Genomic DNA, 96,384 nt, shown 5'->3' on the forward strand with positions numbered 1-96,384 from the left:
GATAGTGAGGTCCGCCCTCGTGAAAGTAGGTCATCGTCAGACTAACCCACAAAACAAAGCCCTGCTCTCAAAAGAAAGCAGGGCTTTGGCGCGTCAACGCGTAGTTGAGCCACAGGAGACCCCTATGACCGAGCGCTGTGCCTGGTGTGGCAACGACCCCATGTACGTCGCCTATCACGACGCTGAGTGGGGCGTCCCCAGCCACGACGACCGCCACCTGTTCGAGATGCTGGTACTCGAAGGGGCACAGGCGGGGTTGAGCTGGATCACCATCCTGCGCAAGCGGGAGCATTACCGCCGCGTGTTTGCCGATTTTGACGCGGAGCGGGTTGCACGTTACACCGACGACGACGTGATGCGATTGCTTGCCGACCCGGGCATTGTGCGTAATCGGCTCAAGGTGGCGTCTGCGATTGCGAATGCGCGCGCGGTGCTCGATGCGCGTGAACGCTTCGGCTCACTCGATGCCCTGGTGTGGCAGTTCGTCGATGGGGTGCCGCGCAATGACGTGCGCCGATCATTGGCCGACGTGCCCGCCGAGACAGCCGCGTCGCGAGCGATGAGCCGCGAGCTCAAGCGCCTAGGCTTCCGCTTTGTGGGGCCGACGGTGTGCTATGCCTTCATGCAGGCGGTGGGGATGGTGAACGACCACGTCGAGGGTTGCTTTCGCCAGCGCGAGATCGCCGCCGGGTGCAGCATCACTTGACCACGCCCCAGGCCTTGAGCCGGCTGTAGGAGTACTGCGCTGCATTACCTTGCTGACTCTGGCGAAGGTAGGCGAGGTAATGCTGAGCTGCAGCCTGGCGGTTGCCAATGCCCTCTAGCGCGATGCCCTTGAGGAAAGTGGTGCCTGCATCGCCGGGCAGCAGGCGGTCGAAACGGTCAAGGTGCTCGAAGGCGCTGCCTGGATCGCGTTGCTGGAGCGCGAGCACCCCGGAGAGTTTGTGCGCCTGGGCCTCTTGCGGGTAGATCTCGCGGGCGACGCTGGCGTAGGTGCCGGCTCTGCCCGTCTCGCCCTGCGCCTGCAGGCACTGAGCCATGCGCAGGTTGCTGGCGTAGTCGCGCGGGGTCTTGGCGATTGCCGATTCGAACTCGACTTGGGCCGCCGTGTATTGCTTGGCTGCCATCGCGGTTTCGCCGTTCTTGCAGGCGTTGATGGTGGGGCGGATGCGGCGCAGGCTGGCGGTGCTGTCCATGAAGCGTTCGCGCCGGGCGTCCTGGCTGTTGCTGATGCGGTACTGGTTGTCGGCGGCGGCCTGTGCGGCCTGCATGCGCTCGTGGCTCATCGGGTGGGTTGAGAACATGGTACGCAGCAGCGAGGGTGCAGCCTTTTCCTCATCAACGAGCAACTGGTGCAGGCGGACCATTCCGGTGGCCGGGTAGCCGGCCTTGACGAGGTAGTCCTGGCCCAGCGCATCGGCTTCGCGTTCGTGTTCGCGCGAGTAGCTGGCGAGCAGGGCGCTGGCGCCGATCTGTCCGCCAATGGCCATCACCCCGCCCCAGTTGGAGTCCTGCGCCGCGACGTTGAGCCCGGCGAGCGCAGCTTGCGCGATCAGGCTCTGGCCCTGGCGTTGGGCGGCATGGCGGGCGTTGACGTGGCCAAGTTCGTGGCCCAGAAGTGCGGCGAGCTGGGCCTCGTCGTCGAGCTCGGCAAGGATGCCACGGGTGATGCCCATGGCGCCGCCGGGGAAAGTGTAGGCGTTGACGTAGTTGGCGTTGAGTACCCGGTAGGAATAGGGCATCAGCGGACGGTGGGTCAACCCTCCCATGCGTTTGCCGAGTTCGGCCACGTAGCGGTTGACCGTTTCGTCCTGGATGGCGCCGAGGTCCTGGGAGAACTGGTGCGGCGCGACCTGGGCGTCGGCCAGTTTTTCCTGGGCCTCACTCATGCCGACCAGGATGGTCTTGCCGGTGACCGGCGATGCTGCGCAACCAGACAGCGCGGCCGTGCCGGCACCAAGCAGCCAGAGCGCCTGGCGTCGGGTGATGCGGTTGCGTTCAAGACTGCGAGCGAGGGCGTCGAAGCGGCTCATGACGTTTCGTCTGTCGAGGGGGGCGGGATTGGGTGGTCTGGCGCAGGTCCGGTCGCCGTCTATAGCCAGCCCGCCTTGCGGAAGCGCCACCACAGGAAGCTTGCGGCGCTGGCGATGACGCCCAGGCCGAAGAGGTAGCCGTACTCCCAAGTCAGTTCGGGCATGTGATTGAAGTTCATGCCCCAGATGCCGGCAAAGGCGGTGGCGACGGCAAAGATGCCCGCCCATGCGGCGAGGCGCTTGCTGATCTCGGTCTGGTCGATGGTAACCATGGAGAGGTTCACCTGGATGGCGGTGCCGATGGTGTCGCGGATGCCGTCGAGCGAGGCGTTGATGCGGGCGAGATGGTCATAGACGTCGCGGAAATAGTGTCGGCTCTTGGCGCAGACCTCGGGGACGCGGCCGCTGTGCAGTTTGCCGGCAGCTTCCATCAACGGCAGAACGGCATGGCGAAGCAGCGTCACCTTGCGCTTCAGGCGGTACAGGCGGCGGATGTTGGAGCGCGCCGCGCCGCGGGTGAAGATGCGTTCTTCCAGCGCCTCGACCTCGGTCTCGAGTTTTTCGATGAGCGGGAAGTAGCCATCCACCACGGCGTCCATGAGCGCGTAGAGCACATAGCCCGGGCCCTTGGCGAGCATCTTCGGCTCGCGCTCGCAGCGTGCGCGTACGCCGAGGAAGTCTCGTTCGTGGTTGTTGCGCACCGACAGGATGTAGTTCGCGCCGACGAAGACGTGCACTTCGCCCACCTGGAGCTTGCCTTCGCGCTCTTCGACGAGGTGCATGACAGCGAAGAGCTCATCCTCGTACTCCTCAACCTTGGGGCGTTGGTGGCGGTGGTTGGCATCCTCGATGGCGAGCTCGTGCAGGTCGAACTCGTCCTTCATCACCGCCAGTTCGTTGGCTGAGGGGTCCTTGAGTGCGACCCAGACGAAGGTGTCGGGTTGCTGCAAGGTGTCGCGGATGGCCTCGACCGGAATATCGGCGAGCTTGCGGCCGTGCTGGTAGGCGGTGCAGTTGATGAGCATCGTGTTGAGGCTGGGCGCAGTTCAGGCTGTGGCGATGCACTCAGCTTGCGAGGCGTCGATCGCCTTGGGGCCGGTGTCGGGAAGGAAGTGACCAGGGTGGTTGATATCCTGCAGGATCAGCATTTCCGCCTGGGTCGCGGTGACCGGGCGCGAATACATGAAGCCTTGTACGTGGCTCGCGCCAAGCGCGCGCAGTAAGGCCTCCTGCTCGATGCGCTCGACCCCTTCGCAGATGACCTCGAGTTTGAGCTGTTTGGCAAGGCTCAGGATGGTCTCGACAAAACTGCGGTCAGTCGGCCGGGTGTCGATGTGTTCGATGAAGGAGCGGTCGATCTTCAGCGCATCGATCGGCAAGCGGTGCAGATAGGACAGGGACGAATAGCCGGTGCCGAAATCGTCGAGCAAGAGCTTCAAGCGGGAGCGTTTTAACGCTACGAAAAGCTCGATCGCCCGCTCGGCATCGTCCATCATCGCGCTCTCGGTGATCTCTAGCTTCAGATGGCGCGGGGCGAGACCGCTCTGACGCAGGCTCTGGCGGATGTCCTTGAGCAGGTTTGGATAGGCGATCTGGCGGGCGGCGAGGTTTACGCTGACGGTCAGTGCCGGTCGGCGAGGGTGGGTGTTTTGCCAGCGCTTCAGGTCGGTACAAGCCCGCTCCAGGATCCAGCGTCCGATCGGAACGATGAGGCCGCTTTCCTCGGCCAGCGGGATGAAGCGGGCGGGCGATATGAGGCCGCGTTCGGGGTGATTCCAGCGTGCCAGGGCCTCGAAGCCGACCAGCCGCCGGTCTCTGATCCGTACGAAAGGCTGGTAGTAAACCTCGATCTGGTTGCGTTCCAGGGCCCGCCGCAGATCGAGTTCGAGATCGAGCCGGTTGAACGCTTCCTCGTGCAGTTTGCGATCGAAGATGACATGAGCGCCGCCACCTTGAGTCTTTGCGCGCTTGAGGGCCATGCCCGCATCGCGCAGCATGGCATCGGCTTCGTCGTAGTCCGGTGTCGAGAGCGTCATGCCTGCCGACAGGCTCATAACGACCTCCTGCTCATGGAGCTCGAAGGGCAGGGTGCAATGTGCTTGCAGGCGCTTGATGACACGGATCGGCGAGGTTTCGTCACGGATATCCTCGAGCAGGATGCCGAACTCGTCGCCGCCGAGGCGCGCCACCATGTCGGTCGGTCGCGTCGAGCGGCGCAGCAAGTTGGCAAGCTCGACCAGCAGCAGATCGCCGATGCGGTTGCCGAGGCTATGGTTGATGACGCTGAAGCGGTCGATGCCACAATGGATGACGGCAAATCGCAGCTCCGGATTGCGCCGTGCGCGCTGAATGGCGTGACCGATGCGGTCGACGAAGAGCCCGCGATTGGGCAGCCCGGTGAGGCCGTCGATCAAGACTTCCGGAAGTCCGCCCGCGTCAGTGCGCAGACGTACACCTGTTTCATGCGCGGAGACATAGTAGAGGTGATGCTCGCGGTCCAGATTGACGTTCCAGGCCAGCCCCACGTAGTGGCCGTCCGCGTGGCGGCATCGGCATGAGAACCTCAGGGTGGTCTTGTCTTGGCCGAGTTGTGCGAGGCGGTCGCGCACGCTGTTGCGATCGTCGTCGTGTATGAATGCGGCAAAGGGGCGCCAGCGCAGTGCTGCTTGGCCGACACCGAGGACATCTTGCCAGGCCTCGCTCATCATCTGGACGTTCCCGTCTTCATCCAGGACCATCAGCAAGGTGCCGGGCAGCCTGAAGAAGGCGCTCTCTGTCGGGAAGGCTTGAGGTGGCTTGCGGTAAACCTTGATCATCGGGCGTGCCCAGGTTCGTAATGAGGCTGTAACGGCGGGATGTTAAGCGCTTCCTGTGGTGTCGGGCTAGTTGATGAGAGCGGGAAGAGGCGCAGCGATGACCGACACGCGCCGAGATGGCACTCGCCGCCGAGACGTCCGTGTCGGCCTCGCTACCCCGCCTTCACCGCATCGAGCAGGTCCTTTACGGCCTTCACCCTGTCCTTGAGATTGGGCAGGCTCACGCGGCGCACAAGCTTCTCGGGCCCGGCCATCTTGGTGCTGCGGTCCTTCTGGATCAGGAAGATGACCTTGACCGGGTCGATGGGGGCGTCCTTGGCGAACTGCACGCTGATCTGCGCGTCCGAGGCGTCGAGCTTGTTCACCCCGTAGTCTTTAACAAGCATGCGCAGGCGGTGGGTTTCGACGAGCGCTGCAGTTTGCGGCGGTACCTCGCCGAAACGGTCGATGAGTTCTTCCTGCAGCGCGCGCAGGTCTTCCTCCATCTCGCAGTTGGCCAGCCGCTTGTACAGCGTCAGGCGCTCCTGCACGTCGGGGCAGTAGTCAGTGGGCAGCAATGCGGGGGTGTGCAGGTTGATCTCGGACACGACCTCGAGCGGCTGCGACAGGTCGGGCTCCTTGCCGGCCTGGAGGTCCTTGACCGCGCGCTTGAGCATCTCGGTGTACAGGCTGAAGCCAACCTGCTGGATCTCGCCCGACTGATTTTCGCCCAGCACCTCGCCGGCGCCGCGGATCTCCAGGTCGTGCATGGCCAGGTAGAAGCCGGAGCCGAGATCCTCCATCATCGCAATCGCTTCGAGCCGCTTCTGTGCCTGCGCGGTGGGCTTTGCGCCGGGCATGGTCAGCAGGTAGGCGTAGGCCTGGTGGTGGCTGCGGCCGACACGGCCGCGCAACTGGTGCAGCTGCGCCAGTCCGAAGCGGTCGGCACGGTTGATGATGATGGTGTTGGCGGTGGGGATGTTGATACCGGTCTCGATGATGGTGGTGCACAGCAGCAGGTTGGCGCGCTGCTGGGTGAAGTCGCGCATCACGCGCTCGAGCTCGCGCTCGGGCAACTGGCCATGGCCGACGACGATGCGGGCCTCGGGCAGCAGCTCTTCGAGGTCGTTGCGCATGTTGTCGATGGTGTCGACCTCGTTGTGGAGGAAGTACACCTGGCCGCCGCGCTTGAACTCGCGCAGCACCGCCTCGCGGATCACGCCGCGGCTGGAAGGCTGGACGAAGGTCTTGATCGCCAGGCGCTTCTGCGGTGCGGTGGCGATCACCGAGAACTCGCGCAGGCCTTCCATCGCCAGGCCGAGCGTTCGCGGGATCGGCGTGGCGGTCAGCGTCAGGATGTCGACTTCGGAGCGTAGCTGTTTGAGCGACTCCTTCTGGCGCACACCGAAGCGGTGCTCCTCGTCGATGATCACCAGCCCCAGGCGTTTGAACACCACATCCTTCTGCAGCAGGCGATGCGTGCCGATGATGATGTCGACCTTGCCCTCCGACAGTTGCTGCAGGGCCTCGGCCTGCTCCTTGGCTGACTTGAAGCGCGACAGCTCGGCGATCCTGATCGGCCAGTCGGCGAAGCGGTCGGCGAAGGTCTGGTAATGCTGCTCGGCGAGCAGGGTGGTCGGACACAGCACCACCACCTGCTTGCCATCGGCCACGGCGATGAAGGCGGCACGCAGCGCGACCTCGGTTTTGCCAAAGCCGACGTCGCCGCACACCAGGCGGTCCATCGGCCGGCCGGACTTCATGTCGCCGACCACAGCGTCGATCGCGGCCTGCTGGTCGGGCGTGGTCTCGAAGCCGAAGCCTTCGGCAAAGGCTTCCAGGTCGTGCTGCTTGAAGTCGAAGCGGTGGCCGGGACGTGCGGCGCGCTGGGCGTACAGGGCCAGCAGCTCGGCGGCAGTATCGCGCACCTGCATCGCCGCCTTCTTCTTGGCCTTCTCCCACTGGCCCGAGCCGAGGCGGTGAAGGTCGACTGCCTCGGGGTCGGCACCAGCGTAACGGGTGATGACATGCAGCTGCGACACCGGCACGTAGAGCTTGTCGCCCCCGTTGTACTCCAGGTGCAGAAACTCGGTGTCGCCCTCACCCAGGTTCATGTGGATGAGCCCAAGGTAGCGGCCGATGCCGTGGGATACATGCACCACCGGGTCGCCGATCTTGAGTTCGGACAGGTCGCGCAGCCAACCTTCCATGGTCGCGGCCTTGCGCGCATCACGACGGACTCGGCTGCGCGCGGTGGTGGCATAGAGTTCGGTCTCGGTGAGCACCGCCAGCTTCGCCGCGGGCAGCACGAAGCCGCGCGCGAGCGGCGCAACGCCCAGCGCGAGGCGGGCATCGGTATCGAGGAAGGCGCCAAAGTCAGCGCTGGCCTCCGGCTTGACGCCGTACTCGCCGAAAAATTCGGCCATGGTCTCGCGTCGGCCAGGCGAGTCCGACAGCAGCAGCACGCGGCCGTCGAAGCTGTCGAGGAAGGCCTTGAGCTTGTGCAACGGGTCGGTGGCCTTGCGCTCGACAGCGACCTCGGGCGGCGGCAGGGCAAGTGCGCCGGCGGTGTCGGCGCAGGCTTCGACACCCATCGAGAGCTTCGGAAGGTTCTTCAGTGCGATGAAGAAGGCTTCGTCGCTCAGGAAGAGTTGGTCGGGTGGCAGCACCGGACGAGTGCGGTCGCCCTTCAGAAGGTCGTAGCGCGAGCGCGTGTCTTTCCAGAACTCCGCGATCGCCGCCGGCACGTCGCGGTGCAGCAGCACCGGTGTGTCGGCAGGCAGGTAGTCGAGCAGGGTCGCGGTGTCGTCGAAAAACAGCGGCAGGTAGTACTCGATACCGGCAGGCGCAATGCCGTTGGAGACGTCCTTGTAGATCGACGCACGCGTCGGGTCGCCCTCGAAGGTCTCGCGGAAGCGGCTGCGAAAGCGCGTGCGGCCCTTGTCGTCGAGAGGAAACTCGCGCGCCGGCAGCAAGCGGATCTCCTTGGTCGGATACACCGTGCGCTGGGTGTCCGGGTCGAAGGTCTTGATGCTCTCGACCTCGTCGTCGAAGAGGTCGATGCGAAAGGGCAGCGGCGAGCCCATCGGGAACAGGTCGACCAGCCCGCCACGCACCGAGAACTCGCCCGGGCTCACCACCTGAGTGACATGCGCATAGCCGGCGAGCGCCATCTGTGCCTTGAACTGCTCGACATCGAGCTTCTCGCCCTGCTTGAGGAAGAAGGTGTAGGCGGCCAGGTAGGCCGGTGGCGCCATGCGATACAGCGCGGTCGAGGCTGGCACCAGCACGAGGTCGGTCTCGCCGCGGCTGATCGCGTACAGCGTCGAAAGGCGCTCGGAGATGAGATCCTGGTGCGGAGAGAAGTTGTCGTAGGGCAGGGTTTCCCAGTCGGGCAGCAGGTGCGCGCGCAGGCCAGGGGCGACCCAGGCGATCTCGTCCTGAAGGCGCTGGGCGTCGAGCGGGTTGGCGGTGATCACCACCAGCATGCGGCCGCGGCCGGCGAGCTGGGCGATGGCAAGCGCGTCGGCCGAGCCGGCCAGTGCGCCGGTCTCCAGCCGCGTGCCGGGCTTGGGAAGCACGAGCGTGGAAAGCGGGCGGAGCAGGGCGTCGAGGGATGTGGGCATGATGTTGTTGTTCGGTTGCTGCTTGAGGCGATTGGGGCGAGGCGGTGCCAGGAAACGCCAGCCATTGGCGCAGGCCGGCATTATCCCCGCAAAAATGCCTGTTGTTGTATTCAGGCCATCAGATCCAGTCCGGGCGGTCGTGCGGCCAGCGCCGACCCTGCCATGGTCTCGTAGGCCGAACGCGCCTGGCGCACGAGATAGGCGGACGGCGAGTCGGCAGCTGTTGCGGCGGCTGCGGCGGCAGGCCTGCCGCCATCGACACCGTCGCCAGCCTCTTCAGGGGGGATTGCTTCGCGCTCGAAGACCTGGCGGGCAAGCTCCATACGAGCCTCCATGGCCATGCGGGTGGCCTGTGCCGCGACCTGTCGATCTTGTGGCGAGGGGTCGGCTGGGGCGAGTGCGGCGGCACGGATCTGCTCGGCCTTGGCAAGCGTCTCCTCGGGTGTCCGTCCGGGCGAGGTATCGATGCTGACCTCGCCGCCGACTGCATAACGCTGTCCGTCGGGGCCTGTCTGGTAGGTGTAGCTTGCGCCTCGTGTGACCAGGCCGGCGCCTGCGGCGACGTGGGCCATCTCGTGTGCCCTGACCTCGCGGTCGCGCTGCTGGAGTTGCTGGAGTAGGCGCTGTTCCTGATCGGTAAGCGCAGATTCATCACGTGCGTAAGCGCCGCCACCGCCCTCGAGCTCGGTCTGCGGGTCGTCTGGCGTCACCTCGGCTGCGGTCGAGCCCGCGGCTTGGCTTCGATCCTGGCGGGTGGTGGTGGGCGCCGGGTAAATGGCCTGAGTGGATGCCCAGGCGGCAACGCCGGCAGCGGGAATGGCCATGCTGCAGGAATGCCTTGATTGAAAACGCCTTCTATTCTAGTGCAGCACTTTCCGTGGTGCCCAGATGTTGCTCCAGCCAGGCGCAGGCCGCCCGTGCCTGCAGACGTTCGTCTTCGCGCTCGTCGGCACCATCCGGTAGAGCCAGCCAGTGGCGGGGGCCTTTGAGCAAGGCATAGGCTTTCTCGAGGATGGCGCTGTCCGGACTGCGTGGGGTGACGATGAAGCGTACCGGGCAGCGCAGTGCGCGCAGAGGCTCGGCGCCAGCGAGATCGGGGCGGCCGTTGAGGAAGACCAGGGCGGTGAAGCGGTCTGGGTCGCGTACCACGGCACGCACGGCGGCGGCGCAGCCGGTGTCCTGTCCGACCAGGCCGAGCCTGAGTGCCCCGATCGGCGGCTGATGGGCGATCCATTCCACTGTGCTCTGGATGCGCTCGCTCAGGCGGGGAATGTTGTAGGCGGCGTCCGGGTCGCGGTGGACTTCCTGGCGGGTGAGCAGGTCAAGCGTGACGGTGGCGAAGCCATGGCGATGCAGCTCGCCTTCGAGAGCGGACTCCGGCCCGTCGAGCGCAGGGTGTCCGGTGGAGTGCAGACGCAGCACCAGCCCGCGCACGTTGGGTGCGTGACAGAGCAGTCCTTCGAGCCAGACGCCCTGTGCGGGAATACTGATGAGTGTCTTGCGTAGCTTCACGTCGATGCCATTGTGCAGGGTTCGGGCTGTGCTCGCGGTGGCGGGCTCGGCTAGGTGCTAGCGCGAGCACTGGCTCGGTGTTCAGGTCCGTTGAGGTCGATGCAGCGCCACTGGGATGCGACGTGCGCCGAAGGGCTTGCCGATGGCCGCTCCCACTGCGCCATATCGGCCGGCAAGCGCAGTGCCACAGCGGGGGCAGCATCCCGCGGTATCGAGCCGATAACTGCGGATCTCGTACCAGTCGCGCACGATCAGCGCTTCACCGCAGCCGGCACAGTAGCTGGTGTCGCCGTCGCTGTCATGGACGTTGCCGGTATAGACATGCTGCAGGCCGGTATCGCGTGCGATCCGGCGTGCCCTGCGCAGGGTGTCGAGTGGTGTTGCGGGCACGTCGGCCATCTTGAAGTCCGGGTGGAACGCGCTGAAGTGCAGCGGTACGTCAGCGCCCAGAGTGCTGCACACCCAGTGCGACAGCTTACGAATCTCGTCGTCGGTGTCGTTGCAACCGGGGATGAGCAGCGTGGTCAGCTCAAGCCATACCGTGGTCTCGCGCTTGAGCCAGGTAAGGGTGTCGAGAACCGGCTGAAGATGAGCACCACAGAGCTTGACGTAAAAGTCGTCGCTGAAGCCCTTGAGGTCGACATTGGCGGCATCCATGTGCGAGAAGAAATCATGCCGGGCACACTCGGAGATGTAGCCTGCCGTGACCGCGACCGTCTTCAGCCCGCGGGCGTGGCAGGCTTCGGCAACGTCGATGGCATACTCGGCGAATATGACCGGGTCGTTGTAGGTGAATGCAACGCTGTGGCAGCCCCAGCGCTGTGCGGTGGCGGCGATCTCGTCCGCCGAGGCAGCGTCCATCAGGGTGTCGAGGTCGCGTGACTTGCTGATGTCCCAGTTCTGACAGAACTTGCAAGCAAGGTTGCAGCCCGCGGTGCCAAAGGACAGCACGCTGCTGCCTGGGAAGAAATGGTTGAGCGGCTTCTTCTCGATCGGGTCGATGCAAAAGCCAGAACTTCTGCCGTAAGTGGTGAGCAACATCTCGTCGCCCGCACGCATGCGCACGAAACAGGCGCCGCGCTGATCGGGGTGCAGCTTGCATAGGCGCGGGCAGAGGTCACACTGGTAGCGGCCGTCGTCGAGACGGTGCCAGTAGCGCGCCGGGTAGCGCGCACCGATGCTTGCACCCGCATTCGCGTTCATATGTGCGCTCCCGTAGCTTCGCTCCACTTCTGCACGCGGTAGCGCGCAGCCATCAGGCCCGGCACGGCCCGGTCGGTAGGCAGGCCGGCCTTGCGCTTGAGTGCGGCAAGGAAGGCCTCAGGGGTGGGCAGCTGCGTCCAGACCTGGGGCAGGAAGGTGGCTGACCTGCAGCCGGAGAACAGGATCAGCCCGTCCTCGTGCGGACGCAACTGCGCGAGCAGCGCGGTTTCATCGGCGAAGTCGATGAACTCGGGTTCGCTCAGCACCGACACTTCAATGCATACGGTGTCGAGTTCGTCACCAGTAAGCGGCTGAAAGCGCGGGTCCTGCGTTGCGGCTGCGATGGCGTTGGCGATGACGTCCTCGCCGAGCGGACGGGAGCGCCTGAGGCTGCCGATGCAGCCTCGCAGGTCGCCATTCTCGGTGAGCGTCACGAAGCTGGCGCCGCGTTCGTGCAGGCGTTCGTCTTCGGGCAGGGAGGGGCGCGGGCCGCGACCGAGATTGTGGGCGATCGCCGTTCGGGCGAGGCGGAGGAGAATGGGACCGAGTTCAGTGTCGTGCATGGCTTGGGGGGTCCGCTTCGCAGAAGGCAACGCTGGCGTAGCCCACGACGCTGGCACGATCGCCGGCCGTGTCACCGGAGTTGCGCAGGTCGAGCAGGCGGGCATGAAGATGATGGTTCTGTGCCGCGAGCAACAGGCCGTTGATGGGTGTGGCGCCGCAGGCCTGCTCGTGGTCGAGGCCGGGACGCAGCGCCAGGATCTCCTCGATCGCGGCACGGTCGGACCATTGAGCCTCGTGGTAGCTCAGGTAGTGAGACAGGTCGGAGCTGACCAGGAGCAGCGTCTCCGGTCCACCCCATAGATCCTCGAGCAGATTCGCCACGGCTTGCGGGCGCGCATCGCCGACCAGGATAGGCACGATCTCGAAGCGTTCGAGCAGACTTTGCAGGAAAGGCAGCTGCACTTCCAGGCAATGCTCCAGCGCATGGGGGCGATCATCGACGACGATGTCGTCGCGCGCTTGCAGGCGCAACCAGTCGGCCCGCGCAAGAGGGACCTCGCCGAGCGGGGTGGCGAATGCCTGCGCTGCGGGCAGCGCAAAGCCGCGCACCGCAACTCGGTGGGTAGGGCCGAGCATGACGACGCGGCGGATACGGTCGCGCATCGGGGTGAGCTGGGCGTAAGCGGTCGCGGCAATCGGGCCGGAGTAGATGTAGCCGGCGTGCGGCACGATGATGGCCTTGGGCCAGCGCGCGTGCTCCATTGCTACGGCGGTGGACATCAACTCGGCGAGCTGCGTCCGCAGCACGCGTTCATCGCGTGGGTAAAACTGCCCGGCCACCGCGGCCGGGCGGATCGAAGCGAGTGCCATGGACGTGAGCCCCGGGGATGCCTGCGGCACAGGCGAACAATTAAATTATAGGCCTTCGCCACAGCCGCTGCAGGGCGCAGCTAGAATGCGCGCCATGCAGAAATCCCGCTCCCGCCATTATGCGATCGTGCCTGCGGCCGGCACGGGTTCGCGCATGGGCGCCGCCCAGCCCAAGCAGTATCTGCCTCTGCTCGGGCGGCCACTCATCCACCACGCGTTGTCCGTACTGTGCGCTGCACCCGAGATCGACGCCGTGTTCGTCGTGCTGTCGGTCGATGACCGCGAATGGGCGCGCCACGATTGGTCCGGCCTCGGCCCCAAGCTCAAGCCGCTGTTCTGTGGCGGTGCGACACGCGCCGACAGCGTGCTGGGCGGCCTGCGCGCGATCGCGCATGAAGCGGAGCAAAGCGACTGGGTGCTGGTGCATGATGCGGCGCGCCCGTGCCTTGCACCTTGGCATGTTGACAAGCTGACTCGCGAGCTTGCGCACGACGAGGTCGGTGGCCTGCTTGCCGTACCGGTGGCCGACACGCTAAAGCGCGCTGATCAGCATCGCCATGTCGTCGAGACCGTGGCGCGCGATAGCCTGTGGCAGGCGCAGACGCCGCAGATGTTCCGTTACGTGATGCTCAGACGGGCGCTGGAGGGAGCGCGTAACGTCACCGACGAGGCGAGCGCGATCGAGGCCGCGGGCCTGCGCCCCCGGTTGGTGCAGGGCGATGCGACCAACCTCAAGGTGACCTATCCGCTCGATCTTCATCTGGCCGAGTGGATTCTTCAGAACAGGGAGGGTGTGCAGCAATGAGTTTTCCGTTCCGTATCGGCCAGGGCTTCGATGTCCATGCCCTCGTTCCTGGGCGCGCATTGATTGTCGGTGGAGTAGATATCCCCTTTGATCGTGGCCTGCTCGGGCACTCGGATGCCGACGTGTTGCTGCATGCGCTGACTGATGCGCTGCTCGGCGCGGCAGGCCTCGGCGACATCGGCCGCCTGTTCCCGGACACGGACCCGGCCCACGCCGGGGCTGACAGCCGGGTGCTTCTGCGCGAAGCCTTTGCGCGTGTTCGCAGCGCAGGTTGGGAGGTCGTGAATGTGGATGCCACGTTGATCTGCAAGGCGCCGCGAATCCTGCCCCATGCGCCGGAGATGGTTGCGAATATTGCCGCAGACCTCGAGATCGACCCAGCGGCAATCAACATCAAGGGCAAAACGACCGAGAAACTGGGCTTTACCGGTCGCGGCGAAGGTATTGCGGCCCAGGTCGTAGCCATGCTGGCGCGCGTCCAGCCATGACTGCGATGTGCGGGGGTAAAGCGCCGCCGGACGATCACGAACACTTGCGCGTGTTCTTCGCGTTATGGCCCGACGCTGCGACGGCTAACCGTCTTCATGCGCTGGCGCGCGCCTTGCAGCTGCTCTGCGGTGGGCGTGTGATGCGTCGTGACACGCTCCACCTCACGCTCGCCTTTCTGGGGGAGGTCCCGACTGTTGCGCTCGAGTCTGTGCTGCGGCTCGGACGGCAGATCAGGGGTGAAGCCTTCGCCCTGACTGTGGATGTGGCCGGAAGCTGGCATGGCAACCGCGTCGTGTGGGCTGCGCCATCGACCCCACCGGGTGCCTTGCAGGCGCTGGCGGCACAACTTTGCACCGGTGTCCGTAATGCCGGCCTGGCGCTCGATGAGCGGGCCTTCAATCCTCATGTGACCTTGCTTCGCAAGGCACATGACGCACCACCAGCAGGCCCTGTGGCGCCCGTGCACTGGCAGGTGGCGAGTTTCGCCTTGATGGCTTCCGAGCGCACGGCACAGGGCGCTTCGTATCGGACTTTGGCGCGCTGGCGGCTGCACCAATGAGAACGGGACGCAGAGCGTCCCGTTCTCATTGAAGGTGGCATATCAGCCCTTCCAGTGTCCCATTAGGGAGACACATCTTTCGCTTGGGTTCCTGCTTTCGATACGGAAACTACGATTTTCTCACCAGGATCAAATGCGTCCTCCTTTGTCTGCAGGCCTTCGGCCCTCGACGAGTGACAGATCGGGTACGGCGAAAGCGTGAAAACACCCTCCTTCAGAGAAAGATCGCGGAACCAAGACGTTCGCTGAGTTCGTTCTGCGTGGTCTTGGTGTAGTCCTTTTCAAAACGGTCGGTGACCATTTGCGCCGTGGGTGCATCGATGACGCTGTTGAGCATGCCCATGAAGGCCGGCGGAGCGACCAGGATCGCCCGCTTGAAGGCGTTCTTGGCCCTTCCCTGGTACAACTCCTGAGCGATCTCCTGTGCAAAGACCTTGGCTTCGTGCTGCTTGGGCAGCGTCTGGGGTTGCATCGAACCGCCTCCCGAACCGTTCGCGGCCATGGCGCCCGAGCGGTCGGTGACGAGTTCGGCATTCTTCTGACGGCTTTCCGGGTGGATCAGTTCCTTCACCAGTGTCAGGCCCTTGTTGGGCCCCAAGTTGGCATAGAGTTTGGCGAGACTGGCGTTGGCAACAAGAATCCAGGTTATGGCCATGAGACACCCTCCGTTGCTACTAAAAAGGGCGTTGCCTCGAGCACCGGGCCGGGCCCGAAGGGCATACGCGCTTTCAGCTTAGGACACGAAATCGGGGTCTGCCAAATGGAGTTGTTACCGTTTGATGAACGCGGCTTTCACTTCGCGAAAACGTCACCCTTGCCCGCTGGAATGGCGAACGTCATATCCGTGGCGGTGCGCCGTCAGGCGGCCGTTTCAGAACACGCCCATCGACAGGCCTGCGGCCATGGCTTCGCCGAGTTCCTCGGCGTCGGTGAGTGCCTGTGGTGTGATCGACTTGCGTACGATCAGCGCTTCGGCGACTTGCTTCCAGCCGTAGCCGTTGGCGATGCGCCCTATTTCGCGCACCGCGCCGGTGCCATCGTTGCCTGCGCTGACGAAGACGGCGTAGGGCAGACCGGTGAGCTTGCCTTCGCACGGGTAGTAGGTACGGTCGAAGAAATCCTTGAGTGCGCCGGACATGTAGCCGAAGTTCTCCGGGGTACCAAGCAACAGACCGTCGCAGCGGAGCAGATCTTCGGTGCCGGCGTCGAAGGCCCGCAACAGCATGGTATCGACCTCGGCGACCTGGCCTGCCCCGCGCAGCACGGCTTGCGCAAGCTGGCCGGTATTGCCGCTCTGGGTGTGATAGACGATCAGCAGGTGCTTGCGTTCAGTCATGCTGGCTTTGCCCAGTCGCGCGCTCGCCGGCCGCAGGGTCGAGCTGGTACAACTGCCTGAGCTGCTCATAGACCGCTGGGAAGCGCGTCTGCAACACACAAGGGGTTTCGAAGAAAGCCTCGGAAACCACGGCGAAGAACTCCCCCGGGCTGTCGGCACCATAGGGGTCGACGGCGCAAGGGCGACCAAGATCGACGTCTGCGCAGAAGTCTTCATAGGCCTTCGAGAAGGCGTCCGCCCAGACTGCGCGCGACATCCCGGGCCGCAGCTGGGGCAGGCCGTCAACGCCGCCGTTCTCCATGTCCAGCTTGTGGGCGAACTCGTGGATCACCACATTGATGCCGGCAGGCTGTTCGCCATGCTCGAACCAGGCGATCAGCACCGGCCCTCCTTCCCAGGCCTCGCCCAGGACCTCGTCGTCGTATTCGTGCAGGACGCCGGCATCGTCAAACTCACTGCGTGGGATGAGGATGTCGCCTGGATAAATGACGACACCCACCCAGTTGGCGTAGGCCTGAAGCCCGGTGTTGAGGATCGGCAGGCAGGCCTGCAGTGCGATCGCGAGCAAGGTATCGTCGTCCAGCTGCAGGCCATGGGCGCCGTGGAACTCCTTCGTCGCCAGAAAGTCGAGCGCGAGCGAGCGCAGGCGCTCGCGCTCTGCAGCGGGCAGGAAGGCGAGGAAGGGAAGGCGGGCCTCGACACGCGCCCACTGTGCGGGCTGGATGGCACGCTGTTTGTGTCGGAGTCCGAACAGGCTGCGGATGCGGTCGAGCATCGAAGTGTGTCTGCCGAGTGGGTCGGGCGCTTGTCGTGGTGCGCCGATGATGGCACAGCCGCGGCGCCGATTGAAAGGAAGGGGGCAGAGCGCTGCCGCTTCTGCATCTGCAGCCGGCCGATGTGGGATAATCCGACGCCATGGTTTCCGTCACTCACGCCATCGCCCCGGGCGACACCGCGGCTCCCCTCGACATGCTCGCCACCGGCCTGGATGAGGCTGGCCGCGGCCAGATCCAGTCTGCGCTCGACTGGATTGCCGACCTTTACGAAGACAAGGTGCTGGGCACCGGAGAATCCACCTGGACGCATGCGATCGGTGCGGCGCTGATCACCGCGTCGCTGCGCATGGATCTCGAGACGCGACTGGCTGCGCTGCTGTTTGCGGTGTGGGAGGAGCTCGAGGACCCGGTCGAGGAGGTCGGCGCCCGCTTCGGCAGTGAGGTTTCCGCCCTCGTCCGTGGGCTGCATCGCCTCAACGGCCTGCGCGTACTCACACGCATGACGGCAACCGCGTCAGCGCCCGAGATCCGCGCCCAGACCGAAGTGCTGCGCAAGATGCTGCTGGCCATGGTGGAGGACATCCGCGTGGTGATGGTGCGGCTCGCGTCGCGCACGCAGACGCTGCGCTACTACACCGAGCTGCCTGGCGAGGCGCGTGTGGACGTTGCCCGCGAGAGCCTCGACATTTACGCACCGCTCGCCAATCGCCTGGGCGTCTGGCAGATCAAGTGGGAACTCGAGGACCTCTCGTTCCGCTTCATCGAGCCCGACACCTACAAGCGCATCGCGAAGATGCTGGACGAACGCCGGGTCGAGCGCGAGCAGTTCATCCAGGACGCCATCGAGCGGCTCAAGCGCGAGTTGTCTGCCGTTGGCATCGAGGCCGAGATTACCGGTCGAGCCAAGCACATCTACAGCATTTACAACAAGATGCGCAAGAAGCGGCTCGATTTCTCGCAGGTGTTCGACATCAGGGCGCTACGGGTGCTCGTGAATGACGTGCGCGACTGCTACACCGTGCTCGGTTTCGTCCACCAGATATGGCAGCCGATTGCGCAGGAGTTCGACGACTACATCACCAAGCCCAAGGGCAACAATTATCAGTCGCTGCATACGGCGGTACTGGCCGGTGACGGGCGCGCGCTCGAGGTGCAGATTCGCACCCACGATATGCACAAGCACGCCGAACTGGGCGTTGCAGCCCATTGGCGCTACAAGGAAGGGGCGCGCGACGGCGGCGACTACGACGAGAAGATTGCGCTGTTGCGGAACCTGTTGTCCTGGCGCGATGAGGTCACTGATTCCGCGCAATGGATGGAGCAGTTCAAACGCGCCTCGCTCGACGATACGCTGTATGTACTGACCCCCCAGGGCAAGGTGGTGGACCTGCCGCGTGGAGCGACCCCGATCGACTTCGCCTATCGACTGCATACCGACCTTGGCCACCGCTGCCGGGGTGCCAAGGTGGATGGCCACCTGGTGCCGCTCAACACGGCGCTCGAGAGCGGTCAGACCGTGGAAATCGTGTCGGCGCGCGAGGGCGGGCCGTCACGCGACTGGCTCGACGCCCGCCAGGCCTATGTGGCCACCTCGCGCGCGCGCTCCAAGATCAAGCAGTACTTCGCTCAGCTCGATGAAGAAGACTTGCTGGCGCGCGGCCGCAGTTTCGTGACCAAGGAGATGCAGCGCGATGGCCACGCCCAGGCCAACATCGACGGGCTGGCCGAGCGCATGGGCTTCAAGAACGCAGAGGCGCTCTTCCTGGCGGCAGGTCGGGGCGAGGTCGGACCGCGTGCAGTGCAGACCGCGCTGCGCGAGGGCACGGCACCTGTGGCTGCGCCCAGCGAGGAAGAAGCGTTCGTCGTCAGCCGCAGTCGCTCGGGCGACAACCAGGACAAGATCCTGATCGTCGGGGTCGGCAAGCTCATGACTTCGCTGTCACGCTGCTGCAAACCGGCCCCGCCCGATGCGATCGAGGGTTTCGTCACCCGCGGCCGGGGCATTTCGATCCATCGTGTCGATTGTCACGATTTCCAGCAACTTGCGGCCAAGCACCCCGAGCGCGTCATCGCCGCCGACTGGGGCGAGCGTGCAAACGATAGCCGTACGGCGCTCTATCAGGTGGATATCGTCGTCCAGGCAATCGACCGCCAGGGCTTGCTGCGCGACATCTCCGAAGTGCTGTCACGCGAGAAGCTCAACGTGATTGCCGTCAATACCCTGACCAAGAAGGGTACGGCCTACATGCGCTTCACGATGGAGGTGGGCGGCGTAAAGCAGATGCAGCGCGCGACCACCCTGATCCGTGAGGTGTCCGGGGTGATCGACGCGCAACGCAAGTAGGCCGCTCAGCTGCTGGCTGCGAGCTCATTGAGCAGGATGAGCTGGGCCGCACGGCGTACGCTGCGCGGATGCTTGCGCCGGTAGCTGCCGCTGGGCTGCATTTCCCAGGCCTGGCAATTGTCGCCGAGGTAGGGGCGCAGGCCTTCCTTCATCACGCGGCGCTTCAGGCGCGGGTCCAGCACCGGGAAGGCGATCTCGATGCGACGGAAGAAGTTGCGGTCCATCCAGTCGGCGCTGGACAGGTACACCAGGTCTTCGCCGTCAGCGTGGAAGTGGAAGATGCGGTGGTGCTCCAGGAAACGCCCGACGACCGAGCGCACGCGTATGTTCTCCGACAAGCCGGGCACGCCGGGGCGCAGCGCGCAGGGGCCACGGATGATCAGGTCCACCTCGACACCGGCTTGCGACGCTTCGTAGAGCGCCTCGATCGTTTCCGGCTCGAGCAGGGCGTTCATCTTGGTGATGATGCGTCCGCGCCGGCCGGCGCGGGCGATCTCGGCTTCTCGGCGAATCGCCGCCACCACGTTGGGTTGGAGCGAAAACGGTGCTTGCCAGAGGTGGCGCAGTTCCGTGGCGCGCCCAAGTCCGGTCAGCTGGGTAAAGACCGCTGCGACGTCCTCGCCGATCTCCTTGTTGCAGGTCATGAGGCCGAAGTCGGTATAGAAGCGGGTGGTGCGCGGATGGTAGTTGCCTGTGCCCAGATGTACGTAGTGGCGCAGACCGTCTTCCTCGCGTCGCACGACCATCAGCAGCTTGGCATGGGTCTTGTAGCCGAAGACGCCATACACCACATGGGCGCCGACTTCTTCGAGGCGGTTGGCCAAAGTGATGTTAGCCTCTTCGTCGAAGCGCGCCATGAGTTCGAGCACGACGGTGACTTCCTTGCCCTTTTGCGCCGCGCGCGCCAGGTGCTCCATGAGCACCGAATCCGTCCCGGTCCGGTACACCGTCATCTTGATCGCCAGCACCTGGGGGTCGTCAGCCGCAGCGCGCAGCATTTCAATGACCGGGGCGAAGCTCTGGAAAGGGTGATGGAGCAGGATGTCGCCGTTGCGGATCGCCGTGAAGATCTGGCGGCGCTTGTCGAGACCTCTCGGAAGGCCGGGCACGAAGGCCTGGTACTTGAGGTCGGCGCGCTCGACCCAGTCGGGTACCTGCATCAGGCGGACGAGGTTGACGATGCCGGGCGCGCGATAAAGGTCGCTGGGCGTGAGATGAAAATGCTGCAGCAGGAAGCTGGCCATTTCATCCGAGCAGTTGTCGGCCACCTCAAGGCGCACCGCGTCGCCGAAATGACGCTGCTGGAGTTCGCCCTTGAGCGATGCGCGCAGATCCTTCACCTCTTCCTCATCCACGAACAGGTCGGAATTGCGGGTGACGCGGAACTGGTAGCAGCCGAGCACCTGCATGCCTGCAAACAACCTGGCAACGTGGGCATGCAGCACCGAGGACAGGAATACGAAGGTGTACTCCTGCGTTGAAATTTCTCGCGGCAGCCTGATCACGCGCGGCAGCGCACGCGGCGCCTGCACGATGGCGGCACCCGAGTCGCGGCCGAAGGCGTCGCGACCTTCGAGCTCGACCGCGAAGTTCAGGCTCTTGTTGAGCACACGCGGGAACGGGTGGGCAGGATCGAGACCGACCGGGGTCAGGACCGGCATCACCTCGCGCACGAAGTAGTCCTCGATCCAGTCACGCTGGGCCTCGGTCCATAGGCTGCGGCGCAGGAAAACTACGCCTTCGTTCTCGAGTGCGGGCAGGATGTCGTCGTTGAGCAGTTCGTACTGCTCGGAGATGATCTCGTGCACCTCGTCGCTGACGCGTGCGAGCAGGTCGGACGGCGTGATGCCGTCCTCGCCCGACTTTCGGCTGCCGATACGGATCTGTTCCTTGATGCCGGAGACGCGGATCTCGAAGAACTCATCGAGATTGCTCGACACGATGCACAGGAAACGCAGGCGTTCGAGCAGGGGAACGGTCGGGTCGGCCGCCTGCGCCAGGACGCGGCGCTGGAATTGCAGCAGGGACAGTTCGCGGTTGAGGAAATGATCGGCCGGGTACTGCATGGAGGTGCGATTGAACTGGGGCATGGGGCGTCCTGAACGAGATGCGGCATTCATGATTATGTGACACTTTCGTTGCGAGAACATGACAGCGCGCAGCCCTTGTGCGGCGTGGTTTGCGCCATGTGTTGGGGCGAAACGAATGGCCCCTGATGCAACGCGGCGCGGTGCTAGAATCCGCACTTCCGGCGCCGGTGGCGTCAGTTTCCTAAAGCATGATGCAAGATCTCATCGCGGCAATCGACCTGGGTTCCAACAGTTTCCGGCTGCAGGTGGGCCGCATCGTCAATGACCAGATCTATCCGCTGGACGGCCTCAAGGAGGCCGTGCGCCTGGCCGCCGGCCTTTCTCCCGACAAGAAGCTTGATCTCGCTTCTCAGCAGCGTGGCGTCGCGGCGCTGCAACGCTTCCACGAGCGCCTGCGTGATTTTCCGCCTACCCGGGTGCGTGCGGTTGCCACCAACACCTTGCGCGTGGCGAAGAACGCGACCGATTTCCTCATCCGTGCCGAAGCGGCACTCGGCTTTCCGATCGAGGTGATCGCGGGCCGCGAGGAAGCGCGCCTGATCTATGTCGGGGTTGCGCATACCTTGCCCGACCCGCACAAGCAGCAGCTGGTCGTAGATATCGGTGGAGGTTCCACCGAGTTCATCATCGGCAAGAGCTTCGAGCCGGCCTTGCTCGAGTCGCGCTATATGGGCTGTGTCGGCTATAGCCTGCGTTTTTTCCCTGATGGCCAGATCGACAAGCGTGCGTTCCGCGAGGCCGAACTGGCAGCGCGGCGCGAATTGCAGACCATCTCCCAGACCTATCGCGACACCGGCTGGGAGGAGGCCGTGGGCTCAAGCGGTACCGCAAAGGCGCTGGTTGAGATCCTGGAGCAGAACGGCTTCTCTTCGGGGGGGATCACTCGCGACGGCCTCGAGCAGCTCAAGGCCGTGCTCTTGCGCGCAGGTCGCCTCGATGCGATCGACCTCGCAGGCCTCAAGGGCGACCGCCTGCCAGTGATCCTGGGCGGATTTGCCATCATGAGCGCTGTGTTCAAGGAGTTCGAGCTCGAGCACATGCTGTTCTCCGAGGGGGCCCTGCGTCTCGGCGTGCTGTATGACCTGCTTGGCCGTTACCACCACCATGACCTGCGCGACGCGACGATCAGCGCCTTCGTGCGTCGTTACGGCGTCGATCTGCGCCAGGCCCAGCAGGTGGCAGATACCGCCTGCCACCTGCTGGGCCAGCTCGAGCCGGCAATGACGGACCCAGAGCACCCGGACCGACGTTTCCTGCGCTGGGCCGCGCTGGTGCACGAGATCGGGATCTCGGTCGCGCACTCGAGCTATCACAAGCACAGCGCCTACATCGTGGCCAATGCCGACATGCCTGGTTTTTCGCGCATGGACCAGGCACGCCTGGCGCGCCTGGTGCTGGCGCACCGAGGCAAGCTCGAACGAGTGGCTTCAATTGATGCAGGCAGTTCGGACTGGATGCTGATCGCCTGCCTGCGCCTGGCCGTTGTCATCCATCGCGCACGCGACGCCCGTGGTCTGCCGCCGATCACCATGAAGCGGGAGGGCAGGGGGTTCTCGGTGACGGCAGCGCCGGGGTGGCTGCAGAAGCTGCCATTGACCGCGGCCGCGCTCAACGAGGAGCAGCGCCAATGGATGGGGCTTGGGCGCGGGCTTTACGTGCGCGCACTGAGCGTACGCGGCGCCACCGCATAAGCGCTCATGAGTCCCGGTGGCCAGGCAGAAGCGAGACAAGGCGGCAGCCTGGTGCTGACGCCCGCCTCGGCCCGGTTGAGCGGTGACTGGACCTTGCGTGCGCTGGGGCCGCAGTTGCCAGGACTGCGCCGGCAGTTGCGCATGGCGTCCGCCGATGCGGCCTGGAGTCTCGAAGCGGTCGAACGGCTGGACAGCTTTGGGGCGACCCTGCTTTGGCAGGCCTGGGGGCGGCGCTGGCCGACGCAACTCAGCCTGCGCCCGGCGCATCGTCAAACGCTGGAGCGCGTCGCACGCAGCGCGGAACGGCCGCTGCCGCAACTGTCGGCTTTCACGCCAATCGATGCGGTGGTGGCGCTCGGCGGTGCACTGATCGCGTTCCTGGCGCATGTGCGGGACTTCGTTGCCCTGCTCGGACAGATCTTCCTCGACCTGCTGCACGTCTTGCGCCACCCGCGCGACTGGCCTTGGCTCGAGATCTCCGCAAACGTGCACAAGGTCGGCGTCAAGGCCATGCCGGTGACTGCGCTGGTGGGCTTCCTGATCGGCGTTGTGTTGTCCTATCTGTCTTCACTCCAGCTCAAGGTGTTCGGCGCGGACGTGTTCATCGTCAATATCCTGGGCCTTGGGATCATTCGAGAACTGGGGCCGGTGCTGGTTTCGGTGCTCGTGGCGGGCCGCTCGGGGTCGGCGATGACCGCACAGTTGGGGGTGATGCGGGTGACCGAGGAGATCGATGCGCTTGCCGCCATGGGGGTGTCGTGCTCGCTGCGCCTGGTGTTGCCCAAGGTGATCGCGCTCGGCCTTGTGATGCCGCTGCTGGTACTGTGGACCTCGACCATTGCGCTGTTGGGTGGCTGGGTGTCGGCCTGGGTGGAGCTCGACCTGAGCTTGCGTTACTTCGTAGACGCGCTACCTGATGCCGTGCCGGTCGCGAATGTCTATATAGGCCTCTCCAAGGGCGCGGTGTTCGGTGTCTTGATCGCCCTTGTCGCCTGCCACTTCGGGCTGCGTGTAAAGCCCAATACCGAGAGCCTGTCGGCGAACACCACGGCTTCGGTTGTGACGGCGATCACGGCGGTAATCCTGGTTGACGCGCTGTTCGCAATCGCCACCAAGTCGATCGGGATCCCGGGATGAACCCGCCAGCAAGCTCGCCCGCCACAGTCGTCTCCCTGCGTGGAATTACAACCCGCTTCGGTCGCAACGTTGTGCACGAAGAGCTGGATCTCGACGTGGCCCGAGGTGAGATCGTCGCCCTGGTGGGAGGTTCGGGCAGTGGCAAGACGACCTTGCTGCGCCACATCATAGGCCTGACCCGGCCCGCAGCCGGTACGGTGCAACTGTTCGGCGAACTGCTGCAAGCAGGCGACCGGAGCGCGCGGCTTTCGCGCCAGCGTCGGTTCGGGGTTCTGTTCCAACAGGGCGCATTGTTTTCGGCCTTCACGGTCGGCGAAAACATCGCCTTTCCGATGCGCGAGCTGGGCATCATGAGTGCTGCAGAGATCGACGATCTCGTCGCGCTCAAGCTCGCCATGGTGGAGATGGAGCCCGAGCATTCCGTGCTGATGCCGGCTGAGCTCTCCGGTGGCATGGTCAAGCGTGCCGCGCTCGCGCGTGCGTTGGCGCTCGAACCTGAGCTGCTGCTGCTCGACGAGCCGACTGCAGGGCTCGATCCTGAGCGCAGCGCCTCATTCGTGCGCCTGATCCGGGCGCTGCATGGCGATCTGGGGCTGACCGTGGTGCTGATCACACACGATCTCGATACCCTGGCAGCGATGGCGAGCAAGGTTGCGGTACTTGCCGATCGGCGCATACTGAGCTATGCCCCGCTCGAGGAGACGCTGCGCGTGGATCACCCCTTCATCGAGCGCTTTTTCCGCGGTGCGCAAGGACAGCGGGCCTTGGCGCGCGCGACTGGAGCAAATTGACATGGAGAATCGTGCGCATGCACTGGCTGCCGGGCTGTTCGCGCTGATCCTCGGGGCAGGTATCGCATTGGCACTGTGGTGGTTCTCCCAGGAGCGCGAACCGGTGCGCGAACTGGTGCTGGTTGCGCAAGGCGACATCAACGGCCTGGGGGCGCAGTCCAGGGTGCGCTTTCGCGGCTTGGCGGTAGGGGCGGTCAGCAGTGTTCATATAGACCCCGATGACTCGCGCAACGTGCTGGTGCACGTGCGCGTTACACGCGATCTGCCGCTGACGCGGGGAGCACGGGCAAGCTTGGGCACGCTCGGTGTCACCGGATTGGCGTATGTTCAGCTCGATGACCGCGGCGGTGAGCCACTGCCTTTGGTGGAGGCTTCCGGCTTGCCGCCACGCATCGAATTGCAGCCAGGGCTGCTGGACGTGCTCGCCGAGCGCGCGCTCGAGATGGTCGGGCAGTTTCAACGGGTGAGCGAGCGCATGGCGGTCCTTCTTGATGATGACACGCTTGGTCGAGTGCGCGCCGCACTGTCCAGCATCGAGAGCGCTGCCTCTGGGTTCGACCGCAGCCTGGCCGAGATGCCGCAGACGCTGCAGAGTGTCCGCAGCGCCTTCACCCCGGCCAACCTGGCTGCGCTGTCCGGCCTGCTGGCAAGCCTTGAACGGACCAGTGCGGAAGTCGCACCTACGCTCGGCGAACTCCGCCAGCTTCTGCGTCGGCTGGATACCATGGCGGTACGCGTCGATCACGCGGCGGTCGCGGCCAGCGACGGCTTGCTCGAAGGGACGCTGCCACAACTCAACGAGCTGCTGCGCGACTTGAGTGCAACCTCGCGGCGGATCAGCAGATTGGTCGAGGAGGTCGACAGTACGCCGCAGGTGCTGCTGACGGGACGTCCCGCCACCGAGCCGGGGCCCGGCGAAGCGGGCTTTTCCAGCGGGCGTTGATTGGGAACAAGAACATGCGAGGGCCGGACCTTGACGATGGGGATCTTGACTTGAGGTATGCAGCATTGTTTTCGTACATGGTGCCTGATGGCCGCTGTTGGCTTGCCGGCCTACTGCTGCTGGCGCTTGCCGGGTGTGGAGGATTCTCTTTGCAGCCGAGGCCGATGGCGCTCTACGAGCTTGGCCTCGGGGCGTCTGCCGCGGTCAGACCTGCGCTCGTGCCTGCGCGGGTCGAGGTGGCGAGTCCCCCATGGCTCGAGACGACAGCAATGCAGTACCGCCTGGCCTGGAACGATCCGGGGCGTCGGCGTGCCTATGCCGAGAGCCGCTGGGTGTCGCCACCGGCAGCCATGCTGGGTCTGAACCTGCAGCGCGCGCTGCAGCCCGCGGCAGCACCAGGGCGTTGTCGCCTGCATGTCGATGTGGACGAGTTCATCCAGGAATTCGCGACCGCGGAGCGCAGCCATGCGCGCATCGTCCTGCGTGCTGCGCTCTATCCATCTCGCAGCGAGACAGCGGTCGCGATGCGCGAGTTCAGCGGGAGCGCCGATGCGTCGCGGGCAGATGCCAGCGCCGGCGCCGAGGCCTTACGCGTCGCCACCGACAGGGTGGTGGCCGAGATTGTCGCCTGGCTCGCGGCGCTTGACCGCGGCGAGGACGGAGCGTTGAATGCGGCAGGCCGCTGCAGCGCTTGAGTAACGGCAACCCGCGCCTGGCTGAGCAGGGCGGGGAACCACCATAAGGAGACGAGATGAGCGAGACGAGACTGTCGCCCTACGCACAAGGGCTTGAGAAGACCGTGGCGAACTACGTGCCGCTGACGCCGCTAACCTTCATCGAGCGCAGTGCCTACGTTTATCCCGAGCGTGTCGCGGTCATCCACGGCGCGCGCCGCTACACCTGGCGCGAGAGCTATGTGCGCTGCCGCCGCCTGGCGTCGGCCCTGAAGCAATTGGGCATCGGTAAGGGCGACACCGTTGCTGCGATCCTCAACAACACCCCCGAGATGTTCGAATGCCATTTTGGCGTGCCGGCTTGTGGGGCGGTGCTCAATACGATCAACACCCGCCTGGACGCAGAGGCGGTCGCGTTCATCCTCAATCACGCTGAAGCGAGGGTGCTGATCACCGACCGCGAGTATTCGCGCATGGTGAAGAAGGCGGTGGAACTGGCCGGGCGGGCAGACCTGGTGGTGATCGATGTGGACGATCCGGAGTACACAGGGCCGGGCGAATGCCTCGGGCGCATGAACTATGAGGCACTGATTGCAGGCGGTAGCGCCGATTTCGTGTTCGAGCAGCCTGCAGACGAGTGGGACGCCATTTCGCTCAACTACACCTCGGGCACGACCGGCAACCCGAAGGGGGTGGTGTATCACCACCGCGGGGCCTACCTGAATGCGATGTCCAACATCGTGTCCTGGGGCATGCCGCCGCATGCGGTCTATCTGTGGACCCTGCCCATGTTCCACTGCAACGGCTGGTGCTTTGCATGGACGATGGCGGCCAACGCGGGCGTCAACGTGTGCCTGCGCCGAGTCGATCCGCGACTCATCTTCGACGCCATCCGCGAGCACGGTGTCACGCATTACTGCGGTGCGCCGATCGTGCACTCGATGCTTGCCAATGCGCCCGAGGAATGGCGCAAGGGCATCAACCACAAGGTGTCCGGCCTGGTGGCGGCAGCACCGCCGCCAGTTGCGGTGATCGAGGGGATGGCGAAGATTGGCTTCGACATCACCCATGTGTATGGGTTGACGGAAACCTACGGGCCTGCCGCAGTGTGCGCCAAGCACGATGAGTGGCGCGAACTGCCGCTGGCCGAGCAGGTGTCGCTCAATGGCCGGCAGGGCGTGCGCTACCACGCCCAGGAAGGAATCACGGTCATGGACCCAGCCACCATGGAGCCCGTGCCCTGGGATGGTGAAACGATGGGCGAGATCATGTTCCGCGGCAACCTGGTCATGAAGGGCTATCTCAAGAACCCCGATGCGACGGCGGAGTCGTTCCGCGGCGGCTGGTACCACACCGGCGATCTGGCGGTGATGCAGCCTGATGGCTACGTCAAGATCAAGGATCGCTCCAAGGACATCATCATCTCCGGTGGTGAGAACATCTCGTCGATCGAGGTCGAGGATGCGTTGTACAAGCACCCTGCGGTCATGGCTGCAGCGGTGGTGGCGCTGCCCGACGACAAATGGGGGGAAGTGCCGTGCGCCTTCGTGGAGCTTCGCGAAGGGGCGGAGGTGGCCGCCGACACGCTCGTTGCCCACTGCCGTGAACACCTCGCTGGCTTCAAGGTACCCAAGCGCATCATCTTCGGCGAGCTGCCCAAGACATCCACGGGCAAGATCCAGAAATTCGTGCTGCGCGACCAGGCGCGCTCGACGGCGTCCTTCGGGTAGCACAGGGGCGGGCACGGATGCAGAGCGCATCCATGCCCGCTCGCGTTTGACGATGGCCTTGGGACACAGTGCGCGGTAGTATTGGTGTACGTTGACGTTAACGTAAATAACGATGACTGTTCCCCATTCTGATTACGGAGGCGAGACATGAGCGCAGTACCCGTTCCCGATGACCAGCCGATGCTGTTGCGTGAAGACCGCAACGGCGTGACCACCCTCACGCTGAACCGGCCTGCGCAGTTCAACTCGCTGTCGTTCGCGATGCTCGAGACCCTGATCGCGGCTGTGGATGAGATCGCGCGTGACGAGAGCGTTCGTGTTGTCGTTCTGGCAGGCGAGGGCAAGGCGTTCTGCGCCGGGCACGATCTCAAGGAGATGCGTGCCAACCACGCGCTCGAGTTCCAGCAACGCCTGTTTCGCCTGTGCGGCAAGTTCATGATGAAGCTGACGGAAATGCCGCAGCCCGTGATTGCCCGTGTCCATGGCATCGCTACCGCGGCAGGTTGCCAACTGGTGTCGATGTGCGACCTCGCGGTCGCGGCTGACGTGGCGCGCTTTGCCGTGAGTGGTATCAATGTGGGGCTGTTCTGCGCTACGCCGGGTGTCGGCCTGTCGCGCAACATGGGGCGCAAGGAGGCCTTCGAGATGCTGGTGACCGGTGACTTCATCGACGCTCGGGAGGCTCAGCGCCGCGGCCTGGTGAACCGTGTCGTCCCGATCGAGCAACTCGATGATGAGATTGCTGCCCTTGCTGCGTCGATCGTTGCCAAGTCGCCGGTTGCCATCCGCATGGGCAAGCAGCTGTTCTACAAGCAACTCGAAATGGGAATCGACGCCGCCTACCAAGTTGCGGCCGAGACGATGGCGTGCAACGCGATGTGCGAAGACGCTGCCGAGGGCATCGACGCCTTCATCGCCAAGCGCAAGCCAGCGTTCAAGGGGCGCTGACGCGAGCGGCCGCGCCGGGAACTGCCGCACATGCTCATCGACACCCATGTCCATCTCGACGCAGCGGAGTTCGACGGCGACCGCGAGGCGCTGATCTCACAGGCACGCGCCGCAGGGGTCGCAGGTTTCGTGGTGCCGGCCGTTGCCGCGGCTAACTTCGCCGCGGTCCGCGCGCTTGCAGGTGCGCGGACCGACACCTGCTGTGCGCTGGGTATTCACCCGCTTTACGTCATGCAGGCGCAGATGGCGGACCTTGATGTGCTGGACGACGAGTTGCAGCGCGGTGGGGTGGTCGCAGTCGGCGAGATCGGGCTGGACAACCATGTCACCGACGTCGATCCGGTCCGCCAGCACGAGTTCTTCGTCGCTCAGCTCAGACTGGCGCGTCGGCATGCCTTGCCAGTGATCCTTCATGTGCGTCGAGCGATCGACCCCATCCTTGCCCAGTTGCGCCGCTTCGAATTGCGTGGCGGTATTGCCCACGCCTTCAATGGTAGCCGTCAGCAGGCCGAGCAGTTCATTGCACTCGGCTTCAAACTGGGATTCGGGGGGGCAATGACCTTCGATGGTTCCACCCGTATCCGCGACCTGGCGCGTTGCCTGCCGCTCGATGTCATCGTGCTCGAGACCGATGCCCCGGATATCCCTCCGGCGTGGGGGCAGGGCAGCCGCAATCTGCCGTGCAACCTCAAACGCTATGCAGAAGTGCTTGCAGGATTACGCGGTATTGGGGTCGATGAGGTGGTGGCGGTTACGGGTCGCAACGCAAGCGCAGCGCTGGGCGGGTGGCAGCCTGGATGAGTCGCAGGCACGATTGCCCCGCGGGCTCAGGCACGCGGACTCGACGACCGGGCGATGAGATCTGCAATGTCGCGCTTCAGGCGTGGGATGTCGCTGTCGAACTTGTCGTAGATCATCAGCGAAACGCCAAATACGTACGCATAGAGCAGCATGCATCGGCTCGAAGCTTCTTCGAGTGGTACACCACAGGCGAGAAAGAGCTCGCGCGCGCAGCGCAGGCGGACATCATCGACTTCGGCGACGATTGCGCTTGCCTCCGCGTCGCGACGCGCCCAGTCGCGCACTGCAAGCTCGATCATCATGCCGCGCCGGCTTCGATTCGCGCTGTACACGTCGATGACGTGGTAGATCTGCTCAAGCTCGCGCCCCGGCTGGGCTCGCGTCTGTTTGATGATGTCGCGGATGCGCCCTTCCTTCCAGTGCTGCAGAACACCGAGGAGCAGGTCGCGGCGATCGGTGAAGTGCCAGTAGAAGCTGCCCTTGGTGACCTTGAGGCGCTTGGCCAGGACTTCCACCCGCAGGCCGGCAATGCCTTCTTCGGCCAGGACTTCGATTGCGCCGACAATCCAGGCGTCGCGGTCGAGCTGGGTGCGGGGTTTCTTTGCTATGGTTTCCATACGGCGTAGTATTGACGATTCTGCCTCCATACGCTACCGTATGCGCCATACCAATCCGTATGGCTTCTGTGCCGCAGTGCAGCAGTGCCTTCCGGTGAGGGCGGTGACATAATTCATGAGTCCCTGTACGCGGTGCAGGGACTCAATCAGTAATAACAGAGGAGCGCGGCAGAGTGAAGATTCTGGTACCCGTCAAACGCGTTGTCGATTACAACGTCAAGGTTCGCGTCAAGGCCGACGGCAGTGGTGTGGACATCGCCAACGTCAAGATGAGCATGAACCCCTTCGACGAGATCGCAGTGGAAGAAGCTGTGCGCCTGAAAGAGGCCGGTGTGGCCACCGAAGTCGTTGCGGTAAGTTGCGGCATCGGTGCTTGCCAGGAAACCTTGCGCGCGGCGATGGCTATCGGTGCCGATCGCGGCGTCCTGGTAGAGACCGACGTCGAGCTGCAGCCCCTGGCCGTTGCCAAGCTGCTCAAGGCGGTGTGCGACAAAGAGCAGCCTAACCTGGTGATCTGCGGCAAGCAGGCCATCGATGATGACGCCAACCAGACCGGCCAGATGCTTTCTGCGCTGATGGGCTGGCCGCAGGCAACGTTTGCGTCGAAGGTGGCGCTTGCCGACGGCAAGGCGGCGGTGACGCGCGAGATCGACGGCGGCCTCGAGACGCTGTCCGTCTCGCTGCCGGCGGTGGTGACCACCGATCTGCGCCTGAACGAGCCGCGCTACGCCACGCTGCCCAACATCATGAAGGCCAAGAAAAAGCCGCTCGACACCGTCAAGCCTGCCGATCTGGGCGTCGATGTTGCTCCGCGCCTGACCACCCTCAAGGTCTCCGAGCCGCCCAAGCGCAGTGCAGGTGAACGCGTGGCTGATGTTGCGCAGCTGGTCGACAAACTCAAGAACGTTGCGAAGGTGATCTGAACATGGCCATTCTCGTCATTGCTGAACACGACAATCAGTCCATCAAGGCCGCCACGCTCAACACCGTCACCGCAGCAGGCAAGCTCGGCGGCGACGTACACATGCTTGTTGCGGGCGCCGGTTGCAGCGCCGCGGCAGAGGCGGCGGCCAAGGTCGCCGGCGTGGCCAAGGTGCTGGTGTGCGACGCGCCCCACTACGAGACCCAGACCGCCGAGAACGTTGCCGAGTTGGTGAAGGGTCTGGCGCAGGGCTACAGTCACGTGCTTGCGCCCGCTACCTCGGCTGGCAAGAACATGCTGCCGCGCGTGGCCGCGCTGCTCGACGTCGCACAGATCAGCGATATCGTCGCTGTTGAGGCGCCCGACACCTTCGTCCGCCCGATCTACGCCGGCAATGCGCTGGCGACCGTCAAGAGTGCGGATGCCATCAAGTTGATTACCGTGCGTACCACAGCCTTCGATGCCGCAGGCGACGGCAATGCCGCGCCGGTCGAGGCGGTTGCCGCAGGCGCTGATCTGGGCACGACCGCGCTGGTTGGCCGCGAGATCACGAAGAGCGCGCGTCCCGAGCTCGGGGCGGCCAAGATCATCGTTTCCGGTGGTCGTGGCCTTGGCAGCGGTGACAACTACCACCAGTTGCTCGAACCGCTCGCCGACAAGCTCGGTGCGGCGCTGGGTGCATCGCGCGCGGCGGTCGACGCGGGCTATGTGCCGAACGACTACCAGGTCGGTCAGACTGGCAAGATCGTTGCGCCGCAGCTCTATATCGCCATCGGTATCTCGGGGGCGATCCAGCACCTGGCAGGCATGAAGGATTCCAAGGTGATCGTGGCGATCAACAAGGACCCCGAAGCGCCGATCTTCCAGGTTGCCGACTACGGTCTCGTGGGCGACCTGTTCCAGGTCGTGCCCGAGCTGACCGGCGCGGTCTGATCGGTCAGTACCGGCGCGGTCGCCAGCGTGAACCTTCCTGCATCGCTGTATTCCACGGCGTGGCATGGGGTGATGCTGGCGATCACGCTGGCGGCTTTATACGGTATCGCGCGCCGCGCTCCCTGGGCGCGGCTGCGTGACGGCAGTCAGGTCAATCTCTTGCTGGGTTTCGCCGTCGGCGTGATGCTGATGTGGAGCCTGAAGGCCGGGGTGCAACCCGGCTTGAACCTGCACATGCTGGGAGCGATGGCTGCAACGCTGGCGCTCGGTCCGTGGCTTGCCCTGGTGGCGCTCGCGCTGGCATTGACCGGTGTGACCTTGAATGGCGCCGTGGAGTGGGTGGCATGGCCGCTCAACTTCGTGCTGATGGCCGTGGTGCCGGTAGGCCTCGCCTACGCGATTCAGCGTGCGATCGAGCGCTGGTTGCCGGCGCACTTCTTCGTGTTCGTATTCCTCACCAGCTTCGCGGGTGCCGCGCTGACGGTGATCTTGCAGGGAACGGTGAGCTCGCTCTCGTTGGTGCTTGCTGGCGCATACAGTGCCGGTTTCCTCCTTGGCGAGTATTTGCCGTTCTTCCTGCTGCTCGGTTTTTCTGAGGCCTGGATCAGCGGGGCAGTCATCACGCTGATGGTGGTCTATCGACCCGACTGGGTGGCGGCATTCGACGATCGCCGTTACCTGATCGGCAAGTAACAAATCCGTATCGGCTTAATACACCTTCCCTGGAGCGACGACCCTGATGAGCAACTACAACGCCCCTCTCCGTGACATGCAGTTCGTCATGAACGAACTCGCCGACCTCGATGCCGTGATCCAACTGCCGGGCAACGAGGAAGTGTCTGCCGACCTCGTGGACGCAATTCTCGAGGAGGCCGACAAGTTTGCGTCCGGCGTGCTGGCCCCGCTGAACTGGACTGGTGACCAGGAGGGTGCCAAATGGAGCGACGGTGAAGTCGCGACCGCACCAGGCTGGAAGGACGCCTACAAGCAATTCACCGAATCTGGGTGGACTGCACTTCCTTGCGACCCCGAATACGGTGGTCAGGGCCTGCCCAAGCTGCTGGCGACTGGCGTGATGGAGATGTGGAAGTCGGCCAACATGGCCTTCTCGCTGTGCCCGATGCTGACCAGTGGTGCAATCGAGGCGCTCATGCTGCGCGGCACGGATGAGCAGAAGAGCATGTATCTGCCCAAGATGGTCTCCGGCGAATGGACCGGCACCATGAACCTGACGGAGCCGCAGGCCGGTTCCGACCTGGCCGCCGTGCGTACCAAGGCCGAGCCGCAGGGTGATGGCACCTACAAGATCTTCGGTCAGAAGATCTTCATCACTTATGGCGAGCACGACCTCACCGACAACATCATTCATCTCGTGCTGGCCCGCCTGCCGGATGCACCCGAAGGCGTGAAGGGCATCTCGCTGTTCGTGGTGCCGAAGTTCCTCGTCAATGCCGATGGCAGCCTGGGCGCACGCAACGACGTGCACTGCGTGTCGATCGAACACAAGCTCGGCATCCACGCAAGCCCGACCGCCGTGCTCGCCTTCGGCGACAAGGGCGGCGCGATCGGTACTCTGGTCGGCGAGCCGAACCGCGGCCTCGAGTACATGTTCATCATGATGAACGAAGCCCGCTTTGCAGTCGGCATGGAAGGCCTGGCCCTGTCCGAGCGCGCCTACCAGCATGCGCTGCAGTACGCCAAGGATCGCGTGCAGGGTACGGACGCCGGCGTGCGGGGCGGCCCCAAGGTCAACATCCTGCATCATGCCGATGTGCGCCGCTTGCTCATGAACATGAAGAGCAAGACCGAAGCCATGCGTGCGCTCGCCTACGTCGTCGGCGCGGCCTTCGACAAGGCGCACAACCATGCTGACGAAGCCGTGCGCGTACAGAACCAGGCTTTTGTCGACCTGATGATCCCTGTGGTCAAGGGTTGGTGCACGGAGAACGCGATCGACGTCACGTCCAATGGCGTGCAGGTGCACGGCGGCATGGGCTTCATCGAGGAGACGGGTGCAGCGCAGCACTTCCGTGACGCTCGCATCACGACCATCTACGAGGGCACGACTGCGATCCAGGCCAATGACCTGATCGGCCGCAAGATCGCCCGCGAGAACGGCGTGACCATTGCCGGCGTGGTGGCTCAGATGCGTGCAGTCGAGGCCGAACTCGCCGCCGTCGACGGCGAGGCCTTTGCTGCCATCCGCAAGGCACTGGGTGCCGGCATCGCTGCTGTGGAGGAGGCGGTTGCCTACATCCTCGCCACCTACGCTAAGGACATCAAGGCGGCCTCGGTTGGCTCGGTGCCTTTCCTGAAGCTGCTTGGCATCGTCGCCGGTGGCTGGCAGATGGCGCGCGCGGCACTGGTGTCCCGGCGCAAGCTGGAAGCTGGCGGGGGCGAGGCGAGTTTCTACAAGACCAAGATCGTCACCGCACGCTTCTATGCCGATCACGTCCTGGCGCAAGCACCTGGCCTCGCCTACACGGTGGTCAATGGTGCAGCCGGTGCTCTGGAACTCGCCGAAGAGAACTTCTGAGCCCCGACCCGGAGGCCGCTGCCTACTGAGGCGGCGGCAAGCGGAGCAAAAAGGCCCGACCGGCGCATGCCGGGTCGGGCCTTTTGGTGTAGGCGCGCCTGACTTGGCAGACGCAGTGCAGGCGCGCCGTCAGTGCGTCACTCCACCTTCGCCTTCTCGCGCAGCTCGAGCACATGGCGTTCGACCATCTGCTGCTGCAGGCGCTGTTGAAGCTGGGGCTTCACCTCTTCGAACGGAGGGGCCTGGACAGCGCGCACGTCATCGAGCTGGATGACGTGATAGCCAAAATCGCTCTTGACCGGGGTACGGGTGTACTTGCCCTTCTCGAGGCCCACCATTGCATCGGCAAAGGGCTTCACGAACATGCCGGGGTTGCTCCAGCCGAGTTCGCCGCCACGCTCACGAGAGCCCGGATCACGGGACTCCTTGGCGACTTCTGCAAATGGCGTACCGTTCTGCAGGCGGGCGATGATCGCCTTGGCCTCAATCTCGGTCTCCACGAGGACATGGCGCGGGAGGTATTCCTTGTCGCCCATGCGCCCCTTGATGGCATCGTATTCCTTCTGCAGTTCGGCGTCGCTCACGGCGTTGGTGCGTACGTACTCCTGCAGGTAGGCGCGGATCAGGATGGCTTGGCGCGCCATGTCCATCTGAGCCTGCACATCAGCCTTCTTGTCCAGCCCCTTCTTGGCGGCTTCCTGCGCCAGCACTTCGCGGCGCACGAGTTCCTCGCGGATCGCGCCCTGCAGTTGTTCGCTCTCGGGAACGCCCTGGGCACGCTGCTCGGCCATCATGGCTTCTGCACGCGCAGCCGGAATGGCAACGCCATTGACCTTGGCGAGCGAGTCGGCAGCGAGTGCGGGGAGGGCGAGGAAGCCGGCCAGCAGCGTGACGGCGAGGCGGCTCGGGAACTGTTTCATGGAGATTCCTTCAGTTTTCATGTGTGGTGGCCTCTGTGGCCGAAAGCGCGCGAATGGCAAGCGCATGGATGTCCTTCTTCATCATGTCGCCAAGCGCGGTGTAGATCATACGCTGTCGCTGCACTCTGCTGCAGCCTTCGAAAGCATCGGAAACGATGTAAAGCCGATAGTGCCCACCGCCTTCTCGGGCGCCGGCGTGGCCGGCATGCAGGGCACTCTCGTCCTCGATCTCGAGTACCCGGGTCTGGAAGCCCTGGGCCAGGATTGCGCGCATGCGCTCGACGGTCTGCGCGCTCACGGCAAGGTCTTGCGGAAAGGACGCACGGTCACCTGCGCGAACACGCCGGCCCGGGTATAGGGGTCTTCGCGTGCCCACGCTTCAGCGCTGGCGAGCGAGTCGAACTCGGCCACAATCAAGCTGCCCAGGAAGCCCGCAGGCCCCGGGTCGGGTGAGTCGATTGCGGGCATCGGACCCGCCAGCAACAGCCGCCCTTCGTTGCGCAGCAGCTCCAGGCGAGCGACGTGTTCGGGACGGACGGCAAGTCTCGTATCGAGCGTGCCCGGTGCGTCCTCGCCGATCAATGCGTAGTACATCAGTTGGTTTCCTCTTCCATGTGGCGTGACAGATAGAAGCCTTGAGCCAGAACGAATGCGAGCATCAGGCCAAGGCCGCCGAACATCTTGAAGTTGACCCATGCTTCTTCGCTGAAGTTGTAGGCGACATAGAGGTTGAGCACACCCATGGCAACGAAGAAGCACGCCCATGCGGCGTTGAGCCGTCCCCACACCTGATCGGGCAGTTGGATCTGCGCTTCAAGCATTTTGCGGATGAGGTTGCGCTTGAGGATCAGGGCCGATCCAAGCAACACGAAGCCGAACAACCAGTAAAGTGCCGTCGGCTTCCACTTGATGAAGGTGGGGTTGTGAAAGAACAGTGTGGCACCGCCGAACACGACAATGATGCCAAGGCTAACCCACAGCATGTTGTCGACCTTGCGATGACGGAGCCATACAAGCGCGATCTGCAAGCCTGTGGCGACGATGGCGACGAACGTGGCGATGAGGATGGGCGCCTGCGACGGCGCGATGTCACCCCCGAGCCAGCCGGAGGCCAATGCATGGGCGGTATCCGGGTTTGCACCGCCGAGCTTGTAGGCGGCAAAGAACAGGATGACGGGGAGGAGATCGAAGAGGATTTTCATGGTTCGTGGCCGGGGCCCAAGTCTGATTGATTGATTCTATCGCGGCCGCCGTCACTTGCGACGGCGGGCAGGCAGAGGATGGCCCTCAGGCCACCGCCTGTGCGTGGCAGCAGCTCGAGTCGTCCGTGGTGTGATGCCACGATGCGTTCAACGATCGCCAGGCCAAGGCCTGCTCCCTTCGTGTTCGAGCGCGCCTTTTCGAGACGGGTGAAGGGCTGGCGCATGCGCTCGACTTCTGTCTCCGGGATGCCGGGGCCACGATCTGCAACTTCGATGCACGCCTCATCGTCACTCACGCTGACGACAATATCGAGCGGGCACTCGTCACCCGCGTAACGGAGAGCATTGTCTATCAGGTTGGCCAGCGCCCGTCGTAGCGACAGTGCACGAACTGCTACGACCAGATGATCCGGAGTGCTGAGGCGTATGTCGACACCACGCAGGCGGTAAGGGTCGGACACCTCGCGGCAAAGTGTGACGAGGTCGAGCAGCGCAAAAGCCTCCTGCGGTGTCCCGCGCCCGAAGTCAAGGAACTGCCCGATGATGCGGTCCATCTCCTCGATGTCGGTCACCATCGCAGCGACGTCGTCGTCAGGTGCGCCGGACATTTCGATGCCGAGTCGAAGTCTGGCCAATGGTGTGCGCAGGTCATGCGACACACCAGCGAGAATCAGGGCACGATCGGCATCCATGCGCGCAAGGTCGCTCGTCATCTGGTTGAAGGCACGGGCGACCACGGCGATCTCTTGCGGGCCGGATTCTTCCTGCGGCGGCGGCGTGACCCCACTGCCCACCTGCCGTGCCGCACGTGCGAGCTGGCGAAGTGGGGCGCTTACCCGAGACACGATCAGGAAGGCGCCAAGCAAGGCCGCAAGCAGGGCGCCACCGCCCCAGCCCAGCCAGCCAAAGCTGTCCGGATTCTCGATGCGCTCCGGGGGCAGCATGACCCAGTATTCATCGTTGGCGTCTTCGGGGTCGAGGCGGAAACTCACCCAGAAACCGTTCAGCGTCTTCCAGCGCGTGGCGAAGCGTGTGTGCTCACCCAGCTGACGCCTGACATCGTTCACCAGCAAGCGATGAGGTCGGGTGTCGGGCAAGGGCTCAAGCTCATCGCTTTGCTCGGCCGGATAGATACGGATGCCCTCGAGCGCAGCCATGTCGATGAGCAGGTCCACCCTGCGGTCGATATCGGCGTTGATCAGCGCGGTACGCGTCAAGTTCACAACGGATACGACCATCTGTGCTACGTCACGAGCGCGCGCAGGCTCCTGTACGTAGCGAAAGATCTGCGACCATGCGCCCAGCGCCACGATGAGCAGCAGCGCGACGAGCAGAAAGGTCTGCCACAACAGGGTATGCGGCAACAGGCGAGCAGCCAGGGGTGTCCTGGCCGCCCGCTCCAGTGTGCGCAGTGGCGCCTCGGTCATCCAGGGCTCAGGTGGCCGCGTCCGGCTTGGCGTCTTCCTCGCCGCCACCCTTCTGCCCGTCGGGTACGAACACATAGCCGAAGCCCCACACGGTCTGAAGGTAGCGCGGCTTGGCGGGGTCGTCCTCAACCAGCTTGCGCAGGCGAGACACCTGGACATCGATGGCGCGATCGAACACGCCGTACTCGCGCCCGCGCGCGAGTTCCATGAGCTTGTCACGCGACAGCGGCTGACGCGGATGTGTCAGCAGCACCTTGAGCAGGGAGAACTCCCCCGTGGTGAGCTGGATCTCCTCATCATCCCGGGTCAAGGAGCGCGTGCCGAGATTCACCTTCACGCGGCCGAAGGCGACGACCTCGTCCTCAGCGGTCGGGGCGCCGGGCAGCGTTTGCGGCTGCCTGCGCATGACGGCCTGGATGCGCGCCACGAGTTCGCGTGGATTGAAGGGCTTGGCGATGTAGTCGTCTGCTCCCATCTCAAGACCGACGATACGGTCTACGTCGTCGCCCTTGGCTGTCAGCATGATGATGGGGATCGTGTTCTCAGCGCCGCGAAGCCGTCGACAGATGGCGAGACCATCTTCGCCCGGCAGCATCAAGTCGAGCACTACCAGATCGTAGTGCTCACGATGCAGCGCCCGATCCATCATCGGTGCGTCACCCACGGCCTTGACGGCGAATCCCTGCTCCTGCAGGTAGCGGGACAGGAGTTCGCGCAGACGTGCGTCGTCATCGACGACGAGAATGCGATAGCGTGTCTTCTGGTTCATGTGAGGAATGCTAGCCTGAGTCTCGAGCGCTTGCCAGTAGGCTCGTCGGCGGGCACTGAATTTGCCGGGTAACCCTTCGTAAGCGCCTAGGGCAGAGGCAATATCACCTTACAAAACGCCCGTGGCTTTGACCTGGCGCACTACACATCGATGGTCATTTGCCGTAAGGTCCGTAGCCTGAAGCCTCATATTCGGTGGGCCGCGTTGACGGACTCGCCGTCCAGACAGACCAGATGAATCAGACTCCCAGATCAGCCTCTTCCGCAGTGAGCGTCCTACGCTCGCAGCCCAGGACGTCGCACAGGCTGCACGCGATTTCGGGCGTGGTGGCCTGCATGCTTGCCACGCTCCTGCCGTCCGCCGAGGCAATGGCGCAGGGCGTGAGCGAGGCTGTCACGGGCGAGGCGCATGCCGTGAAGCCTGTCGTCCAGCGTGCCACGAAAGACTGGCGGCAGACTCTCGAGGATTCCGGCAAGGACAGTAACACCACGCCGCAGCGCCGCAGCATCAGTGCGGAGGAGCGCGGGCATCTGCGCCGACACGTCAGCGATGCGGCGCGCGGGGCCTACCAGGACGACAAGGTCTCCGGGCGGGGCAAACGCTGAGCCTTGCCCGCGAGGGCTTTACGACGCCTGTCGGGGGGCGCCCCGAGCCGGTAGAATGGCGCCACCATGAACGTCCTATCGATCGAGACCGCCACCGAGCATGGCAGCGTCGCCTTGCTTGCGGGTGGAGCGTTGCTCAGCCGCCGTATTCACGGTGCCGCAAATCATTCCGAAGCGGTGTTGCGAGACGTACGCGCAGTGTTGGCCGAGGCGGGCCTTGCAGCAACACAACTGGATGCGGTTGCGTTTGGCGCAGGCCCTGGTGCGTTTACCGGCTTGCGCCTGGGTTGCGGTGTCGCACAGGGCATTGCACTGGGCGCCGACCTGGGGGTTGCTGCCGTGTGCAGTCTGCAGGCTCTGGCTTTGCAGGTGCCTGCACCCCGCGTGCTGGTGGCTACCGATGCGCGCATGGGCGAGATGTATCACGCCACTTACGAGCTTGACGGGGACGGCCTGCCCGTCGCCCTCAACGGTCCACGCTGTGACGCACCTGGCGCATTCGAACTGCCGCCGGGCGACTGGTTTGCTGCAGGGTCTGCTTTTGCGGCATGGCCCGAGGAACTCGAGGCGCGTACGCTTGGCCGACTCACCGGGTGCAGGCCCGACCTTGTGCCGCGTGCGGACGAAGTCGCTCGCCTGGGCGCTGCGATGGCGTTGAGGAAGGAGTTGGTCGCCGCTGAGTACGCGCTGCCGCTTTATGTGCGCGATAAGGTCGCCTTCACGACGGCCGAACGACTCGCTCGGGGTGGACGGGCCTGATTCATGAACGCCTGCGTGATCACGCCGATGACGGCGAACGACCTCGACTGGGTGTGCGCTGAGGAAGCTTGCCTTCATGCACACCCCTGGACGCGCCGTAACTTCGAGGATGCGCTGGCCGCCGGCAACGATGCCTGGGTGATGCACGCTGGTGGCGAAGCGTTAGCGTACGCGGTTGTTCTGCGCGTCCTCGATGAGGCGCACCTGCTCGACATCGGCGTGAGTCTTCGGGCGCAGGGCAGGGGGTATGGACGACAGTTGCTGGACTGGATTGCGGATTTCGCCCGTGATCAGGGCGCAGTCGCGTTCTTTCTCGAGGTGCGCGTTTCGAACGCGACTGCCCTGGCACTTTATGAGCGCTCGGGTTTCAGTGAGATTGGCCGTCGTCGTGGCTACTATCCGGCAGTCGATGGGCGCGAGGATGCGATCGTGATGAGGCGGGACCTATGATCGCGGGTACGCAAACATCCCGCCGTGATGCGTTGCTGAGGGAAATGGGCCTTGGGCCGGTCTGGCGGTTGCGCAGGACTGCCGATGAGGCTCAGGACGACATAGGCGTGGCAGCCCAGGGCGTCGAGTCGTCACCTCAGCTGTCGCGGGACGAGCGTGCGCCGTCGCGGCCCGACACACGGGCGCGCGCGCGCGTCGAGCCGCCTGCCAAGCCTCTACCCGAAGATGTCGCGCCGCCGTCCGCCGATGACGCGATCAGCAGCGTGCGCGCCCAGCGGATTGCCAGCCTTCAGTGGGACGCCCTCGAGGAAGACATGCGCGCCTGCCGCGCTTGTGGCCTTTGCGAGCAGCGCAGGCAGGCCGTACCTGGTGTTGGTGACCGCAATGCACGCTGGATGTTCGTCGGCGAAGGGCCGGGCAGCGAGGAGGATCTTCGAGGCGAACCTTTCGTTGGTCCGGCGGGCCGCCTGCTCGACAACATGTTGGGTGCCATCGGCCTGGACAGGCGCCACGACGTTTTCATTGCCAATGCGGTCAAGTGCCGGCCGCCGCACAACCGCACGCCTCAGGGGGCCGAGTTGGACGCCTGTCTGCCCTATCTGCAGCGCCAGATCGAGTTGGTCAGGCCGCGGCTGCTGATTGCGCTCGGCCGTCCCGCCGCACAAGCGTTGCTGAATCGTGAGATCGCAATCTCTGCCGCACGCGGCAAGCGTTTCGAGCGCAATGGCGTGCCAGTGATGGTGACTTATCATCCGGCTTATCTGCTGCGCAATCCGCAGGACAAGGCCAAAGCCTGGGAGGATCTGTGCTTTGGCCGTCGCTTGATGGGCGGCGTCTGCGCGTCGGACTGAGCATGCTTGGGGTGCTGCTCAGTGCGTGCGGTCCTCGAGCAGGGCGACATTGTCGAATTCGCGCTGGTTTGCCTCGTGGCGGCGTTTGACGACGAGCATTGTGCCGGCGACGAAGATGCCGAAGAGCGCGATCACGGTGTTGATCGACAGCCCGAACATGATCAGCAAGGCATAGGTGCCGGTCATGACGAGGATCGACAGGTTCTCGTTGAAGTTCTGCACTGCGATTGAGTGGCCAGCGCCCATCAGAATATGGCCGCGGTGCTGCAGCAGTGCATTCATCGGCACCACGAAGAAGCCCGCGAGTCCGCCCACGACCACCATGAGCGCCATCGCGATCCACGCCTCTGTCACGCCGATCATCAAGGTGACAACGATCCCCATCGCGATGCCAAGCGGGATCACCCTCACGGACTGACGCAGTGAGATGTAGCGCGCGGCAAGGATCGAGCCGGCGGCGATTCCGAGCGCCACCACGCCCTGCAGCATGGAGGCTTCGGAGAGGCTCATACCCAGGTTGTGTTCGGCCCACTTGATGACGATGAACTGCAAGGTTGCCCCGGCGCCCCAGAACAGCGTGGTGACGGCGAGAGAGATTTGACCGAGCTTGTCGCGCCACAGCAGGCGCAGACAGTGGTTGAAATCATGAAACAGGTAGATCGGGTTGTTCTTGAGCGGCTTGTGGTCGACACCGGTATTGGGGATGAACATGTTGAACACGGCCGCGGCGAGATAGAGCGAGCCGATGACGAACACTGCCGCCTCGAAGGCGTTGTCGGCAAAGGGCAGCCCCAGGCCCATCAGGGCCGCAGAGACGTCGTCGCGGATCATGATGCCGCCCATCACGGTACCGATGATGATTGCCCCCACCGTGAGCCCCTCGATCCATCCGTTGGCGACCACCAGCAGGCGGTGAGGGAGGTACTCGGTGAGGATGCCGTACTTGGCGGGCGAGTAAGCGGCCGCACCGAGTCCTATCACGGCGTAGGCCAGCAGCGGGTGGCTGCCCAGAAACAGCATCAGGCAGCCGCCGATCTTGATCGTGTTGCTGATCAGCATCACCCGCCACTTGGGCATCGAGTCGGCGAAGGCGCCGACGAATGCGGCCAAACCGACGTAGGACAGGGTGAAGAACAGCTTGAGCAGCGGCTCGAACTCGGACGGTGCGGCCATGTCCCGGAGCATTGCGATCGAGATGATGAGCAAGGCATTGTCGGCGAGCGCAGAGAAGAACTGCGCAGCCATGATGATGTAGAAGCCGAGCGGCATCGTGCGGTAGCAGGCTCACGGTAGCAGGAGCGCGGTTTATATCACGAAGGCGTGTGCATGGTGATGACGCCGATCAATGCCCGAAATCAGCGCCAGCTTTGGCACCAAACCCCGGCGTCTGTGGGATCGCCGAACGCCTGCATTTGTGCTTTAATTCGAGTTGATAAACCATCCTTATCCTGATCATGGCAGATCGCAGACTTCAGGTTTTCCACGCGGTAGCGAAGCACGGCTCGTTCACGCGCGCGGCAGAACACCTTCACATGACGCAGCCAGCCGTCACCTTCCAGATCAAGCAGCTGGAAGAGCACTTCGACACCCGGTTGCTCGATCGCGGGCATGGCAAGATCTCCCTGACACCTGCGGGCGAACTTGTGCTGGCCTACGCCGAGCGGATTCTCGGACTCTCCGCCGAGCTGGACTCGCGCGTGTCCGAGCTTACCGACGAGCTTGCGGGCCAGATCAAGATCGGCACCAGCACAACGATCGCCGCTTACTGGCTACCGCACATCCTTGAAGGCTTCAAGCGCCGCTACCCACGCGTGTTGCCGCGTGTGGTGGTCGGCAACTCGAAACTGACCGAAGATGCCGTTGCTGCGCGTGATCTGGACATCGGCCTCATCGAGATCGTTACCGAGCAACACGCCATTGAGCGCCGCAGTGCTGCACGCGACGAGCTGTTCGTGATCTGCAGTCCCGACAACCCGCTTGCGGCGTTCAAGAGTCTGCGAGCGAAGGACCTGGTCGGCCACCCCTTCATTGATCGTGACCCGGGTAACGGCATCCGTCAGATTGCCGACGAGTTCTTCGAGGCTGCCGGCATTGCCGGTAGTGAGATCACCCTGTGCGCTGAGATCGGCAGTCTGGCGACGATCAAGCACCTTGCGGCTGCGGGGCTGGGCTTTGCCATCGCGTCCAAACGCGCGATCCAGCGAGACCTGGAGGATGGCCGTCTGGTTGCGATTGCCCTCGAGCCGAGGATCTACACCCCGCTCGAAGTCATCCTGCCCCGTGACAAGTTCCGCTCGCGACTGATCACCGCCTTTGCAGACTTTGCCTGCGAGGAATTCGCGCGGATGGCCGATCGCGACAGCGCGGCCTGACCCGATGTCAGACGGCCAATTTCCGACTGCCCGCACCGTAACTGACTGATGGCACGCGCGAAGACTGCGTTCGTGTGCACCGAGTGCGGTGCACAGGCGGTGCGCTGGCAGGGTCAGTGCCCGCAGTGTCAGGCCTGGAACACGCTGGTCGAAACCGTCCTTGAGCCGGCAACGTCATCGGCCGGCAACCGCTTTGCGGCCCTGGCCGGCGATACCGCGCGACTGCGCCCCCTGTCTGCGCTGCAGCCCAAGGAGGAACCCCGCCAGCCAACCGGACTGGACGAATTCGACCGTGTGCTCGGCGGCGGACTGGTGAGCGGCGGTGTCGTGCTGATCGGTGGCGATCCGGGGATCGGCAAGTCGACGCTGCTGTTGCAGGCCCTGTCCAACCTTGCGACGCTGCAGCAGGGGGCAGGCGCGGGCGCAGAGGAGGTGCGCACGACCGCAGTTTATGTGAGCGGCGAGGAGTCGGGCGAACAGGTCGCGCTGCGTGCCCAGCGCCTGCAGCTGCCTGCGACGCCCTTGCAGATGCTGGCCGAGATCAACCTTGAGCGCATCCTGCACACACTGCGCGAGGCGAGGCCGCGGGTGGCGGTCATCGACTCGATCCAGACCGTCTATTCCGAAACCCTGCAGTCGGCCCCGGGTTCGGTGGCGCAGGTGCGCGAATGCGCGGCCCAGCTCACGCGCTTTGCCAAGCAGAGCGGCACCTGCCTGATCCTCGTCGGCCATGTCACCAAGGACGGGGCGCTCGCCGGTCCGCGGGTGCTCGAACACATCGTCGATACCGTGCTGTACTTCGAGGGCGACACGCATTCGAGCTTCCGTCTCATCCGTGCTTTCAAGAACCGCTTCGGTGCGGTCAATGAGCTCGGCGTGTTCGCGATGACCGAGCGTGGGCTGCGCGGCGTGTCCAACCCGTCGGCGATCTTCCTGTCGCAGCACTCCCAGCAGGTGCCGGGCAGCTGCGTGCTGATCACCCAGGAGGGAACGCGTCCGCTGCTGGTCGAGGTGCAGGCGCTTGTCGATGCGTCGCAGAGCCCCAACCCGCGCCGGCTTTCGGTCGGCCTCGAGCAGACGCGGCTGGCCATGCTGCTGGCGGTGATGCATCGCCACGCCGGCATTGTGTGCTTCGACCAGGACGTGTTCGTGAATGCGGTGGGCGGGGTGAAGATCACCGAGCCGGCTGCCGATCTCGCGATCCTGTTCGCGATCGTGTCCTCGCTGCGCGATCGCCCCTTGCGTCGTGGCCTGGCCGTGTTCGGCGAGGTCGGCCTTGCCGGTGAGATCCGCCCCGCGCCGCGCGGCCAGGAGCGCCTGAAGGAAGCAGCCAAACTCGGCTTCGACGCCGCCATCGTGCCGCGCGCGAATGCGCCCAAGCAGGCCATCGACGGATTGCGGGTGATCGCCGTGGAGCGCGTCGACGAGGCGCTGGAGGCCTTGCGCGAACTCGAGTGAGGCCGCGCTCAGCCGCCTTCGGGCGCCGGCGGGCTGGTTGTGCACCACGCCTGCGCCCAGTCCAGGGCCGCTGCGAGCCGGGCCATTGCCTGCGGCGACGGCTCGGTACCCAGCGCCCACTGCTCACCGCGGATGGCGAGGAGCGTTGAAGGGGGCGGCGGGCATCGCTCCAGGTCCTCGAACACACTCAGCACCACCTGCGGCGACACCGCATGCGTGGTGAAGCTGGTGTCGCGCGCCGGCAGGACTGTGCTGACCTCGAAAGGGTGCCCGGCGTCGACCGAAGCATCGACGAAGAGCACGCGCTGCCGGTCGCGCAGGTCGAGTGCATGTTCGACCTGGAGCTGGAAGTCTGTCAGGCACTCGACACCGGGCAGCGCGCGACCAGCGAGGGCGTCGATGAAAAGGGGGCCGAGTGCGTCGTCACCGCGGCTGGGGTTGCCCCAGCCGAACACGAGAATCGGCGGCGGCGTCCGTATGCTCATGTCAGCATGCGCTGTGCCCGGGCTCACTGACGGCAGCGGCGGTCGAGCTCCTCACCCGCGGCGTCGACCAGCCGTACCTCGAGCGGCATCCTGCCCAGGGCGTGGGTCGCGCACGACAGGCAGGGGTCGTAAGCGCGAATGGCAACCTCGATGTGATTGAGCAGCCCTTCGGTGAGCTCGCGGCCGTCCAGGTAGCGCCTGGCCACCTCGCGCACCGCGGCATTCATCGCCTGATTGTTGTTGGTGGTCGACACAATGAGGTTGGCCATGGTGACGAGGTCGTCGTCGCCGACCTGGTAGTGGTGGAACAGGGTGCCGCGCGGCGCCTCGATGACACCGACGCCCTCGCGCCGGCGGGCCCCGCTCACCATCAGCTCGTCACCCTCGATATCGTCGTCGTGGAGGAGATCCTTGATCGTCTCCGCGGCAAACAGCATCTCGATCATGCGCGCCCAGTGATAGCCCAGCGTGGCGTGCATCGGGCGCTCACCGGCGTAGGCAAGCAGGGTCCGCCGCTCATGGTCGGCAAACGGCGTGGGGATGCTGTCGCAGTTCTGCACTCGCGCCAGCGGTCCGACCCGGTACCAGCCGCGCTCGGGGCCGAGTGCGGCGAGGTAGGGGAACTTCATGTAGGTCCAGGGTTTGACCTCTTCCATGATCAGGCTGTCGTAAGTCTGGTAGTCGACCTGGTCGAAGAGGATGCGCCCGTCTGCGTCACGAGCACGCAGCGCGCCGTCGTAGAGGTCGAGGCTGCCGTCGGGGGCGACCATGCCCATGAAGTTCGACTCGAAGCTGCCGAAACTGTCGTAGAGCGTGGGGTCCTGTTCATGGATGCGGCGGACGATCTCGACCGCCTCCCGGCTCCAGGCGATCATCTGGTAGGCGTCTCTGAGCAGCAACTGGCGCTCGGCGCTGCTCAGCGAGCGATTGACGCCACCTGGCACAGCACCGGTGCCATGGACGCGCTTGCCTGCGGTGAGCCGGATCACCTCCTGTCCGTATTTGCGCAGCAGGATGCCCTTGCGGGCAATGTCGGGAAACTGCTCCGCCACGCCCACGATGTTGCGGCGACCGGGCTCGGACTCGAAGCCGAACAGCAGGTCGGGCGAGGACAGATGGAAGAAGTGAAGCGCATGCGACTGCAGGATCTGGCCATAGTGCATGAGCCGGCGCATTCTGTCGGCCGTCGGCGTCAGGGTCGTGGCGCCGACGATCAGGTCGAGCGCCTTGCTCGCCGCGAGATGATGGGACACCGGGCAGATACCGCACAGACGCTGCACCATCACCGGTACTTCCCAGTAAGGTCGGCCCTGGATGAAGCGCTCGAAGCCGCGGAACTCGACGATGTGCAGGCGCACCTGATGCACCTTGTTGTCCTCGTCGAGCAGGATGGTGACCTTGCCGTGGCCCTCCACGCGCGTGACCGGGTCGATGGCGACGCGGCGTAGTCTGTCGCGTGCAACGGTTGCGGTTTCGAGATCCAAGCTCATGGCGTCTGTCCTTTGCGGCATATCCGTGTTGAGCGCATGGGGTGCCTATGTACCGTCTCAGTCGTACTGCAGCAGGCCGTGGCCGAGCCTGGGCGCACGACCTTCGATGAGATCGTTCAGGAATGACCAGATCGCATCAGCCGAGGGCGGGCAGCCAGGCAGGAAGTAGTCGATCCGCACTACCTCGTGCACCGGATGCACCTGGTTCAGCGGCAGTGGCAGTTCGGGGTCGTCGGGTACGGCGCTGCCCGGCGCCAGCCCGTGCCCGGTGCGATACACCATCTGCAGGATCTCGCCGACGTCGAGCGCATTGCGCTGCGCCGGCAGGCCGCCATTGACCGCACAGGCGCCGAGTGCGACCAGCACCTTGCAGTTGGCGCGGAACTCGCGCAGCACGTGCACGTTCTCGGCATTGCACACGCCACCCTCGATCAGTCCGATGTCGCAGGGGCTGCAGTGCTTGATGTCGGTAATCGGTGAGCGGTCGAACTCCACCCTTTCGAGTAACGTCAGCAGGCGTTCGTCGATATCCAGCAAAGACATGTGGCAACCGAAGCAACCTGCCAGCGACACGGTCGAGACCTTGAGCTTGCCCGCCATCAGCCTGGCTCCTTGTCGGTGTGCACGGTGTCTGCCCGGACGGCCCCGATCGGTTCGCGATCATAGGTGCGCTTGCCGATCGGCACGGCGAAGCCCACGCGCTTGCGCAGGATCACGCCCACCGGACAGATCGTGGCCGCACGATCGCTGGCGGCAAAGCGCGTTTCCGCCAGCTGGCCGGAGACGCTGTTGACGATGAGATGCGAACGCGTGCCGCGCCCGGACAGGGCAAACACGTCCTTGCCATCAATGTCGCGGCTGGCCTGCACGCACAGCTCGCACATGATGCAGCGGTTGAAGTCGAGGAGTACGTCCGGGTGCGAGGCATCGACGGCCCGGTCGGGATAGAAGTGGTCGAAGTGGGGGCTGAGCATGCCCAGCCTGTAAGCCGTGGCCTGCAGCACGCAATCGCCGCTCTTCTCGCAGGATGGGCAGAAGTGGTTGCCCTCGACGAACAGCAACTGCAGCAGGGTACGGCGCTTGTCTGCCAGTTCCTCGGTTTCGCTTTCCACTGATTGGCCCGCCGCCGCACGCACGGTACAGGCGGTCGCCAGCCGGCCGTCGATCCTCACCGTACACAGCTTGCAGGATCCGTGCGCAGCAAAGTCCGGATGCCAGCACAGGTGCGGGATGTACTTGCCAGCAGCAGTTGCTGCCTGCATCACCGTCTGGCCCGGCGTGAAGGCCACTTCTTCGCCATCAAGCAGGAAGGTGTCCTTCATGGCTGTTCATCCTTCGCAGGGCTTGGCGTAGCGGGGAAGGGCGCGTATGTCGCATCACCCCAATCGGGCGGATGCCGATGGGTGTCGATAGCGCTAAGGTTGCTGCCCAGGTGAGCGCCCGGATCGTCCCGGCCGGTCATCTGGCGCGCCCGCGACAATGCGGCATCCAGATCGAAGGCGGGCTCGTATTCGCTTGACTGGAGCCTGCTCTCGAATACCGAACGGAAGCGGGAGAGCATGTCGTTGACTGCGATGGTCGCGGTATTGCCAAGTCCGCAATGGCTCGCCCCTTGCATGAGAACGTGCATCTTCGCCATCTCCTCAAGGTCGTAGGGCGAGCCACGCCCGGCAGCCAACTTATCAATCAGGCGGGCAACCACCACGGTGCCGACCCGGCACGGTGTGCAGAAACCGCAGCTCTCATGGGCGAAGAAGTGAGCGAAGTTGCGCGCGACCTCAAGCATGTCGCGGCTGCGGTCGAACACCATGATCGAGCCGCCCGTGGCCACGTCCTCGAAGGCAATCCGGCGCCCGAACTCGTGCTCATCCAGACAATGACCTGCCGCGCCCGCACTGGTGACGGCCAGGGTGTCGCGGGCGCCCGCGGCCTGCAGCACGTCGGCCACGGTAACCCCGAAAGGAAACTCGTAGATCCCCGGACGGGCGACGTCGCCCGACACCGACAGCAACTTGGTGCCGGTGGAGGCGGGCGTGCCGATGGCGCGAAACCACTCGCCGCCACGGACGGCAATGAGGGCTGCGAGGGCGAGCGTCTCAACGTTATTCACCGTGGTGGGCTGACCCCGGTAGCCGTTGGTGACAGGGAAGGGCGGCCGGATACGCGGCTTACCCGGTTTGCCCTCGAGCGATTCGATGAGTGCCGACTCCTCGCCGCAGATATAGGCGCCGGCACCAAGGTGAATATCGATGTCGAAGCTGAAGCCGCGGCCCAGGATGTTGCGCCCCAGCAGGCCTTGTTCGCGGCGTTGCGCCAGGCGTGCCTGGAGGCGGTCGAGCAGGTAGCGGTATTCGCCGCGCAGGTAGATGAAACCCTTGCTCGAGCCAATCGCGAGGCCGGCGATGCACATGCCATCGACGACGAGGTCGAAGTAGCTGTTGAGCAGGACACGATCCTTGAAAGTACCTGGCTCGCCTTCGTCGGCATTGCAGATAACGTAGTGCGCGTCGCCCCAGGCGTCGCGGCACGAGCGCCATTTGATGTCGCTGCCGAAGCCTGCGCCCCCCCGACCACGCAGGGACGACCGCTCGATCTCGGCAAGCAGCCCGGCTGCGCCACGGTCGAGCGCCGCTGCGAGCGCTTCGCCCGGGCTCAACCGATGATCGAGCAGGACGTCACGACGCTGGATGTTGTCCGCCACCTCGAACCATTCGGGTGGCCAATCGCCGATGGGTACGCGGCTGCGAACGAGGTGCGCCATCTCGTTGATCCGGTCGACAGTCAGGCGGGTGATCGCACGGCCGTTCGCGAGCAGGGCTGGCCCCTGGTCGCACATGCCGGTGCACGATGTCGTGTCCACGCGCACCAATCCATCCTCGGAAAGCCGGCCTGGTTCGAGCCAGAGTTGCTCGCATAGGGCGCTCATCAGCCCGGTGTTGCCGAGCATACGGTCAGTGATGTTGTCCGAGAACAGCAGCCGGTATTCGCCTGCAGGCTGGGTGTGGAGAAAACTGTAGAAGCTCGCCGTGCTCTCGACCCGCACACGCGGCACGGCTAGCGCGGACGCAATGGCGCTGATGACGTCCGGCGGCAGCCATCCCGCCTGTTCCTGCACATCGATAAGGATCTGCAGAAGTTGAGAGGGCTCTCGGCGATGTTGCACGAGAATGCGATCGAGCTCCGATGCGTCCACAGCGTACTCCCGGCCATTGCGTGCTCTTGCTCCTGCATTATGGCGGGAAGCGTGGAGTATCAGTTATCAAGTTTCCAATGGCGTGATCAACTCGTTAAGTTTACATAACGCAGATCGTGGTGAGGGCAGAAACGAGCAAGGGCGCGGCAATGGCGGGCGAGGGTGACAGTAGCAAAATGACACCAGCGCCCGCAGTCAATGACGCTGCCATGCCGCCGAGCTTCGCGATTTTTTCCCAATAGGCGCGCCGATTGCCGTCCTTCTCGCGTTCTGCATTCGCTTGCGCGATCACCTTCAGCGGGTCGATTCCGACAAGTCCAGCCAGCCGGGCGGCTGTGTAGTCGTCGATGATCCGCTCGCCGTTGTAGTACTTCGTCATGGCTGCACGGCTCAGACCCAGTGCGCGGGCGAGTTCTGCGTTTGATTCAGCGCCGATCTTGCGGCGCGCGGCGTCTAAGTATTCGCGGGTGTGCATGGTCGTCTCCATGTTTTGCAATTCAGCATATGTTCTGCGTTGGCACTTGACAACATAGTTGGCAGGTGGTTACAGTTCGCTCCGTTGGCAGGTGCCAACAATTACCCCCCCCTCAGGAGGGGGTAGAAAGCCGCAAGGCTTGAAGGCCCGTCTAGTAATACGGGCCTAATTCGGTAGCGCGGCGTCTGAACTCGCGTAAGCGGTTCGACGGTAGCGCGGCCTTAATCAACCAGTTTGGGAGAACTGCCATGCAACAAGCCACGACCAGTCAAAGCCCCTCGCAACTCCCGGCGGCGCAAGCCGTCGCGGGGGGCGTCCCTACGCTCGATGTCCCGTTGTTGATCGACATTGCGTATCAGTCCAGCACAGACACGCGGGGAGGTGATCCGGCGCGGCTGTTCTTCGCCCGTCTCGTCGGTGCAGTTGAGACCCGTCACGGTTCCAGTGTTGCCGCTTCGCTCGCCCTGGCGCTCGGGTTTGATCACCTCATTGCTGATTCGGAGCGCGGGCAATGATCACCATCGGGCGGAAAACGATCACGGTGTCGGTCCTTCGCTCGGGCCGTACCGGCAAGCTATTGCCTCCGGTTGTGCGCCTTGGGCGCGCGCCGCTCGGCGTCCCGGATGCCGTGGCCTATGGCCTCCATTTTCTTCCGGCCTGGTTGGAGCTTTCGCAATGAGTACCGCCTTCATTGACTTCCTCGGCGTCACCTTCTGGATGGATGCCACCAACGCCAAGCAAAGCATCGAAATCCTGCTTCGCGGCTGGCTCGGTGTCGAAATCAAGGTGTCCGAGACCTGCAAGGGGTGGAACGGCTATAAGCACCGCCTTGACGTGGATGGGATTGGCCTTGTCGCATTCGGCGGCAACGGTGACACCGTGCATATCGAGATGACCGGCGCGGGCTGCATGCAAGTCAAGGATTGGGATGCGGTCGCCGATTCGCTCACGATGCTCGAAGCCCGTATCACCCGCCTGGATTTGGCCGTCGATGATTTCGACGGCACCAGGTACAACCTGGATTGGTGCAAGGCGGCGTACGAAAGCGGCGAGTTCAATCCCGCGCGAGGCGCAAAGCCGGTGCCGCGTCTGGTCGATGACATGGGCAGCGGTAAGGGCTGCACGTTCTACCTGGGCTCACGCGAAAGCGGCAAGCTGTTTCGCGGCTACGAGAAAGGCAAAGAGCAGGGCGACCCGGCGTCGCCGTGGTTCCGCTGCGAGGTCGAATGGCGCAACCGTCACCGGGAAATTCCCGTCGATGCGATCCGCCAGCCGGGGAAGTACTTCGCCGGATCGTACCGCGCGTTCGAATCGCATTCCCTCGAACAGCGCGTGATCAAGACGATTGCGCACGTCGCTCAGGCGCACATCGAGCGAGCAACCGACCACGCCCGGAAGCAGGCCGGTCGCGTCATACATGGCCTGCTCGCCCTCGGCTTGACGGTGCAGGAAGTGATGGCGCGTCTGCATGTGCCTGAGTTGCCGAAGAAGCTGGTAGCGCCAATCCGCGCGTTCCTGGCTTTGGATGAGTCCGAGCGCACGTACACCACCGCCACCGCTCCGGCATGGGCGGCTAAAGCCACACCCGATGAGGTGTCAGACCTCTACAAGGCATTCCGGCTCCAGCGCGCGAAGTGGCGCGTAGGGCAGGGCACGAACGGCATGCATGCAGTTGAGGGGGTCGCATGGCTCGGCGCGTAGGTTTGCCGCCCGCGTTCTGCGGCCTCGAGCAACAACGGGTGTATGCGCCTGGAAACCTCGCCATTCCACATGAGTGGCAAGGGCGCGGACGCTGGCGGGGTGGCCCCCTTCATACGTTTGTAGATGACTACCGGCAAGAGTTCTTCTGGCGGCGACCGGAAGAGGGCGCGCTAATCGCGCGTGCAGCCGGGATCGTGACCGCACCTGATTTTACGGCGTACCTCGATGACCCCCAGCAGTGGCGCACGTACCAAGCGTGGCGCTCGGCCACAGTCGCCAAGTACTGGCAGAGCTTCGGCGTTTCGGTCCTCCCGGTCGTGTCGTTTCGCAGCGGCTGTGCGTACCACGTCGAAAGGGACTCCGTGTGGGCCATCCGCGCACCCCGGCCCGAGAACCGCCAGCAATGGGAAGAGGAAGTTACGAAGTGGGCGGAAGAGGCGGAACCGCTTGCGCTCGTCGTGTTTGGGCGTAGATGGGAGTGTTTTCTGCCCGTGCCGCTGGTCTGGCGAAGTCTTGCCAGCAAGGTTACTGCTGCACAAAAAGAGGCGTAGCCGTGGGGGGCAGAACACGACGGGAAGAGTACCCAGATAGGGAAAGCTGGATTACTGAGGTGTCAGATCAGCGCCTGGAACAGTACCGCCAGCTCACCTATGCCAGTGGTTTTAATCAGCGCATTGATGGTGCATCCAGGTCGGGTGGCCAGCAATCATATTTCACAGACCTTATCGAACGCGAACGGGCGAGACGCCAGAAGTAACGCCCCAGGGACCTATGCCGCAAGTCCCGAAATCCTTAATAGCGGCTGGAGATTAAAAAATGCGTTTCCCTTTCGAACTCACGGCATCCCGCGTCATTCAGGGTCGCAAAGACCCCTCGCGCCATTTCACCATCGTTGAAGGGCTGATCACCCTCCCGGACAACAAGCGCGTGTTCATGGAAGCGCTCTTGCCGGATCGCCAGCACTTCGTCCCTGGTCAGTACGCCGTGGAGGTCGCCCTTGACACCGACCGCAATCGCCGCCTCACCGCCTTCGTGCGTGCGCTGCATCCGGTTCAACAGAAAGCGGCTGCGTAACCGTAATGGCTCAGTGCATCCACATTGAATTGGACGGCACGCATTACACGTGGCCTATGACGGTGGAAAACGGCGTCGATGACTGCGGCGATTATTACCTCCTGGAACGGTCGGAGTATTACGACCTCACCCACGGACTTGCAAGTATTCCTGACTTTGCAACTTACGGCATCACGCCTGAAACGGTGACGGAAGTCGCCGCCTGGGGGTTCGGTGCCGTGATTGCGGGTTGGGCTTTGGGCCTCGTTACCGGATGGGTGGCAGAGGCAATTCGTAGGGCATAACGCCCAATTTCAAAAGGAGTAGTACAAATGGCTGACGTTCTCGCTGCTGTCTCGTTCGGTGACGCCCTCACCGCTGTGGTCGCCCTGCTGGTGGTCGGTATCGGCATCAACATGGCGTTCAAGGGCTCCGCCTTCGGCAAGCGCGCCATCAAGGCGGCGTAAAGATGATCGCCGGGCCGATCCTCGCCTTGTTCTGGGTGATTGTTGCTCTGATCGGGGCGGCGGTCGCGCTCGCCATCGTCTGGGGTGTAGGGGGGCGCTTGTGAGAGCGCTCCGCCTCGCCTTGTTCTTCGTCGTCGGGCTCCTGTTCGGGGGCGCGGTGACGTTCGCGTATGCGCAACAGCAGCTCAACGGGCCAGCGCGCTACGGATCATCGATCAACTTCAACTACCCCGACGGCATCAACGCCCCTCGCCGTACGGGTGGCCCGATCTACGATTTCCCAGACGCCCCCGATGGATGGGGAAAGATGCGGGACATCAACAAAATCAAGATGGGTTCGCATACGTTCGATGTGCATGGGGTACGCAAGTTCTCGCCGGGGACGCTCGCAAAGATGGGCGTCGGCCTAGCCAGGAAAGCCGGTCCCATTGGTATTGGGCTCACGCTCGCGGACCTCGTATGGGATGAGGCCCAAGGCTGGCTGATTCCCGGAGAAGACGACGGTCAGCCCGACCCGACGCTGGGCGGTTTTACCGTGATCGGCGGTTTCAGTGGCGGAGATGTCTTCCCAACTCGACATTGCTTTGATGCGCGAAAGGCTGTCGCTGAGGCATTCGCAGGTTGGTGGGACCCCGATAAAACCGCCTTGGCGAACAAAGTCGGGCAAGCCGCGCCGGTCACCATTACTTGCATTGTTTCGGACGGCCCGCCTGTCCAAACGATCACGTACACAAAGGCCGATGCATCACTCACGACGGTTGACCGCATCCGTATTCGTTATACCTATAACGGAAACAATCAATATGCGTATATGAGATACAGCGGTGCCGAGATTTGTGAGAGCGGCCAACGTTTGACCGTTAGTGGCCGATGCGTCAATCCGACCCGACCAGCGACGGACAAAGAACTCGAAGATGCCATTTACGTTGATCTAGTTGGGCGGGGCATGGGCTCGGACCTCGCAAGGCGCTTGATTGAAGCGGGCTACACGCCCACACCTGACGGCCACGAGGCGGACGGCCCGACGACCGTGCCGGGTGAGACGACCACGACCACTACCACCAGTCCGGCGGGCACCACGACCATCACCACCAACACCACCAACAACCTCACGTACAACACGAACACGACGAACAACACGACCACGATCACGATCACCCAGACCACGACGACCACGACCACGAACCCGGACGGCACCCAGACCGAAAGCACCGAGACGAAACAGCCACAGCCGGGGGAGCGCGAAGAGCCCGAGCAATACAGCCTCACCTATTCGCCGTCATCTCTCCCGGAGGTGCCAGACTTCTACGAGCAGAAATACCCGGACGGGTTTGCGGGAGAGTGGGACGGCTTCAAGCAGCGTATTGACGGGTCCAGTCTGGCGAACTTCATGCGGTCGCTCACCAACGGCATACCGTCTGGCGGTGAGTGCCCATCGTGGTCGCTCACGTTCAACTTCGGGGCAATGGGCAATTTCGGCACGATGGTCATGCAGCCGCCGTGCATCATCTGGCCGTTCATCAAGGCGGTGATGATTCTCAGCGCCTTGTTCGTCGCGCGGCGCTTAGTCATAGGGGGCTGACATGGGTGCAGTGTTCGCCGCCATTGGGCGGTTTTTCTCGGACCTGCTCAAGGCGATTACTGATGGTCTCGATTTCATCGCGCGTCTCTTCGTGCAGGTCTTCGTGGATCTGTGGGAGTTCGCAACGGACTTGCCGGTATGGATCTTCGCCCAAGTCCTCGACATCGCAGCGGCGGCGGTGGAAGCCCTCGACCTCGACGGGCTCACACAATACGCCTCGACCTGGGGCGCGTTGCCAGCGGAAATCCTCAATGTGCTGGGCTTGATCGGACTCGCCGAGGCGCTCGGCATCATCGCCACAGCGGCGCTCATCCGGCTGGCAATGCAGGTGATTCCGTTCGTTCGCCTGGGCTCCTGACATGATTAATCTTCTGCTAGGTGCTCCAGGGGGCGGCAAAAGCTACGAGGCCGTCGCGTACCACGTCCTGCCGGCCTTGTCGCAGGGTCGCAAGGTCATCACGAACCTGCCGCTGCAACTCGATGAAATCTACGCGCTGGAGCCGTCCTATGCGGGCCTGATCGAGCTTCGGCACGAGACCAGGGCACCACGCCGCAATGACGGCAAGTATCAGAATCGAGCGGCCTTCAGCCATGCCGAGGACTACGGGGACGACTGGAGGCACCCCGAGACGGGAGCCGGCCCGTTGTATGTCATCGATGAGTGCCACATTCCTCTGCCCGCGCAAGGCACGCCGATTGAGGTCGAGCACTGGTATTCCCTTCACCGGCACGAGTCGGCTGACGTGCTCCTGATCACCCAGAGTTACGGCAAGATCAACCGCGCGATCCGCGACCTCGTTCAGGTGGTCTATCGCGTGCGCAAGGCGACCGCGCTCGGCACCAGTACGAGTTACATACGGAAGGTGCAGGACGGCCTACGCGGGGCCGTAGTCAACGAAGCCGTTCGCAGCTACAAGCCGGCGTACTTCAAGCTGTACAAGAGTCACACCAGGGGAGGGGGGGCCGAACTCGCAGCGGGCGACATCCGCCCGATCTGGCATCACTGGTCGTTCAAGGGTGCAGCGGTCCTCCTGCTGGGCGGGCTCGGATACCTCATCTTCGGCGATTGGGCACTCTTCCCGGAGCCGAAACAACCGGAGCCACGCCCGACCGGGCAACAACAAGTACAGACACAGCCCACGGTGGTCGCCGCACCCGTGCGGACACACGAGCCTGACCGCGTAACGACGGCAGCGCCACCAGTCACAGCGCCGGTCGCCAGCTCGAAGCGGGCCCCATTCGATGGCCTGGGCATGCACGTCACCGGCTATATCCAGATGGGCGATCGTATCCGCTATGGACTCGCGTTCAGCCAGAACGGTCAGGTAGTCCGGCAGACCACCGACGAAGAGCTACGCACAGCGGGCTATGGCGTCGAGCCAGTGGGCGAGTGCCTATTCAGGGCCACCTACGAGGGCAACGCCATGTGGGTACGATGCGATGCACCTATGGCAACGGTCACGCCGTTCGGGGGCGTCACCACAGCAAGGCCGACCGCAGCGCAGACTGACGGGGGGGACCCCGCTCGCGGGGGGGACCCGGCAGGGAAAGCGCCGGGCGGAACCGTGAAGGAAGTCACGAGCTAACCAGGGCCGTCCCGGTATATTCCGGCGCATGGAAACCCATGTCATAACCATCGCCGGTGTCCTGGTAGCCGTATTGCTCATGCTGCTTCTTGTACGCCGTCGCCGACGCAAGACGCCGACCTCGAGAGGGATCACCCGGCCACGCCATGATCCGTTACTGACTGCCTGCCTGGGCGATGCTGCGAAGGCGCAACGCCTCGCAGAGTACGAGCGCAGGAGGCATCCATACCTTTCGATGGAGCAAGCGCGCCAACTGGCGTACGAGAAGCTGACCGAAGATCGCAGGCGCTGAAACAGGCGCTCAGCGGATTAACGTGTGGTGAGTGAGTCATGTTGAGATCGGTCACGCAGCTTCCTTAGGGGCGCGGCCCAGTGAGAATTGAGAATGCTGTTGCTGCCACAAGTGGAACTTGTCCATTTCTAATGGCATCAGTGCGCTCCACCCCATAGGCCAACCCATCATCCACTCTTCGAAACTGGCGCAGCGCACCGAAGCAATCTCCGTCCCACGGAATGGATTCCCTGAACCTCCCCACTCGTCCAGCCTGCCGGCTACATGGTTCTTCCCTGATGTGCAGCCGCTCGGCGTCGGCCACAACCCAGAGGCGATCACGCTTATGGGGCGCTCCGCAATCGGATGCTGATAGACGCAGCCACTGCGCGTCATACCCCAATTCGGCAAGGTCACTGATGACCACGGCAAGGCCTCTTCCCACAAGCAGCGGTGAGTTCTCCACGAAGACAAATCGAGGTCGTACTTCACCGACGATTCTAGCCATCTGCCGCCAAAGCCCTGAGCGCTCTCCAGATATGCCAGCGCCAAAACCGGCGGAGGATATGTCCTGGCACGGAAACCCGCCAGAAACCACGTCAACAAGGCCGCGCCATGGTCTTCCGTCAAAACTGCACACGTCAGACCAAATCGGGAAAGCTGGGAGGGCTCCATCGTTTTGCCTAAGCGCCAGAACTTGTGCGTCGTAGGCATCACGTTCAACTGCGCAGATGGTGCGCCATCCCAGCAGGTGGCCGCCGAGTATTCCGCCACCAGCGCCTGCGAAAAGAGCCAGCTCATTCATAGTCCCTTCCACACGATATTCCGAATAGCCGAAACAGGCAGGATCAACGAGCGATTCCGTAGAAGTTGCAGTCACGCACGCCGTAGAACCGGATCGCCTCCGCGCGCACCAGTCGCGCAGTGTTCGCGGCACCGTTACTGCTGTGACGGTCGATCAGCCGCAGCGCTTCGGCGATGAGGGCGCGTGCCTTCTTCAGCGGGTCTTGAGCAGCCCTGATCCGGTCTGCAATTCGGCCTGTTATGTCGGCGAGTGCCAACACCATCTGACGGGACAGGAATTCTGCTGACTTGCGAAGGCTTGCGGGGATCATGGTTTTCTCTCCTACCGGGTTCCTAGATTCGGAGCCGATCGTTTGATCCTCTCCGGTTGTTGCATCGCTGGCTGAGTCCTTCCGTACTTCCTGAGTTCGTCGCCGTAAGCGTGGGGGCCGCCTGTCAGGGCGGAACGTCAAGGGCGGGCCCGTCCCGTACACTTCACCCTTGATGGGACGAACTGACAGGCGGACAACAAAGCGAAGGGGACGAAACGAGGGAAGGAAGGAAGGGCGGTGGAGGTGCAACGAGCGGTGAGCCTGCCGGGAGGCACTCAGCGCGTAGCGCTCTGACTTTCTATTGGCCTTGCAGCCCGCAACGATGTTTCCAGATTGGTCCCAGAATCTCCGGCAACTCTACTGGTTTCGTCGCATGGCGAGGCCAGCATCGACGCCGACCGTCAGGACATGGCAGCGGCGGATTCAGCACGAGAAGCGGCGGCTCTTGGAGGCGGGCGTCTGTCCGTTCGAGCTGCACGCGGTCTGTCGCGTGCTCATGCATCCATCATGCGAAACATCAGCGGCACGGCTGGAGCGCATCATGCAGTCCACGGTGGCTACTTAACATAACGCAGATTATCGTGTTTTTGTGATCGCAGAGGGTGGGGGAAAGAGTCACTCTGCAGGCTGTCTCGCGCTTCGGCAGTTTGGGCACCACTGCACCAATACTGCCCACACGCATCCGCGAATGCGGTCAGGCCACGTCACGGCCTGGCTTGAAAGGCCTTTTAAAACAATGTGGTGCGGGGAAAGAGACTCGAACTCTCACGCCTTGCGGCGCTGGAACCTAAATCCAGTGCGTCTACCAATTCCGCCATCCCCGCGGGTGTCACGTCTGAAGCGGAGCGCATTATACACAGCACCTGCCCGATCGGCCGTCAGGTGCCGTGCCATGCGTCCCGTCAGCTGGCGGTGCGGCCGTAGTTGTCCTCGAAACGCACGATGTCATCCTCGCCAAGATAGCTGCCAGATTGCACCTCGATGATCTCCAGCGGCAGCTTGCCCGGGTTGGCGAGGCGATGCGTGTGTCCCAGCGGAATGTAGGTGGATTCGTTCTCGCCGAGCAGGAAGGTCCGGTCGCCATTGGTGACCTCGGCCGTACCCTTCACCACGATCCAGTGTTCGGCGCGGTGATGATGCATCTGCAGGCTGAGCTTGGCGCCGGGATTGACGACGATGCGCTTGACCTGAAAACGCTCGCCGGCGTCGATCGAGTCGTACCAGCCCCAGGGCCGGTACACCTTGCGATGGCTCTGCGTCAGGCTGCGGCCTTCGGCCTTCAGGCGCGCCACGACCTTCTTGACGTCCTGCGTTCGCTCCTTGTGCGCGACCATCACCGCATCCGGCGTCTCGACCACGATCATGTCCTCGCAGCCGATCGCGGCGACCAAACGGCTGCCGGCATGTACCAGAGTGTTCCGGCTTGATTCGAACAGCACCTCGCCGCGCGCGGCGTTACCGTCTGCATCCTTGTCCGAGACGGCCCATAGCGCATCCCAGGCACCAACGTCCGACCAGCCGGCGGATAAGGGTACGACCACCCCCTGCCCCAGCTCCGGCGCTTCGGCGATGCGTTCCATGACCGCGTAGTCGATCGAATCGCTCGGGCTGGCCTCGAAGGCGGGGGCGTCAAGGCGGATGAAGTCCGCATCCGTGCTGCGGGCGGTAAAAGCGCGCGCGCAGGCGGCTTCCATGTCGGGATTGAAACGCGCGATCGCCTGACGCCACACCGAGGCCTTCATCATGAAGATGCCGCTGTTCCAGAAGTAGGCCCCGCTCGCGACATAGCGCTCGGCAGTGGCGCGGTCCGGCTTCTCGACGAACTCGGCCAGGCCACGTGCCGTGCCGGTGTCGGCAACCGGGGCCCCGGCTCGGATGTAGCCGTAGCCGGTCTCAGGCCGGTCCGGCACGATGCCGAAGGTCACCAGCGCACCTCCTGCGGCGGCTCGCGCGCCTTCTGCGATCGCCTGCTGGAAGGCCGTGACATCGCTGATCACGTGGTCGGCTGGCATCACCAGCAGCACCGGATCACCCTCCTCCAGTGCAGCCAATGCCGCCAGCGTGAGCGCTGGCGCCGTATTGCGACCGACCGGCTCGAGCACGATCTGCGGCGCTCGTACGCCGATCTGGCGCAATTGCTCGGCGATGATGAAGCGGTATTCCTCGTTGGTAACGATCAGCGGCCGAGGATCGACCTCGGCGCCAGCAAAGCCCTTCAGGCGGACCGCGGTCTCCTGCAGCAGGGACAGTTCGCCGGTCAGCGGCAGCAACTGCTTGGGGTAACTTTCACGCGAGGCAGGCCACAGGCGGGTGCCTGAGCCGCCGGAAAGGATCACGCTCTTGATGGTCATGGTCGGGAGTGTCCTTGGTCAGGTCTGCAGTTCGCGCAACATGCGCGCGACGCCGTCGCGCCAGTCTGGCAGGTGGAGCCCGAAGGCATGGCGCAGCTTGGTGGTGTCGAGGCGGGAATTGAGCGGACGCACGGCCGCGGTGGGATAGTCGGCGCTACCGATCCTGGCGATCTCGCGTACCTTGAGCGCGCGCCCGAGGTTGCGCGCTTCGTCAATGACGAACTGTGCATACCCGTGCCAACTCGTCACGCCGGCCGCGGCGAGGTGGTAGGTGCCATCAAGCTCCGGCCGGCTCAGGCAGGCGCGCAGGGCGTGGGCGCTGACGTCTGCAATGAGATCTGCGCCGGTGGGGGCGCCGAACTGATCGGCGATCACGCTCAGCACCTCGCGTTCGGCCGCCAGCCGCAGCATGGTGCGCGCAAAGTTTCCGCCGCGTGCAGCATGGACCCAGGATGTACGCAGGATCAGATGCCGGCAAGCACTTTCGCGGATCGCCTGCTCGCCCTCAAGCTTGGTACGCCCATACACCGACAGCGGTCCGGTTGCATCGGCCTCCGTCCAGGCTCGCTCGCCACTGCCGTCGAAGACATAGTCAGTCGAGTAATGCACCAGCAGGGCGCCCGCATCGCGGGCTGCACCGGCGAGTGCCCCCACCGCCTCGGCGTTGATGAGACGAGCCTGGGCGGCTTCGGTCTCCGCCTTGTCCACCGCGGTGTAGGCCGCGGCATTGACGATCACCGTTGGTGCCACACGGCCTATGGTGCTGGTCAGTTCATCCGGGCGAGAGAGGTCTCCGCACAGGCCTGCGTCTGCATGGCGATCGAGCGCGACCAGCTCGCCGAGCGGCGCGAGTGCGCGCTGCAACTCCCAGCCCACCTGGCCGTTGCGGCCCAGCAGCAGTATCCTCATGCGCCCTGCCCTGCGTCACTGCCGCCATACTGGGTCGCCACCCAGTCACGGTAAGCGCCGCTCTGCACATTGGCTATCCAGCCGGGGTTGTCGAGATACCAGCGCACTGTCTTGCGGATACCGGTTTCGAAGGTCTCCGCCGGCTTCCAGCCCAGTTCGCGCTCGATCTTGCGCGCATCGATGGCGTAACGGCGGTCGTGGCCGGGGCGATCCTTGACATAGCTGATCAGGCGCTCGTGCGGCCCGGCCGGGTCGGGACGCATCTCGTCGAGCAGACGGCACAAGGTGCGCACGATGTCGATGTTGGCGATCTCGTTCCAGCCGCCGATGTTGTAGGTCTCGCCAGGGCGTCCGCGCGCCAGCACCTCACGGATCGCGCTGCAATGGTCACCGACGTAGAGCCAGTCACGTACATTGAGTCCATCGCCGTACACCGGCAGCGGCTTGCCTGCCAGCGCGTTGACGATCATGAGCGGGATGAGCTTTTCCGGAAACTGGTAGGGGCCGTAATTGTTCGAACAGTTCGTGGTCAGCACCGGCAAGCCATAGGTGTGGTGCCAGGCGCGCACGAGATGGTCGCTCGCCGCCTTGCTTGCCGAATACGGGCTGTTGGGCTCGTAAGTCTTGGTTTCGGCAAACGGCGGATCCTGTGGCCCGAGCGAGCCATAGACCTCGTCGGTGCTGACGTGGAGGAAGCGAAACGCCTCGCGATCGTCGGCCGGCAGTCCGGACCAATACGTGCGCGCGGCTTCGAGCAGTGTGAACGTGCCTTCGACGTTGGTACGCACAAAGGTGCCCGGCCCGTGGATGGACCGGTCGACATGGCTCTCGGCAGCGAAGTGGATGATCGCGCGCGGCCTGTGCTCGGCCAGCAGGCCATCGACCAGTGCACGATCGCAGATGTCGCCGTGGATGAAGCGGTGCGCCGCGTTGCGCTCCAGACTGGCCAAGGTCTCGAGATTGCCCGCATAGGTGAGCGCATCGAGGTTGAGCACGGCCTCATCGCCGCCAGCAAGCCAGTCGAGCACGAAATTTGCGCCGATGAAGCCGGCGCCGCCCGTGACAAGGATCAAGATACGGCTCCTGTCCTGATTGCAAAGGCTGGATTATGGCATCGGGAAGCGGCCGGGCACAGTCCGGATGTGGCAGCTGGCACCTGCGGCACCGTGGTCGGGCCCTGGCGGGTCTTTCGAGGTGGGGCCCGGGGCGCCAAGAGACATGATTGCGTCGCTCCAGCGGCTGTTCCCGTGGCGCCTCGCGTTACATCGCGAGGCGTTCGGCGTAGCCCGTCATCTCGAGATAGCCTTCACCGATCGCACGCGCCTCGTCTGCCGCACCCAGTTCGAACAGGCGAACCGCGCCCTCCCAGTAGATCGCCCCGGTCGACGCGCGGCTGTCCAGTTCCTGGTCATCGATCAACGGTCGCAGGCGCAGGCGGCGCCCGGCGAGCTCGATCTCCCACTCCACCGGGTAGCGGATGCCGGTGCGCGGTGATTGCCAGTGGCGCAGCGGGGTAAAACGCAGCTCGTCGGGGCCATGGATGCGCGAGGCACCGTCCTCTTCGCTCAGCGTGCCTGCATGCCAGAGCGCCCTGCCCTCGCCATCGCGCATCTGAAAGGCCATCAGTCCGCCGCCGCCATACAGATTGATACCGACCCAGTCCCAGCCGCGCGCGCCTTCGGGCAGGATCTCGCTAGACCACTCGTGATCGAGCCAGGCATGGCCCTCAACCTCGCGCACCGTGCCGCCGATACGCATGCGCCCGCCCACCATCATCTGTGGTCGGCTGTAGTAATAGCTGGCATTGAGTGGATCCGGCGCCTTCTGGCTGAAGCCCTGCTTGCCGTTGAGGACAGGCGCACGACCCGGCTCGAACACCAGTTCGAAGCCAAATTCATCGGTCTCGATGTTCGTCCGATAAGGCGCCAGCACCGTATCGCCGCCTTCCAGCAACCAGTCATCCACCCGCACGGACGTACGCCCCTCGCCCGCCTCGACCAGCCCCGGATAGGCGCGCGCCGAGCGCTCGGCGTGGCGCAGCCGGCCAATGGACGGGTCCGCGATGGCAGCATGAGCAAGGATCAGCTGACGCGGGGCAAAGCGGCTCGGATTGTCCTCGCCGATACGCGTACGTACGCGGAAAAAGGTGAGCTGGAAACCATAGCCTCCAGCCCTTCCTTCGGCCCCTCCCTCTCCGGCGCCCTGCCAGTGCCTGCCTGTCCCGCCGCCCGCTTCGCGCAACCAGCCGGTGACATACCACCACTCGGTGCGAAACTGCGGATGAGCACCAAAGTCCTGCGGAAACTGCAACAGCGCACCCTCCACCACCGGAGGGTAGGCCGTGGCCTCTGCACTGGCCGCATGCCCGCCTGCACGTGCAAGCAAAGGCACTCCCGGCAAGGCCAGTGCAAGCAAGCTGCCGACGACCGGGCGCAGCAGAAAGCGCCGCCGATCCGCAGCAGTTGGGGGTAGCCGCTTGTTCCTCATCCAAACTCCGTCAGCCTGTCTGCCATGTCATCCGGGGCCGTGCTTACCAGTCCGCCTTCACCGCCTGAACGGCCGAGCGCTGCATCGCGTGCCGGCCCGCCAGCCGGGCAACCCCGCCAGCCAGTACCACCAGGCTGGTAGCGAACACGCCAAGCGCCAGCCACGGCACGGCAAGATCCATGCTCCAGTGAAAACTCTGGCGGTTGATGATCTCGATCAGCACCCAGGCGATCGCGCCGCCCGCGAGCAGACCCGCGAGCACTCCGAGCCCTGCTGTTAGCGCACCCTCAAGCGCAATCAGCCGGCCGATCTCGCCGCGGGTCAGGCCGAGATGGCGCAGCATGCCGAATTCGCCCTGGCGCGTGGTCGCCAGCGCGGCGAAGGTGGTTGCAATGCCGAACAAGCCGATCAGGATGGCCACCGCCTCCATGAGGTAGGTGATCAGGAAGGTGCGATCGAAAATCTCCAGGCTGAGCGCGCGGATCTCGCCCGGCAGCGCGACCGCGATGTGCTCGGGGCCGAAGCGCTGACGCAGCGTCTCGGACACGCTGTGCGGATCGACACCGGCTGCGACCCGGATCGCCACATCGTTGATGCGCGTGTCGCCGGTCAGCGCAACGTAGTCGCGACTGTCGATGAGGGCTGCGCCATGCTGGCGGGCGTAGTCGCGCCAGATGCCGGCGACCACGAAGCCCTGCATGCGGCCGCCGATCGGCAACTCGAACACGCTGCCCGGCACCAGTCGGTGACGATCGGCTGCGGCCTCCGACACCCAGGTCGCAGGAAGCGTCGCGCCGGCAGGCGCAACAAGGCTTCCTGCGACCAGTGGCAAGCCCCACTCTCCCTGCCCAACTGCATTTACCGGGCGTGCCAACAGGCTGAACAAGGGTTCGGTATCGGACAGGCGCAGATTGACCAGACGGGTGGTATCCACCGCAGCCACGCCCTCGACCGCGGCAATGGTGGCGAGCGCGCTTGGGTCGAGGTAGCCACTGGCGGCGGATGATGACGCCCTCACATAGAGATCGGCAGGAAGAACCTGGCCGAGCCATTCGTCCACCGATACGCGGAAAGAACTCACCATGATCGCCATCGACACCGCCAGTGCGACGCTCGCGATCACGCCGGCCCCTGCGACCACGGCCTGTGCAGGCGTTGCGCTCAGGCGCGCGTGGGCAAGTCGCCACAGCACGCTGCGTCCGTGTTCCAGCAATGGCAGCACTGCGCGCGCCAGCGCCGGCAGGGCGAGCACAGCTGCAGCCAGCACCAGCGCGACGGCCGCATAGCCGCCGACCGGGATCCCGCCCTGGGGCGGCAGTAGGCAGGCGAGCGCTGCAAGGCCCAGCAGCCCGCCTGCAAGCCGTCCGTCGACCTTCGCCTGGGGCAAGCCTGTACGTTCGGCCTCACCTGCGCGCAGGGCGCGGGCGGGGGCTACGCGCGCGGCTTCATGCGCGGGCACCCAGGTACCGAGGACACCTGCGGCGACGCCAAGCAGCAGGTAAGCCAGGCTCAGTACAGGATCGACCTGCAGACTCGGTGCGAGTCCGCGGAAAAAGCCCGCACCCAGGTCGCCGCCCACCAGGCGAAAGGCGCCCCCCGCCAGCGCATGACCCAGCACGACCCCGAGCAGGCCGCCGACGAGGCCGACCAGTGCGCCCTCGGCGAGCAGCCCGTGCATCAGCGCACGCCGCTCCAGGCCGAGCGCTCGCAGCAGCGCGAACTCGCGTCGCCGCCGTGCCACCGCCAGCAACTGGGTTGAGAAAACGAGGAAGCCACCTGTCAGCAAGGCGATCGCAGCCAGCATCGTCAGGTTTACCCGGTAGGCGCGCGACAGCGTGCCCGCCTCGCTCGCCGCCGCCTCCGGCACACGGAGCGCCACCCCTGCCGGTAACAGCGGTGCGAGCGCGCGCATGGCAGTGTCGACCGCGATCCCATCGGCGAGCTTGAGATCGATGCGGCTGAGCTGGCCCAAGCGCTCGAAGTGCTGTTGTACCCCTGCGATGTCCATGACGCCGACCAATCCACTCGCCCCCGGCACCTCGCCGGCCACCCGCAGTCGCAGGCTGCGCAGCCCCGACTGCGCGAGCAACCAGCCGTCCTGAACTGCGGGCGGTTGCAACTCGCCCTCAGCCCGGCCGTTGCCCTCGGCTGCCTGCTGACGTCCGTCAACGCGCAGCGGCTGCTCCAGGAGCGCACGCGCATCTGCACTCAGGAACAGGTTCGACGGTTGCAGCGCAGCAAGGCGACCATCGCCCCCGGCATCATCGACGTCGCGCCCCGCCGTTGCGACGACGCGAGGCATCAGCCCGGGCTGCACCTGCATCACCCGGAACAGGTCCAGGCCGAGGATGCGCAGGCTGTCGTCTCGCCCGGGCAGGCGGGCCTCGATTTCGAGCACCGGGCTGGCGGCAGCGACCTCGGGCCGCATCGCCAGCAGAGGGTAAAGTGACTCGTCGAAGCCCTCGCGCGCACCCACGACCTGCAGGTCTGCCTCGCCGGCCAGCAGGCGTACGCCGCGGCCGAACTCGTCGAGCGCGGCGCCATGGATCAGCTGCACCGCCAGCCCAAGCGCGACCCCGAGTGCGATCGCGACCAGAGATAGCGCGGTGGCGAGCCGTCTGCGCAGCAGGCTGGCGAGAAAGAGATGACGCAGCCGGGTGTTCATGATCCGTGGCGCACCGCATGCAGGCGGCCATCCACGAGTTCCATGACGCGGTCTGCCCGTGCCGCGGCCGCCCGCGAATGGGTCACCAGGATGCCCGCTGCGCTGCGGGCGCGGAGCTGCTCGAGGAGCAGGTCGAGCACCTCCATCGCACGCCCGGGGTCGAGGTTGCCGGTAGGCTCGTCGGCAAGCACCACCGCAGGCTGGTGCACCAGGGCACGTGCGATCGCCACGCGCTGCAACTCGCCACCCGACAGCAGGTGGGGCGAGTCGTCTGCTCGCCTCCCAAGCCCCACGCGGCCGAGCATCTCGCGCGCACGCCGGTCGGCCTCAGCCTCCGGCTGCTGCAGCAACCATAAGGGCAAGGCCACGTTCTGCGCCAGACTCAGATGCGGCAGGATGTGGAAGGCCTGGAAAACGAAGCCGAAGTGCCTGCGGCGCAGGCGTGCGAGGCCGTCGTCATCGAGCCGCGCAAGTTCCGTCCCGGCCACCCGGATCTCGCCGCCATCGAAAGGCTCAAGGCCAGCGATGCAGTTGAGCAGGGTGGATTTGCCCACGCCCGACTCGCCGACGATGGCGACACATTCGCCGCCGGCGACCTGCAGTTCGAGCGCATCGAAGAGCACGCGTGGTGGCGCACCGGGAAGGGTCTTTATCAGTCCGGATAGTTGCAGCATGAGATCCCCGCGTGCGCGGCCGTGTTCTGGTGTTCTTGCGGTGACCGCGCAATGTCCGCCTTGTGTCAGCTGTCGCGGCCGAAAGTTGCATGCCGGCGCGGTATACTCCGCCCGCCCTGCAAGGCGATGCCCGCTGTGCACGGCAAGCGCTTTCCCTATTACTCGCACCCGCATGGTGTGCACCCAGTCCAGGTCATGCCGGTCGAGCACTACGAGAACTTTCCTGTTGCGTCCCTGCTGCTGCCGGCGCGCTTGCGCGAGCCGGTCGAGGCCATCTACGCCTTCGCGCGCAGCGCAGACGATGTCGCCGACGAGGGCGACGCGGCGAGCGTGGAACGTCTGGCCCGCCTGCACGACTATCGTCTCGCGCTCGAAACCAGCGCGCGTGGCGGCCCGGTCCGCGACCCGACCCTGGTGCCGATCTTCGACCGCCTGGGACGAAGCATCCGTGCCCACGGCCTGCCCGTCCAGCCCTTTCGCGATCTGCTCGACGCCTTCGCGCAGGACGTGGTCAAGACACGCTACCGCGACTTCGCCGAGCTGCTCGACTATTGCCGGCGCTCGGCCAACCCCGTCGGACGTCTGATGCTCTGCCTCTACGGTGCGGCGACGCCAGACAAGCTGCGTCAGTCGGACGCCATCTGCACCAGCCTGCAGCTGATCAACTTCTGGCAGGACGTCGCCATCGACTGGCGCAAGGCGCGCATCTACCTGCCGCAGGATGAACTCGCCCGCTTCGGTGTCGATGAGGTCTTCCTCGAACGCGCCAGCACGCAGGGCCTCGATGGCGTGGACGGCGAGGGCACCGCCCGCTGGCGCGCGCTGATGGCCTTCCAGGCCGGGCGCGCGCGCTCGATGATGCTCGATGGCGCCGGCCTTGCGCGCGCCCTGCCCGGACGCATCGGCTGGGAACTGCGCCTGGTCGTGCTGGGCGGACTGCGCATCCTCGAGCGCCTGGATGCAACCGGCTACGACGTCTTTTCCCGCCGCCCGACCCTGGGCAAGAGCGACTGGCTGCGCCTGGCATGGCGCGCACTGAACTACGGACCCCGCGCATGAACCCGCACGACTACTGCCAGGACAAGGCCGCCAAGAGCGGCTCGAGCTTCTACTACAGCTTCATGTTCCTGCCCGCCGAGCGACGCCAGGCCATCACTGCGCTGTACGCCTTCTGCCGCGAGGTGGACGACGTCGTAGACGAGTGCCACGACCTGTCGCTGGCGCAGACCAAGCTCGAATGGTGGCGACAGGAGGTGCAGCGCACCTGGGCCGGGACGCCCACGCACCCCGTCGGCCATGCGCTCAAGGACGTACTGACGCGCTTCAACCTGCCACAGGAGCAGCTGCTCGAGATCATCGACGGCATGGCGATGGACCTCTCGCAGACCCGCTACCTCGACTTCAAGGCGCTGCAACTCTACTGCTACCGGGTGGCAAGCGTGGTCGGCCTGCTCGCGGCCGAGATCTTCGGCTACCAGGACCGCCAGACACTCAAGTACGCGCACGACCTCGGCATGGCCTTCCAGCTCACCAACATCATCCGCGACGTCGGCGAGGATGCCCGCCGCGGCCGCATCTATCTGCCGATCGAGGATCTGCAGCGTTTCAACGTACCGGCCAAGGACATCCTCGAGGCGCGCTACTCGGACAATTTCCGTGCGTTGATGGCTTTCCAGGCCGAGCGCGCGGAAAGGTTCTACGACCAGGCCTTCGCCCAGTTGCCCGCGAGCGACCGCAAGGCCCAGCGCCCGGGGCTGGTAATGGCCGCCATCTACCGCACCCTGCTGCGCGAGATTGCCGCCGATGGCTTCATGGTCCTCGATCGGCGCACCTCGCTGACGCCGCTGCGCAAGGTCTGGCTCGCCGGCACGACCTGGTTCAAGGGCTGAGCGCATGAGCGTCCCCGTCGTCGCCGTCATCGGTGCTGGCTACGCCGGCCTGGCCTGTGCCGTCGAACTCGCGCGCGCCGGCGTGCATGTCACCGTGTTCGAGCGTTCGCATACCCTGGGCGGGCGGGCGCGGGTGGTGCATAAGGACCACCACTGGCGGGTAGACAACGGCCAGCACATCCTCATCGGCGCCTATGGCGAGCTCACCCGCCTGATGCGTCTCACTGGCTGCTCGCCCAAGCAGCTCGCACACCTGCCGCTCACCCTGCACGTTCCCGACCGGCTGCAGCTCAAGGCCGCAAGCCTGCCCGCGCCCTTTCATCTCGCCGTCGGGCTGCTGCGCGCGCGCGGTCTGAGCTGGGCCGATCGCCTGGCCATGCTGCGGCTGATGCGCTGGCTCAAGAAGCGCAGCTTCCGCGTGCCCGCCGACATGACCGTTACCGGCCTGCTGCAGGCAACGCGCCAGACGCCGCTATTGGTGCAACTGGTTTGGGAACCGCTCTGCGTCGCCGCGCTAAATACCCCGGCCGCCGAGGCCGATGCACAGGTGTTCGCCAACGTGCTGCGCGACAGCCTGGCCGCAGGCGCCGCAGCCAGCGAACTGCTGCTGCCGCGCGTCGATCTGTCCGAACTCTTCCCCGTGCCTGCAGCGCGCTACCTTGCCACCCGCCGTGGCAAGCTGCGCACCGGCAACGCAATCGAGGCGGTCGAGCCGGTGGCCGGCGGCTACCGGCTGCAGGGCGACCCCGGGAGCCAGTCCTGGCCGCAGGTCGTACTTGCCACCGCGCCCTATCATGCGAGCCCGCTACTGGCCAGCGCGGGTGGCTGCGAACGCCTGGTCGAGCAGATCGATGCGCTCGATCATGAGCCGATCACGACCGTGTACCTCGCCCTCGGCAAGGGCCAGCGCCTGCCCGAGGCGATGATCGGGCTCGTCTCAGGAACCGCAGTCGACCCTGCGCAATGGGTGTTCGACCGCGGCCAGCTCGGCGGTCCCGAGGGCCTGATGGCTTGCGTGATCAGCGCCAGCGGACCGCACGAGGCCCTGGAACGCGACGCACTCATCGTCGCCTGCCACGCCCAGCTCGAACGCCAGCTCGGCCGTCGCCTGCCCGCGCCCGAGTGGTCGCAGTTGATCACCGAGAAGCGCGCCACCCTCGCCTGCCGACCCGGCATTCTGCGCCCGGGCATTCGCACGCCCCTGCCCGGCCTGTGGCTGGCGGGCGACTACCTGGACTCCGATTATCCGGCCACGCTGGAATCCGCGGTGCGTTCGGGCGTCGCCTGCGCCGCCGCCATCCTCGCCGAACTGGGACGCAAGGCTGGCGGCTGAGCCCTGCCCGTCCGTCCTTGCCGTGACCTCGTTTCGAGCCGCGGCCGCGCCCTGAGTACCTTCTGCGCCGGAACTCAGGCGCTGGATGAAGTTGCTGCGTCAATGAGATGGCGCAGGATCGGGTTGAGCATCGCCGCGCCCAGGCGCTTGCTGCGGGCGCCGTTCCATCCGGCCACCGGATCGGGCAGCAAGGCATTGTCCTTGAACGGCATCTCCAGCGTCAGCGACACGCAGCCAAAGCGATGCGCCACCCACTTGCTCGCCAGCGTCAGCAATTCCTCGCCGAAACGGCCCGGTTTGTAGCCTTCGACGGTCTGGAAGTCCGGGCTTGCGGCAGCAAAGGCTTCGATGAAGCGTGCCTGAGCACGCGCCGCTTCGGCGCTGAAGCCGGGAACCTCCTCGGCGGTCGAGAAGAAGACGTAGGGCAGCGATTCGTCGCCGTGGATGTCGAGGAACAGCGCGCAGCCGGTGCGCTCCATCTCCGCGCGCACCAGGAAGACTTCCGGGCTGGCGAGCGGATCGGGCTCGCGCCATTCGCGGTTCAGGTTGCGCCCGGCCGCATTGGTGCGCAGGTTGCCGCGCACGGCGCCATCCGGGTTCATGTTCGGCACGATGTAGAGCACGGCGAGTTCGCGGATGCGCCGTGCCACGGGGTCCGCAGGGTCGAGCAGGCGCTCGAGCAGGCCTTCGACGAACCACTCGGCCATGGTCTCGCCCGGGTGCTGGCGGGCGATGATCCACAGCGGCGGACGGCCCGCCGCTGGATCGCCGACGACCACGAGGTCGAGGTCGCGGCCATCGACGGTGCTGCCGAGATCACGGTTCTTGGCGAAGGGCGACTGAGCGACATGGCCGATCAGGTCGAGGTGGCGTTCGTAGGAATACGGCTCGAAATAGGCGTAGTAGACGCCGTCGCGCTCGGGCGTGTGCTCGACGATCAGTGCGCCGTCGCGGAAATGCGTGCCCTCCACGCGGAACCAGTGCTGGCGGTCGTAGGACGCGACGCAGCGGTAGTCCGGCCAACCGTCCGGGTAGGCCGCCGCCGCGGCGTTCTCGAACACCATGCGCACCGCCCTGCCCGCAGCACCATGCAGGCGGAAGTGGAACCACTGGTGGAAGGCTGCGGCATTGTCCGCACGCAGGCGCAGGCGGATGTCCTGCGGATCGTCGAGGCTGAGTACCTCGATTGCACCGGAATCGAAACAGCTGCTGATCTTCATTGGCGCTATCCGGTTGCGCCCGCACGAGGCGGGCGGTGGATTCAGGCTTCGCGGCGACGGAACACGAGCGTGTCGGCGTCCGACGCGTCGGCGGCGAAGACATAGCCCTCGCTGTCGAAGTCCTTCAAACCGTCGACCTCGTCGATGCGGTTGCGGATCACGAAGCGACTCATCAGGCCTCGTGCACGCTTGGCGTAGAAGCTGATGATCTTGTAGCGCCCGCCCTTCCAGTCCTCGAACACCGGCGTCACCAGCCGGGCCTTGAGCAGCTTCGGCTTGACCGACTTGAAGTACTCGTCCGAGGCGAGGTTGAGCAGCACGCGCTCGCAGCCGCCCGCTGCATCGGCATCGAGCAACTGGTTGAGCGCCGCGGTGATGCGCTCGCCCCAGAACTCGTAGAGGTTCTTGCCGCGTGGGTTGGCAAGCCGCGTTCCCATCTCGAGGCGGTAGGCCTGCATGAGGTCGAGCGGACGCAGCACGCCGTAGAGGCCTGAAAGGATGCGCAGGTGGTCCTGCGCCCAGGCCAGGTCCTCTGCACTCAGGCTGCCGGCATCGAGGCCCTCATAGACATCGCCATTGAAGGCCAGCACGGCCTGCTTGGCGTTGCCGGCATCGAAAGGCAGCGACCAGTTCGCGTAGCGTGCGACGTTGAGGCTGGCGAGCTGGTCCGACAGCGACATCAGCTCGGCGATCTGTGCGGGCGAGCGCTCGCGCAGCACGTCTATGAGTTGTGCGGAATCGTCGAGGAAGTCGGGCTGGGTGCAGACAGTGGTGGTAGGCGGCGTCTCGTAGTCGAGCGCCTTGGCTGGAGAGATGACGAGGATCATGTGCAAAGCGAGCGGTGACAGGCGTGAAGCCCAGGGCCTTCGAATGGTAGCGCGATTCGCTGCGCCGATCGTGCTTCGAAACACGCGCAACCAATGATCGGGGTCGGCGACACGTGCCGCTGGTCATTCGAGCAGACTTCTACATCACCTTGAGCAGTCTCTCCGAGAGCTCGTCAGCGCGCTTGCGTCCCATTGTCGTCTCAGTGATCGCCTGTAGCCATTCGTCAAAGAGTGCACGCAGTTCTTCTTCACGCCGCGATGCGTGGATACGCTTGACGAGATCGAGCTTGGCGTAGGGGCCGTTGAAGGTGCGCAGCGTGTTCATCATGAAATCGCGGGCCATCTGCAAGTCCTTGGCTCCGCCCGGGGCGCCCGCGAGCGCTTGAACGGCGTTGGGCGTCGGTACGGCACCCCCTGCAGGGGGTGCAGCGGCTACGCGCTCGAGAAAGCCGCCGTCCTCGAGCTCCTGAAGCGTGGCCGCGGCGTTCTCGTCACCCGAGAGCCGCGTCAGTTCGTCCAGTGTGCGCTGCCCGTCGGCCAGGATCAGAAGTCGGCGCGCGCGCGCACCGAGTCTGCCGCTACGTGTGGTGAGCTCTTCTTGCCCGCGCGCCGTCTTGACGAAACACGTCATGGGGGTCTGTCTCCTCGTCGAGGATGCGGCCTTTGGCCGTCTGAAGGTTGGATGCACTACCTGCGGCCGGCGCACGCGCGGCACCGCCGCCGACGCCTTGCCGACTCATGCGCCGAGCATGCCGCCCGGGGTCCGCGCACGTCAAGTCGCCATGGCCGAAATGCGTGACGATTCTAACGCAGGCTCCGTTGCCGAACCTGCTCGAACAGGCAGACTGCCACCGCGGCGCCCACATTGAGTGACTCGACACCCGCACACATCGGGATACTGACGCGGCGGTCGGCCATCGCGAGCAGCGCGGATGACAGGCCTTGCCCCTCTGCACCAAACAACCAGGCAACCTGCGCTCGGATGTCTATCTGGAAGAGCCCCTGTGAGCCCTCCCCGAGCGCAGTGGCAATGCGCGAGCCGGGGAAGTCCACCAGACGGTTGGGGAGGTCCACCCGCTCTTCGAGCTGGAGCAGGAAATGCGCGCCCATGCCGGCACGCAACACCCTGGGTGCCCAGGCCTGGGCACAACCTTCTCCAAGCAGGACATGGTGCACGCCCGCGGCCGCAGCCGTACGCAGAATGGTGCCGAGGTTGCCGGGATCCTGTATGCCATCGAGCGCGAGCACGTCGGCTCTGAACGGCAAGTTGCCGGTCGGGGCGGGGAGATCGATGAGCGCCAGAATGCCTGACGGCGTATCTACCGGGCTTACGTGCGCAAACAGCGTATCGGCGAGCACGATCTGCTGTACCGCAGCTGGCGCCTTCGCTCGCAGCTGGGCAATCTCTCCGTGCTCCTCGATCCCTGCGGCAACGATCAGGCTCTTGATCGGCCAGCCTGCAGCGAGTGCGGCGTCGATCAGGTGCACCCCGTCGAGCAAGGTCTCACCGTGCTTGCGCCGGTCGCGCGCGGAATGCGCGAGCGCGTGCAGACGCTTCACGGTCGGGTTGTCGCGGGAGCTGATCTCCTTCGTCATGGCCGAGGGCTTCCGCAGCCCTGCTCAATCAGCCTGCGCACGGGGCCGAAGCTCCTGCGGTAAAACGGCGCGACGCCATGCTTCTCCAGTGCAGCAAGGTGCGCCGGAGTTGGATAGCCCTTGTGGAGGGCCAGTCCGTAATGAGGCCAGCTCTGGTCGAGGGTGCGCATCATGCTGTCGCGGGCGGTCTTGGCCAGGATGGAGGCGGCCGAGATCGCAGGTTCGGTCGCATCGCCCTTGACGATGGCTCGCACCGCATACGGCAGGCGCGGACAGCGGTTACCGTCGACAAGTACCTGAGCGGGCTGAAGCTTCAGCGCCATCACGGCACGCTGCATTGCCAGCATCGTTGCGTGCAGGATATTGAGCTGATCGATCTCCTCGACGCTGGCTTCGCCCAGCGCCCAGGCCAGCGCATGCTCGCGGATCTGCGTGGCCAGGCGCTCGCGCGCCTCCGCGCTGAGCTTTTTCGAGTCGGCTAGGCCGGCGATCGGACGGGTTGGGTCAAGGATCACTGCGGCTGCGACCACGGGCCCGCACAAAGGCCCGCGTCCAGCCTCGTCCACGCCGCAGACATGCGCGCCGTCCGCGTCGGCGGCTGCGAACAGGTCTCTTGTCATCGTTCCACTCTCAAGGCCGCGCGCTGGCGAGGTAAGGCAGAATAGCCTCTGCCGCACGTCGCGCTGTATCCTGGCGCAAGCTCAGGTGCAGTTCCCGGAAGCGGTTCTCGGCTGCTGCCCGCCGTGCAGGGTCGCGCAGCCAATCCGCGACCGCCTCCGCGAGTCTGTCGGGTGTCGCCTCGTCTTGAAGCAGCTCGGGCACGATCGTCTCGCGACACAGGATGTTGGGAAGCCCCACCCAGGGTAGATAGGCCATGTGCTTCATGAGTCTGTACTGCCACTTGCCGATGCGGTAGGTGATGACCATGGGGCGCTTGAGTAGTGCCGCCTCCAGACTGGCCGTGCCGCTTGCAACCAGGACAACGTCGGCTGCAGTCATCGCATCGACGGCGTGGCCGAACAGCATCCGCACTGGCAGATCGGCTGCCTGGTTACGCCGTAACGCCTCTTCAAAGATCTGTCGCGTTTCCCGCGTTGCGAGCGGCACGAGGAATATGATCTCCGGGTTGCCAGCTTGCAGTAGCCTGGCAGTGGCGATGTAGGTGTCGGCCAGGTTGCGCACCTCCGACTGGCGGCTACCAGGAAGTAGCGCGACGACTGCCGCGTTGGCGGGCACCCCCAGCCGCGCCCGTGTCTCTGCGCGATCGGGTTCGAGCGGGAACACGTCGGCGAGCGGATGCCCCACGTAGCTCACCGGAACGCCAGCACGCTCGTAGATCTCGGGCTCGAAGGGAAACAGGCACAGCATGTGCGATACCGAACGAGCGATGCGCTTTATGCGCCCTCCCCGCCAGGCCCAGATCGACGGGCTGACGAAGTGGATGGAGGGCATGCCTTCGTCGCGTACCTTCCCCTCGAGCCACAGGTTGAAATCGGGGGCATCGACGCCGATGAATGCCGTCGGGCGCTCCTTGCGGATCTGCGCCAGAAACGTCCGCCTGATTCCCGACAGCTCACGGTAGCGCTTCAGGGCGTCAACGTAACCATGAACCGCCAGCAGCTCGCTCGGCCAACGCACTTCGAAGCCTTCGGCTTGCATCTTGGGGCCACCGATGCCGAAAAACTCGGCGTCCGGGATGTGCTGACGCAGCGCGCGGATGAGATGACTGGCAAGAAGATCGCCGGAGGTTTCTCCGGCGACCATCGCGATGCGGACCTTCATTGCCGAAACCGACCCTCAGCGAACGATGCCACGCCCCGACTGCGCGATGAAGTCGGAGAACAGCTGGACCTCCGATTGCCCGGCAGCGAGCTCGGCGACGCTTTGACGAGCCTCCTCCAGGGACAGGCCGGAGCGATAGAGCGCGCGATAGGCACGCTTGATCGCTGCAATGCCTTCGGCCGAGTAACCACGCCGCTTGAGGCCCTCGCTGTTGATGCCGTGCGGCTTCGCCGGATTGCCGGCAACCGTCACGAAAGGAGGCAGATCCTGCAGCAGCACCGTACCGACGCCACAAAAACTGTGGGCGCCCACGCGGCAGAACTGATGTACCCCGGTAAACCCACCGAGGATCGCCCAATCGCCCACCTGCACATGACCTGCGAGCGTCGCATTGTTGGCAAAGATCGTGTGGCTACCGACCTGGCAGTCGTGCGCGATGTGCACGTAAGCCATGATCCAGTTGTCGTTGCCGATGCGCGTGACGTGCGCATCCTGGCTGGTACCGACGTTGAAGGAGCAGAACTCGCGGATCGTGTTGCGGTCGCCGATCTCGAGCCGGGTAGGCTCGTCATCGTACTTCTTGTCCTGCGGACTTGCGCCGATCGAGCAGAACTGAAAGATCTCGTTGTCGCGGCCGATGCGGGTGTGCCCTTCGACCACCACGTGCGGACCGATGCGGGTACCCGCGCCGATCTCGACATGCTCGCCGATCAACGAGTAGGCCCCCACGCTGACGCCTTCCCCGAGCTTGGCGCCGGGGTGGATGATCGCGGTCGGATGAATCATAGGGTCTTGATCGCACACATCAGTTCGGCTTCTGCGGCGAGTTCGCCATCCACGCTCGCACGCGCCTTGTATTTGTAGATGTTGCGCTTGGACTGGGTGATCTCGACGTCGAATATCAACTGGTCACCCGGTACGACCGGCCGCTTGAAGCGCGCGTTGTCGATGCCGGCGAAGTAGACGACCGAGTTGTCATCGGGCTTGACGCCACTGCTCTTGAACGAAAGCAGCGCTGCGGTCTGCGCCATGGCTTCGATGATCAGGACTCCAGGCATCACCGGGTGGTGGGGGAAATGGCCCGGGAAAAAGGGCTCGTTCATGGTGACGTTCTTCAAGCCGCGCGCACGCACGCCCGGCTCGATCTCCAGCATGCGATCCACAAGGAGGAAGGGGTAGCGATGCGGCAGGTACTGCAGGATTTCCTTGATGTCCATGACGGCTCAGCCTGGGTCGCGGTCCTTGGGACCGTCGTTGTTCTGTTGTTCGAGATGGCGCACTCGTTTGGCGAGCGCGTCGAGATGACGTAGATGCGAGAAGTTCCTGACCCAGTCGCCGTGCGTCTGAAGAGGCAGGTTGCTGGTGTACACCCCCGCCTTGGGAATCGACTTGGCAACCAGAGTCCAGGCGGAGACCACAACGTCATCGGCGATGTTCAGATGCCCCGAAATGCCGGCCTGGCCACCGATCATGCAGCGTGCGCCGATCTGGGCACTTCCTGCAACACCGGCGCAACCCGCCATGATCGTGTGATCGCCGATGCGTACGTTGTGTGCGATCTGGATCAGGTTGTCGAGCTTGACGCCATCGCCGATAACCGTATCGTCGAGCGCCCCTCGGTCGATCGTGGTGTTGGCACCGATCTCCACGTCGTTGCCAATGAGTACGCGTCCAACCTGAGGAATCTTGACCCACGCACCCGAACGTTCGCGGGCAAAGCCGAACCCGTCGGCGCCGATCACCACGCCGGCATGCAGGATGCAATCCTCACCGATCACGCAATCGTGGTAGATGGTGACATTCGCGACCAGGCGGGTTCCCCGCCCGATCCGGGAGCCGCGCCCGACATGACAGTTTGGTCCGATCACGACGTCTTCGCCGAGCTCGACCCCCTCTTCAATCGACGCGCCGGGCCCTACCTGAACGCTGTCGGGCACCGCACAGGCGACTGCAGCGAGGCGATGAACGCCCGGCTGCACCGCCGGAGGCGGACTGAACAGTTGGGCGACGCGTGCAAAGTAGAGGTAAGGGTCGGGGGTGACGATGAGGCTGCGACCACTCATCTGCTCGACGGCATCGGGGCTGACGATAAGTGCCGACGCCGCACAGGCCCTGGCTTGCGCGACGTACTTGCGGTTGGCGAGAAAAGCCAGGTCACCCTCCCCGGCCTGCTCGAGCGTGGCAACGCGTGCAACCGCAAGTGCCGGTTCGCCCAGCAGATCACCCCCGAGGCGATCGACGATTTCCTGAAGCTGGAACATCCTGTCAGTGGGCTTACTTCGCGGCTGACAGGGCCTTGATGACCTTGTCGGTAATGTCGATGCGCGGGCTGGCGTAGACCGCCTCCTGAAGGATGATGTCGTACTTCTCGCTCTCGGCAATCTGCTTGACCGTGCGGTTGGCTTGGTCGAGCACCGATGCCAGTTCTTCGTTACGCCGCTGGTTGAGATCCTCGCGGAACTCGCGCTGCTTGCGCTGGAAGTCGCGGTTCAACTCGTTGAACGTACGCTCCTTGTTGCGGCGGTCGTTCTCGCTCATCGTGGGCGCGTTACGCTCGAGGTCTTCCTGCATCGATTGCAGGTCGCGGGCCAGGCGCTGGAGCTCCTGGTCACGCTTCTCGAATTCCTTCTCGAGGCGTTGCTGAGCGCGGACGGCGGGAGCCGCCTCGCGCATCAGGCGATCCGAGTTGACAAAGCCGATCTTGGATTCGGCGATTGCAGCCTGGGACGCCCCAAGCAACGCTGCAGCGATCAGGGAAAGGGGGATGAATCTCACATGTGCCTCCGGGAAACTCTCTTATGCCGGCGCGTCAGAAGACACTGCCAAGTTGGAACTGGAACCGCTGGATCTCGTCGTTATCCTGCTTCTTGAGCGGGTGACCGAAACTGAACTTGAGGGGGCCGATCGGCGAACTCCAGGAGAACGCCAGGCCGGTACTGTAGCGCAGGTCACTGAAGCGAACCTTCTGGTTGACGAAGTTGTCACTGCCCAGCGGCCGCTCGTCCTCACCCCACACGTAGCCGGCATCGAAGAAGGCTGAGATACGGAAGGAACGATCCTGACCCGAGCCCGGCATGGGGAAGAAGAACTCGGCGTTGCCTACCACCTTGCGGGTACCGCCGGTCGAGGTTACGTCACCGTCTGTGTCGCGGAACTTCGGACCGATCGAGCCCTGATCGAAGCCGCGTACCGAGCCGATGCCGCCGACGTAGTAATTCTTGTAGAACGGCACATCCTTGCCACCAAAGCCCTTCGCGTAACCGACGTCCGCGTTGAGCATCAGAGCATAGTCACGTCCGATCGGGAACCAGTGCTGGTACTGGTAGCCCAGCTTGCCATAGCGCAGATCGCCAACAGGAACCGTTGCTTCACCGTACAGGCGCTGATAGCTGCCAGAACGCGGATAGATGAAGCTGTCGCGGCTGTCGCGCGACCAGCCGACCGTCGCCAGCAGGCTGCGCACGGTCACCGTACCGGTGCCGTCGGTATTGTTGCAACCGCCGTAGTCCTTGCAGAAGTCCTTATAGAGCTTGGGACTCTGCGGGTACGTCGTAATCTCGGTCTGGTCGGCGGTCAGGCCGAAGTTGACCTGGTCATCCTCGGCAATCGGCCATCCCAGGCGAATGCCGGCACCTGTGGACACGGTCTTGTAGGGCGACACCGAGTCGAGCTCATCGGCGTCGTAGGTGCGGTGATAGACATCCCAGCCCAGGCTCACGCCATCGGGGGTGAAATAGGGGTTGGTGAACGACAACGCGAGTGTGCGGCTCGACTTGCTGGTGTTCAGGCCAAAGGTCAGCGCGTTGCCGCTGCCGAACAGGTTCTGCTGGGAAATCGACGCCGACAGAACGATGTTCTCGGCACTGGAGAAGCCAGCGCCGAGCATCAGGTTGCCGGTCGGTCTTTCCTTGACGGTGAAGTTGGCGTCGACCTGGTCGGTGGTACCCGCCACCGCAGGTGTCTCCACGGTCACTTCGTCGAAGAAGCCCAGGCGATCGATGCGGGTCCGCGAGCGATTGATGGCCGAGGCATCGTACCAACCGCCTTCCATCTGGCGCATCTCTCGGCGCACTACCTCGTCGCGCGTCTTGGTGTTGCCGCCGATGTTGATCCGACGGACATAGACCCTGCGTCCCGGATCGACGAAAACCGTGAACTCGACTTCACGCTTTTCCTTGTCCACTTCGGGGGCAGCGTTCACGTTGGCGAAGGCATAACCCTCGTTGCCGAGTCGGTCCGTGATGGCCTTGGTAGTCTCGGTGAGGCGTTCGCGGGAGAAGGTCTCGCCCGGACGGATACGCGTCAGCGCGAGGTATTCCGATTCAGGCAGGACGAGATCACCGGTGAAACGTACGCCGGTGACGGTGTACTTCTCGCCCTCGGTGATGTTGATGGTGATGTAGATGTCCTGTTTGTCCGGCGTGATCGATACCTGGGTCGAGTCGATGTTGAAATCGAGATAGCCCTGGTTCAGGTAATAGGAGCGCAGGCTCTCCAGGTCAGCCGACAGTTTCTGACGGGAGTACTGATCATTCTTGGTGTACCACGTCAACCAGCCCGGTGTGGTGAGCTGCATCTGGCTGATTAGGTCCTTGGTGCGGAAGGCATTGGCACCCACGATATTGATCTGGCGGATCTTGGCGACACCGCCTTCCTCGACGGCAAAGTTGATCCCCACCCGATTACGCTCGAGCGGCGTGACCGTCGTCTTCACCGTGGCCGCATACTTGCCGCGCGACAGATACTGACGCTTGAGTTCTTGTTCGGCACGTTCGAGCAAAGCACGATCGAAAATCCGGGACTCGGCGAGACCGACCTCGCGAAGCCCCTTCTTGAGCGCATCCTTGTCGAACTCCTTGACGCCGTCGAAGGTGATGTCGGCGATCGCCGGTCGCTCATCAACGACCACCACGATGACCTCGCCTTCGGTCTCGATGCGTACGTCGCTGAAGAAACCGGTTGCGAACAATGCGCGGATCGCGTCAGCCGCCTGTGACTCAGTAAAGGTGTCGCCGACACGCACCGGAAGATAATTGAAGACGGTGCCAGCTTCGGTGCGCTGGATACCCTCGACACGGATGTCCTTGACCACGAAGGGATCGAATGCAAACGCCGGGGCAGCGGCAAGGAGGGCCATGACGAGCCCGGGCAGGAGCTTGCGTTTCATGCAGGAGGTTCAGCCGGAAATGAGACGATTGATGTCGTTGAAGAAGGCGAATGCCATCAGCATCACGAGCAAAGCCAGACCGATCTGTTGACCGATCTCCATGACACGTTCTGGAATGGGTCCGCCCTTGATGATTTCGACCGTATAGTACATCAAGTGCCCCCCGTCCAGAACGGGGATGGGGAGCAGGTTGAGTACCCCGAGACTGATGCTGATCAGGGCCACGAACTTGAGGTAATGGCTCAGTCCAAGTTGCGCAGTCTGGCCTGCGTAATCGGCGATCGTGACCGGGCCGGAGAGGTTCTTCCACGACACCTCACCGGTGAACATGCGCCCGATCATGCGCAAGCTCAGCACACTGGTTTCCCAGGTCTGGCGCACCGCCTTGGCCATTGCCTCGAGCGGGCCGTAGCGCACCTCGGCAAACATCGACAACCCGCCAGGTGCCGGGTCGGCAACACCGACACCGATGCGTCCCACCCGCGCCCCCCCCTCGTTCGCCTCATCGGGCGTCACCACTACCGAGAACGCCGCGGCGTCGCGGCGAAGGTCGAAGCGCAACTCACGCCCCGCACCGTCTCGGACGATCTGCACGAGATCACTCCACGACGTTATGGCGACACCGTCTATCGCAGTCACTTCGTCCCCGGACTGCAGGCCCGCGCGCGCGGCAGCCCCGCCTTCAACCAGACGCCCGATGACTGCGGGAATCTGCGGACGCCAGGGTTTGAGTCCAAGTCGTGCGATCAGATCGCCACTGTCATCGTCAATGCGCACTCCCGCAAGATCGAGCCTGCGGAACGCCTCCACATCTTCGAGCGTACGTACGCGCAGCACGACCTCGCGCTGATCGAGCGTATGTTGCAGCAGGATCCAGCGCAGGTCCTGCCAGCTGCGCACCGACTGTTCGTCCACCGCCAACACCAGGTCGCCGTCACGCACACCCGCCGCCTCGGCAACCTGCGGCGTTTCAGATAGTGCGACGCGCGCCCGCAGTTCGTCCGTGCCAGCGACAAAAAGGCCCCAATAGAGCACGATCGCAAGCAGGAAGTTGGCCAGGGGGCCGGCGGCAACGATTGCGAAGCGGCGGTAGACCGATTGCCGGTTGAAGGTGCGATGCAGCTCTTCCGGCGCGACCGCAGCTTCGCGCTCGTCGAGCATCTTGACGTAGCCGCCCAATGGAAAGGCGGCAAGAGCCCATTCGGTGCCATCGCGACCCGCACGGCGAACGATCAGAGGCTTGCCGAAGCCGATCGAGAAGCGCAGCACCTTGACGCCACACCAACGTGCAACGAGGTAGTGGCCCAGCTCGTGCACGAGGATGAGCACACCCAGCGCAAGCGCAAATGGAAGGAGGTAGTCTAGAAGGTTCATCGGCCAGGGGTTCGGTTGCGGATCTCGGCATGCGCCCATTCCCGAGCGCACGCATCGGCTGCGAAAACAGCCTCCAGGCAATCGACCGCAAGGCCGGCACTGCGTTCCAGGCAGCGCTCGATAACGCGGGCGATATCGAGAAAGCCGATACGATGATCCAGGAAGGCCGCGACAGCCTCCTCGTTGGCGGCGTTGAGCACCGCGGCTGCGGCGCCTCCCTCGCGCAGCGCGTCGAAAGCGAGACGCAGGCATGGAAAGCGCGCAAAGTCCGGCCGTTCGAAATCGAGCCGCGCAATCTCGAACAGGTCGAGTGGCCTGACGCCAGCCTCGATGCGCTCGGGCCAGGCCATCGCGTGCGCGATCGGGGTGCGCATGTCAGGATTGCCAAGCTGAGCGAGCACCGACCCATCCGCGTACTCCACCATCGAGTGGATAACGCTCTGGCGATGCACGACCACCTCGATCATGTCGGCAGGCACGCCAAACAGCCAATGGGCCTCGATGACCTCGAGCCCCTTGTTCATCATGCTGGCAGAATCGACGGAGATCTTGCGGCCCATCACCCAGTTCGGATGCGCGCACGCCTGCTCTGGCGTCACTGCCTCGAGGTTGGCCAGCGGCGTCTCGCGAAACGGACCGCCAGATGCAGTCAGGAGAATGCGCCGCACTCCAGCCGGCGACGGCTCCCGGGCATAACCCTGCGGCAGCGCCTGAAACACGGCGTTGTGCTCGCTGTCGATCGGCAGCAACTGCGCTCCGCTGTCGGCTACTGCGCGCATGAAGATCGCACCGGACAGCACCAGCGCCTCCTTGTTGGCGAGCAGCACCTTCTTGCCGGCCCGCGCAGCAGCCAGCGTCGGCTTCAGCCCGGCCGCGCCAACAATGGCCGCCATCACCATATCGACATCAGCAGCTGAAGCGACGCCCTCAAGGGCAGCCTCGCCATGAAGCACCTCTGTTGGACAGCCCCGCGCCCGTAATGCAGCAGCCAGGCGCTGGGCGGCTTCCGGACTCCCTACGACGGCATGGCGGGGGCGAAAGCGCAGGCAGGGCTCGACCAGCTTGTCGTCCTGGCGATGCGCCGTGAGTGCGAACACCTCGAAGCGGTCGGGGTGGCGCCCAACAACGTCCAGGGTGCTCTGGCCGATCGATCCGGTCGCCCCAAGAATGGTGATGCGCTGCATTGCGTGTTCAGCCTCGAGAAATGCGGCCCTGAGGAGCATGAGCGGCAAAGCCGCTGCGGGGCCTCAGTGTGACAACAGGACGAAAACGAGCGCCACGATCGGCAGCGTGGACGTGAGGCTGTCGATCCGGTCAAGGATGCCGCCATGCCCGGGAAGGATGCTGCCGCTGTCCTTGAGCCCCGCCTGCCGCTTGAGCAGCGATTCGAACAGATCGCCGATGATGCTGAGCGCCGTCCAGGTCACCAACGCCAGGCCGATCACCAGCGCACCGCCCGCCTGGCCTGCGCCGAGCCAGACCAGGACGCCGATGCCATAGAGCAGGACGGCAGCCACGGCACCCATCGCGCCCTCCCAGGTCTTGCCCGGGCTGATCGTTGGGGCAAGCTTGTTTCGTCCGAGCGTGCGTCCGGTGAAATAGGCGGCAATGTCGGCGACCCAGACCACAGCCATCGTACCAAGCAAGACCCACGGCCCGACGACGCGCAGGTGGGCGAGCGCCAGCGCGGTCGGGATGAGGACGATGAAGCCCACGAGTGACGCAAGCATCGGTTTGTCCAGCGGCCACTTGCGCAGCAACCACATCGGTACGACGAACATCCAGAACAAGGCGCTGATCGCATACAACGGCAGCAGCAGCGGAGTGCCAGCAAGCGTGCCGCTACCGAGCCCGGTCAGGTAGCCGAGCATCAGGCAGGACACCGCGAATACCACCGCCGTGGACATGCGCAAGGGCCGATCGAAGCGGGCGAGCCCGCCCCACTCCCATGCTGCCAGGCCGCATAGCGCCGCGCACAGGGCAAGCCAGGCGATCGCCGGCAGCAGGAATACTGCGCCCAGCAGGCCGGCAAGCAGCAACAAGGCGGTGACGACGCGATCCTTAAGCATTGGGTTCCTGCAGTTCGGCAGCGCTTTGCTTGAGCTGCTCGCTGGTACGCCCGAAACGGCGCTCCCGCCCCTGGTAGGAGTCGATCGCCATGTCGAGCGCAGCCTCATCGAAATCGGGCCAGAGCGTATCGGTGAAATACAGCTCGGTGTAAGCGAGCTGCCACAGCATGAAGTTACTGATCCGCTTCTCGCCACCGGTGCGGATGAACAGATCGGGTTCTGGTGCGAAGCTCATCGACAACTCGGCTGCGAGCTCATCCTCGCTGAAGTCCCCGTCACGCCCAGGGTTGTTGGCGATCAAGCGCGACATGGCGTTCATGAGGTCCCAGCGCCCGCCATAGTTGGCCGCCACCGTAAGGTGGAAACGGTCGTTGGCGGCCGTGAGCGCCTCGGCCTCACGCACCACGCCCACCAACTGCGAGTCGAACCGTGACAGGTCGCCGATGACCCTGAAACGGATACCGTTCTCGTGCAGGCGCTTGACCTCGCGGCGCAGCGACTTCAAGAACAACTGCATCAGAAAGGAGACTTCGTCTGGCGGACGCCTCCAGTTCTCGGAGCTGAAGGCAAACACGGTGAGATAGCCGACGCCACGCTCGATGCACCCCCGGGTCACTGCGCGCAAAGCCTCGACGCCACGGCTGTGCCCCGCTACGCGCGGCATCAGACGCTTGCGCGCCCATCTGCCGTTGCCGTCCATGATCACCGCAATGTGCTGCGGCACGGATGCAACTTCCGGAATCTCCCGTGTGGAGCTCCTGAACAATCTACCGACCATGACCTGCCTCCTGTCCCGCCGTGCTGGCAACTGCCGATCCGGGGCCGGATCAGATCTGCATCAGCTCCTGTTCCTTCTGCGCGAGCAGCTTGTCGATCTCGGCAACGTATTTGTCGGTGAGTTTCTGGATGTCATCCTCGGCGCGACGCTCGTCGTCTTCCGAGATGAGCTTGTCCTTCACCGCGTCCTTGAGTTGCTGGTTCGCGTCACGGCGCAGGTTGCGGATGGCGACCTTCGCATTCTCGCCTTCGTGGCGAACGACCTTGGTGAGGTCGCGGCGGCGCTCTTCGGTAAGCGCGGGCATGGGCACGCGCAAGAGCTCGCCCATGTTCGACGGATTGAGACCGAGATCACTGTCGCGAATCGCCTTTTCGACCTTGGGCAGCATCGGCTTTTCCCAAGTCTGTACGCCGATGGTACGAGCATCGATCAGGGTGATGTTGGCGACCTGGTTCACCGGCACCATCGAGCCGTAATACTCGACCATGACATGGTCGAGCAGACCGGTGTGGGCACGCCCGGTGCGGACCTTGGCGAGATCGGTCTTGAGCGATTCGACCGACTTCTGCATTTTCTGCTCGGTCGTTTTTTTGAGTTCAGGAATCATGCGCGCACTCTCCAGTAATCAGGAATGGACCAGCGTTCCTTCGTCCTCGCCCATCACCACGCGCTTGAGAGCGCCCGGCTTGAAGATCGAGAACACGTTGATCGGCAGCTTCTGGTCACGGCACAGCGCGAACGCCGTGGCATCGAGGACCGCCAGATTGCGGCCGATGGCCTCATCGAAGCTGATGCGATGATAGCGCTGGGCGCTCGGATCCTTCTTGGGGTCTGCCGTGTAGACGCCATCGACCTTGGTGGCCTTGAGGACGATCTGGGCACCGATCTCCGCACCGCGCAGGGCGGCAGCAGTATCGGTGGTAAAGAAAGGGTTGCCGGTGCCGGCAGCGAAGATGACGACCCGCCCCTCTTCGAGGTGGCGGATCGCGCGACCGCGGATGTAAGGCTCGACGACCTGGTCGATACGCAGCGCGGATTGCACGCGAGCCTCGAGGTCCATGCGACGCATCGCATCGGCCAGGGCCATTGCATTCATCACGGTCGCCAGCATACCCATGTAGTCGGCCGTGGCGCGATCCATGCCAGATGCCGCACCCTTCATGCCGCGAAAGATGTTGCCGCCGCCAATCACCACACCCACCTGCACACCGAGCCGTGTAACCTCGGCGATCTCGGAGACGATGCGGGTTACGACATCCTCGTTGATACCATAGGCGTCATCTCCCATCAGGGCTTCGCCCGAGAGCTTGAGCAGGATGCGTTTATAGGCGGCGGACATATCCATCTCCCTCTTACTTCTTTGCAGCAGCTGCGGCCTGCTCGGCCACTTCGGCAGCGAAGTCGGTCACTTTCTTCTCGATGCCTTCGCCGACGATGTAGAGGGTGAACGACGCGACGCTTGCGCCCTTCGCCTTGAGCAATTGCTCGATCGTCTGCTTGCCGTCCTCGGCCTTCACGAAGATCTGGCCGAGCAGGGTGACTTCCTTCAGGAACTTCTGCACCGTACCTTCGGCGATCTTCTCGAGCATCGCCTCCGGCTTGCCGGCTTCACGCCCCTTCTCGATGGCAATGCGGCGCTCGGCTTCGATCAGCTCGGCCGACACACCGGAAGAGTCGAGCGACTTCGGCTTGGAGGCCGCGATATGCATCGCGATGTCACGCCCGAGTTGCTCGTCACCGCCGACGAGGTCCAGCAGTACGCCGATCTTGGCGCCACCGTGGATGTAGGAGAACAGCTGGCCCTTGGCTTCGACGCGCGCGAAGCGGCGGATCGACATGTTCTCGCCGATCTTGCCGACCAGCGCGGTACGGGTCGACTCGACCGTACCCTCGCCCAGCGGCAGTGCCGACAGCGCAGCGACGTCGGCCGGATTGTTTGCCGACACCAGCTCGGCGCAGTTCTGCACCAGCGCGAGGAAGTCGTCGTTCTTGGCCACGAAGTCGGTCTCGCAATTGACTTCGATGATGGTGCCGAGCTTGCCGTCTGCAGCAATGCTGATGCCGACGATGCCTTCAGCGGCAATACGGGCGGCAGCCTTGGAAGCCTTGTTGCCGAGCTTGACGCGCAGGATCTCTTCAGCCTTGTCCATGTCGCCGCCGGCCTCGGTCAGCGCCTTCTTGCACTCCATCATCGGCGCGTCAGTCTTCTCGCGCAGTTCCTTGACCATGCTCGCGGTGATTTCCGCCATGCTAGCTCCTGAATGTTCGGTTGTGTGTCAGATATGGGGTGGAGTCCCGGCCAGGCGGCCGCTCCACGGAGACCAGATTGCAAAAGGGGCCTCGCGGCCCCTGTGCAGAGGATCAGGCCTGTTCCTGCGTACCTTCTTCCTCGACCTCGACGAATTCGTCGCCGCCCGCATCGACGATCTCCTGCAGCACCTGGCTGCGGCCTTGCAGCACGGCATCGGCCACGCCACGAGCGTAGAGACGGATTGCGCGCGACGAGTCGTCGTTACCCGGGATCACGTAATCAACGCCATCCGGCGAGTGGTTGGTATCGACCACGGCAACGACCGGAATACCCAGCTTCTGTGCTTCGGTAATGGCGATCTTGTGGTAACCGACGTCAATGACGAAGAGCGCATCGGGCAGGCCACCCATGTCCTTGATGCCGCCGATCGACTTCTGCAGCTTCTCGAGTTCGCGGCGAACGGTCAGCGCTTCGCGCTTGGACAGACGCTCGACCGAACCGTCTTCCATCATCGCCTCGACTTCCTTGAGACGCTTGATCGACTGCTTGACCGTCTTGAAGTTGGTCAGCATGCCGCCGAGCCAGCGCTCATCGACGAAAGGCATGCCGGCACGACCCGCCTCTTCGGCGATGATCTCGCGCGCCTGGCGCTTGGTGCTGACAAACAGAACGTTGCCGCGGTTGGCAGCGAGCTTGCGGACGAAGTCCATCGCCTCGTTGTACTTGGCCATCGTCTTTTCGAGGTTGACGATGTGAATCTTGTTGCGCTGACCGAAGATATAGGGGGCCATGCGCGGGTTCCAGAAACGGGTCTGGTGACCGAAGTGGACGCCGGCTTCCAGCATCTGACGCATCGTAACGGACATGAATAACTCCAAATTTCAAAGGGTTGTACCTCCGCCCTGAGGTGCGCAAGCTCGCCGCAAAATGCTAACGAACAAGCCGCAAAAAACGCCACCGGCAGGCCGTCAGGTACCTGCAGCCCTTGAACGGCGTGCTGGCACCACAGCGCTGACCCGGCAGACCCCTTCCATCAGGACGTGCGGATTTTGCCTGTCACTACAGACAAGCCGGCGATAATATCACGTCAGAATCACAGCACTCAAGGCGCGATTCACTCCGGGTTTGCCGGCAAGGGGCGCATGCGATAGCCTTCAGTCCTTGGCAGGGGCCTTCAACCCCTCCCTCCCCCAACTCCCACGCCACTCGCACCCATAAACATAATGAGCATCGTCATCAAAACACCGGAAGAGATCGAGCAGATGAGGGTGGCGTGCCGCCTGGCTGCCGAAGTCCTCGACTACATCGAACCCTTCGTCAAGCCCGGCGTCACCACGGCCGAACTCGACCGCCTGTGCCACGATTACATGGTCGGCGTGCAGAACACGGTTCCGGCACCGCTCAACTATGCGCCCCCGGGTTACTCGCCCTATCCGAAGTCGATCTGCACGTCGGTCAACCATCAGGTGTGCCATGGCGTACCGGGCGACAAGGCACTCAAGAAGGGCGACATCGTCAACCTCGATATCACCGTCATCAAGGATGGCTTCCATGGCGACACGAGCCGCATGTTCATCGTCGGCGGCGAGGCCAGCATCATCGCCAAGCGCCTGACCCAGATCACCTATGAGTGCATGTGGCTGGGTATCGCCGCGGTGCGAGCGGGTGGGCGACTGGGCGACATTGGTGCAGCCATCCAGAAGCACGCCGAAGGCAACGGCTTTTCCGTGGTGCGCGAGTTCTGCGGACACGGTATCGGCCGCAAGTTTCACGAGGAACCACAGGTTCTCCACTACGGCAAGGCAGGCACCGGCCCCGAGCTCAAGCCGGGGATGATCTTCACCATCGAGCCAATGATCAACGCCGGCAAGGCGGCGATCTCCGAACTGCCGGACGGCTGGACAATCGTGACCAAGGACCGCAGCCTGTCGGCGCAGTGGGAGCACACGATTCTCGTCACCGAGTCCGGCGTCGAGGTACTCACGGTTTCGCCCAAGGCGCCCGCTCCGCCCGCCATCGTCGCCGACCGTTTCGCTGCGACACTCTGAGACGGACAAGGCGCATGAACGACGCGCTCACCGAATCACTGCAGGGCTTCGTGGCCGCGGCCAGGCGCCGGCTCAGCGAGGGCATGGCCGCACTGCGCACCGCCTACGAGGCGCGCCCGCACACCGGCAACATGCTCAAGGGGCGAGCCACGCTCGTGGACGATGAGATCGTCCGCCTATGGCACGACTGCGCAATGCCTGCCGATGCCGCAGTCGTTGCAGTGGGCGGCTACGGCCGTGGCGAGCTGTTTCCGGCCTCCGACGTTGACCTGCTTATCCTGCTGCCGAAGGCCGCGGATGCGGCACTGCAGGGTAAGCTCTCCAGCCTCGTGAGTGCGTTGTGGGACATGGGCCTCGAGATCGGCCATTCAGTGCGCACGATCGACGAGTGCCTGGTGGCCGCAGCCGACGACATCACCGTCCAGACCAGTCTTCTTGAGGCTCGACTGCTCACCGGCGACGGCAGGCTGTTCGAACTGCTCAACAGCCTCTTCCGCGATGGCCTCGACCTGCGCACTTTCTATAAGGCCAAGCTGCTCGAGCAGGAACAGCGCTACGCGCGCTTCAATGAAACGCCGTACGCACTGGAGCCTAATTGCAAGGAGAGTCCCGGTGGGCTTCGCGACCTGCAGATGCTCGGCTGGATCGCGCGCGCCGGTGGTCTTGGACGCAGTTGGCGGGATCTCGCGCGGCGGCGCCTGATTACCGGAAGCGAAGCCGGGGAGCTACGCAATGTCGAGCGTTTCCTCCAGCACCTGCGCATCCGTCTGCACTTGCTGACCGGGCGCAGCGAGGATCGGCTGCTGTTCGATCACCAGGAGAAGCTCGCGCGCATCCTCGGCATCGAACCCACGGCGACCCGACGCGCATCCGAAGTTCTGATGCAGCGCTACTACGTGACCGCGAAGATGGTCATGCAGCTCAACACTGTACTGCTGCAGAACTACGGCAGCGTGATCTTTCCCGACCGCGGCGCGGCGATCACGGTCAACCCCCGCTTCCAGGTCGTGCGCGAACTGCTCGACATCCGCCATGAGGATGTGTTCGAGCGCGAACCCGCCGCGCTGCTCGAGTGCTTCCTGTTGCTGCAGCAGCGCTCCGAACTCAAGGGCATGACTGCGCGCACGCTGCGAGCCCTGTGGATCAATCGCAACCGTGTGAATGCCGCCTTCCGGGCACGCCCCGAGCATCGCGCCCTGTTCCTGCAGATCCTGCAGCAGAAGCGCGGCATCGTGCGCAGCTTCAGGCGCATGAACGAATACGGCATCCTGTCGCGCTACATTGTCCCGTGGCGCCGTATCGTCGGACAGATGCAGCACGACCTGTTCCATGTCTACACGGTCGATCAGCACATCCTCATGGTGTTGCGCAACATGCGGCGCTTCACGATGGGCGAACATGCGCACGAATACCCGCTGATGACCCGGCTCATCATCGGCTTCGAGCGCCACTGGCTGCTCTATATCGCCGCCCTCTTTCACGACATCGCAAAGGGGCGCGGCGGCGACCATTCGACGCTTGGCATGACCGATGCGCGGGAGTTCTGCACCCAGCACGAACTGCCGACCGAGGACACCGAACTCGTGGTATGGCTCGTCGAGCACCACCTCACCATGTCGCGTGTGGCGCAGAAGGAAGACACTTCGGACCCCGAAGTGATTCAGCGCTTTGCAGATACGGTGGGCGACGAGCGCCGCCTGACAGCCCTCTACCTGCTTACCCATGCCGACGTGCGCGGCACCAGCCCCAAGGTCTGGAATGGCTGGAAGGGCAAGCTGCTCGAGGATCTTTTCTTCGCCACCCAGCGCCTGCTGCGCGGCGCAACCCCGCAGGCGGCACTGGGCCTGGATGACCGACTGGAGGACACGCGGCGCCTGCTGCGCTACCACGGCCTGCGCCCCGGCGTGGAAAACACGCTCTGGGATCACCTCGATCCGGTGTACTTCATGCGCCACTCTGCCGAGGAGATCGCATGGCACACCCGGCTGCTTTACTATCGCAGCGACTCGCCCGAGCCGGTCGTCAAGGCGCGTGTGGCTGAAGACGAGGATGGCGTCCAGGTAATGGTCTTCACGCGCGACCAGCGCGACCTCTTCGTGCGCCTCACCGGCTTCTTCGGGCGCATGGGGTTCTCGATCCTCGACGCCAAGGTACATACGACGCGCCATGGCTTCGCACTCGACAGCTTCATGCTCCAGGACCCGGGGCAACGAGCGTCCTACCGGGACATCGTGACCCTGATCGAGCACGAGCTGGCCGTGCGCCTGCAACAGCAGGGCGCGCCCGAGCGCCCCGCGCGTGGGCGCATGTCGCGCCACGTCAAGCACTTCCCGATCAGCCCCGAAGTCAGCATCCGCGCCGACGAAGCCGGGCGGCATCACGTCCTGTCACTGACCGCGGCCGACCGCCCCGGCCTGCTCTTCGATGTCGCCTCTGTGCTTGCCGATCATGGCATCCGCCTGCATACGGCCAAGATCGCCACACTGGGCGAGCGCGTCGAAGACACCTTCCTGCTCACTGGCCAGGCCCTGAACCAGGACGCGCTCGTGCTCAAGATCGAGCGCGAGATCCTGGACCGCCTGCAGACATGACAAGGGGGCTTTCGCCCCCTTGCCTCTTCCTTGCGCCCATCCGGGCCCCAGCAGCCTGCAGGCGTCCGCCGCAGAGATCAGTGCCCCTTGCCGGCAATGCGATCCATGGCTGCGTAGAGCAGGCCGGAGAACAGGAAGGTGACATGGATGCCCACCATCCAGGCGAGCTGACGGTCGGTCATGTTGTGGGCATTCATGAAGCCCTTGAGCAACTCGATCCCCGAGATGGCGACGATCGAACCGATCAGCTTGAGCTTCAGGTCCGAAAAGCCTATGTGTCCCATCCAGTCCGGCCGGTCGCGGTGGGAGTGCAAGTCCTCCATCTTCGACACGAAGTTCTCGTAGCCGCTGAACATGATGATGATCAGCAGATTCATGATCAGCGCAACGTCCACCAGGGTGAGCACGCCGATGATCAACTCGCTCCCCGATGCGGACCAGATCTCGGCGAACAGCCCGAACAGCTCCTTCATGAACTTGAACAGCAGCAACAGCATCGCCATCGCCAGGCCCAGGTAGACCGGCGCCATCAGCCAGCGGCTGGTGAAGAGCACATGCTCGAATGCGGTTTCGATACGTTTCATGCGATTTGCTCCGGCCCCTGGCCTCAAACCCTGCACAAGCACTCGAGTACGTTGCGCACCCTCAGCATGGATTCCTGCAGCACGATCTCGATGTCGGGAAAGTGGATGCCCGCCTCGCTCGACCAGCGCCCGGCAGCGTAATTGACCACCACACCAATCGCTGCATAGGGGAGATCGAGCTCGCGCGCCAATGCAGCCTCGGGCATGCCGGTCATGCCGACGATGTCGGCACCATCACGGTCGAGCCGGTTGATCTCCGCTGCGGTCTCCAGCCGCGGCCCCTGGGTGCTGGCATAGACACCGCCATCGACCGCGTACTCGCCCGCAGCGGAGATCGCCGCAAGCAGGCGCTGGCGCAGCGCCTGGTCGTAGGGGTGAGTGAAGTCGATATGGCGCACCGGGGTATCGCCACCCTCGAAGAAGGTGCTCTTGCGACCCCAGGTGTAATCGATGATCTGGTCGGGCACCATCAAGGTGCCCGGCCCCAGTTCGGCCCGGATGCCACCGACCGATGCCACCGAGACGATGCCGCTTACCCGCGCATCCTTGAGCGCCCAGATGTTGGCGCGGTAATTGACCAGATGCGGAGGAATCGTGTGGCCGTATCCATGTCGCGCCAGGAACACGACGGGCTCGTTACACATGCGGCCAAAGACGAGCGCGCCCGAAGGCTCGCCAAACGGGGTGCGCACAACCTCGCGCCGCTCGATCTCCATGTTCGACAACTGGGTGAGTCCGCTGCCGCCGATGATCGCAAGCATTCGTGGTCTTCTCCGTGATGGGCGCGCGATTCTAGCACGTCACCGGACAGGCTCGATAATTCCATGCTGCGCCGCCGCAGCACGTGATAGAATCCTCGCCCTTTCAAAGACTTCGCACGCCCTCCTCCATGTCCCGCGCCATTCGCAACATCGCCATCATCGCCCACGTCGATCATGGCAAGACCACCCTCGTCGACCAGCTCCTGCGCCAGTCCGGCACCTTCCGCGAAAACCAGCAGGTCGCAGAACGCGTCATGGACTCGGGGGACATCGAAAAGGAACGCGGCATCACGATCCTGTCGAAGAACTGTGCCATCCAGTACGGCGACACCCACATCAACATCGTAGACACCCCGGGTCACGCCGACTTCGGTGGCGAGGTCGAGCGCGTGCTGTCGATGGTCGACAGCGTTCTGCTGCTGGTCGATGCGGTCGAAGGCCCAATGCCGCAGACGCGTTTCGTCACCCGCAAGGCACTCGCCCTGGGCCTGAAGCCGATCGTCGTGATCAACAAGATCGATCGCCCGGGCGCGCGTCCGGACTGGGTCATCAATCACACCTTCGACCTCTTCGACAAGCTCGGCGCCACCGAAGAGCAGCTCGACTTCCCGGTGATCTACGCTTCGGGCCTGAACGGCTTCGCGGTCATCAACGAGGGTGACGAGCGCAAGGACATGCGTCCGCTGTTCGAGGCCATCCTCGAGCACGTGCCGGCACCCGAGGTCGATGCCGACGGCCCGCTGCAACTCCAGGTCTGCTCGCTCGACTACTCCACCTACATGGGGCAGCTCGGCATCGGCCGCATCAAGCGTGGCCGCGTGCGCCCGAACCAGGAAGTTGTGGTCATGTACGGCGACGAGAACCGTGGCAAGGGCAAGGTGAGCCAGATTCTGACCTTCAAGGGCCTGGAGCGCTCCCCTGCCGAATCGGCCGAAGCCGGCGACATCGTGCTGATCGCGGGCATTCAGCAGGTCAATATCGGTGTCACGCTGTGCGACCCGGACTGCCTCGAGGGCATGAAGCCGATCGCGGTCGACGAGCCGACGCTGACCATGAACTTCATGGTCAATACTTCGCCCTTGGCCGGCCGCGAAGGCAAGTTCGTCACCAGCCGCCAGATCCGCGAGCGCCTGGAAAAGGAACTGCTTAAGAACGTAGCGTTGCGCGTGAATTACACCGGCGATTCGGACGTCTTCGAGGTGTCGGGCCGTGGTGAGCTGCACCTGACGATCCTGCTCGAGAACATGCGCCGTGAAGGCTACGAGCTGGCGGTTGGCCGCCCGCGCGTGGTGTACAAGGAAATCGACGGCGTAAAATGCGAGCCGTACGAAATGCTCACAGTGGACGTCGAGGAAGACCACCAGGGCGGCGTCATGGAAGAACTTGGCCGCCGCCGCGGCGAACTGCAGGACATGCAGCCGGACGGTAAAGGTCGTGTGCGTCTCGAATACCGCATTCCGGCCCGCGGCCTGATCGGCTTCCAGGGCGAATTTCTCACCATGACGCGCGGCACCGGCCTCGCCAGCCACGTGTTCGACGACTACGGTCCGATGGCCGGCGCGATGGCCGAGCGCCGCAATGGCGTGCTGATCTCGCAGAACGACGGCGACGCGGTCGCCTACGCGCTGTGGAACCTGCAGGACCGCGGCCGCATGTTCGTGAGCCCGGGCGAAGCGCTGTACGAAGGCATGATCATCGGCATCCACACGCGCGACAACGACCTTGTCGTAAACCCGATCAAGGGCAAGCAACTCACCAACGTGCGTGCCTCCGGCACCGACGAGGCCGTGCGCCTGATCACGCCGATCGCGCTGACGCTGGAGTCCGCGATCGAGTTCATCGCCGACGACGAGCTGGTCGAGATCACGCCGAAGAACATCCGCCTGCGCAAGCGTCACCTGAAGGAAAACGATCGCAAGCGCGCTGCAAAGGCGGCCGAAGCCTGATTACTGGCCCGGCTGCCAACGGTTGGGCCGGTTTCGTAAGACAAGCATGCCTGAGAAGGCTCGCATCAGGGACCGCTCCTACGGCCCCTGATGGCGCTGGGTCCTGCGGTTACAACCGCGCCGCGGCTTGGGGTCTTTATGTAGGAGCGGCGCCAGTCGCGAGCCCCGAAAAGCTCGCGACTGGCG

General features: G+C 64.3%; 95 protein-coding genes and 1 tRNA gene. 39 read left to right on the top strand and 57 right to left on the bottom strand.

Translation table 11 applies throughout. The features are described 5' to 3' along the window. Window positions 1-124 precede the first annotated feature (124 nt). Window positions 125-706 (top strand): DNA-3-methyladenine glycosylase I, encoded by a 582-nt coding sequence (locus C662_RS11265; RefSeq protein WP_002928932.1) that lies wholly within the window; start codon window positions 125-127, stop codon window positions 704-706. Here the strand turns inward: C662_RS11265 and C662_RS11270 are convergent. From C662_RS11270 to amrB, 9 genes are all read right to left on the bottom strand, one after another. After that, window positions 699-2,033, bottom strand: coding sequence for a M48 family metalloprotease (locus C662_RS11270; RefSeq protein ID WP_002928933.1), 1,335 nt, complete (start codon window positions 2,031-2,033; stop codon window positions 699-701). The two genes, C662_RS11265 and C662_RS11270, sit on opposite strands and share 8 nt — an antisense overlap. Window positions 2,034-2,092: 59 nt before the next feature. Then, window positions 2,093-3,058 (bottom strand): magnesium/cobalt transporter CorA, encoded by a 966-nt coding sequence (gene corA, locus C662_RS11275; protein WP_002928935.1) that lies wholly within the window; start codon window positions 3,056-3,058, stop codon window positions 2,093-2,095. A gap of 21 nt (window positions 3,059-3,079) precedes the next feature. Beyond that, window positions 3,080-4,849, bottom strand: a complete 1,770-nt coding sequence (locus C662_RS11280) for a putative bifunctional diguanylate cyclase/phosphodiesterase (RefSeq protein ID WP_002928937.1) — start codon at window positions 4,847-4,849, stop codon at window positions 3,080-3,082. Window positions 4,850-5,001: 152 nt separating this feature from the next. Next, a complete protein-coding gene (gene mfd, locus C662_RS11285; RefSeq protein WP_198291895.1) occupies window positions 5,002-8,454 on the bottom strand; it encodes a transcription-repair coupling factor in 3,453 nt (1,150 codons plus the stop codon). A gap of 110 nt (window positions 8,455-8,564) precedes the next feature. Continuing rightward, entirely contained in the window at window positions 8,565-9,278 is a 714-nt protein-coding gene (locus tag C662_RS11290) for a putative metalloprotease CJM1_0395 family protein (RefSeq protein ID WP_002928940.1), read from the bottom strand. Window positions 9,279-9,309: 31 nt separating this feature from the next. Beyond that, window positions 9,310-9,966, bottom strand: coding sequence for a dienelactone hydrolase family protein (locus tag C662_RS11295; protein ID WP_002928941.1), 657 nt, complete (start codon window positions 9,964-9,966; stop codon window positions 9,310-9,312). A gap of 81 nt (window positions 9,967-10,047) precedes the next feature. Next, window positions 10,048-11,169 (bottom strand): AmmeMemoRadiSam system radical SAM enzyme, encoded by a 1,122-nt coding sequence (amrS, locus tag C662_RS11300; protein ID WP_002928946.1) that lies wholly within the window; start codon window positions 11,167-11,169, stop codon window positions 10,048-10,050. Beyond that, complete coding sequence (gene amrA / locus C662_RS11305) at window positions 11,166-11,732, bottom strand: AmmeMemoRadiSam system protein A (protein WP_002928948.1); 567 nt, start codon at window positions 11,730-11,732, stop codon at window positions 11,166-11,168. Before amrA ends, amrS begins: the two co-directional genes overlap by 4 nt. Further along, the gene (amrB, locus tag C662_RS11310; protein ID WP_002928950.1) at window positions 11,719-12,543 is read right to left on the bottom strand and encodes an AmmeMemoRadiSam system protein B; all 825 of its coding nucleotides are present in this window, start codon (window positions 12,541-12,543) and stop codon (window positions 11,719-11,721) included. Before amrB ends, amrA begins: the two co-directional genes overlap by 14 nt. An 85-nt stretch (window positions 12,544-12,628) precedes the next feature. Here amrB and ispD point away from each other — a divergent pair, with 85 nt between their 5' ends. The 3 genes from ispD to thpR are packed head-to-tail and all read left to right on the top strand — an operon-like array spanning window position 12,629 to window position 14,396. Further along, the gene (ispD, locus tag C662_RS11315; protein WP_002937502.1) at window positions 12,629-13,348 is read left to right on the top strand and encodes a 2-C-methyl-D-erythritol 4-phosphate cytidylyltransferase; all 720 of its coding nucleotides are present in this window, start codon (window positions 12,629-12,631) and stop codon (window positions 13,346-13,348) included. Then, a complete protein-coding gene (gene ispF / locus C662_RS11320; RefSeq protein WP_002928960.1) occupies window positions 13,345-13,836 on the top strand; it encodes a 2-C-methyl-D-erythritol 2,4-cyclodiphosphate synthase in 492 nt (163 codons plus the stop codon). The genes ispD and ispF overlap by 4 nt, the downstream gene beginning before the upstream one ends. A gap of 50 nt (window positions 13,837-13,886) precedes the next feature. Further along, window positions 13,887-14,396: an RNA 2',3'-cyclic phosphodiesterase gene (gene thpR, locus C662_RS20045; protein WP_232431535.1), complete on the top strand. Its 510-nt coding sequence runs from the start codon at window positions 13,887-13,889 to the stop codon at window positions 14,394-14,396. A gap of 214 nt (window positions 14,397-14,610) precedes the next feature. Here thpR and C662_RS11330 read toward each other — a convergent pair whose 3' ends face one another. The 3 genes from C662_RS11330 to C662_RS11340 form a co-directional block, all read right to left on the bottom strand. Then, a complete protein-coding gene (locus C662_RS11330) occupies window positions 14,611-15,051 on the bottom strand; it encodes a host attachment protein (protein WP_002928963.1) in 441 nt (146 codons plus the stop codon). A 216-nt stretch (window positions 15,052-15,267) separates the two neighbouring features. Then, entirely contained in the window at window positions 15,268-15,732 is a 465-nt protein-coding gene (locus tag C662_RS11335) for a flavodoxin family protein (protein ID WP_002928964.1), read from the bottom strand. Beyond that, on the bottom strand, window positions 15,725-16,507 hold the full coding sequence (locus C662_RS11340) for a zinc-dependent peptidase (RefSeq protein WP_002928965.1): 783 nt from the start codon (window positions 16,505-16,507) through the stop codon (window positions 15,725-15,727). Before C662_RS11340 ends, C662_RS11335 begins: the two co-directional genes overlap by 8 nt. 140 nt (window positions 16,508-16,647) lie before the next feature. On the opposite strand from C662_RS11340, the gene C662_RS11345 reads away from it, so the two are divergent. Further along, the gene (locus C662_RS11345) at window positions 16,648-18,852 is read left to right on the top strand and encodes a RelA/SpoT family protein (protein ID WP_002928966.1); all 2,205 of its coding nucleotides are present in this window, start codon (window positions 16,648-16,650) and stop codon (window positions 18,850-18,852) included. A gap of 5 nt (window positions 18,853-18,857) precedes the next feature. Here the strand turns inward: C662_RS11345 and ppk1 are convergent, their stop codons facing one another. Then, complete coding sequence (ppk1, locus tag C662_RS11350) at window positions 18,858-20,942, bottom strand: polyphosphate kinase 1 (RefSeq protein WP_002928968.1); 2,085 nt, start codon at window positions 20,940-20,942, stop codon at window positions 18,858-18,860. Between the two features lie 188 nt (window positions 20,943-21,130). Here ppk1 and ppx point away from each other — a divergent pair, with 188 nt between their 5' ends. From ppx to C662_RS11390, 8 genes are all read left to right on the top strand, one after another. Further along, complete coding sequence (gene ppx / locus C662_RS11355) at window positions 21,131-22,633, top strand: exopolyphosphatase (RefSeq protein ID WP_002928970.1); 1,503 nt, start codon at window positions 21,131-21,133, stop codon at window positions 22,631-22,633. 6 nt (window positions 22,634-22,639) lie between these two features. Continuing rightward, window positions 22,640-23,770, top strand: a complete 1,131-nt coding sequence (locus C662_RS11360; RefSeq protein ID WP_002928973.1) for an MlaE family ABC transporter permease — start codon at window positions 22,640-22,642, stop codon at window positions 23,768-23,770. Next, a complete protein-coding gene (locus C662_RS11365) occupies window positions 23,767-24,561 on the top strand; it encodes an ABC transporter ATP-binding protein (protein ID WP_002928975.1) in 795 nt (264 codons plus the stop codon). The genes C662_RS11360 and C662_RS11365 overlap by 4 nt, the downstream gene beginning before the upstream one ends. Window position 24,562: 1 nt before the next feature. Further along, complete coding sequence (locus C662_RS11370; protein WP_002928976.1) at window positions 24,563-25,504, top strand: MlaD family protein; 942 nt, start codon at window positions 24,563-24,565, stop codon at window positions 25,502-25,504. A gap of 164 nt (window positions 25,505-25,668) precedes the next feature. Beyond that, a complete protein-coding gene (locus C662_RS11375) occupies window positions 25,669-26,199 on the top strand; it encodes an ABC-type transport auxiliary lipoprotein family protein (RefSeq protein WP_002928977.1) in 531 nt (176 codons plus the stop codon). Window positions 26,200-26,255: 56 nt separating this feature from the next. Then, window positions 26,256-27,908: an acyl-CoA synthetase gene (locus C662_RS11380; protein ID WP_002928979.1), complete on the top strand. Its 1,653-nt coding sequence runs from the start codon at window positions 26,256-26,258 to the stop codon at window positions 27,906-27,908. 147 nt (window positions 27,909-28,055) lie between these two features. After that, window positions 28,056-28,856: an enoyl-CoA hydratase gene (locus C662_RS11385; RefSeq protein WP_002928989.1), complete on the top strand. Its 801-nt coding sequence runs from the start codon at window positions 28,056-28,058 to the stop codon at window positions 28,854-28,856. 30 nt (window positions 28,857-28,886) lie between these two features. Next, a complete protein-coding gene (locus C662_RS11390; protein ID WP_002928992.1) occupies window positions 28,887-29,657 on the top strand; it encodes a TatD family hydrolase in 771 nt (256 codons plus the stop codon). 26 nt (window positions 29,658-29,683) lie between these two features. On the opposite strand, the gene C662_RS11395 is transcribed toward C662_RS11390, so the two are convergent. After that, complete coding sequence (locus C662_RS11395; RefSeq protein ID WP_002928995.1) at window positions 29,684-30,274, bottom strand: TetR/AcrR family transcriptional regulator; 591 nt, start codon at window positions 30,272-30,274, stop codon at window positions 29,684-29,686. A 173-nt stretch (window positions 30,275-30,447) separates the two neighbouring features. Here C662_RS11395 and C662_RS11400 point away from each other — a divergent pair, with 173 nt between their 5' ends. Genes C662_RS11400 through C662_RS11415 form a run of 4 tightly spaced genes read left to right on the top strand, consistent with a single transcriptional unit; the run spans window position 30,448 to window position 34,665 of the window. After that, entirely contained in the window at window positions 30,448-31,197 is a 750-nt protein-coding gene (locus C662_RS11400) for an electron transfer flavoprotein subunit beta/FixA family protein (RefSeq protein ID WP_002928997.1), read from the top strand. 2 nt (window positions 31,198-31,199) lie between these two features. Continuing rightward, window positions 31,200-32,129, top strand: a complete 930-nt coding sequence (locus tag C662_RS11405; protein WP_002929000.1) for an electron transfer flavoprotein subunit alpha/FixB family protein — start codon at window positions 31,200-31,202, stop codon at window positions 32,127-32,129. Window positions 32,130-32,156: 27 nt separating this feature from the next. Further along, window positions 32,157-32,822: an energy-coupling factor ABC transporter permease gene (locus C662_RS11410; RefSeq protein ID WP_083485756.1), complete on the top strand. Its 666-nt coding sequence runs from the start codon at window positions 32,157-32,159 to the stop codon at window positions 32,820-32,822. Between the two features lie 46 nt (window positions 32,823-32,868). Next, window positions 32,869-34,665 carry an acyl-CoA dehydrogenase gene (locus C662_RS11415; protein ID WP_002929002.1) on the top strand — a complete coding sequence of 599 codons (1,797 nt, stop codon included), beginning with the start codon at window positions 32,869-32,871 and terminating at the stop codon, window positions 34,663-34,665. Window positions 34,666-34,802: 137 nt separating this feature from the next. Here the strand turns inward: C662_RS11415 and C662_RS11420 are convergent, their stop codons facing one another. From C662_RS11420 to ompR, 6 genes are read right to left on the bottom strand one after another with little or no spacing between them, the layout of a single operon-like run. Then, window positions 34,803-35,585 carry a peptidylprolyl isomerase gene (locus C662_RS11420; protein ID WP_002929003.1) on the bottom strand — a complete coding sequence of 261 codons (783 nt, stop codon included), beginning with the start codon at window positions 35,583-35,585 and terminating at the stop codon, window positions 34,803-34,805. A gap of 10 nt (window positions 35,586-35,595) precedes the next feature. After that, entirely contained in the window at window positions 35,596-35,883 is a 288-nt protein-coding gene (locus C662_RS11425; protein WP_002929004.1) for a BolA family protein, read from the bottom strand. Continuing rightward, window positions 35,880-36,179 (bottom strand): YciI family protein, encoded by a 300-nt coding sequence (locus C662_RS11430; protein ID WP_002929005.1) that lies wholly within the window; start codon window positions 36,177-36,179, stop codon window positions 35,880-35,882. The genes C662_RS11425 and C662_RS11430 overlap by 4 nt, the downstream gene beginning before the upstream one ends. Further along, window positions 36,179-36,787: a septation protein A gene (locus C662_RS11435; RefSeq protein WP_002929006.1), complete on the bottom strand. Its 609-nt coding sequence runs from the start codon at window positions 36,785-36,787 to the stop codon at window positions 36,179-36,181. Before C662_RS11435 ends, C662_RS11430 begins: the two co-directional genes overlap by 1 nt. Continuing rightward, window positions 36,784-38,214, bottom strand: coding sequence for a sensor histidine kinase (locus C662_RS11440; protein ID WP_002929007.1), 1,431 nt, complete (start codon window positions 38,212-38,214; stop codon window positions 36,784-36,786). The genes C662_RS11435 and C662_RS11440 overlap by 4 nt, the downstream gene beginning before the upstream one ends. 7 nt (window positions 38,215-38,221) lie before the next feature. Next, entirely contained in the window at window positions 38,222-38,983 is a 762-nt protein-coding gene (gene ompR / locus C662_RS11445) for an osmolarity response regulator transcription factor OmpR (RefSeq protein WP_002929010.1), read from the bottom strand. A 335-nt stretch (window positions 38,984-39,318) separates the two neighbouring features. Here ompR and C662_RS11450 point away from each other — a divergent pair, with 335 nt between their 5' ends. The 4 genes from C662_RS11450 (at window position 39,319) to C662_RS11465 (ending at window position 41,648) form a co-directional block, all read left to right on the top strand. Further along, window positions 39,319-39,588 carry a hypothetical protein gene (locus tag C662_RS11450; protein WP_002929012.1) on the top strand — a complete coding sequence of 90 codons (270 nt, stop codon included), beginning with the start codon at window positions 39,319-39,321 and terminating at the stop codon, window positions 39,586-39,588. Between the two features lie 66 nt (window positions 39,589-39,654). Then, a complete protein-coding gene (gene tsaB / locus C662_RS11455) occupies window positions 39,655-40,347 on the top strand; it encodes a tRNA (adenosine(37)-N6)-threonylcarbamoyltransferase complex dimerization subunit type 1 TsaB (protein ID WP_002929014.1) in 693 nt (230 codons plus the stop codon). 3 nt (window positions 40,348-40,350) lie between these two features. Beyond that, window positions 40,351-40,797, top strand: a complete 447-nt coding sequence (gene rimI / locus C662_RS11460; protein WP_002929017.1) for a ribosomal protein S18-alanine N-acetyltransferase — start codon at window positions 40,351-40,353, stop codon at window positions 40,795-40,797. Window positions 40,798-40,904: 107 nt separating this feature from the next. After that, the gene (locus C662_RS11465) at window positions 40,905-41,648 is read left to right on the top strand and encodes a uracil-DNA glycosylase (RefSeq protein WP_002929018.1); all 744 of its coding nucleotides are present in this window, start codon (window positions 40,905-40,907) and stop codon (window positions 41,646-41,648) included. An 18-nt stretch (window positions 41,649-41,666) separates the two neighbouring features. Here the strand turns inward: C662_RS11465 and lplT are convergent, their stop codons facing one another. Then, window positions 41,667-42,917, bottom strand: coding sequence for a lysophospholipid transporter LplT (gene lplT, locus C662_RS11470; RefSeq protein WP_002929019.1), 1,251 nt, complete (start codon window positions 42,915-42,917; stop codon window positions 41,667-41,669). Between the two features lie 185 nt (window positions 42,918-43,102). Between lplT and C662_RS11475 the strand changes: the two genes are divergently transcribed. Next, window positions 43,103-44,020, top strand: coding sequence for a LysR family transcriptional regulator (locus C662_RS11475; RefSeq protein WP_083485757.1), 918 nt, complete (start codon window positions 43,103-43,105; stop codon window positions 44,018-44,020). 48 nt (window positions 44,021-44,068) lie between these two features. Beyond that, entirely contained in the window at window positions 44,069-45,478 is a 1,410-nt protein-coding gene (radA, locus tag C662_RS11480) for a DNA repair protein RadA (RefSeq protein ID WP_002929024.1), read from the top strand. A gap of 8 nt (window positions 45,479-45,486) precedes the next feature. Here the strand turns inward: radA and C662_RS11485 are convergent, their stop codons facing one another. The 6 genes from C662_RS11485 to C662_RS11510 all read right to left on the bottom strand — a co-directional run bounded on the left by C662_RS11485 (window position 45,487) and on the right by C662_RS11510 (window position 51,121). Further along, entirely contained in the window at window positions 45,487-45,963 is a 477-nt protein-coding gene (locus C662_RS11485) for a hydrogenase maturation protease (protein ID WP_037984508.1), read from the bottom strand. 23 nt (window positions 45,964-45,986) lie between these two features. Then, a complete protein-coding gene (locus C662_RS11490) occupies window positions 45,987-47,453 on the bottom strand; it encodes a Ni/Fe hydrogenase subunit alpha (RefSeq protein WP_002929027.1) in 1,467 nt (488 codons plus the stop codon). A gap of 57 nt (window positions 47,454-47,510) precedes the next feature. Then, window positions 47,511-48,053 (bottom strand): NADH ubiquinone dehydrogenase, encoded by a 543-nt coding sequence (locus C662_RS11495; protein WP_002929033.1) that lies wholly within the window; start codon window positions 48,051-48,053, stop codon window positions 47,511-47,513. Next, window positions 48,053-48,775, bottom strand: coding sequence for a 2Fe-2S iron-sulfur cluster-binding protein (locus C662_RS11500; protein WP_002929036.1), 723 nt, complete (start codon window positions 48,773-48,775; stop codon window positions 48,053-48,055). Before C662_RS11500 ends, C662_RS11495 begins: the two co-directional genes overlap by 1 nt. After that, a complete protein-coding gene (locus tag C662_RS11505) occupies window positions 48,772-50,646 on the bottom strand; it encodes an NAD(P)H-dependent oxidoreductase subunit E (RefSeq protein WP_002929038.1) in 1,875 nt (624 codons plus the stop codon). Before C662_RS11505 ends, C662_RS11500 begins: the two co-directional genes overlap by 4 nt. 100 nt (window positions 50,647-50,746) lie before the next feature. After that, entirely contained in the window at window positions 50,747-51,121 is a 375-nt protein-coding gene (locus C662_RS11510) for a transcriptional regulator (protein WP_002929040.1), read from the bottom strand. Between the two features lie 248 nt (window positions 51,122-51,369). Here C662_RS11510 and C662_RS11515 point away from each other — a divergent pair, with 248 nt between their 5' ends. The 10 genes from C662_RS11515 to C662_RS11550 all read left to right on the top strand — a co-directional run bounded on the left by C662_RS11515 (window position 51,370) and on the right by C662_RS11550 (window position 57,510). Continuing rightward, complete coding sequence (locus C662_RS11515; protein ID WP_002929042.1) at window positions 51,370-51,636, top strand: hypothetical protein; 267 nt, start codon at window positions 51,370-51,372, stop codon at window positions 51,634-51,636. Beyond that, entirely contained in the window at window positions 51,633-51,800 is a 168-nt protein-coding gene (locus C662_RS20310) for a hypothetical protein (protein ID WP_157354534.1), read from the top strand. The genes C662_RS11515 and C662_RS20310 overlap by 4 nt, the downstream gene beginning before the upstream one ends. Next, window positions 51,797-52,822, top strand: coding sequence for a replication initiation factor domain-containing protein (locus C662_RS11520; protein ID WP_002929055.1), 1,026 nt, complete (start codon window positions 51,797-51,799; stop codon window positions 52,820-52,822). Before C662_RS20310 ends, C662_RS11520 begins: the two co-directional genes overlap by 4 nt. Further along, the gene (locus C662_RS11525; protein ID WP_002929060.1) at window positions 52,807-53,373 is read left to right on the top strand and encodes a DUF4417 domain-containing protein; all 567 of its coding nucleotides are present in this window, start codon (window positions 52,807-52,809) and stop codon (window positions 53,371-53,373) included. The genes C662_RS11520 and C662_RS11525 overlap by 16 nt, the downstream gene beginning before the upstream one ends. Before the next feature lie 265 nt (window positions 53,374-53,638). Beyond that, entirely contained in the window at window positions 53,639-53,896 is a 258-nt protein-coding gene (locus tag C662_RS11530; protein ID WP_002929062.1) for a hypothetical protein, read from the top strand. A gap of 5 nt (window positions 53,897-53,901) precedes the next feature. Further along, window positions 53,902-54,180 carry a hypothetical protein gene (locus C662_RS11535; RefSeq protein WP_002929066.1) on the top strand — a complete coding sequence of 93 codons (279 nt, stop codon included), beginning with the start codon at window positions 53,902-53,904 and terminating at the stop codon, window positions 54,178-54,180. Between the two features lie 27 nt (window positions 54,181-54,207). Beyond that, entirely contained in the window at window positions 54,208-54,342 is a 135-nt protein-coding gene (locus C662_RS20655) for a hypothetical protein (RefSeq protein WP_269745384.1), read from the top strand. A gap of 121 nt (window positions 54,343-54,463) precedes the next feature. After that, window positions 54,464-55,924, top strand: a complete 1,461-nt coding sequence (locus tag C662_RS20445) for a hypothetical protein (RefSeq protein ID WP_198291897.1) — start codon at window positions 54,464-54,466, stop codon at window positions 55,922-55,924. A 1-nt stretch (window position 55,925) separates the two neighbouring features. Then, entirely contained in the window at window positions 55,926-56,282 is a 357-nt protein-coding gene (locus tag C662_RS11545; protein ID WP_002929070.1) for a DUF2523 family protein, read from the top strand. Between the two features lies 1 nt (window position 56,283). Beyond that, entirely contained in the window at window positions 56,284-57,510 is a 1,227-nt protein-coding gene (locus C662_RS11550) for a zonular occludens toxin domain-containing protein (protein WP_002929082.1), read from the top strand. A gap of 356 nt (window positions 57,511-57,866) precedes the next feature. Here the strand turns inward: C662_RS11550 and C662_RS19790 are convergent, their stop codons facing one another. The 9 genes from C662_RS19790 to C662_RS11600 all read right to left on the bottom strand — a co-directional run bounded on the left by C662_RS19790 (window position 57,867) and on the right by C662_RS11600 (window position 67,982). Beyond that, window positions 57,867-58,586, bottom strand: a complete 720-nt coding sequence (locus C662_RS19790; RefSeq protein WP_002929085.1) for a DNA cytosine methyltransferase — start codon at window positions 58,584-58,586, stop codon at window positions 57,867-57,869. 43 nt (window positions 58,587-58,629) lie between these two features. Then, on the bottom strand, window positions 58,630-58,896 hold the full coding sequence (locus C662_RS11565; RefSeq protein ID WP_002929086.1) for a hypothetical protein: 267 nt from the start codon (window positions 58,894-58,896) through the stop codon (window positions 58,630-58,632). A gap of 739 nt (window positions 58,897-59,635) precedes the next feature. Next, a tRNA-Leu gene (locus C662_RS11570) sits at window positions 59,636-59,720 on the bottom strand. A 78-nt stretch (window positions 59,721-59,798) separates the two neighbouring features. Continuing rightward, on the bottom strand, window positions 59,799-61,247 hold the full coding sequence (locus C662_RS11575) for a mannose-1-phosphate guanylyltransferase/mannose-6-phosphate isomerase (protein ID WP_002929088.1): 1,449 nt from the start codon (window positions 61,245-61,247) through the stop codon (window positions 59,799-59,801). 18 nt (window positions 61,248-61,265) lie between these two features. After that, window positions 61,266-62,156 carry a dTDP-4-dehydrorhamnose reductase gene (rfbD, locus tag C662_RS11580; RefSeq protein WP_002929090.1) on the bottom strand — a complete coding sequence of 297 codons (891 nt, stop codon included), beginning with the start codon at window positions 62,154-62,156 and terminating at the stop codon, window positions 61,266-61,268. After that, a complete protein-coding gene (rfbB, locus tag C662_RS11585; RefSeq protein WP_002929092.1) occupies window positions 62,153-63,229 on the bottom strand; it encodes a dTDP-glucose 4,6-dehydratase in 1,077 nt (358 codons plus the stop codon). Before rfbB ends, rfbD begins: the two co-directional genes overlap by 4 nt. Before the next feature lie 187 nt (window positions 63,230-63,416). Continuing rightward, complete coding sequence (locus C662_RS11590) at window positions 63,417-64,643, bottom strand: lipocalin-like domain-containing protein (RefSeq protein ID WP_002929095.1); 1,227 nt, start codon at window positions 64,641-64,643, stop codon at window positions 63,417-63,419. A 43-nt stretch (window positions 64,644-64,686) separates the two neighbouring features. Further along, the gene (locus tag C662_RS11595) at window positions 64,687-67,308 is read right to left on the bottom strand and encodes an FtsX-like permease family protein (protein WP_002929098.1); all 2,622 of its coding nucleotides are present in this window, start codon (window positions 67,306-67,308) and stop codon (window positions 64,687-64,689) included. Continuing rightward, window positions 67,305-67,982, bottom strand: coding sequence for an ABC transporter ATP-binding protein (locus C662_RS11600; protein WP_051018566.1), 678 nt, complete (start codon window positions 67,980-67,982; stop codon window positions 67,305-67,307). Before C662_RS11600 ends, C662_RS11595 begins: the two co-directional genes overlap by 4 nt. Before the next feature lie 195 nt (window positions 67,983-68,177). Here C662_RS11600 and hpnC point away from each other — a divergent pair, with 195 nt between their 5' ends. From hpnC to hpnE, 3 genes are read left to right on the top strand one after another with little or no spacing between them, the layout of a single operon-like run. Beyond that, window positions 68,178-69,041 carry a squalene synthase HpnC gene (gene hpnC / locus C662_RS11605; protein WP_198291751.1) on the top strand — a complete coding sequence of 288 codons (864 nt, stop codon included), beginning with the start codon at window positions 68,178-68,180 and terminating at the stop codon, window positions 69,039-69,041. Continuing rightward, window positions 69,038-69,871: a presqualene diphosphate synthase HpnD gene (gene hpnD, locus C662_RS11610; protein ID WP_002929102.1), complete on the top strand. Its 834-nt coding sequence runs from the start codon at window positions 69,038-69,040 to the stop codon at window positions 69,869-69,871. The genes hpnC and hpnD overlap by 4 nt, the downstream gene beginning before the upstream one ends. A gap of 4 nt (window positions 69,872-69,875) precedes the next feature. Then, entirely contained in the window at window positions 69,876-71,204 is a 1,329-nt protein-coding gene (gene hpnE / locus C662_RS11615; protein WP_002929105.1) for a hydroxysqualene dehydroxylase HpnE, read from the top strand. A gap of 74 nt (window positions 71,205-71,278) precedes the next feature. Here hpnE and C662_RS11620 read toward each other — a convergent pair whose 3' ends face one another. The 19 genes from C662_RS11620 to rpsB all read right to left on the bottom strand — a co-directional run bounded on the left by C662_RS11620 (window position 71,279) and on the right by rpsB (window position 89,134). Next, entirely contained in the window at window positions 71,279-72,424 is a 1,146-nt protein-coding gene (locus C662_RS11620; RefSeq protein ID WP_002929107.1) for a M14 family metallopeptidase, read from the bottom strand. Window positions 72,425-72,465: 41 nt separating this feature from the next. Continuing rightward, the gene (yaaA, locus tag C662_RS11625; RefSeq protein ID WP_002929109.1) at window positions 72,466-73,251 is read right to left on the bottom strand and encodes a peroxide stress protein YaaA; all 786 of its coding nucleotides are present in this window, start codon (window positions 73,249-73,251) and stop codon (window positions 72,466-72,468) included. 139 nt (window positions 73,252-73,390) lie between these two features. Further along, window positions 73,391-73,882 carry a hypothetical protein gene (locus tag C662_RS11630; protein ID WP_002929111.1) on the bottom strand — a complete coding sequence of 164 codons (492 nt, stop codon included), beginning with the start codon at window positions 73,880-73,882 and terminating at the stop codon, window positions 73,391-73,393. A 173-nt stretch (window positions 73,883-74,055) separates the two neighbouring features. Next, window positions 74,056-74,847, bottom strand: coding sequence for a TrmH family RNA methyltransferase (locus C662_RS11635; RefSeq protein ID WP_002929113.1), 792 nt, complete (start codon window positions 74,845-74,847; stop codon window positions 74,056-74,058). Further along, window positions 74,844-75,467, bottom strand: coding sequence for a ribonuclease HII (rnhB, locus tag C662_RS11640; protein WP_002929116.1), 624 nt, complete (start codon window positions 75,465-75,467; stop codon window positions 74,844-74,846). The genes C662_RS11635 and rnhB overlap by 4 nt, the downstream gene beginning before the upstream one ends. A 10-nt stretch (window positions 75,468-75,477) precedes the next feature. Further along, window positions 75,478-76,629, bottom strand: a complete 1,152-nt coding sequence (gene lpxB, locus C662_RS11645; protein WP_002929121.1) for a lipid-A-disaccharide synthase — start codon at window positions 76,627-76,629, stop codon at window positions 75,478-75,480. Window positions 76,630-76,644: 15 nt separating this feature from the next. After that, entirely contained in the window at window positions 76,645-77,415 is a 771-nt protein-coding gene (gene lpxA / locus C662_RS11650; RefSeq protein WP_002929123.1) for an acyl-ACP--UDP-N-acetylglucosamine O-acyltransferase, read from the bottom strand. Further along, window positions 77,412-77,846 (bottom strand): 3-hydroxyacyl-ACP dehydratase FabZ, encoded by a 435-nt coding sequence (gene fabZ, locus C662_RS11655; RefSeq protein ID WP_002929126.1) that lies wholly within the window; start codon window positions 77,844-77,846, stop codon window positions 77,412-77,414. The genes lpxA and fabZ overlap by 4 nt, the downstream gene beginning before the upstream one ends. A 6-nt stretch (window positions 77,847-77,852) precedes the next feature. After that, window positions 77,853-78,890 (bottom strand): UDP-3-O-(3-hydroxymyristoyl)glucosamine N-acyltransferase, encoded by a 1,038-nt coding sequence (gene lpxD, locus C662_RS11660; RefSeq protein WP_002929128.1) that lies wholly within the window; start codon window positions 78,888-78,890, stop codon window positions 77,853-77,855. 13 nt (window positions 78,891-78,903) lie between these two features. Next, window positions 78,904-79,404, bottom strand: coding sequence for an OmpH family outer membrane protein (locus C662_RS11665; protein ID WP_002929130.1), 501 nt, complete (start codon window positions 79,402-79,404; stop codon window positions 78,904-78,906). Between the two features lie 34 nt (window positions 79,405-79,438). Further along, window positions 79,439-81,796 carry an outer membrane protein assembly factor BamA gene (gene bamA, locus C662_RS11670; protein ID WP_002929132.1) on the bottom strand — a complete coding sequence of 786 codons (2,358 nt, stop codon included), beginning with the start codon at window positions 81,794-81,796 and terminating at the stop codon, window positions 79,439-79,441. A gap of 9 nt (window positions 81,797-81,805) precedes the next feature. After that, on the bottom strand, window positions 81,806-83,170 hold the full coding sequence (gene rseP, locus C662_RS11675) for an RIP metalloprotease RseP (RefSeq protein WP_002929133.1): 1,365 nt from the start codon (window positions 83,168-83,170) through the stop codon (window positions 81,806-81,808). After that, a complete protein-coding gene (gene ispC, locus C662_RS11680) occupies window positions 83,167-84,393 on the bottom strand; it encodes a 1-deoxy-D-xylulose-5-phosphate reductoisomerase (RefSeq protein WP_002937407.1) in 1,227 nt (408 codons plus the stop codon). The genes rseP and ispC overlap by 4 nt, the downstream gene beginning before the upstream one ends. A 24-nt stretch (window positions 84,394-84,417) precedes the next feature. After that, entirely contained in the window at window positions 84,418-85,239 is an 822-nt protein-coding gene (locus tag C662_RS11685; RefSeq protein ID WP_002929138.1) for a phosphatidate cytidylyltransferase, read from the bottom strand. After that, the gene (gene uppS / locus C662_RS11690) at window positions 85,232-86,017 is read right to left on the bottom strand and encodes a polyprenyl diphosphate synthase (RefSeq protein WP_051018567.1); all 786 of its coding nucleotides are present in this window, start codon (window positions 86,015-86,017) and stop codon (window positions 85,232-85,234) included. The genes C662_RS11685 and uppS overlap by 8 nt, the downstream gene beginning before the upstream one ends. A gap of 49 nt (window positions 86,018-86,066) precedes the next feature. Next, the gene (frr, locus tag C662_RS11695) at window positions 86,067-86,624 is read right to left on the bottom strand and encodes a ribosome recycling factor (protein WP_002929142.1); all 558 of its coding nucleotides are present in this window, start codon (window positions 86,622-86,624) and stop codon (window positions 86,067-86,069) included. An 18-nt stretch (window positions 86,625-86,642) separates the two neighbouring features. Further along, window positions 86,643-87,356, bottom strand: a complete 714-nt coding sequence (gene pyrH, locus C662_RS11700; protein ID WP_002929149.1) for a UMP kinase — start codon at window positions 87,354-87,356, stop codon at window positions 86,643-86,645. 13 nt (window positions 87,357-87,369) lie between these two features. Further along, window positions 87,370-88,266: a translation elongation factor Ts gene (gene tsf, locus C662_RS11705; RefSeq protein WP_002929150.1), complete on the bottom strand. Its 897-nt coding sequence runs from the start codon at window positions 88,264-88,266 to the stop codon at window positions 87,370-87,372. Window positions 88,267-88,378: 112 nt separating this feature from the next. Further along, entirely contained in the window at window positions 88,379-89,134 is a 756-nt protein-coding gene (rpsB, locus tag C662_RS11710) for a 30S ribosomal protein S2 (RefSeq protein ID WP_002929152.1), read from the bottom strand. Between the two features lie 357 nt (window positions 89,135-89,491). Here rpsB and map point away from each other — a divergent pair, with 357 nt between their 5' ends. Then, window positions 89,492-90,316 carry a type I methionyl aminopeptidase gene (map, locus tag C662_RS11715; protein ID WP_002929154.1) on the top strand — a complete coding sequence of 275 codons (825 nt, stop codon included), beginning with the start codon at window positions 89,492-89,494 and terminating at the stop codon, window positions 90,314-90,316. A 14-nt stretch (window positions 90,317-90,330) separates the two neighbouring features. After that, entirely contained in the window at window positions 90,331-92,907 is a 2,577-nt protein-coding gene (locus C662_RS11720) for a [protein-PII] uridylyltransferase (protein WP_002929156.1), read from the top strand. 77 nt (window positions 92,908-92,984) lie between these two features. Here the strand turns inward: C662_RS11720 and C662_RS11725 are convergent, their stop codons facing one another. Beyond that, entirely contained in the window at window positions 92,985-93,491 is a 507-nt protein-coding gene (locus C662_RS11725) for a TIGR00645 family protein (RefSeq protein WP_002929158.1), read from the bottom strand. A gap of 23 nt (window positions 93,492-93,514) precedes the next feature. Beyond that, window positions 93,515-94,252, bottom strand: coding sequence for an S-methyl-5'-thioinosine phosphorylase (locus tag C662_RS11730; protein ID WP_002929160.1), 738 nt, complete (start codon window positions 94,250-94,252; stop codon window positions 93,515-93,517). Between the two features lie 128 nt (window positions 94,253-94,380). On the opposite strand from C662_RS11730, the gene typA reads away from it, so the two are divergent. Further along, window positions 94,381-96,198 carry a translational GTPase TypA gene (gene typA / locus C662_RS11735; RefSeq protein WP_002929162.1) on the top strand — a complete coding sequence of 606 codons (1,818 nt, stop codon included), beginning with the start codon at window positions 94,381-94,383 and terminating at the stop codon, window positions 96,196-96,198. The last annotated feature ends 186 nt before the right edge of the window (window positions 96,199-96,384 follow it).

This window comes from Thauera sp. 28 (assembly GCF_000310145.2).
GTDB lineage: Bacteria > Pseudomonadota > Gammaproteobacteria > Burkholderiales > Rhodocyclaceae > Thauera > Thauera mechernichensis.

Excerpts from the sequence above, each read along its gene's own strand:
- C662_RS11265 (WP_002928932.1), top strand. The coding sequence starts at position 125 with ATGACCGAGCGCTGTGCCTGGTGTGGCAACGACCCCATGTACGTCGCC.
- C662_RS11270 (WP_002928933.1), bottom strand. The coding sequence starts at position 2,033 with ATGAGCCGCTTCGACGCCCTCGCTCGCAGTCTTGAACGCAACCGCATC.
- corA (WP_002928935.1), bottom strand. The coding sequence starts at position 3,058 with ATGCTCATCAACTGCACCGCCTACCAGCACGGCCGCAAGCTCGCCGAT.
- C662_RS11280 (WP_002928937.1), bottom strand. The coding sequence starts at position 4,849 with ATGATCAAGGTTTACCGCAAGCCACCTCAAGCCTTCCCGACAGAGAGC.
- mfd (WP_198291895.1), bottom strand. The coding sequence starts at position 8,454 with ATGCCCACATCCCTCGACGCCCTGCTCCGCCCGCTTTCCACGCTCGTG.
- C662_RS11290 (WP_002928940.1), bottom strand. The coding sequence starts at position 9,278 with ATGGCCATTCCCGCTGCCGGCGTTGCCGCCTGGGCATCCACTCAGGCC.
- amrS (WP_002928946.1), bottom strand. The coding sequence starts at position 11,169 with ATGAACGCGAATGCGGGTGCAAGCATCGGTGCGCGCTACCCGGCGCGC.
- amrA (WP_002928948.1), bottom strand. The coding sequence starts at position 11,732 with ATGCACGACACTGAACTCGGTCCCATTCTCCTCCGCCTCGCCCGAACG.
- amrB (WP_002928950.1), bottom strand. The coding sequence starts at position 12,543 with ATGGCACTCGCTTCGATCCGCCCGGCCGCGGTGGCCGGGCAGTTTTAC.
- ispD (WP_002937502.1), top strand. The coding sequence starts at position 12,629 with ATGCGCGCCATGCAGAAATCCCGCTCCCGCCATTATGCGATCGTGCCT.
- ispF (WP_002928960.1), top strand. The coding sequence starts at position 13,345 with ATGAGTTTTCCGTTCCGTATCGGCCAGGGCTTCGATGTCCATGCCCTC.
- C662_RS11330 (WP_002928963.1), bottom strand. The coding sequence starts at position 15,051 with ATGGCCATAACCTGGATTCTTGTTGCCAACGCCAGTCTCGCCAAACTC.
- C662_RS11335 (WP_002928964.1), bottom strand. The coding sequence starts at position 15,732 with ATGACTGAACGCAAGCACCTGCTGATCGTCTATCACACCCAGAGCGGC.
- C662_RS11340 (WP_002928965.1), bottom strand. The coding sequence starts at position 16,507 with ATGCTCGACCGCATCCGCAGCCTGTTCGGACTCCGACACAAACAGCGT.
- C662_RS11345 (WP_002928966.1), top strand. The coding sequence starts at position 16,648 with ATGGTTTCCGTCACTCACGCCATCGCCCCGGGCGACACCGCGGCTCCC.
- ppk1 (WP_002928968.1), bottom strand. The coding sequence starts at position 20,942 with ATGCCCCAGTTCAATCGCACCTCCATGCAGTACCCGGCCGATCATTTC.
- ppx (WP_002928970.1), top strand. The coding sequence starts at position 21,131 with ATGATGCAAGATCTCATCGCGGCAATCGACCTGGGTTCCAACAGTTTC.
- C662_RS11360 (WP_002928973.1), top strand. The coding sequence starts at position 22,640 with ATGAGTCCCGGTGGCCAGGCAGAAGCGAGACAAGGCGGCAGCCTGGTG.
- C662_RS11365 (WP_002928975.1), top strand. The coding sequence starts at position 23,767 with ATGAACCCGCCAGCAAGCTCGCCCGCCACAGTCGTCTCCCTGCGTGGA.
- C662_RS11370 (WP_002928976.1), top strand. The coding sequence starts at position 24,563 with ATGGAGAATCGTGCGCATGCACTGGCTGCCGGGCTGTTCGCGCTGATC.
- C662_RS11375 (WP_002928977.1), top strand. The coding sequence starts at position 25,669 with ATGGCGCTCTACGAGCTTGGCCTCGGGGCGTCTGCCGCGGTCAGACCT.
- C662_RS11380 (WP_002928979.1), top strand. The coding sequence starts at position 26,256 with ATGAGCGAGACGAGACTGTCGCCCTACGCACAAGGGCTTGAGAAGACC.
- C662_RS11385 (WP_002928989.1), top strand. The coding sequence starts at position 28,056 with ATGAGCGCAGTACCCGTTCCCGATGACCAGCCGATGCTGTTGCGTGAA.
- C662_RS11390 (WP_002928992.1), top strand. The coding sequence starts at position 28,887 with ATGCTCATCGACACCCATGTCCATCTCGACGCAGCGGAGTTCGACGGC.
- C662_RS11395 (WP_002928995.1), bottom strand. The coding sequence starts at position 30,274 with ATGGAAACCATAGCAAAGAAACCCCGCACCCAGCTCGACCGCGACGCC.
- C662_RS11405 (WP_002929000.1), top strand. The coding sequence starts at position 31,200 with ATGGCCATTCTCGTCATTGCTGAACACGACAATCAGTCCATCAAGGCC.
- C662_RS11415 (WP_002929002.1), top strand. The coding sequence starts at position 32,869 with ATGAGCAACTACAACGCCCCTCTCCGTGACATGCAGTTCGTCATGAAC.
- C662_RS11420 (WP_002929003.1), bottom strand. The coding sequence starts at position 35,585 with ATGAAACAGTTCCCGAGCCGCCTCGCCGTCACGCTGCTGGCCGGCTTC.
- C662_RS11430 (WP_002929005.1), bottom strand. The coding sequence starts at position 36,179 with ATGTACTACGCATTGATCGGCGAGGACGCACCGGGCACGCTCGATACG.
- C662_RS11435 (WP_002929006.1), bottom strand. The coding sequence starts at position 36,787 with ATGAAAATCCTCTTCGATCTCCTCCCCGTCATCCTGTTCTTTGCCGCC.
- C662_RS11440 (WP_002929007.1), bottom strand. The coding sequence starts at position 38,214 with ATGACCGAGGCGCCACTGCGCACACTGGAGCGGGCGGCCAGGACACCC.
- ompR (WP_002929010.1), bottom strand. The coding sequence starts at position 38,983 with ATGAACCAGAAGACACGCTATCGCATTCTCGTCGTCGATGACGACGCA.
- C662_RS11450 (WP_002929012.1), top strand. The coding sequence starts at position 39,319 with ATGCTTGCCACGCTCCTGCCGTCCGCCGAGGCAATGGCGCAGGGCGTG.
- tsaB (WP_002929014.1), top strand. The coding sequence starts at position 39,655 with ATGAACGTCCTATCGATCGAGACCGCCACCGAGCATGGCAGCGTCGCC.
- rimI (WP_002929017.1), top strand. The coding sequence starts at position 40,351 with ATGAACGCCTGCGTGATCACGCCGATGACGGCGAACGACCTCGACTGG.
- lplT (WP_002929019.1), bottom strand. The coding sequence starts at position 42,917 with ATGCCGCTCGGCTTCTACATCATCATGGCTGCGCAGTTCTTCTCTGCG.
- C662_RS11475 (WP_083485757.1), top strand. The coding sequence starts at position 43,103 with ATGGCAGATCGCAGACTTCAGGTTTTCCACGCGGTAGCGAAGCACGGC.
- radA (WP_002929024.1), top strand. The coding sequence starts at position 44,069 with ATGGCACGCGCGAAGACTGCGTTCGTGTGCACCGAGTGCGGTGCACAG.
- C662_RS11485 (WP_037984508.1), bottom strand. The coding sequence starts at position 45,963 with ATGAGCATACGGACGCCGCCGCCGATTCTCGTGTTCGGCTGGGGCAAC.
- C662_RS11490 (WP_002929027.1), bottom strand. The coding sequence starts at position 47,453 with ATGAGCTTGGATCTCGAAACCGCAACCGTTGCACGCGACAGACTACGC.
- C662_RS11495 (WP_002929033.1), bottom strand. The coding sequence starts at position 48,053 with ATGGCGGGCAAGCTCAAGGTCTCGACCGTGTCGCTGGCAGGTTGCTTC.
- C662_RS11500 (WP_002929036.1), bottom strand. The coding sequence starts at position 48,775 with ATGAAGGACACCTTCCTGCTTGATGGCGAAGAAGTGGCCTTCACGCCG.
- C662_RS11510 (WP_002929040.1), bottom strand. The coding sequence starts at position 51,121 with ATGCACACCCGCGAATACTTAGACGCCGCGCGCCGCAAGATCGGCGCT.
- C662_RS11515 (WP_002929042.1), top strand. The coding sequence starts at position 51,370 with ATGCAACAAGCCACGACCAGTCAAAGCCCCTCGCAACTCCCGGCGGCG.
- C662_RS20310 (WP_157354534.1), top strand. The coding sequence starts at position 51,633 with ATGATCACCATCGGGCGGAAAACGATCACGGTGTCGGTCCTTCGCTCG.
- C662_RS11520 (WP_002929055.1), top strand. The coding sequence starts at position 51,797 with ATGAGTACCGCCTTCATTGACTTCCTCGGCGTCACCTTCTGGATGGAT.
- C662_RS11525 (WP_002929060.1), top strand. The coding sequence starts at position 52,807 with ATGGCTCGGCGCGTAGGTTTGCCGCCCGCGTTCTGCGGCCTCGAGCAA.
- C662_RS11530 (WP_002929062.1), top strand. The coding sequence starts at position 53,639 with ATGCGTTTCCCTTTCGAACTCACGGCATCCCGCGTCATTCAGGGTCGC.
- C662_RS11535 (WP_002929066.1), top strand. The coding sequence starts at position 53,902 with ATGGCTCAGTGCATCCACATTGAATTGGACGGCACGCATTACACGTGG.
- C662_RS20655 (WP_269745384.1), top strand. The coding sequence starts at position 54,208 with ATGGCTGACGTTCTCGCTGCTGTCTCGTTCGGTGACGCCCTCACCGCT.
- C662_RS11545 (WP_002929070.1), top strand. The coding sequence starts at position 55,926 with ATGGGTGCAGTGTTCGCCGCCATTGGGCGGTTTTTCTCGGACCTGCTC.
- C662_RS11550 (WP_002929082.1), top strand. The coding sequence starts at position 56,284 with ATGATTAATCTTCTGCTAGGTGCTCCAGGGGGCGGCAAAAGCTACGAG.
- C662_RS19790 (WP_002929085.1), bottom strand. The coding sequence starts at position 58,586 with ATGAATGAGCTGGCTCTTTTCGCAGGCGCTGGTGGCGGAATACTCGGC.
- C662_RS11565 (WP_002929086.1), bottom strand. The coding sequence starts at position 58,896 with ATGATCCCCGCAAGCCTTCGCAAGTCAGCAGAATTCCTGTCCCGTCAG.
- C662_RS11575 (WP_002929088.1), bottom strand. The coding sequence starts at position 61,247 with ATGACCATCAAGAGCGTGATCCTTTCCGGCGGCTCAGGCACCCGCCTG.
- rfbD (WP_002929090.1), bottom strand. The coding sequence starts at position 62,156 with ATGAGGATACTGCTGCTGGGCCGCAACGGCCAGGTGGGCTGGGAGTTG.
- C662_RS11590 (WP_002929095.1), bottom strand. The coding sequence starts at position 64,643 with ATGAGGAACAAGCGGCTACCCCCAACTGCTGCGGATCGGCGGCGCTTT.
- C662_RS11595 (WP_002929098.1), bottom strand. The coding sequence starts at position 67,308 with ATGAACACCCGGCTGCGTCATCTCTTTCTCGCCAGCCTGCTGCGCAGA.
- C662_RS11600 (WP_051018566.1), bottom strand. The coding sequence starts at position 67,982 with ATGCTGCAACTATCCGGACTGATAAAGACCCTTCCCGGTGCGCCACCA.
- hpnC (WP_198291751.1), top strand. The coding sequence starts at position 68,178 with ATGCCGGTCGAGCACTACGAGAACTTTCCTGTTGCGTCCCTGCTGCTG.
- hpnD (WP_002929102.1), top strand. The coding sequence starts at position 69,038 with ATGAACCCGCACGACTACTGCCAGGACAAGGCCGCCAAGAGCGGCTCG.
- hpnE (WP_002929105.1), top strand. The coding sequence starts at position 69,876 with ATGAGCGTCCCCGTCGTCGCCGTCATCGGTGCTGGCTACGCCGGCCTG.
- C662_RS11620 (WP_002929107.1), bottom strand. The coding sequence starts at position 72,424 with ATGAAGATCAGCAGCTGTTTCGATTCCGGTGCAATCGAGGTACTCAGC.
- yaaA (WP_002929109.1), bottom strand. The coding sequence starts at position 73,251 with ATGATCCTCGTCATCTCTCCAGCCAAGGCGCTCGACTACGAGACGCCG.
- C662_RS11630 (WP_002929111.1), bottom strand. The coding sequence starts at position 73,882 with ATGACGTGTTTCGTCAAGACGGCGCGCGGGCAAGAAGAGCTCACCACA.
- C662_RS11635 (WP_002929113.1), bottom strand. The coding sequence starts at position 74,847 with ATGACGAAGGAGATCAGCTCCCGCGACAACCCGACCGTGAAGCGTCTG.
- rnhB (WP_002929116.1), bottom strand. The coding sequence starts at position 75,467 with ATGACAAGAGACCTGTTCGCAGCCGCCGACGCGGACGGCGCGCATGTC.
- lpxB (WP_002929121.1), bottom strand. The coding sequence starts at position 76,629 with ATGAAGGTCCGCATCGCGATGGTCGCCGGAGAAACCTCCGGCGATCTT.
- lpxA (WP_002929123.1), bottom strand. The coding sequence starts at position 77,415 with ATGATTCATCCGACCGCGATCATCCACCCCGGCGCCAAGCTCGGGGAA.
- fabZ (WP_002929126.1), bottom strand. The coding sequence starts at position 77,846 with ATGGACATCAAGGAAATCCTGCAGTACCTGCCGCATCGCTACCCCTTC.
- lpxD (WP_002929128.1), bottom strand. The coding sequence starts at position 78,890 with ATGTTCCAGCTTCAGGAAATCGTCGATCGCCTCGGGGGTGATCTGCTG.
- bamA (WP_002929132.1), bottom strand. The coding sequence starts at position 81,796 with ATGAAACGCAAGCTCCTGCCCGGGCTCGTCATGGCCCTCCTTGCCGCT.
- rseP (WP_002929133.1), bottom strand. The coding sequence starts at position 83,170 with ATGAACCTTCTAGACTACCTCCTTCCATTTGCGCTTGCGCTGGGTGTG.
- ispC (WP_002937407.1), bottom strand. The coding sequence starts at position 84,393 with ATGCTCCTCAGGGCCGCATTTCTCGAGGCTGAACACGCAATGCAGCGC.
- C662_RS11685 (WP_002929138.1), bottom strand. The coding sequence starts at position 85,239 with ATGCTTAAGGATCGCGTCGTCACCGCCTTGTTGCTGCTTGCCGGCCTG.
- uppS (WP_051018567.1), bottom strand. The coding sequence starts at position 86,017 with ATGGTCGGTAGATTGTTCAGGAGCTCCACACGGGAGATTCCGGAAGTT.
- frr (WP_002929142.1), bottom strand. The coding sequence starts at position 86,624 with ATGATTCCTGAACTCAAAAAAACGACCGAGCAGAAAATGCAGAAGTCG.
- pyrH (WP_002929149.1), bottom strand. The coding sequence starts at position 87,356 with ATGTCCGCCGCCTATAAACGCATCCTGCTCAAGCTCTCGGGCGAAGCC.
- tsf (WP_002929150.1), bottom strand. The coding sequence starts at position 88,266 with ATGGCGGAAATCACCGCGAGCATGGTCAAGGAACTGCGCGAGAAGACT.
- rpsB (WP_002929152.1), bottom strand. The coding sequence starts at position 89,134 with ATGTCCGTTACGATGCGTCAGATGCTGGAAGCCGGCGTCCACTTCGGT.
- map (WP_002929154.1), top strand. The coding sequence starts at position 89,492 with ATGAGCATCGTCATCAAAACACCGGAAGAGATCGAGCAGATGAGGGTG.
- C662_RS11720 (WP_002929156.1), top strand. The coding sequence starts at position 90,331 with ATGAACGACGCGCTCACCGAATCACTGCAGGGCTTCGTGGCCGCGGCC.
- C662_RS11725 (WP_002929158.1), bottom strand. The coding sequence starts at position 93,491 with ATGAAACGTATCGAAACCGCATTCGAGCATGTGCTCTTCACCAGCCGC.
- C662_RS11730 (WP_002929160.1), bottom strand. The coding sequence starts at position 94,252 with ATGCTTGCGATCATCGGCGGCAGCGGACTCACCCAGTTGTCGAACATG.
- typA (WP_002929162.1), top strand. The coding sequence starts at position 94,381 with ATGTCCCGCGCCATTCGCAACATCGCCATCATCGCCCACGTCGATCAT.